Here is a 113294-nt window from a genome sequence, read left to right as displayed (position 1 = left end):
CCGCACGTGCCGGGCGGCATCCCAGGGGTGCCGTTGGCGGTCATCGGCGCGAACACGATGACCGCCGCGGCGTCCGCCGCCGTCATCACCGCCGGTGCCCCGGCAACGGGACTGGCCGCCGCCGGGGTAGCCGTAGCCGCGACCGGCGCTGCAGCGCTGCGCCGCCGCGCCGCCGACAAGAGGGCCGCCGTCTCCCGCACGGGGAGCAGGTCACAGGGCGGCAAGCGCGCTGGATCCGGCCGCGGGTCGTTGGCCTCGACCGGGTCCCGGGCGCGGCACGGAAGCACCGGCGCCGGTGGCCGCGGGGCGGGCGGGCGGTCTGCCCGCGCAGGCTCCCGCAGTGGCAGTGCTGGACGGGGCGGTGCTCGATCGTTGCGCGCCTCGGGCCAGGCCGCCAGGCGACGTGCGGAACAGGCTGGCCGCGCGGCGGCTGGCCGCGCCGGAGCGATCAAAGCCGCCCGCAACGCTCGCACCGCTACTGCGCCCAGCCGGGGACAACAGCGCCGCCAGGACACCGCCGATCGGCGACGGTTGGCCGACAACCGGCGCGCCGCCAAGGACGCCAGGAAAGCCGAACGCCGCGCCGCCAAACGCAACACCCCGGCATCAGGCCGCACCGGATCGGCCGGCGGATTGAGCCGAGGGAAGTCCCCGCGGCGTGGCGCGACCAACGGCCGCACCACGCCGCCCCGGCAGGACCGGCCCAGGTCCCGCGACCGCAGGGCTGGGACTGGCAGGCTGGCCGGGCGGGAGCGGTTGCGGCAAGCCAGGCGACGGCTGCGTGCCAAGTCCCGCGCCGTGCGCGATGAGCGCAACTCCCGTCGGCTGGGCCGCATGCGGCAGGTACGCAAGCGGGCCCGGGCCAGGGCGCGGTTGTGGCGGCGGCTGACCGCATCCGCGGTGCGCTGCTACACCCGCAAACTCCTCGCTGCCGCTATCAGCGTGCCGTTCTTCACGATCGGCCTGATCACCCACCCCCTCGGCCGGTGGCTGGGCTGGCGCTGGCTCCAGTACCCGGGTCTACGGGTGTACCGGCGGCTGGCCAATGCAGCGAACCGGGCCCGCGCCGACCGGGACGCTGCGATCCGCGAGGAGTACGACGCGGCCGTCCAGGCCGCCAACACCGACGACACCGGCGGGGGCGGGCCGATCGCCTCGACGGTCCGCCGCGCACCCCGCAACCACAACGCCCACCCAGGGGGCACCAGCACAGGAGGAGGCAACAGCATGGCCGACAGCCCCGGTTTCTTGTTCACCGAGTCCGCCAGCGAGATGGAATCCGCAGCTCAGGCGTACGACCCGGACGGCATGATGCACGTCCACGACACCATCCAGGGCTTCCCCAACGCCCTGGAGTCCGTCGCCAACACCTTCGCGGTCCTGGCGCAGAAGTCCGACGACGAGTTCCCGCTGGAACCGCAGGTCGGCGCGGCGCTGGATGAGATCTACAAGGCGCTGCAGCACGCCATCGACGCCGCCGAGGAAGCGTTCAAGACCTTCCGCGCGGTGCATGAGCAGGACATCCGCCGCCATGAGGAGCCGCGCAACAACGCAGAAGAGAAGTGGGACACCACCAACAACTAGATGTGCCACCTCGTGAAAATTGGTGCCGCTCAGATGACCATCACCGTTGTTCCGATGGCCTTCCGGGACGCGTGCGAGTACGTCGATCGTGTCCACCGCCATCACACCGCGCCCCAGGGCCACAAATTCTCGCTGGGAGCCAGGACGGCAGACGGCCGTCTGGTGGGAGTGGCCATCGCCGGGCGCCCTGTTGCCCGCGCCTTTGACGATGGCCTCACCGTCGAGGTCACTCGGCTGGCCACCGACAGCAGCCCGAACGCCTGCTCAGCGTTGTACGGAGCCGTCTGGCGTACCGCCAAAGCCATGGGCTACCGGCGGGCCATCACCTACACCCAAGACGGCGAGAGCGGCGCAAGCCTGCGCGCAGTTGGATGGCGCCGCGCAGCTGACCGCCCCGCGCGAGCTGGTTGGGACGCCCCCAGTCGCCCCCGCCGCAGACTCAGAACCGAACGAGTGGCGCGCACCCTCTGGGAAATCACCGCGAAGGACGCGCCACCCCTACCCCCAGCGAGTGACGAAACGCGTGACGAAACCCGGCGCGCACGGCGCCGCTGCTCTGCTCCAGCGTGCAGGCGCCCGATCACCCCAACAGCAACCGGCCGCCCCGCCCGCTACTGCTCGCACGCATGCCGCCAACGCGCCTACCGACAACGTCTCACGACGACACCAACGTCCTGAGACACCACAACTGGACAGCGCCTCCGCCAATTTGCCAGGCCCGTCCACCCAACTGGTGTGGCAGGCCTGGCCTCTTCTACCGCCAGGAGTTGGACGTGACACCGAAGACGACCGCGGACCGCGAGCGCCGGGCCGTGAAGTCCTTGGACCTGAAAAGCACCCGCCGCACCCCGGGTGACGACAGTCTTCTGCCACCTGTGGACTGGGCCAAGGGGCACGGTCCGGTCACCGGGGCGCTGTCGGCGACGACCGGCGCGGCGGCGGTCGCGCTGCTGGGCACCGCCACCGGCATGCCCGACGGGTGGCCGCTGGTCATCGGCGCGGCCGGGGCGCTCGGGCACGGCATCGGCCACAGCGTCCACCGCAAACTGACCCTTCGCTCCGCGGTCGCCCGCGCCGCTTCCTGGCTGGTCGCGGGCGGCTGGACGACCTGGGCCATGGCCCACGGCCCCCTGTCCTGGGCCGCCGCCGGATCCCTTGCCGCCGTCGGACTGGGCACCTGGGCCGCCGCCTCCCACACCACGGCGTGGGAGGAGGTGACCGAGGAGGAGCGCTTCAGCGCCGAAGCCAAGGCCGCAGCCGCCGACCTGGACGCCCGCCGCCGCATCGTGGCCCGCGAATGGCAGGAGCGGATCAAGCGCGTCTGCGCCGTCGACGTGACCGTGGTCGCGGTGGAGTTCTGGCCCACCGGCGCCGGGTTCTCCCTGGAAGCCGAACTCCCCGCAGGCGGCATCACCTGGGACCGCATCAACGCCCGCAGCCGCGGCTTGGCCACCGACGCCCGCCTCCCGCTGGGCTGCACCGTCCGCGTCGAGGAAGGCGCGGCCCAGGGGCTGGTGGTCCTCGACATCATGACCAAGAACGTCCTGAAGGAGGAGAAGCTCTACCCGGAGGACTACAGCCCCCTGTCGATCCTGACGGGCATCCCCTGGTGCATGCGCCCCAACAGCGAAGAGATCCGCGTCTTCCTGCGCGAAGCCTGTGCGCTGCTGCTCGGCCCGCCCGGATCAGGCAAGTCCACGTTCCTCGACGTGATCTTGGCCGGGTTCGCCCGGTGCACCGATGTGGTCACCTGGGTCATCGACCTGAAGATGGGCGCCATCGGCCTGTCCTGGGTGATTCCCTGGTTGGAGGCACAGGGGCTGATCCCGCCGCACGGCGAGAAGGCCCCGGACGGCACCCGGCCGGGCGTGGACTGGCTGGCCTCCACCCCGAAGGAAGCCGTCCGCCTCCTCAAAGCCGCCCTGCGCATCGGGGACGCGCGCCAACTGCGGTACCAGGCACTGATGATGCAGAAGAACACCACGCTGCTACCCGTCAGCCCGTCCCTGCCGCAGATCATGATCGTGGTGGACGAGGGCGCCGAAGTCCTGGCCCACCTCAACAGCCGACGCGATCCGGAGAAGCGGGAGTTGGCCCAGCTCATCAAGCGCGGCATGCGCACGCTGCGGGCCATGGGCATCCGCTTCGTGCTCACCGCCGTCGACGGGAACGTCTCCGCCATCGGTGACACCGAGGTCAAGCGGTTCTCCCCGGTCGCAGTGGCACTGACCTCGGGTGAACAGGCCGGGCACAACGTGGCCAAGCTGTTCCCGAACGCCCGTATCGACAGCTCCCAGCTGAACGAGAAGGGATCCGGCGTCATCGGCGACGCCGGTTCCACCGGATTCGCCCCCACGGAGTTCAAGGGCTGGAAGTCCCAGCCCAGCCTGGCCCGCGCCGTCACCCTCGCCACCAACGACCGCCGCCCCGAACTCGACCAGGTCTCCGCCGAAGCCGCGGGCGACGACTACGCCCGCCGCTGGAGCCAAGAGCGCGCCGGATGGCTGTGGGCAACAGCCACCAACAGCACCAGCACGTCGGACGCGACCACCGCCTCAGCTACCACCGTCGTACTCGACAAACCTGAATCTCCCACACCAGGCGATGGAGATAGCCGCAAGACGCTGGGCCTGTCCTACCAGCGCCGGGACGACCACGACCCCGATGCCCTGGCCGCCCGACTCATGGCAGACATCGACCGCACGTACGGCACCACCGACGAACCCCCGCGCGACAGCGGTACGCCGCAGGACGGTGGCAGCGGTGCTCCGCGGCGGCGGCCGACGCTGGGCCTGTCCTACGAGCGCAACACCCCTTCACCGCCCAACACCTCCGGCGGCGACCAGCGCGAGCCGATCGGGGAGGGACCGGACTGGCTGGCCCAGGCCATCGACGCCATCGAGTCGGCAGGCGCCATGGGCATGAAGCCGTCCGCAGTCGCCGACCACGTCGGCCGCTCCCGGCTAGCCGTCCGCAACGCGCTCAAAGCCGCCGCGGAACGCGGCGAGTTGGTCTACCGGGACAACGGACCGCACTCGGTCTACGTCCACCCGGACCACGCCTGACGCCTCACTGAGAGCTACTGGCTACTGGTTAGCGGCAAGTTGCCACTAACCAGTAGAACGCCTCTCCAGCGCCGACAGCGGCCCGTACAGGGCGCTTTGCAGTAGCCACTAACCGGTAGCCACTAACCACTACGGCTACACAACGTAACCAAAGCCGGAGCGGCCTTCCCTCTCGGAGGGCCGCTCTTGGCATCCACATCCACCGTTCCCGCATCGACAACCGGGAGGTACTCCCGTGGCCATACCCGCAACCCTCGTCTTCCTCGTCCTGGCATGGATCCTGCTCCGCACCGGATACGTCCGCTTCGGATCCGCCCTCGTGTTCGCCCTGTTCGGGTTCTTCCTCGCCTCCACCGGCATCGCGCCCACCGTCAACCACGCCATCACCAGCGTCATCGACTGGGCCAACTCCCTCGTCCACTAACCACCCTTCGGGAGCCATCCCATGGAGCCGTACCCGCCCCGTACAGACCGACCACCGCCCGCGCTGACGCCGGATGCGGTCACCCTGCCGCCGGGCTACATCGCCGCACTCGACCACAACGGCCGGATCATCGCCATCCCCACCGCCCCCGACCAGCCCACCAGCCCCGCGGATACCCCCGACGTGCCGACGGAGCGGCCGTCGGTGAGTCTGCCGCCGGTCGTCGGGCAGGTCGTTGTACTCGGCTCGGTCACCGTGCTCGCCGCCTCCGGCGCGTTCTGGATCGCCGCCGCGGCGCTACGCCAGGCCCACCCCGTGCTGCCGGATGCCGTCGAGTGCCTGAAGTGGGCGGTCATCTTCGTCGCCGTCGTGGTCGCCGGTGTCTTCGTCGCCAAGGTTCGTAGCCGTACCGGCGGCACGACCAGCTTCAGCGTGTTCAACACCACCCGGCACACCACCGTGGGCCGCCAAACCGTCCGGGGCCGCAACAACCGGCTCACCAACCGCTTCTGAAAGGACGCGAGTTCATGACCGCCACTCGCACCCCAGCCCCAACATGCGGTCGCTGTCGCAAGCCCTTCGACCCCAGCGACACCCGATTCGACGGCTCAGCCCGACACGGGGACACCCCGTGGTGCCGTCGCTGTGTCGACCGCTGCCACGAGTCCACCGACGCTTTTCACATCTCCGAGGTATGCGACCCAAACCGCCGCTGAGCTGCACGTCGCCGTCCGGGGGCTAAACGCCCCTACCCCGGAGCACTGACAGAGCTGGAGAACCGCATGCCCACCAAGCCGGACCCCGCGAAGAAGGCCCAGGCCGCCGCCGAAGCGATCCGCACCCTCAACCACATCACTCTGAACGGCAAGCTCACCGCACCGCAGATCAGCAGCACCGTGCAAGCCCTCACCGCCCTCACCGACCGGATGCCCCAGACCCTGCTCCAACTCGCCGACCAGCTGGACCAGCGCGCCCGACAGGACGAGATCTGCATGGATACCGGCGAACACCCCGCCAAGCCCGTCTCCACAGCCCTGGCCGCTCTCGCCACCGCCACGGGCTGCCTGGCGGAACTGTCCAACGCCCTGCACCAGGCCGCAAGCCCCCTGTTCAGCATGGCCCACCAAGACGCCGCAGCCGCCCGCACGAACCGCTGACCTCACCGGCCCCGTCACACCCCGCTTCGCACTGAACTCATTCGAGAAAGGGCAGGTCCCGCATGTCTGCTGGAGAGACCCCGCTCACGATCGTCGGCAACCTGACCGACGATCCCGAACTGCGCTTCACCCCCAGCGGCGCCGCCATGGTGAAGTTCACCGTCGCCTCCACCCCCCGCGCCTACGACAAGACCAGCGGTCAATGGCGCGACGGCACGTCGATGTTCATGCGCTGCACCGCCTGGCGCGCGCTCGCCGAACACGTCACGGAGACGCTGCACAAGGGAACCCGCGTCGTGGTCACCGGCCGTCTGCGGCAGTTCGACTGGACCACCGACAACGACGAGAAGCGCTCCATGCTCGCGCTGGAAGTCGATGACATCGGCCCCAGCCTGCTGTTCGCCACCGCCCAGGTCCAGCGCGTCAACCGCACCATCGCCCCGGCCGCATCCGGCGATGCCTGGCAGGCAGGGAGTGCTTCCCCGGCGGCTCAGCAGGGCTCCAGCGAGCCGCCGTTCTAACGCCGCCCGGGGCGGTCGCCTCTCGCCAAAGACCGCGACCGCCCCGGCTCTCCGTCCCTTCGACAGAACAGGAGCACCCCCAGCATGACACCTGACCATTCCTCCGCGCTGGCGCGCGGCATGGATCCAGGCACCGGCCACCTACGGACCGCGCTGGAACTGGCAGCGGCCAATGTGCCGGTACTGCCCTTGCGGGAAGGCAAGGGACCGTTCGGGAACTGCCGCGCCTGCGCACGGTGCGTCTGCGGTGGGCGCCCGAACATGAAGAGTGCGGGCCCCTGCCAATGCCCCGATGTGTGCCACGGCTGGGCAGCAGCCACCACCGACACCACCGTCATCACCTCCCGTGCGTGGGCTCGGGCCTGGCGGCAGGCCGCCGCCGTGGCCTACCACCCCGCCGGAGCCGGACTGACCGTGGTGGACCTGGACGACCCCGAGGCTGTTGCCTGGGCCCGCCAGACCCTGCCGCTCACCCGCACCGTGACGACAAACCGCGGGGAACACTGGATCTACCGAGGCACCATGCCGTCGGCCAACTCCGTGCGGCCCGGTGTCGACATCAAGTCGCGTATGAACTACGCCCGCTGGCTCGGGCACGGCAGCGGAACGATCGTGGACCTGCTGCCCGCTGTCCGCGCCCTGATCGTGAAGGAAGAGGCCACCCCCGCCCGCGGGCCGGTGGCCTCTTCGTCCCCCACGTGCGCCACCTGGGACCGGACCGTGGCCACCGGATGCCGCCACACCGAGGCGTACATCCATACCGGTCTGAAACGCGGCCTGGCCAAGGTGAGCAGCCACACCCAATCCGGCGCCGGATCACAGGCGTTCGGGGTGGCCCGCTTCCTGGCAGCCCAGCACACCCACTGCCCTGGACCGTGCGGCCTGGACGGCATCGGCCAGCAGATCATCAGCGCCGCCATCGCCGTCGGCGTACCCGAGGCATACGCGCAACGAGCCGTGGCCAACGGACTCAACGCCGGTGCCGGGAGCTTCCAATGACCCGACACCTCACCAACCCACCGGCACTTACCCGCGCCGACCACGCCACAGGATCGGCTCCCCCGCGCGGCCAGAAAAAGGCCGCCCGCCAGGGCGTCCTTTCAGCCCTTCCCCGCGTACCGCACCCGAGCGCCCCGGCCGAAGGTGATGGGCGCGTCCCCGTGGCGTGGCTGCGGATTGCCGCACCCACCTCGTGGATGCGGGTTTCCGTGGCCGAGTCGTGGTGCTCCTGCGGCCGTTACCGCCGTGCACAGGGCAAAGCCGACGTCCTGCGGCTCATCGCCAACCACACCGCCCACCGCGAGCACTGCCCGCTCCGCAAGCCCGACGAAAGGAGGAACGCCGCATGACCACCGACCCCATCGACGGCGCCGCTCTGCTGGACGAAGTCGAGCGATTCCACCGCCGCTTCAACGTCTTCCCCCGCGAAGCCGCCTACGTCGCCGTGACCTTGTGGGACGCGCACGCGCACCTGATCGACGCGTTCGACGGCACCGCCCGCCTCGCATTCCTCTCACCCGAGCCTGGATCGGGCAAGTCCCGCGCCCTGGAGATCGTCGAAACGCTCACGCCCCGGGCGACGACAACCGTCAACGCCTCACCCAACGCTCTGTTCCGTCTCGTCGAGCTGCCCGAGGGGCGGCCCACCCTGCTGTTCGACGAGATCGACACCATCTTCGGGCCAAAGGCCGGAGATAACGAGCCGGTGCGCGGGTTTCTCAACTCCGGCTACCGGCGCGGCGGGAAGATGCTGCGCTGTACCGGCGACGGTGCCAACCAGACCCCGGAATGGTTCTCCTCCTTCTGCGCCGTCGCCATGGCCGGCCTCGGCTCTCTACCCGACACGATCCTGACCCGCTCGGTCATCATCCACATGCGCAAGCGCGCCCCCAACGAGACGATCGAACCCTATCGGCGACGGATCCACGAACAGCAGGGCCACGCCCTGCGCGACCAGCTCGCCGACTGGGCCGCCACGGTCGCCGACCAAGTCGCCCAGGCGTGGCCGCAGATGCCTGACGGCGTCACCGACCGACCAGCAGACGTATGGGAGCCACTCCTAGCAGTCGCGGATGCGGCTGGCGGGCACTGGCCCGAGCGCGCCCGCGCCGCCTGCGTCGAACTCATCCAAGCTTCCATCGACCAGGACGAAGCCTCCCTCGGGGTGCGGCTGCTGACCGACCTGCGCGACCGCGTCTTCTGCGGCGCCGACCGCATGCCCACCGCCGCCATCCTCGAAGTCCTCCACGGCCTCGACGATGCCCCCTGGGGCGATCTCAACGACGATGGCAAGCCGATCACGTCACGCGGTCTGTCCAAGATCCTCGGCCAGTACATGACCCCCGGCCACAAGCCGATCAAGCCCCGCGGCATTCGGATGGGGAGCACCACGCCGAAGGGCTACTACGCCGAAGACCTCGACGATGCCTGGGCCCGCTACTGCCCCCCGCCACAGAGAATCCGCAACATCCGCCACACCGCAACATCGCAGGTCACAGGGGGTGAATCTGTGGCGGATATCGCGCGTGTGGCGGATACGAAGCGCCACACGGCTCCAGAAATCGACGCTCGCGCTCTGCGCATCGCCCACTGAACCGACCCCGCCCACCGGAGCCGCCGCACCCCGCGTGCGGCGGCACCTATCCGCCACAAAACCGCTATCCGCCACAGATCCAAGCCGCTGACCAGCAATGTTGCGGCGTGGCGGATGTTGCGGATTCCCCAGAAGGGGCCCGCCCAGCCTCCTCTGTCTGTGCCAGGCCGCCCAGCTGCGGCGGGCCCCTCCCGATGAACCGCGACGAAGCGCCCGCCATGGGCGCTCTTACCTACCCACACCGCCCGTGAAGGGACGCCCATGTCCATACCCGAAGGACTAACCGTTCCAGAGGTAATGGCCGCGCTGCGCCTCAGCCGCAGCACCGTCTACGACCTCATTCGTTCCCGTGAACTCGAAAGCTTCAAAGTCCGCCGATGCCGCCGCATCGCCCCCGAGAGCCTGCGGGCCTACCGCGACAAGCAGATTGAGGAGAACGCCGCCTGATGGCCCGTAGGAAGAACCCCAACGGCGCGGGAAGCATCTGGCTGCGCAAGGACGGCCGGTACGAAGCTCGCGTCTACGTCCCCCAGCCCGATGGCACCCGTAAGCGTAAGACCGTCTACGGCGCCACCTGGGATGAATGCGACACGAAGCGCCAGGAGTTGGTCAGGCGCGGCCGGCAGGGGATCCCCACCCCTACCCGTTCAGCGAAGCTCTCCGAGTGGCTCCCCTACTGGCTTGAGGAGTTCGTCAGGCCAGAGCGTAAGAAGACCACGTACGCGAAGTACGAGACGCACGTTCGCCGTTACCTCGTCCCCTTGCTGGGGGCGAAGCGCCTTGAGTCGCTGGGTGTTCCGGACGTGCGGCGAATGATCGCGTCCGTGTCCGCGCAGGCGTCGCCAGCAACAGCGAAGGAATCACACCGAGTTCTGAGAAGCGCCCTTTCAGCCGCGTGCCGGGAGGAACTGATCAACCGCAATGTCGTCCAGTTGGTGCCAGCGCCCCGTGTGCAGCCCCGCGAACTCAAGCCGTGGACTCTGGACGAGACTCTGACCTTCCTGGAGGCAGCACGGACAGATCCTCTCTACACGGCATTTGTGCTGGCCGTCGCCCTTGGCATGCGGCGCGGTGAGATTCTCGGCTTGCGCTGGAGCGATATCGACCTGGAGCGCCGGACCTTGACCGTTCGGAATCAACTCCAACGCGTACAGAAGGAGTTGTACGAGGACAACACGAAGAACCGGCGCACCCGCTCCATCCCGCTGCCTCTCATGTGCATCGCTCCCCTGCGCTGGCAGCGTCTCCGCCAACAGGAGCAGCGGACCCTCGCCGGTAGTCGATGGCAGGAGGGCGACTACGTCTTCACGACGCGGACCGGTCGCCCTGTCGAGCCGCGGAACATCAGTCGGTCCTTCGAGCGGATCACGGGTGCGGCCAGCCTCCCGAGGATCCGACTGCACGACACACGGCACGGGTGCGCGACGCTGCTGTTCGCAGCAGGAGTACCGCCACGGGTGGTGATGGAGATCCTCGGGCATTCGCAGATCGCGGTGACCATGAACATCTACACCCACGTATCCGACAGCAACCGCCGTGAAGCGATGGGCCATATGGACAGGCTGCTCAAGCGGCGGCGGCGCACCGACTGACCCGGTTGCCGTCAAGTTCTACCGTCAACGCCCCCGCAGCGCTGAGCTGCGGGGGCGTTTTGGCTGGTGGGCACAGACGGATTCGAACCGCCGACATCTGCTTTGTAAGAGCAGCGCTCTACCGCTGAGCTATGCGCCCTCGCGTCCTACCGGCGCGGGATGGACAGATTACCCTGTCCTGGCCCCTGGTCGACAAATCCCGGGGCGGAGCCCTACCAAGGGTTGGGGGCGGGCCAGCCGATCTTGGGGGCTCGGGTTCGTCGGTTCGAGGGGGCGGTCGTCCCGCGAGCCATGTAAAGCTGCCCGTGTCCATCCGAAGCCGTAGCGTCGCGCTGGCCGTCGTGTCCGCTGGGGCGCTGGTGATGGTGGGCGGGCTGGCGCTCGCCGGGCATCCCGAGGGCGCGATGGCCCGGTGCTGGGGGCTGCGTGACGCGGTGGTTCGACGCGACCACCTCCTCGGCGCATCACCGCGAGCCACCTGCGCACGTCGACCTACCGCAGACCCGACCAGCGGCCCGCGTGGTCGCCGCGCACATCGACGTACCGCAGGACCCGGCCAGCGGCCACCTGGTCGCCGCGCACAGCGGCAACGGCTGCGGCGCGGGGCGCAGTGCGAGCTGAGCTGCCCCGGCAGCTGTGTCCGCCGGGCCCCGGTGGGAGGATGTCCGCGGTACCCGGCCGGACCAGCGGGAGAGGGATGTGACGACGGCACGTTCGTGGTGGCGGCGCGGGGAGGACAACCATCGCGCCGAGGCGCAGGCGGCCAAGGAGGCCGCCGCCGAGGCGTTCTACGAGTTGGACACCGCCCAGCGCGAACTGCGCATCGCCATCGAGACGATCACCGCGGTCGACCGCAGCCCGGCCGGGCGCAAGGCCGCCGGCGACTTCGAATCCCTGGGCCGGCGGATCGACCAGGTCAGCAGCGGGTACATAGCGGCGGTGGACGCGCATGACCTGGACGCCGTCGACCTCGACCTGGCCACCGCGACCCGGGCGCGCAACGCGTTCACGCTGGCCAGCGACGACATCCTGAGGACCCGCTCGGAGCTGGACCGGTTCGCGCAGGGTCTGAGCGGTGTGCTGGCCCGGGCGGAGAACGAGCTGGCCCGGTTGGCGCCCGCCGTGGAGCGGGCCCGCCAGTCACTGCTGGCGGCGGCCAACGCACTGGACGCGGTGCGCGCCTCGGGTCTGGCCGCGGATGACCTCGCCGCCCGACTGGCCGCGCTGGGGCCGGAGTTGACCAAGCTCAACCAGGGCGCGGCGGCGCACGGCGTGCAGGGGACGATCCGGCGGGCCGATGACACCCGCCGGGCCGCCGAGGAGATCCGCGCCGAGGCGGAGCGTTTGCCGCAGCGCGCGGCGGAGGTCGACAAGCGGCTGGTCTCGCTGCGTACCAGGGCGCAGGCGCTGGCCACCCGGGCCGCCCAGGTCGGGCCCACGCTGAGCGAGCTGCGCCGCAGGTTCAGCGTCGCCTGCTGGCAGGACCTCCAGCAGGTGCCGGACGAGGCGGCGGCCGCGGTGGCCGCCGCCGAGCGGAAGCTGGCCGAGGCGCAGGCCGCGCGGGACGAGCAGCGGTGGCCGGACGCGACCGCCGCGCTGAGCGCGGTGCGGGAGCTGCTGGGCGAGTCCGACGCGGCGGTCGCGGCGGCCGGTGACCGGCTGCGGCGGCTCAACGAGGTCAGCCGGGATCCGCGGGCGGAGATCGACAGGACGCGGTTCGTGCTGCGGGACGCGCAGCGGCTGGTGATGCAGGGGCGTACGACGCCGGAACCCAGGCACGCCCGGCCGCTGGACGAGGCGGTGGAGCGGCTGGACCGCGCGGTCGAGGGGCTCACCGGGCGGCATCCGGACTACTGGGCGTTCCTCACCGAGATGGACGCCGTGCGGCAGGTGGCGGAGCGGGTCGTCGCGAACATCCGTGAGGAGCGGGCCCGCACCCGTTGAGCGGGGTTCGCTTCCCGCCCACCCCTGCGCCCGCTGAACGGCGGTTCTCCCCGTCCGCCCACCCGTTTATCCTGCGGGCATGCCTCGTTATGAGTACCGTTGCCGCGCCTGTGGCACCACGTTCGAGTTGAACCGGCCGATGGCCGAGTCCTCCGCGCCCGCGAGCTGCCCGGACGGGCATGAGGACACGGTCAAGCTGCTCTCCACCGTCGCGGTGACCGGTGCCGCCGCGGCCACGCCGCCCAGTGGCGGGGGTGGCGGCTGCTGCGGAGGCGGCTGCTGCGGCTGAGCTGGCCGCACCGGCCGGATGGGCGGATGCTGGAAGTCAGCACCAGCGTGAGCGGCGCGGAAGAGGCGCGTGAGCGCGGGCTGGCAACCGCATCCTCCCAAGGAGCCGGGCATGAAACTGGACGATCATCTGCCGGTGGATCACCGGCTCAGCCAGGTGTACCGGATCGGTGCGGGGCTGATGGGCCTCGTGCTGGTGGCCTTCGGGATCCTGGGCCTGCTCAACCACGTCGGGTTCTTCTCGCTGCACGGCCAGCGGGTCGCGGGGCTGAGCTCGAACGGCGCGCTCAGCGTGCTGTCCATAGTGATCGGCGCGCTGCTGTTCGTGGGGATGGTCATCGGCCGCAACTTCGCGTCCACCCTCAACATGGTGCTGGGCGTGCTGTTCGTGCTCAGCGGCTTCGTGAACCTCGCGGTGCTGGACACCAAGGTCAACTTCCTGGCGTTCCGCATGCCGAACGTGCTGTTCAGCTTTGTGTTCGGGCTGGTGCTGATGACGTTCGGGATGTACGGGCGGGTGCACAGCCATCTGCCGCACGACAACCCGTACTGGCGGCTGCGCAACCCGGAGCGCGCCGCCCGTGAGGAGGCGGCACGCGAGGCGGCCGTCTCCGGGCGCCAGCAGGTCAGGCCCCGGTCCTCCGGGCCAACGTCACTCCGTCCGCAACAGTGAGCAGTACCGCCTCGACGCGTTCGTCGGTCAGCACGAGTTCGTTGAAGGCCCGCATGGCGGCGGCCCGGCCGTCGCTGTTGGTGTCGGTCACCACCGAGCCGTGCAGCAGGGTGTTGTCCGCCACCAGCAGACCGCCGGGCCGGGTGCGGCGCACCAACTCCTCCCAGTACAGCGGGTAGTTCTCCTTGTCGGCGTCGAGGAACGACAGGTCGATCCACGGCTCGTCGTCCGGCAGCGCGCGCAGGGTGTCAAGCGCGGGGGCGATCCGCAGGTCGACGCGGTCCGCGACGCCCGCCTTCGCCCAGGCCTCGCGGCCCACCGCGGTCCACTCCTCGGAGATGTCGCAGGCGATGATCCGGCCGTCCTCCGGCAGCGCCAGGGCCATGGACAGCGTGGAGAAGCCGGTGAAGGTGCCGACCTCGACGATCCGCCGGGCGCCGACCAGCCGTACCAGGAAGCTCAGCAGCGGTCCCTGCTCCTGCGCGGTCTGCAGGCCGGCGTCGTCCGCGAACCGGGTGTGCGTGAAGTCGACCAGCTCGCGCTGGACCGGGTCGAGCGGCGGGTTGTGCTCCAGCACGTATGCGTAGAGTTCCGGCGTTAGGGGCGGGTTCTTGCTCTCGGTCACCAGACGCTCCTCAGTGGTTCACGCTCGTGATTACCGTTGCGTAGGGTTACGCCATGTCGACCGTTTCTGACAGCTTGATCGATGCGGCGGTGGCCCTGGTGCCCAGCATGGCAGGCCGCAGGGCGCTGTTGGGGCTGGCGGGTGCGCCCGCGGCGGGCAAGTCGACGCTGGCCCAGCGGCTGGTGCGCGGTGCGACCCAGCGGCTTGGCGTGGATTCGGTGGGATATGTCCCGATGGATGGATTTCACTTGTCCACTGCGCAGTTGGACCGGCTGGGACGGCGCGGGCGCAAGGGCGCTCCGGACACCTTTGATGTCCACGGCTATGTACACCTGCTGCGGCGACTACGGAACGTACCGCAACACCCGGTCTACGTACCGGACTTCGACCGTCGGCTGGAGGAGCCGGTCGCGGCCGGTCTGGTCGTGCCGCCGACCGCCCGGTTGGTGATCACCGAGGGCAACTACCTCGCCGACGACGGCGAGGGCTGGTGTGAGGTGCGCGAACTGCTGGACGCGCTGTGGTACGTGGACACTCCGCCCAGGGTGCGCGAGGAGCGGTTGCTGCGCCGGCATCTGCGCGGTGGCCGCACGCGGGAGCAGGCGCGGGAGTTCATCGCGGCCAGCGAGCGGCCCAACGCCGAACGCGTGGAGCGGTCCAGGGCCAACTGCACCCGCGTGGTGTACCCGGTGCCATAGGTCCCGGGTACACCACGCGGTGCTATAATCCCGTGCCCTCCACCCACGCCGCCATCCGCCGGAGGATCCCCTCCCCCGCCGCGGCGCCGACCGCGTCGAGGGCGGTGACGTGCGCGGCCTGCCACCCGGCGTCGGCGAGTTCGCCGTGCCCGGGGCGCCAGCCCTTGTCGGCGGCGAGCAGCAGGTCGGTGTCGAGCAGCGAGTCCCCGGCGGCCAGTACCCGGGCCGCGCCGGTGCGCCGTACCACCTCGGCCAGGGCGGCGGACTTGGTCAGCGGCTTGGGCACCGTGTAGACCTTGCGCCCCTGGAGCGAGACGGTCCAGCCGCGGGCCTCCGCCCAGCCGGACAGTTCCTTCAACCAGCCCTCCGGCAGCCGCTGCCGGTCCACCACCAGGTAGGCGAACAGGTCCTCGGCCACCCGTACGTTGTGCAGCCAGTCGCGGTCGGCGGCCCGCGTCAGCTGGTCGAGCACCTCGCCGAGCGAGGCGCACACGGACTCCAGTGAGCGCCGCACCTGGTGGTGCCAGTCCCGGTCGGTGCGGCCGTCGACCAGGATGTGCCCGCCGTTGGCGCAGATCGCGAACCGCGGTTCGGTGCCCGGCAGATGCACCCTGCGGTACTGCTGCCGGGTGCGGGTGGTGACCGGGACGAACTCGGTGACGGCGGCCAGCTCCGCCAGCAGCGCCGCCGCGCGCTCGGTGAGGTAGCTGAGCGGCCTGCCGTGGCACACCTCCACGCACAGCAGCCGCGGCGCCTGGTCGTCGGGCATGGCGAGGGCGAGGGCCTGTGCCGAGTAGATGAGGGTGCGGTCGAGGTCGGCCGCGATCAACGTGCCGCCGGGGGTGAACGTCATCCGCGCACCACCGCCCTGCCGTCCGCGCCGACCGCCCCCGCGGTGTACCTCGGGTGCACAAGGCCCACGCAGCGGTACGGGCCGATCGCGTCGTCCACCTCCTCGACCGGCACCCCGCGCTGGTCGGCCAGCAGCCGTATGTGGTCCAACTCCGGCCCGGCGTCGCGCTGTACCAGGATCCGCCAGGGCACCCGGCGCAGCAGCACCCGGGTGGCCTCGCCGACTCCGGGCTTGACCAGGTTGGCCTCGCCGATCCCGTACTCCGCGCTGATCCGCTGGACCGCGGCCCAGCCCGCCCAGGTGGGGGTACGGTCCCGCTCCCCCGCCTCCTTGACCTCGGTGACGACGGTGTCCACCACATCGCCGAAACGCTTCGTCACGGTGTCCAGGAACAGCCCGGAAGCGTCCACGTCGGCCAACTCCCGGTAGAACTTGGCACCGTGGAACTGGCCGGGCCCGATCAGGTCCGGCCGCAGCACGGTACGTGAAACCAGCCCCGTCACCGTTGAGTTCAGACAGGCCGAGGGGATCAGGAAGTCCTCGCGGGTGCCGAAGGTGTCCACACAGCGGCCGGGGTCGGCGAGCACCGCGAGCCGCGGATCGAACTCCTCGGGCCAACCGGAGCGCCGCAACCCGGCGATCGCGGCGCCGAGTTCACGGCAGATGGCGCCCTTGCCGGTCCAGCCGTCGACGAAGACCACGTCCGTCGGATCATGCCGCTCCGCGATCCAGCGCAGCGCGGTGGTGTCGATGCCCCGGCCGCGCACGATCGACACGGCGTAGTGCGGCAGCTCCAGAGCGTGTGCCTGCTGCGCCCAGCGGCGCATCAGCACGCCGACCGGCGTTCCGGCGCGGGCCAGTGAGACCAGTACCGGTGCCGGTGAGCGCTCGCTGAGCACCGTCTCGGTGACGACGCCGACGGCCCGGGCGATCCGCTCCGCGGACCGGGCGAGCGCGGTGCGGAACAACCGCTGGTACTCGGCGCTCGGCTGGTACTCGACGGGCAGCGACTCGGCGTAGTGCGCGCCGTTCTGCACCGCCTCCTCGCGCTCCTCGATCGGCCGTTCGAGCGCCACGTCGGAGAGGTCCTTGAGCAGCCAGCCGACCTCGTCGGGGGCGTAGCTGGAGAACGCCGGGCCGCGCAGGGGTTCACAGGGCATGGTTCCGGTCCTGCCGTTGGGGGGTGTGCTTCCGTGGGAAGGTGGAGTGCCGGTGGGAGTGGTTCTGCCGTTCGGGTACGTACGAGGGGATGGCGGCGAGCAGCAGCCGGTCGGTGTGGGCTGCGAGCCGGGACAGCAGTCCGTCGGGCGCCGTCAGGCGAGGGGTGTCGCCAGCGGAGTCCACGACGACGGCGATCGCGTCGAAGCGTCGCACACCGTGGGCGCTCGGCGCCACGTTGTAGGCATAACGTTCACCCGCACCGTCCAACGGGTTGTCGTGCGTGGGGAAGGCGATACGGGTGTGCAGTGGGTAGCCGGGGTCGTCAACGGCGAGTGCCGGGGAGCGTGTGGTGGACGAGAAGTACACCTCCACGCCGTCGACGTCGGCGTCGAGTGCCGCCGCCAGCCGTAGCGGGGTGTACATCAACTCCTCGCAGCCGAGCACCAGGACGCGGCGCGCACCGCGCGGCAGTGCGCTGCCGAGACGTTTCGCCATGCCCGGTAGCGACGCTTCGAGCAGGGCCCGGTGCCGGGGCGTGAAGCCGTGCCGCCCGCCGTCGGGCAGCCCGGGCGGCCAGCCGAGCTCGACGCGCGCCACGGTGCCCGGCGGCCAGGCGGCCGTGCCCGGCGGCGCCGTGCCGAAGCGGCGCACCAGGTGCGCGGCACGGGTCAACACATCGGCGGGTAGCCGTACTTCGCCGGTGGCGAGGGCCAGCACGTCGAGGCGGACGCCGAGTTCGGCGGCGTGGCCCTCCAGCCGGGCGCGGTCCAGCGGGCCGCGCAGGTCGGCCAGCGCGGCCACCACGTAGTGGTCGCGCGGATAGCGGGCGTGCAGTGCCCGCACCGTGTTGAGCAGGGTCCTCCCGGTGGTCAGCTCGTCGTCCACGAGTACCAACGGGCCGCCGCCGGCGAGCAGTTCCGGATCTGCGGGCAGCAGCAGATGGCGTACGGCGTGGCTGTGCTCCTCCTCGAACCGCCCCACGAGCGGGACCGAGGGAACCGGCCGACGCGTCGAGTGCAGATACGGGGCGCACCCAAGGCCGTCCGCCACGCACTGGCCGAGCCCGGCCGCGGCCTCCGCGTAGCCGAGGACCACGGCACGCGACGCGCTGTGCTCGCCGAGCAGCGCCAGCACCCGGCGGCCGAGGGCCAGCCCGGTCTCGTAGACGACGTCCGGGCGCTGCGGTACGTACTTGCCGAGGACGTTGGACACCAGCAGGTGGGCGCGCTTGTCGTTCACCCGCACCGCGAGACCGAGCAGCCTGGGCAGTTCCGGTGAGCCGGTGAGCGTGACACCGAGGTGGTCGGCGGTCCACCGACCGGTCCAGACGGCGGTGGCGGTGCTCATGCGGGCTCGTCACCCAAGATGTTGCGGAACGCGGAGTTCCGCGCGGGTGGCGCGGCGGGTCCATGGTGGCGCATACAGCTCCCGGGTAGTTGGTGTGCGGTGGTTGGCGGATCGTCGCCCTGCCACGCGTGGATGATCATCGCACGCAGCCGCTTGGCAAAGTCTTGACCATCGGGTGTCAGATTCGCATCAACGGGTGACCGGCTCCGCATCAACCGCTGACCGGCCACCGGAACCACGTTCGGCACGCACCCGCGTTGTCCGGCCGTGGGGCGGGAGGGCAGGATTACCGGTATGACGCACGCGATGGTGAAGGGGTCCAACGTCCCGCTTCAGGCGTCCGCGGTCCGGGCGGTGCTGCGGTGGAACACGGGCGCGGGTGTGCCCGACGTGGACGCCTCGGCGCTGCTGCTGGGCGGCGACGGACGGGTGCGCTCGGACGCGGACTTCGTCTTCTACAACCAGCCGCGGCATCCGTCCGGCCTGGTGAGGCACCGCCCCAAGCGGCGCGAGGGGCACGGTCTGACGGACAGCGTCGACGTCGAACTCGCCGGGCTCGAAACCTCGGTGGACCGGGTGGTGCTGGCCGCCTCCGCGGACGGCGGGACGTTCGGCAGCGTTCCCGGGCTGCGGCTGCTGCTCCTTGACCTCGCGGCGGAAGAGGACGCGGAGCCCATAGCGGCCTTCGACATCGCGCCGGACACCGGCGGCGAGACCGCGATGATCTGCGGTGAGCTGTACCGGCGCGGTACGGGCTGGAAGTTCCGCGCGCTGGGGCAGGGGTACGCCACCGGACTGGTGGGGCTGGCAACGGAGTTCGGCATCGCGGTGGACGACGCGGAGGCTCAGGCGCCCGCGGCGCCCGAGCCGACGGGCGCGTCGCCCTCCGCCGCACCGCCCCCGGCGGAGGCTTCCGCCGCGACGGCGGCTACGGGGACCGCCCCGGCGTCCGCGGAGCCCAGCGTTCCGCTGCCGCCCCTGGTGCCGCCCATGCCCAACTCCCAGCCCGCCTACGGCTATCCGCAGCAACCGGCGGCCCAGGCAGGCGGCTACGGATATCCGCAACAGCCCGGCGGCTATGGCTTCCCACCACCCGCTGAGCCTGCCGCCACCGCGCAGCAGAGCGGTTACGGCTATCCGCCGCATCCGGCGTACGGATATCCGCAGCAGGCCACCGTCGCCCAGCAGGCGGCGGCGCCGACCGTTCCGGCGATCACGTTGCCGCCGCAGGGGCCGCAGTTCCAGAACGGACGGTAGGCCTCGGCCCCTCGGGCGCCGCCAGGCTCAGATCTTGGACTTGTAGCCGCGGCCCCACTGCAGGCCCCAGCCGTAGAGCCGGTCCAGTTCGGACTGGAAGCCGTAGACGTACTTCACCTCGCGCCGCACGGTCAGTTCGCCCTTGTTGTTCTCGATCAGCACCACCGCGCAGGAACGCGCTTCCGGGGCACGCTCGGTGAGGGCGATCTCGATACTCGGGCCCGCGCTGGGGTAGAGCGTGACGACCGCGTGCGTGCGGTCGAAGGCCGGGGTGCCGTCGTAGATGTAGACGAACACCAGCAGCCTGCGCAACTGGTCCTTGTGGTCGAGGTTGATGTATATCGTCTCGCCGGAGCCCGACCCGAACCGGTCGTCGCCGCTGAGCTGTATGTACGGCGCCTCGTTGAAAGACCCCAGGAAGTTGCCCAGCGGCTGGACGACCCCCTTCTTGCCGTCCGCCAGCTCGTACATACAGGCAAGGTCGAGGTCGACGTTGACCATCGCGGGCCCCTGCGCCTGCACCAACTCCGGCCTGAACAGACCGAACGGCTTGCGGAACAGACCGCCTCGTTCGCGGTTCATGTCGTTGAAGTCCGAAGTCCGCATCGACCAGGTGAGGTTGACCCGCAGGTTGCCGTGGGCCGAACCCTGGTGGTTGAGCGAGACGACCTGGTTCCGCTTGGTCAGCGTGACCGTGTGCGCGATCCCCATGTCGAACTGGGGTGACTTGTCCCCGCCCCGCAGGAACTGCCATACGCCAGCCATGTAGCCCTCCCCTGCCGTGGCCAACGTCCAGGCTCAGACCCCCGAGGGGATCTCCGCCTGTTCCTCCAACTGTTCGGAGCCTTCCCCGAGTCGACGGTTGCGTACCACGGACGACAGGAACGAGGCGAGGATCAGTACGACGCCCACCAGACCCGTGACGACCTCGTTGACCTCGTGCTTGATGGTGACGAGCAGGATGACCGCGAGCGCGCCGATCGCGTAGTGCGCGCCGTGTTCCAGGTACACGTAGTCGTCCAACGTGCCCTTGCGCACCAGGAAGACGGTGAGCGAGCGGATGTACATCGCACCGATGCCGAGGCCGAGCGCCATCATGAAGATGTCGTTGGTGATGGCGAACGCCCCGATGACGCCGTCGAAGGAGAACGAGGCGTCGATGACCTCCAGGTAGAGGAACATGAAGAGCGCGGCCTTACCGGCCAGGCCGATCGCCGAGGCTCCCTTCCGCGCGGGGGCGGCCGACGGCTCGCCGTCCTCCGCGTCAGCCTCGGCGCCTTCGGCATCCTCCTCCAGGCGCCCCTCGAAGTAGCCGGAGACGCCGCCCACCACGAGGTACGTCACCAGTCCGGCGAGCCCGGCCAGCAGCACCGTCGCCGACTTGTCGGCCGTACCGCCGCCCTGCAGCGGGACCGAGGTGGCCACCGTTGTCGCGGCGACCAGCAGTGCCACCAGGGCGACGATCACCGGGAGGGTCTCCAGCTTGCCGACCCTGGCGAGCGGCCGCTCCAGCCAGGCCATCCAGTGGATGTCCCGGTCCTCGAAGAGGAAGTCCAGGAAGATCATCAGCAGGAACACCCCACCGAACGCCGCGATCGCCGGATGGGCGCTGGTGACCAGGTGCTCGTAGCGGTCCGGATCGTTCACCGCCACCCTGACCGCCTCGATCGGCCCGATCCTGGCGGTGATGGCGACGACGACGACCGGGAAGACCAGCCGCATACCGAAGACGGCGATCAGCACGCCGACGGTGAGGAAGATCTTCTGCCAGAAGGCGTTCATCTTCCGCAGGATTCCCGCGTTGATCACCGCGTTGTCGAAGGAGAGCGAGATCTCCAGGATCGACAGAATCGCGACGACCGCGAGCCCCTGCCAGCCCCAAAGGATCCCCGCGAACGCCAGCCCGGCGACGGTTATGGCAAATGACCAGCCGAACGTTCTGACGAGCACTGGCAATCCAATCCTTGGTGGTCCCGGTGCAGGCGGCTGCACGCATTTTTACGAAACGTTGACCCCAAAGTCTAGGGCGATGCCCCGCAGGCCCGATGCGTACCCCTGGCCCACCGCACGGAACTTCCACTCACCGCCGTACCGGTAGAGCTCACCGAAGATCATCGCGGTCTCCGTGGAGGCGTCCTCGGTCAGGTCGTAGCGCGCCAACTCGCGGTCGTCGGCCTGGTTGACGACCCGGATGTAGGCGTTGCGCACCTGCCCGAAGGCCTGCGAGCGGACCTCGGCGTCGTAGATCGAGACGGGGAAGACCACCTTGTCGACGCGGTCCGGAACCTTGGTGAGGTCCACGAGTATCGTCTCGTCGTCGCCACCGCTGCCCCCGACCAGTTCGTCGCCGGTGTGCTCGACCGAACCCTCGGGACTCTTGAGGTTGTTGTAGAAGACGAAGTACTCGTCGCCCAGCACCCGGCCGCCCGAGCACAGCAGGGCGCTGGCGTCCAGGTCGAAGTCCGCGCCGGTGGTCGACCTGGCCTCCCAGCCGAGGCCGATCATGACGTGTGTGAGGTTCGGCGCTTCCTTGCTGAGGGATACATTGCCCCCCTTGGCGAGCGTGACACCCATGTGGTTCGTTCCTCCCCGATGCTTCTGGTTCCCCCACGGGTCCGGCGCCGCGGTGGCACGGTGCGCGGCGCCGGACGAGGTGGCGTCAGACGTTGACGCCGAAGTCCTGGGCGATTCCGCGCAGGCCGGACGCGTAACCCTGGCCGATGGCACGGAACTTCCACTCGCCGTTGTTGCGGTACAGCTCACCGAAGACCATGGCGGTCTCGGTGGAGGCGTCCTCGGTCAGGTCGTAGCGCGCCAACTCTCGGTTGTCGGCCTGGTTGACGACCCGTATGTAGGCGTTGCGCACCTGGCCGAAGCTCTGCTGGCGGTTCTCCGCGTCGTAGATCGAGACCGGGAAGACGACCCGGTCCACGTCCTGCGGCACCAGCGCCAGGTTGACGTTGATGACCTCGTCGTCGCCCTCGCCCTCACCGGTGAGGTTGTCCCCGGTGTGCTCGACCGAACCGTCCGGGCTCTTGAGGTTGTTGTAGAAGACGAAGTGCTGGTCGGTGAGGACCCTTCCGGACGCGTTCGTCAGCAGCGCGCTGGCGTCCAGGTCGAAGTCCGCGCCGGTGGTCGTCCGGGCGTCCCAGCCGAGTCCGACCTGCACCGCCGTGAGGTTCGGCGCCTCCTTGGTCAGCGAGACGTTGCCGCCCTTGCTGAGGCTGACTCCCACGAGTCCTCCCAATGGTCCGAGGGGACGTCGAGCGCGCTGCCCCCGTTGGTGCGTATACGTACAACCGGATCAACGCCCTGATCCTAGTGACCGGTTCCCCGGCTGGGGAGCGCTCACGCGGCGCGCCACGAAGCACGCCGCGTGAACACGTCACAGCTCGGCGAGCGCCTTGGTGTACTCGTTCAGGTCACGGGCGTCCGGCAGCGCGTTGACGACGGTCCAGCGGACCACGCCCTCCTTGTCGATGATGAAGGTGCCGCGCACGGCGCAGCCCTTCTCCTCGTCGAAGACGCCGTACGCCCGGCTGGCGGCGCCGTGCGGCCAGAAGTCGGACAGCAGCGGGTACTCCAGGCCCTCCTGCTCGGCGAAGACCCGCAGGCTGAACGGGGAGTCGTTGGAGACCGCGAGCAGCTGGACGTCGTCGTTGACGAACTTGGGCAGCTCGTCGCGCAGGGCGCACAGCTCGCCGGTGCACACGCCGGTGAAGGCGAACGGGTAGAACAGCAGGACGACGTTCTTGTCGCCCTTGTAGTCGGAGAGCCTGACCAGCTCGCCGTGCTGGTTCTTCAGCTCGAAGTCGGGGGCCTTGGAGCCGACCTCAATGGCCATGGATGCTTCCCTTCCGATCTCGCTTGCGCGTCTCACCGGTGCCGTTGCGCCGTTCGTGGCGCGGCGGCACGGACAGTCTCGCACTGCCGGTGATCGGGGCCGGCGGCGCCTTGGCCCACGGCGGCGGGTGACGGGCGGGCCTGGCGCCGCCCTGGGCGAGGGCGACAGGCGGCGGGACGCGTCGCGCCCCCGGCAGCGGTGGGCTGGCGGGGGCGCGCGGGATGCGTCGGGGTGGGTGGTGCGGTGGCGGGGCGCTCAGCGCTTGGGGGCCACCAGTCGGCTGCCGGTCCAGTCCTTGGCGGCGCTGATGCTCTTGCCCTGGGACAGGCCGGCGGTCTTCGCCGCCTCGCTGATGTCACTGGGCTCGACGTGGCCGTCACGGCCGGTCTTGGGGGTCATCAGCCACACCACACCGCCGTCGTCGTCCATCAGACCGATGGTGTCCACCAGGGCGTCCGTAAGGTCGCCGTCCTCGTCACGGAACCACAGCAGGACGGCGTCGGCCACGTCGTCGTAGTCCTCGTCGACAAGATCCTGTCCGATGATGGCCTCGATGCCCTCACGGAGCTCGTGATCGACGTCGTCGTCGTAGCCGATCTCCAGGACCACCTGTCCGGGCTCGAAACCCAACCGGCTCACCGGGTTGGTCCGCTCCTCCGCGTGGCCCGCGGTCGCGCTCACGGATTGCCTCCTGACTTGGGGATGTCTGTCGGCCCCGCGCGTGTACGGGGCGATGGCCGTAGTCCACACGCAGCGGGCGGATCGCGCAAGTACCCAGCTACCGATCCCGCCCAAACGTTGACGTGTCGCCTCACATCGCACCGCCGTCTGTGACCCCTGTCACGGCGTTTTGCCGGGGTTGCGACGTTAGGACGTCGCATCGGGGCCGGGCGGTCCGAACGGAAGCCCGCTTCCGGGACGGGTGTCCGACCGGGCCCCGACTGGGCGTAGAGTTGCGATTTGGCCCGCCCGTCGCCCTCCCCCATGGCCTCAACGGCATGGGAGGTACCCCCTCCCAGCCTCGTACCGGAGGCGCTCGCGCGCCACTGCGCCAACCGTCGCGGGTCTCGACCCGTCTCACCAAGTGGTAGTTACCACTCAGTAGAGATGACGGATCTCCAGCCGCGGTACACGATGGAGGCGGCGCGACACAGCAGAGCACTACCTAGTAGCGAAGGAACAGCGTGGCTTCCGGATCCGATCGCAACCCGATCATCATTGGCGGCCTTCCCAGCCAGGTCCCGGACTTTGATCCCGAGGAGACGGCGGAATGGCTCGACTCGCTCGACGCGGCTATTGACGAACGCGGCCGTGAGCGTGCCCGCTACCTGATGCTGCGGCTCATCGAGCGCGCTCGCGAGAAGCGTGTCGCCGTGCCGGAGATGCGGAGCACGGACTACATCAACACCATCGCGACCAAGGACGAGCCGTTCTTCCCCGGCAACGAGGAGATCGAGCGCAAGATCCTGAACGCGACCCGGTGGAACGCGGCCGTCATGGTGTCACGCGCCCAGCGCCCCGGTATCGGCGTCGGCGGTCACATCGCGACCTTCGCCTCCTCCGCCTCGCTGTACGACGTGGGCTTCAACCACTTCTTCCGGGGCAAGGACGACGGCAAGGGCGGCGACCAGATCTTCTTCCAGGGGCACGCCTCCCCCGGTATCTACGCGCGCGCCTACATGCTGGACCGGCTCTCCGAGCAGCAGCTGGACGCCTTCCGGCAGGAGAAGTCCAAGGCCCCGTACGGCCTGTCCAGCTACCCGCACCCGCGGCTGATGCCGGACTTCTGGGAGTTCCCGACCGTCTCGATGGGCCTCGGCCCGCTCGGCGCGATCTACCAGGCCCGGATGAACCGCTACATGGAGGCGCGCGGCATCGCGGACACCGCCGACTCGCACGTGTGGGCGTTCCTCGGCGACGGCGAGATGGACGAGCCGGAGTCGCTCGGCCAGCTGTCCCTGGCCGCCCGTGAGGGCCTGGACAACCTGACCTTCGTCGTCAACTGCAACCTGCAGCGGCTCGACGGCCCGGTGCGCGGCAACGGCAAGATCATCCAGGAGCTTGAGTCGGTCTTCCGCGGCGCGGGCTGGAACGTCATCAAGCTGATCTGGGACCGCAGTTGGGACCCGCTGCTGGCGCAGGACCGGGACGGCGTGCTGGTCAACAAGCTCAACTCGACGCCGGACGGCCAGTTCCAGACGTACGCCACCGAGACCGGCGCGTACATCCGCGAGCACTTCTTCGGCGGCGACCACCGGCTGCGCAACATGGTCGAGAACATGACCGACGACCAGATCCTGCACCTGGGCCGTGGCGGTCACGACCACCGCAAGATCTACGCGGCGTACAAGGCGGCCAAGGAGCACAAGGGCCAGCCGACCGTCATCCTGGCGCAGACCGTCAAGGGCTGGACCCTCGGCCCGAACTTCGAGGGCCGCAACGCGACCCACCAGATGAAGAAGCTGACCGTCGAGGACCTCAAGCGGTTCCGTGACCGGCTGCACCTGCCGATCTCCGACAAGGAGCTGGAGTCCGGCCTGCCGCCGTACTACCACCCGGGCCGGAACTCGGAAGAGATCCAGTACATGCACGACCGCCGCAAGGAGAACGGCGGCTACGTGCCCACCCGCGTGGTCCGCGCCAAGCCGCTGAACCTGCCGGACGACAAGGCGTACGCGGCCGTCAAGAAGGGTTCCGGCCAGCAGTCGATCGCCACCACCATGGCGTTCGTCCGACTGCTCAAGGACCTGATGCGGGACAAGGAGATCGGCAAGCGCTTCGTGCCGATCGCGCCGGACGAGTACCGCACCTTCGGCATGGACTCGCTGTTCCCGTCCGCCAAGATCTACAACCCGCTGGGCCAGACCTACGAGTCGGTCGACCGCGAGCTGCTGCTGGCGTACAAGGAGTCGCCGACCGGGCAGATGCTGCACGACGGCATCTCCGAGGCGGGCTGCACCGCCTCGCTGATCGCCGCGGGCTCGGCGTACGCCACGCACGGCGAGCACATGATCCCGGTCTACGTCTTCTACTCGATGTTCGGGTTCCAGCGCACCGGTGACCAGTTCTGGCAGATGGGCGACCAGCTCGCTCGCGGTTTCGTACTGGGTGCGACCGCCGGTCGCACCACGCTGACCGGTGAGGGTCTGCAGCACGCCGACGGCCACTCGCAGCTGCTGGCCTCGACCAACCCGGCGTGTGTCGCGTACGACCCGGCCTTCGGCTTCGAGATCGCGCACATCGTCAAGGACGGTCTGCGCCGGATGTACGGCCCGGACAGCGAGGACGTCTTCTACTACCTCACCGTCTACAACGAGCCGATCCAGCAGCCCGCCGAGCCGGAGAACGTGGACGCCGACGGCATCCTCAAGGGCCTGTACCGGTACAAGGCCGCCGAGGGCGGTTCGATCCCGGCGCAGATCATGGCGTCCGGTGTGGCGGTGCCGTGGGCGGTCGAGGCGCAGCGGATCCTCGCCGAGGAGTGGAACGTCAAGGCCGACGTGTGGTCCGCCACCTCCTGGAACGAGCTGCGCCGCGACGCGGTCGCCGCCGAGGAGCACAACCTGCTCCACCCGGAGGAGGAGCAGCGCGTTCCGTACGTGACGAGCAAGCTGTCCGGCGCCGAGGGTCCGTTCGTGGCCGTGTCCGACTGGATGCGGTCGGTTCCGGACCAGATCGCGCGCTGGGTGCCGGGTACGTACCAGTCGCTGGGTGCGGACGGCTTCGGCTTCGCCGACACCCGCGGCGCGGCGCGCCGGTTCTTCCACATCGACGCGCAGTCGGTGGTGCTCGCGGTGCTGACCGAGCTGGCCAAGGAGGGCAAGATCGACCGTTCCGCGCTGAAGCAGGCGATCGACCGCTACCAGCTGCTCGACGTCGCCGCGGCCGACCCCGGCGCCGCCGGCGGTGACGCGTAACCGTCACCCGTAAGCGAGAGCCCCGGCCAGCCGCCCTTCAACGGGCGGCTGGCCGGGGCTCTTTGGGCTTCGGCGGTCAGATGTGCACCCCGCCGCCGGCGGCGTCCGCGTTGGAGCCCCGCTTGGTGAACACGGCCACCACCGCGGCAACCGCCGCGACGACCGCGGCCACCGTGAAGGACAGGCCCATCCCGGAGATGAAGGTGTCGTGTGCGACGCGGCTGATGGTGCCGGCCAGCGGGGCGGGCGCGTGCGGCGGTACCGGCGCCACGCCGACGGCCACCGCGTCGGCGGCCTGCTTCGCCTGCGCGGGCGGCAGCGCGGGCAGCCCGGCGGCGGCCCAGTGGCCCGGCAGCTGGTTGTCCACCCTGGCCGCCATCACCGCGCCGAGCACGGCGGTGCCCAGCGAGCTGCCGACCTGCATCGCGGCCTGCTGAAGGCCGCCGGCCACCCCGGACAGCTCCAACGGGGCGTTGCCGACGATGACTTCGGTGGCGCCCACCATGACCGGCGCGAGTCCGAGACCGAGCAGGGCGAACCACAGCGAGGTGGTGCCGGTGCCGCTGTGCGCGGTCAGCCGGGACATGCCGATCATGGCGGCGGTGGTGAACAGCATGCCGCCGACCAGCGGGATGCGCGGCCCGAACCGGGTGATCAGCGCACCGGCCACCGGTGAGGCGACGATCATCATCGCGGTGAGCGGCAGCAGGTGGACGCCGCTGGACACCGGGCTCATGCCGTGCACGTTCTGCAGGTAGAAGGTGACGAAGAACAGGCCGCCCATGAAGGCGAACGCCATCAGCACCATCAGGACGGTGCCCGCTGACAGCGGCACCGAGCGGAACAGTCCCAGCGGGATGAGCGGTTCGCGGGTCCTGGTCTCCCACAGCGCGAAGACCGCGAACAGCACAACGGCCCCGCCGATGAACGCCCAGGTGCTCAACGAGCTCCAGTGCCAGGCGGGAGCCTTGATCAGACCCCAGATCAGGCAGAACATGCCGGCCGACAGCAGCAGGATGCCGGGAATGTCAAAGGACTTGGGCGCCTTCTCCGCGCGCATGTCCTTGAGGATCAGCAGGCCGAGCGCCAACGCGATCGCGCCGACCGGCACGTTGATGAAGAACACGGACTGCCAGTTGACGTGCTCCACCAGCAGGCCGCCGATGATCGGCCCGGCGGCGGTGGAGGCGCCGATGACCGCACCCCAGATTCCGATGGCGGTGTTCAGCTTCTCCGCCGGGAAGGTGGCCCGCAGCAGTCCAAGCGCGGCGGGCTGGAGCAACGCACCGAACAGGCCCTGGAAGACGCGTAGCGCGATCACCATGGCGACGCTGCTGGACAGGCCGATCAGGCCCGAGGTGAGGGCGAATCCGGTGATGCCGATCAGGAACGTCTGGCGGTGGCCGAACCGGTCGCCGAGCTTGCCCGCGGTGATCAGTGCGACGGCCAGCGCGAGCAGATAGCCGTTGGTGATCCACTGCACGTCGGCGAGCGAGGCCCCGAGGTGCTGCTGGATGGCCGGGTTGGCGACCGCGACGATCGTGGCGTCCAGCGCCACCATCATCACGCCGATGGCGACCGAGAACAGGGTCAGCCAGGGATGGCCGCGCAGCGACCTTCTGGGCGGCGGTATCTGGTCCGCCAGCTGGTCAGTGACAAGGGGTGCTTGGCTCATGGGCGCGAGATTATGTCAGCAGCTGACATTTGACAAACGAGTTCACCTGACGGTAACTGACAGATACGGCGCAGGTATGGTGACCTGCCACAACACGAACAGGAGGTGGCCGCGGATGACAGGAATCACGGCGACGACGCAGCCCGCTCCGGGCGCCTCCGGCCTCCGGGAGCGCAAGAAGCAGCGCACCCGCGACGCCCTCACCCGGGCGGCGATGGAACTGTTCACCACCCGCGGGTTCGAGGGCACCACGGTGGACGAGATCGCCGAGTCGGTGGAGGTCTCGCAGCGCACCTTCTTCCGCTACTTCCAGAACAAGGAGCACGCGGCGCTCGCCGTCGAGGAACTGATCGAGGGCCACTTCATGGCCGCGCTGCGCGAACGACCGGCCGCGGAGCCGCCGTTGGAAGCGCTGCGCAACGCGGTGCTGAGCACCTGGGACGACGTCAGCACCGCGATCCACGAGGTGGTGCCGCTCGACCTGTACATGCGGATGTGCCAGGTGGTCGAGACCACCCCCGCGCTGCTGGCCGCACGGATGCGCGGACAGGCGGAGATGGAGCAGCGGCTCGTCGCCGAGATCGCCCGGCGCGAGGGCCTGGACCCGGTGCTGGACCTGCGCCCACGGGTGCTGGTGGCGGCGTTCGGCGGGGTGATCCGGGCGGCGTCCGGGCACTGGGGGAAGTGCGCCGACGACAGCGTCGAACAGATGCGGCGCAGTGTCGAAGAACACATCAACACGATCGGCCCGGCACTCACCGGCGGATGGCGTGCGCCGGGTGCTTAGCATCACACCCGCACTGAGTCCCTGTCACCCCTGTGCCACTAACGGCCGCTTGTGGCCGATATAAACGTGATCTGAGTCACCGTATTCACGGTCGGGCCCGTCTTTCTCCTATCGTGGCCCCCGGTGAATCTCTTCGACGAGCGCGCCGGCGCTCCCTCCTCCCCTCGATCCCTCGGCTGGTACTGGCTGCGCGTCATCGCGCAGGACCTGACCTCGCCGGGGAGAGCGGCGTTGGCCGTGATGGTCGTCTTCGTGCTGCTGGCGACGAGTGGCTGGACCGCCATGCGCCACCAGAAGCCACCGCAGGATCCGCGGGCCACCGCGGTGTCCGCGTGGCTGCACGGCTCGGTGGCCGGACGCCGGCTGCCGAACCCGGACACCGCCAGCGCGGCGGCCATCTCCCGGTTCTTCGCCTCGTTGAGCAACGCGCAGGCGCGGCAACTCGCCGACCGCTATCCGCTGGTCGTCGGCAACCTCAACGGCGCCCCCGTCGAACTGCGCTACCGGGCCAACCAGCAGGCGCTGGGCGAGGCCGAGCAGTGGCAGCTGAAGCGCTCGAAGGCCACCGACCTGACCGCCGAGGGCCGCCAGTCCGCGCTCCAGCTCGCGCACCGCTTCGGCTCGCTCCACGACCCCGGGCGGCAGATCCTCGCCTTCGACCCGAGCGGACGCGGCCGGGTGGCCGAGGTCTTCGGCGACCTGGAGACGGCACAGCGCACCGCCGTGGTGGTGCCCGGTGTCGACACCGACATCCTCTCGTTCGAGAAGTCCGTCAAGCCGTACTCCACCCCCGACGGGATGGCCGAGGCGCTCTACAACTCCGAGCGGGCCACCGACCCGTCGGTCCGGACCGCGGTCATCGCCTGGGCGGACTACACGACGCCGGAGGGCGTCGGCCTGGACGCCTCCACCGGCGCCATGGCCGAGGCGGGCGCGGTCCGGCTCAACGGCATGGTCCGGGCACTGCCGCAGAACACCAGCGTCCAACTGTTCTGCCACTCCTACGGTTCGGTGACCTGCGGGGTGGCCGCCTCCCGGCTGCCGCAGCAGAAGGTGACGGACATCACCGTCTACGGCAGCCCCGGCATGCGCGCGGACAATGTCGCCGGGCTGCACACCCGGGCCCGCGTGTGGGCGACGCGGGACGACACCGACTGGATCCAGGACGTCCCGTATCTGGAGGTCGCCGGTATCGGCCATGGCACCGACCCGGTCTCCAGTTCGTTCGGTGCCCGGGTGATCTCCGCGGCGGGCGCCCAGCAGCACACCGGGTACTTCGCCTCCGGTACGGAGAGCCTGAAGAACTTCACCCGCATAGCGTTGGGCGAGTACGAGTCGGTGAGCTGTGCCACAAGCGACACCTCGTGCCGGGCGGGCGCCGCGGCAGCCTGACCGGCACGCAGAAGCGGAAGGGTGTCGGGGCTTCCCCGACACCCTTGCGCTTTCCGCTGGTTGGCTACTCGCGCGCCGCGGAGGTGAAGGACATGTCCGGGTAGCGGTCACCCGCGACCTTGCCCGCGATCGGCTCCAGCAGCGCCAGTTCCTCGTCACTGAGCGTGATCCGGGTGGCGGCGGTGTTCTCCAGCACCCTGGACCGCTTGCGGGTGCCCGGGATCGGTACCACCGCCAGGTCCCGCACCCGAGCCTGCTGCTGCACCCAGGCCAGCGCGATCTGGCCGAGCGTGGCGCCGTGGGCGGCGGCCACCCGGCGCACCGGCTCCAGCAGCTCGGCGTTGGCCTTGGCGTTGTCGCCGGTGAAGCGCGGCTGGAACTTCCGGAAGTCGTCGCTGGACAGCTCCTTCGAGGCGTCCGCGAACGCGCCGGCGAGGAAGCCCCGGCCGAGCGGCGAGTACGGTACCAACGCCACACCCAGCTCGGTGGCGGCGGGCACCGCGGACTTCTCCACGTCGCGGCTGAACAGCGACCACTCCGACTGGAGCGCGGCGATCGGGTGCACCGCGTGCGCCTCACGCAGTTCGGCGCCGGTCACCTCGGACAGGCCCAGGTACCTGACCTTGCCCTCGGCCACCAACTCGGCCATGGCGCCGACGGATTCGGCCAACGGCACCTGCGGATCGCGGCGGTGCATGTAGTACAGGTCGATCACGTCGACGCCCAGGCGGCGCAGGCTGCCCTCGACGGCCTCGCGGACGTACGCCCGGTCGTTGCGGATGCCGCGGTAGTGCGGATCGTCCGCCTTGCGGACGATGGCGAACTTGGTGGCCAGGGTGATCTCGTCGCGGTGTGCCTTGACGAACGGGGCGATGAACTCCTCGTTCGCGCCGGACCCGTATACGTCGGCGGTGTCGAACAGCGTGACACCCGCCTCCAGCGCCGCGTCCAGGGCGTCCCGCGCCGCGGCCTCGTCGGTGTCCCCGTAGAACTCGCTCATGCCCATGCAGCCGAGGCCCTGGACACCGACCTGCGGGCCGTTGGTGCCGAGCGCCACCGTGCTGATCTTCTCGATGCTCATGAAACCTCAGTGCCTCTCCGGCGCCGGCGTGGCGCCCGCATACAAGTCGATCTTGTAGTCGAGAACGTCGAGGGTGTCGCGCAGCTCCGTGATCCGGCGGCGTACGTCCTCTCGGTGCGCCACCAGCAGCTCCAGGCGCTCGGGGTAGGTGTGGTCGCCCTCGCGCGCCAGCTCGGCGTAGCGGACCATGTCCGCCACCGGCATTCCGGTCAGCCGCAGCTTGCCGACGAAATCCAGCCAGTCCAGGTCACGGTCCGTGTAGCGGCGCTGCCCGGTGTGCGAGCGGTCGACGTGCGGCATCAGGCCGATCCGCTCGTACCAGCGCAGGGTGTGGGCGCTCATCCCGGTGTAGGCGACGACCTCGCTGATCGTGTAGCGGTCGTGGCCCTGCGGGCGTGTTCTGGCCATCACCTCAAAGCAGCTGGTCAGCGCGTTCCGTTCGGTTTCCACGACCGTCATGCCGTACACCCCTCCGGCTGCCGTCTTCTCGATCTCCCGACGTTGTCCACGCTAGAGACTTTGAGTGCACTCTAGGCAAGCCCGGCCGCTCGGGGCCCTGGGATGAGCGTTGGCCTGGGCAAGTACGCTCGCCGTCATGGAGAGTCTGCGGTTGATGGAGAACTGGCCGGTGCCCACCGCGGCGGCGGCCGTGGTCCGGGCGGACGGCCGGGTGGCCGGGTCGTACGGACCGACGGGGCACCGCTTCCGGCTCGCCTCGGTCACCAAGCCGCTCACCGCGTACGCGGCACTGGTCGCGATCGAGGAGGGCGCGGTCGAGCTGGACGAGCCCGCGGGCCCGCAGGGTTCGACGGTACGGCATCTGCTGGCGCACGCCTCGGGGCTGGCTTTCAACGAGCACCAGGTGCTGGCCGCGCCGGGCACCCGCAGGCTGTACTCCAACGCGGGCTTCGAGGTGCTGGCCGACCACATCGCCAAGGCCACCGACATCGCGTTCGCGGACTATCTGCGCGAGGCGGTGCTGGAGCCGCTGGGCATGGCAGCGACCGAGCTGACCGCCTCCCCGGCGTGGGGCGCGCTCTCCACGGTGGACGACCTGGTCCGGTTCGCCGCCGAGCTGCTCACCCCGCGGCTGATCGCGCCGCAGACGCACGCTGCGGCGACGGCGGTCGCCTTCCCCGGGCTGAAGGGTGTACTGCCCGGGTACGGGCACCAGAACCCCAACGACTGGGGGCTCGGCTTCGAGATCCGGAACCACAAGTCCCCGCACTGGACGGGCGGTTCGTCCTCGCCGCGCACCTTCGGCCACTTCGGGCAGTCCGGGACGTTCCTGTGGGTGGACCCGGTCGCGGGCGCGGCGTGCGTCTGCCTCACTGACCGGGACTTCGGCGAGTGGGCGCACCCGCTGTGGCCCGCGCTGACGGACGCGGTGCTCGCGGAGCTGGGCTAGCCGTAGCGCGGCACACCGTGCATCGCCCAGACCAGGTACTCGGCCGGGCCGTCGCAGTACGCGGTGAGCCCGGCCGCGTCGCTGATCCGCGCCGAGTCCCCGGGCCCCAACGTCTCGCCGTCCAGCCGGAGTTGACCGCGCACGACGTGCACGTACACGAACGGGGCTTCCGGTAGCCGGGCGGTCCCGGCGCGCACGCCGAGCAGCGCGCCGGGCTGGCGCAGCGGGCTGACGTCCTGGCCGCGGGTGATCTCGTACGCGGGCGGGGCGCCGAACTCCGCGGGGTGCAGCCACATCTGGAGGAACCTGAGCGGTCTGTCCGGGGACGCGTTGCGTTCACTGTGCAGGACGCCCGTGCCGGCGCTCAGGCGTTGGATCTCGCCCTCGCGGACGAGGGCGCGGTGCCCCGCGTCGTCCTCGTGGCGCAGCTCACCCTCGATGACCCAGGTGACGATCTCCACGTCGCGGTGCGGGTGTTGGGAGAAGCCGGCGTTGGGGGCGAGGTACTCCTCGTTGCAGGCGAGCAGCAGCCCGAAGGACACGTTCTCCGGGTCGTAGTGCCCCCCGAAGGAGAACGCGTGCCGCGTCTCGATCCCCTGGGCGGCATCCCCGCCGGGATACCGGTCCCCCGCCCGCCAAACAACTCCCATCCCACCCACGCTACGCCCCTCCCACCCCCTCTCCTGCGGCGGGCTTCTTCGCCTGCGGCGAGCTGTTCCCACCCGCTCGCCCTTTCCCGCCTCCGGTGACTCTCCGTCGCCGCCCAGGAGGCCGAAGGAGCGGCGGGCGGCGCTCCCCAGCCCCGCGCCGCCGTAACGCACCCACGCGCCCGGACACCCAGCCGCCTCCGCCGCAGGCTAAAAGGGCGAGCGGGTGGGAACACCCCGCCGCAGGCGCAACGGCGCCAGACCCCACAACGCACCGCACCCGCACCCCAAGCGCACCGCGAGCACCCTCGCGCGCAAGCGCACCCGCACCCGAGCATCCCCCGCGCGCAAGCGCACCCGCACCCGAGCAGCCCCGCGTGCAAGCGCACCCCGCACCGCAAGCCGCCCCCACCACCGCGGCGCAAGCCGCATCACCCCAGCCCACCCGGGCGCAAGCCGCCACCCTCGCGCCCCCGGGCGCCAGCCGCCGCCACCCCCCGCGCCCCCGGGGCGCAAGCCGTCGCGGCCGGCCCCCATGGCCGGCCGCGTACCGCTTTCCGCTCGCCGGAGGCGATAAGGCAGGCTTGTCCCGTGCCCGAGTCCACGCATTCCCCGCAACCCCCGAAGTCCCAGCGGAGCGAACACCCGCACAGCGCCACCCTGCGCCGCCTGGAGCAGTCCTCCGGCAGACTGTCGGCCGCGGCGATCGCGCGCATGGACGAGCAGTTGCCGTGGTACCGCGCGATGCCGCCGGAGAACCGTTCCTGGATCGGGCTGGTCGCCCAGGCCGGTATCGCCGCCTTCACCGAGTGGTTCCGGCACCCCGAAGCACCGCAGGCCATCAGCACGGATGTGTTCGGCACCGCGCCGCGCGAGCTGACCCGGGCGATCTCGCTGCGGCAGACCGTGGAGATGGTGCGCACCACCATCGAGGTGATGGAAGCGGCGATCGACGAGGTCGCCGCCCCCGGCGACGAGGCCGTGCTGCGCGAGGCGCTGCTGGTCTACGCGCGGGAGATCGCGTTCGCCACCGCGCAGGTCTACGCCCAGGCCGCCGAGGCGCGCGGCGCCTGGGACGCCCGGCTGGAGTCGCTGGTCGTCAACGCCGTGCTCTCCGGTGAGGCGGACGAGGGAGTGCTGTCCCGGGCCGCCGCGCTCGGCTGGAACTCACCCGACCGGGTGGTCGTGGTCCTCGGCACCGCACCCGACGGGGACAGCGAGTTGACGGTGGAGGCGATCCGCCGGGCCGCCCGGCACGCCAAGCTGCAGGTGCTGACCGGGGTGCTGGGGCACCGCCTGGTGGTCGTCGCGGGCGGCTCCGACGACCCGATCCGCACCGCCAAGGACCTCATCGGCCCGTTCGCCGCAGGCCCGGTGGTGGCCGGTCCCGTGGTGGGCGACCTGCTGGCCGCCACCCGTTCCGCGCAGGCCGCCGCGGCCGGGCTCAAGGCGTGCGCGGCCTGGCCCGACGCCCCCCGGCCGGTGCTCGCGGACGACCTGCTGCCGGAGCGGGCGATGGCGGGCGATCCCGCGGCTCGTGAACAACTGGTGGAGGAGATCTACAGACCACTGGAGGAAGCGGGCTCGGCGCTGCTGGAGACGCTCAGCGTCTACCTGGAACAGGCGTCATCGCTGGAAGGCGCTGCCCGGATGTTGTTCGTTCATCCCAACACCGTCCGCTACCGGCTACGACGTGTGACGGATGTCACGGGATGGTCACCTTCCGATGTACGCTCCGCGTTCACCCTGCGGATCGCCCTCATCCTCGGCCGACTCTCCAGCGTGAATCACCAGGATTGAGTTTTTGTGGGACACCCACAAATCGCCTGACCGTTCTTGGTCCCTGTCCTCACCGGCGGTGACCACCCGACGCGAGAGAGAGTGTGAAGGTGCTCGTACTCGTAGCTCCCGGCCAGGGCGCCCAGACGCCCGGCTTCCTCAGTCCCTGGCTCGAACTCCCGGGCGTGGCCGACCGGTTGAACTGGTGGTCCGCTGTCGCCGGACTCGACCTCGTGCACTACGGCACCAAGGGCACCGCGGACGAGATCCGCGACACCGCCGTGGCGCAGCCGCTGCTGGTGGCCGCCGGACTGGTGTCCGCCCTCTCGGTCTTCCCGCACCCGGTCGACGGACGCCGCCTGGTCGGCGCGGTCGCCGGGCACAGCGTGGGCGAGATCACCGCCGCCGCCGGTGCCGGCGTGATCACCGCCGAGTCCGCCATGGTGCTGGTACGGCAGCGCGGCCTGGCTATGGCGCAGGCCGCCTCGGTCACCGAGACCGGCATGTCCGCGGTGCTGGGCGGCGACCCGCAGGACGTGGTCGCCAAGCTGGAGTCGCACGGACTCACTCCCGCCAACATGAACGGCGCCGGCCAGATCGTCGCCGCCGGAACCATGGAGCAGCTCGCGGCGCTCGCCGAGGACAAGCCCGAGGGCTCCCGGGTGCGCCCGCTCCAGGTGGCGGGCGCGTTCCACACCCACCACATGGCGCCCGCGGTCGCCACGCTGGAGGCCCTGGTGCCGGGTGTGTCGGTGCGCGACCCGCGGACCAGGTACGTCTCCAACGCCGACGGCCAGGTGGTGCACAGCGGCGCGGAGATCATCCGCCGAATGGTCAAGCAGGTCGCCGGTCCGGTCCGCTGGGACCTGTGCATGGAGACCTTCAAGGCGCTCGGCGTCACCGCGCTGATCGAGGTGTCCCCCGCCGGCACCCTCACCGGGCTGGCCAAGCGGGCGCTGCCGGGCGTCAGGACGCTGGCGCTGAAGACCCCGGACGACATCGACGCGGCCCGCGAGATCATCGCCGAGCACGGTGACCCGGCGGGCAACCCGCTGGAGCACGGCCCGACCTGGCGGCTCGCGGTGGCCCCGTTCAAGGGCACCGTGGACACCGGGACGGTCAAGGCCGGTGACGTACTTGAGCCGGGCGCTACGGTGGCGCACGTCGCCAACAACCGCGACCGGCAGGCGGTCACCGCCGAGCACGGCGGCACCGTCGTGGAATGGCTGGTCGAGGACGGCGACCCGGTCGCCCCCGGGCAGCCGCTGCTGCGCATCCACCCCGCGGCCGAATGAACCTGACGAGCCGACAGGACATCGGCCAACCGATGAGGAGCCCCACAGCATGACCGCGAAGATCAAGCCGAGCAAGGGCGCGCCGTACGCCCGTATCCTCGGCGTCGGCGGCTACCGGCCGACCCGCGTGGTGCCGAACGAGGAGATCCTCAAGTACATCGACTCCTCCGACGAGTGGATCCGCACCCGCTCCGGCATCTCCACCCGGCACTGGGCGAACCCGCAGGAGACCGTCGCCGAGATGTCGATCGAGGCCGCGGGCAAGGCCATAGCGGACGCCGGTCTGACCGCCGAGGACGTCGACGCGGTGCTGGTCGCCACGGTGTCGCACTTCAAGCAGACCCCGGCCATCGCCACCGAGATCGCGCACCGGCTCGGCGCGGGCAAGCCCCCGGCGTTCGACATCTCCGCGGGCTGCGCGGGCTTCACCTACGGGCTGACGCTGGCCAAGGGCATGGTGACCGAGGGCTCGGCGAAGTACGTACTGGTCATCGGTGTCGAGCGGCTCAGTGACCTCACCGACAAGGAGGACCGGGCCACCGCCTTCCTGTTCGGCGACGGCGCGGGCGCGGTCGTGGTGGGCCCGTCCGAGGTGCCCGCGATCGGCCCGACGGTCTGGGGCTCGGAGGGCGACAAGGCCGAGACCATCAAGCAGACCCTGCCGTGGGACGTCTACCGGGCCGCCAACCCGGAGGACATCCGCTTCCCGGCGATCACCCAGGAGGGCCAGGCGGTCTTCCGCTGGGCGGTCTACGAGATGGCCAAGGTCGCCCAGGAGGCGCTGGACGCCGCCGGTATCACCGCGGATGAGCTGGACGCGTTCATCCCGCACCAGGCCAACATGCGGATCATCGACTCGATGATCAAGGCACTCAAGCTGCCGGAGCACGTCGCGGTCGCCCGCGACATCGAGACCACCGGCAACACCTCGTCGGCCTCCATCCCGCTCGCCATGGAGCGGCTGTTGGCGACCGGCCAGGCCAAGAGCGGCGACACCGCACTCGTCATCGGGTTCGGGGCGGGTCTCGTGTACGCAGCCGCTGTCGTTACCCTCCCCTAGGCAAGATCCCCGCGGTCTCGCACTCCGCGAGCCCGTGTCATCACCACCGTAGAAAATCGAAGGAGCGCCACAGATGGCCGCCACTCAGGAAGAGATCGTCGAAGGTCTCGCCGAGATCGTCAACGAGATCGCCGGTATCCCGGTCGAGGACGTGCAGCTGGACAAGTCCTTCACCGACGACCTGGACGTCGACTCGCTGTCCATGGTCGAGGTCGTCGTCGCGGCCGAGGAGCGCTTCGACGTCAAGATCCCGGACGACGACGTGAAGAACCTCAAGACGGTCGGCGACGCCGCCAAGTACATCCTGGACCACCAGGCCTGATTGACCGCAGGTTGACGCGTCTGTCGCCACCCCGGAGTGGCGCCCGCGTTGCCTTCACCCTCGATACGTGGAGACAAGAATTCCAGTGAACCCGACCAATCGCACCGTGGTCGTCACCGGTATCGGCGCAACCACACCCTTGGGTGGCGACAGCGCATCGACCTGGGAGGCGCTGCTCGCCGGACGCTCCGGCGTGGCGCCCCTGAAGCAGGAGTGGGCCGCTGACCTACCGGTCCGCATCGCGGCGGAGATCGCCGTGGAGCCCGCTGAGATCCTGCCCCGGCCGCTCGCCCGCAGGCTGGACCGTTCCGCGCAGTTCGCACTGATCGCGGCGCGTGAGGCATGGGCGGACGCCGGCTTCACCGGCAAGGCCGGTGACGACTCCGCCGTCGCCCCGGACCGCCTGGGCACCGTGGTGGCCTCCGGCATCGGCGGCGTCACGACCCTGCTCGGCCAGTACGACATCCTGCGTGAGCAGGGCTTCCGCAAGGTGTCCCCGCACACCGTGCCGATGCTGATGCCGAACAGCCCGTCGGCCAACGTCAGCATCGAGCTGAACGCCCGTGCCGGTACCCACACCCCGGTCAGCGCCTGCGCCTCGGGCGCCGAGGCGATCGGCTACGCCATCGAGATGATCCGCACCGGCCGCGCCGACGTGGTCGTGGCGGGCGGCACGGAGGCGGCGGTCCACCCGCTGCCGATCGCCGCGTTCGCCAACATGATGGCGATGTCGAAGAACAACGACGACCCGCAGGGCGCCTCCCGCCCCTACGACGTGGCCCGCGACGGCTTCGTGCTGGGCGAGGGCTCGGGCATCGTCGTCCTGGAGTCCGCCGAGCACGCCGCCAAGCGCGGTGCCCGGGTGTACTGCGAGGCGATCGGCCAGGGCATCTCGGCCGACGCCCACCACATCGCGCAGCCGGAGCCCACCGGCCGTGGCATCGCCGACGCGTTCGGCAACCTGCTGGACAACTCCGACCTGAAGCCCGCGGAGATCGTGCACGTCAACGCGCACGCCACCTCTACGCCGCTGGGTGACGTCGGCGAGCTTCGGGCGCTGCGTTCCGTCTTCGGCGACGACGTCGACCACATGGCGGTCTCCGCCACCAAGTCGATGACCGGCCATCTGCTCGGTGGTGCGGGCGGTGTGGAGACGGTGGCCACCGTTCTCGCGTTGCACAACCGCCTGGCTCCGCCGACGATCAATGTGGACAACCTCGACCCCGAGGTCGACGCGGACATCGTGCGCGCTGAGCCGCGGGCCCTGCCGGAGGGCAGCATCGCCGCGCTCAATGACTCGTTCGGCTTCGGCGGTCTCAACGTCGTCCTGGCGTTCCGCAAGAGCTGATCGGCAGGGCCGGGCGGCCCCGGCGGCGACGCCAGGTCCGCCCGCGCCCTGACCCGAGGAGCCAACGGATGGCCAGCGAGGCCCGCGACAGTGATCCGCGTAATCCGCGGCTGCGTCTGCGGGCCCTGCTGGATCCGGAGGGCTACCAGGAGGTCTCGGCCTACGACGAGTCGGGCATGCTCACCGCGATCGGCACGATCAACGGGATGAAGGCGGTGGCGTTCGCCTCCGACCCGACCGTGCAGGGCGGTGCCATGGGCGCCGAGGGCTGTGACCATGTGGTCCGCGCCTATGACCGGGCGGTGGCCGAGAACTGCCCGATCATCGGGATCTACCACTCGGGCGGCGCCCGGCTCCGGGAGGGCGTCGGCTCGCTGGACGCGGTCGGTCGGGTCTTCCACGCGATGATCCTGGCCTCCGGTCGGGTTCCGCAGATCTCGGTGGTACTGGGCCCGGCGGCCGGCGGCGCGGCGTACGGACCCGCGCTGACCGATGTGGTGGTCCTGGGGCCGGACGGCCGGATCTTCGTCACCGGCCCCGAGGTGGTGCGTACGGTCACCGGGGAGAGCGTCGACATGGCGCGGCTCGGCGGCCCGGAGCCGCACGGCCGCCGCTCCGGCGTGGTGCATGTGCTCGCCGACTCCGAGCGGGACGCGCTGGACAGGGCCCGCTGGCTGGCCGAACTCCTGGGCAGTCCGAGCGAGTTGCGGCTCGACCAGGTCGAGGACCGGGAGCTGGGCGGGCTGCTGCCGGAGTCCGCGCGGCGCGCCTATGACGTACGGCCGCTGGTGGACGGGGTGTTGGACTCCCCCGGAACGGAACTGCACCCGAAGTGGGCGCCGAACATCGTCACCTCACTGGGCCGGCTGGGCGGCAAGGCGGTCGGTGTGGTCGCCAACAACCCGCTGCGGCTCGGCGGTTGCCTGGACTCGCTGTCCGCGGAGAAGGCGGCGCGCTTCGTGCGGATGTGTGACGCGTTCGGGGTGCCGCTGGTGGTGCTGGTGGACGTGCCCGGCTATCTGCCGGGCGTCGGCCAGGAGTGGGACGGCGTGGTGCGCCGTGGTGCGAAGCTGCTGCACGCGTTCGGGGAGAGCGTGGTGCCGCGGGTCACCCTGGTCACCCGTAAGGCGTACGGGGGCGCGTACATCGCGATGAACGCCCGCGCCCTCGGCGCGACCAGGGTGCTGGCCTGGCCGCAGGCCCAGGTCGCGGTGATGGGCGCGCTGGCGGCGGTGCGGATCCTGCACCGGCGACGGCTCGCCCAGGTCCCCGACGAGCTGAAGGAACAGATCGAGCTCGAACTGGCCGCGGAGCACGAGATCGTGGCGGGCGGCCTTCCCAAGGCGATGGAACTCGGCGTCGTGGACGAGGTGGTCTCCCCCGACACCACCCGCTCCGCGATCGCGCGGGCCATCCACGAGGCACCGGCCCGCCGGGGAGCGCACGGCAACGTCCCGCTCTAGCGCTGCCGCCGGGCTCAGGCGACGTCGGCGCCTCCAAGCCCCGGCTCCCGCCGCCAGCCGAGGCGCCTTCGGCGCCGCCGGTCTCCGCTGTGGCGGTTATCGCCGTCGCGGCGGCTGGCACGAAGTCGCCGCCGCGTCGGCGAGTCAACGACCGCGACCGATAGCCGAGTCCGGCGCGGACGGCGAGCGGCCACAACGGCCGGTCCGGCGGTGCCGAACCGGCCGTACCCCGAACGACCAACACCGAAAGGCGTCAAGGGCGGCTAGCCCTCGAAGCTCGCCAGGTATGACGCCGCGCCGTCCTTGCCGCCGTGTCCCTGTGCCTCCGCGCGGCGCAGGCGCTCGACTCCGGCGGGCGCCAAGTCCAGCCGTACACCGGCCTGTTCGGCGGCCTCCGTGATCAGTCGGGCGTCCTTTATGGCCGCCGAGACGGTGAAGCTGGGCGTGTAGTCCTCGTTCAGGATGGCCTTGGCCTTCATGCGCAGGTAGCCCGAGTCCAGCAGGGTGCCCTCCAGTGCGTCCAGGAAGCGCTGGGGGTCGACTCCAAGGCCCTTGGCGAGCGCCAGCGTCTCCGCGGTGCCGTTGATCACGGTGAGCACCCAGTTGTTGAAGACCAGCTTGAGCTTGCTGGCCGCCCCCTCGGCGCCGTCCTCGCCGAGCCAGAGCGTACGGCTGCCGATCGCGTCGAAGACCTGGTCGGCGACTGGCCTGGCCGCCTGCGGCCCGGCCGCCAGCACCTGCAACTGGCCCTGCTCGGCAGGAGCCTTGGTGCCCAGTACCGGGGAGTCCACGAAGTACACCCCGTGCTCCGCCGCCAGTTCGGCCAGCGGCGCCAGCGCCGCGGGCCCCACGGTGCTCGACTGCAACCAGACCGCGCCGCGCCGAAGCTCGGGCGCGGCCTCCCGCATCGCGGCGAGGACGCTGGGGCCGTCCAGCAGGATGGTCAGGACGGCGTCCACCCCCCGCACCGCGTCGGCCGGATCGTCGGCCACATAGGCGCCGTCCGCGGCGAGCGGCTCCGCGCGCGAGCGGGTGCGGTTCCACACCCGTACGGTGTGACCGGCCCTGAGCAGGTTGCGCGCCATCGGCGCGCCCATCGTGCCGGTACCCAGTACCGCTACTGAAATCGTGTCAGCCATGCTGATCACGCTACGGCTTGGAGCCGGTGCGTGGTCAACGGCATAGCCTGGCGGTTAGACCACCTGGTGCAACCAGCGCACCGGCGCGCCCTCGCCCGCGTACCGGAACGGCTCCAACTCGTCGTCCCACGGCTTGCCGAGCAGCCTGGCGACCTCGCCCTCCAGGTCCGCCTCGCCCCGCATCGACCTGGCCAGTGCGGCGCGCAGCCGGTCCTCCGGGATGAGGATGTCGCCGTGCATTCCGGTCACGGCGTGGAAGATGCCGAGCTCCGGCGTGCTGCTGTACCGCTCGCCCTCGGCGGTGGCACAGGGTTCCGCGGTCACCTCGAAGCGCAGCAGATGCCAACCCCGCAGCGCCGAGGCGAGCTTCGACGCCGTACCGGGGTCGCCATGCCAGGAGAACTCGGCGCGCCAGGTGCCGGGCGCGGCGGGCTGACGGATCCAGTCAAGGCTGACGCGCACACCGAGCACGCCCGCGACAGCCCATTCAACGTGCGGGCACAGCGCGCGGGGTGCGGAGTGCACGTAAAGAACTCCACGTGTCGTCACCGGGACCTCCAGTGTGGGACGAGGTTCGCCTTCCCCAGCGGCCTCACGCCCGATCCAGTGGCTCCGCAATAGCGACAGCACCAGACATTCTGCACCATTTTTAGCAAACGGGACAAGAACTGATCGTTCGCACCCAAACCTCTGTCGACCACCTCTTCGCCACCGAGCCGACTTCGGCGCGGTAGAACCGTCAGGGAAAAGCTACCGTGCACCGTCCTTTCGAGGGTGACGTACCGTCGGGCTCAGACAGATATCACCCGGTCATCCGAGAGGACAACGATGCGAGAGGCCCAAGGTCGCGGCAGGACACGCGGACGGTGGGCCGGACGCGGTGTCTCGGCCGTCCTCGCCGCCGCTGTCCTACTGCTCACCGGCTGCGCAACGGGCAGCTCGGGACCGCCGCACGCGCACGGCAGCCCGACTCCGCCAGGGCACCCGCACCCCGCGTGGAACCCGCACCCCGAGTCGGTGGCCGCGCTCGGCGACTCCATCACCCGTGGCTTCGACGCCTGTTCCCTGCTGGCCGACTGCCCCGAGGTGTCCTGGGTGACCGGCACCCGCTCCGATGTCGCCAGCCTGACCGGAAGACTGCGGGGCTCCCGCGTGGGCGGTTCCTGGAACTTCGCGCGGACCGGTGCGCGAATGGCCGAGCTGCGTGACCAGATGGCCCAGGCGGCGCGGCAGCGGCCCCAGTTGGTGACGGTGCTGATGGGTGCCAACGACGCCTGCGCCCGCTCGGTGGACGGGATGACGCCGGTCGCCGAATTCCGGGACCAGTTCACCGCGGCGATGGAGGCGCTGCGCCGCACCTCACCGAAGACCGAGGTGTACGTCTCCAGCGTTCCCGACCTGCTCCGGCTGTGGTCCGTCGGGCGGCGGAACCCGGTGGGCAGGGAGATATGGAAGCTGGGCATCTGCCCGTCGATGCTGGCCGACGCCGCCAACACCGGTCCCGACGCCACGGCCCGACGCGCGGCGGTACGGGACAGGGTGGTGGCGTACAACGGCGCGCTGGGCGAGGTGTGCGGACGGTACCCGCTGTGCCGGTACGACGGCGGCGCGGTCTTCCAATACGCCTTCGGCACGGGCGAGTTGAGTACCTGGGACTGGTTCCACCCCAGCGCACAGGGGCAGGCGCGACTGGCCCGGCTCGGCTACGCCGGGGTGACCAGGAGCTGATCCGGCGGGCCGGGGCCGGGTAGCCTCACGGCATGCGACTGCCCGAGGACGAGGCGTGGCGCCGGTTCGCCGCCGCCAGGGTGCTGCGGCTGGCCACGGTCGACGAGCGGGGCCGCCCGCACCTGGTCCCGGCGGTCTTCGCCGCGGTCGACCGTACGGTGTCCATGGCGGTCGACCACAAACCCAAGCGCCACCAGGACCTGCGGCGGCTGCACAACATCCGCGCCACGCCCCAGGTCTCGCTGCTGGTGGACCACTACGAGGAGGAGTGGCGCCGCCTGTGGTGGGTACGGGCGGACGGCACCGCACGCGTCCTGGCCGAGGGCGAGGACCGTACCGAGCCGGTCCAGCGGCTGGCCGCCAAGTACCCGCAGTACGAAGGCCGGTTGCCGCAGGGACCGGTCATCGTCGTCGCCGTCGACCGGTGGACCGGCTGGGCGTTCAGCGAGTAGCGGTGTACGGGCGCCACTCGGCCAGCAGGTCCTTGGCGGCCTGCGGCGCCTTGTCGGGTGCTCCCGCGTCGAACGGCGGCTGCGGGTCGTACTCGATGAGCAGCTGCAACGCCTCGGCGTGGGTGCGGTCCGCGATGCGCTCCACCAGGGCGAGGGCCATGTCGATGCCCGAGGAGACCCCGGCGGCGGTGACGATCCGGCCCTGGAAGACGGTGCGTCGCGGGGTGTACGTGGCGCCGTAGGACTCCAGGATGGCCCCCGCGCTCCAGTGGGTGGTGGCCTCCAGGCCCCTGAGCAGCCCGGCGGCGGCCAGCAGCAGCGAGCCGGTGCACACCGAGGTGGTCCACTGCGCCAGCTCGTGCAGCCGGCGGATCTGCTCCAGCAGCGGTTCGTCGTCGAGTCGGCGGCGGGCACCGGGACCGCCGGGGACCAGCAGGACGTCGCAGGAGTCCAGGTCAGCCAGCGCGGCCTCCGCGAGCAGCGCGGGGGTGCCCCCGTCGGGGCGTACCGGCCCCGGCCGCTCGGCGGCGAAGACCACCTGCGCGTCCGGCAGTCCGTGCAGCACCTCGTACGGGCCGATCGCGTCGAGTGCGGTGAAACCGTCGAAGACCGGGATGACGATGCGCATGGGCGCTCCTTGTGCGGTGGTTCAGCGGACGGTGGAGAAGTGCTGCCGGTACTGGCCCGGGGTGACGCCGAGGGTGTGCTTGAAGCGTCGGTGCAGGGTCTCGGCGGCGCCGAAGCCGCAGGCCCTGGCGATCGCGTCGACGGTGATGTCCGTGGTCTCCAGCAGCGCGCGGGCCGCCTCGACCCGCACGGTCTCCACGTAGGCGGCCGGAGTGCGGCCGGTCTCGGCGCGGAAGACCCGGGTGAAGTTGCGTTCGCTCATACCGGCCCTTTCGGCCAGCACGCGGATCGTCAGGTCGTCGGCGAGATGGTCGGCGACCCAGGCCTGAAGCTCGCGCAGCGGCTCGCGGGTCGGCCGCTGCGCGGCGAGCTGGGTGCTGAACTGCGCCTGACCACCCGGGCGTTGGACGAACATCACCAGTCGCCGGGCGATGGTCCGGGAGACCTCGGACCCGTGGTCCTCCTCGACCATGGCGAGCGCCATGTCCATGCCGGCGGTCACTCCGGCGGAGGTCCATACGTCACCGTCGCGCACGAAGATGTGGTCCGGGGTGACCGTCACTTCCGGGTACTCGCGGGCCAGCGGTTCGCAGTACGCCCAGTGGGTGACGGCGCGCCGTCCGTCCAGCAGCCCGGCCCGGGCGAGCGGGAACGCGCCGGTGCACACGGAGGCGACGCGGCGGGCCCGGCCTGCGGCGTGCCGCAGCCAGCCGATGAGCGCCGCGTCGTCAGCGGCCTCCCGGTACCCGGGGCCGCCGACGACCACCAAGGTGTCCAGCGGTCCCCCGCACCGCTGGACAGTCCCTGTGGGCACGACCTCGACCCCGTGGCTGGCCCGCACCGCCCTCTCCCCGGAGGCGACGACCTCGACCGCGTAGCCCCCGGCCTGCCCGAAGACCTCATGCGGCCCCGTCAGGTCCAACACCTGGAACCCCGGATAGACGAGGAAGACGATGCGGCGCTGTGTCACCCGTCCATGCTCACGGCCGTCCGGCAATGGCGGCAAGGCCACGGATATGACGATCCCGGCCACGACCGCAGCCGCGGAGCCCGGGCGGGGGGCCGCGGGGATGTGGAGGCGAACCCTGTAACCGGCCGGCGCGGTGCGCACGGTTGAACAGGTAAGGGGCGTGCTCCATGGAGCACGCCCCTTACCCCCGCGATGAGCTGACCGTCAGTCGACGGACAGGGTCACCTCGATGTTGCCGCGCGTCGCGTTGGAGTACGGGCACACCTGGTGCGCCTTCTCCACCAGCGACCTGGCGGTCTCGGCGTCGACGTTCGGAATGGACGCCGAGATGTCGACCCGGAGGCCGAAGCCGCCCGCCGCGGTCTTGCCGATGCCGACCTTGGCGGTCACCGTCGAGCCGGAGATGTCCGCCTTCTCCTGGCGGGCGACCACGCCGAGCGCGCCCTGGAAGCAGGCGCTGTACCCGGCGGCGAACAACTGCTCCGGGTTGGTCCCGGCGCCACTGCCGCCCATCTCCTTGGGCGGGTTGACCACGACATCAAGCTTGCCGTCGTCGCTGGAGACCCGGCCGTCCCGGCCGTTCTCCGCGGTCGCCACGGCGGTGTAGAGCACGTCGATGGACTGGATGGACATGCGCAATATCCTCCTGGTGGTGCGCCGCGACTCGCGCCCACGGTCGCGACGGTCTGGTGCTGAGCCTAGGCGAGCGCGGCGGGCGCCGCGCGACACCCCCCTGGCCGTCCGGGTCAGTCGGCGAGCTTGACGACCATCTTTCCGGTGTTGTCACCGCGCAGCAGGCCGAGGAACGCCTCCACGGCACTGTCGATGCCGTTGACCACGGTTTCCCGGGAGTGCACCTTGCCCTCCCGGAGCCAGCCGCCGACCTCCTGGATGAACTGCTCCTTCAGGTCGCCGTGGTCGGCGACCAGCAGTCCTTCGAGGCGCAGCCGCTTGCCGATGACCAGCGCCAGGTTGCGCGGGGCGGCGGGCGGCTCGGTCGCGTTGTACTGCGCGATCATGCCGCAGATGGCGGCGCGGCCGTGCACGTTGAGCGAGCTGATCGCGGCCTCCAGGTGCTCGCCGCCGACGTTGTCGAAGTACACGTCGATGCCGTCCGGGGCGGCCTGCTTGAGCTGCTCGGCGACCGGGCCGCTCTTGTAGTTGAACGCCGCGTCGAAGCCGTGCTCCTCGACCAGCGACTTGACCTTCTCGTCCGACCCGGCCGAGCCGATGACCCGGGAGGCGCCCTTGAGCTTGGCGATCTGGCCGACCAGGCTGCCCACCGCGCCGGCGGCGCCGGAGACGAAGACCGCGTCGCCCTCCTTGAAGGCGGCGACCCGCAGCAGTCCGGCGTAGGCGGTCAGCCCGGGCATGCCCAGGACGCCGAGGTACTTGGACAGCGGCGCGGCGTCCGGGTCGACGGTCGTGGTGTGCTTGGCGTCCAGCACCGCGTACTCACGCCAACCGAGCCCGTGCAGCACGTGGTCGCCGACCTTGAGGGCCTCGGCCTCGGAGGCGATCACGACACCGACGGCTCCGCCGTCCATCGGCTGGTCGAGCTGGAACGGCGGCGTGTAGGACTTGACGTCGTTCATCCGGCCGCGCATGTACGGGTCGACCGACATGTAGAGGTTGCGGACCAGCACCTGACCGGGGGCGAGCGCGGGGATCGCGCTCTCACGCAGAGCGAAGTCGGTGGGCTTCGGCCAGCCCTGCGGGCGGGCGGTCAGGTGCCATTCGCGGCTGGTCGTGGGCAGTGCAGACATGGGGGGTGCTCTCCTTCCGCCACGGCGTGGCCGCCAAGGCAAAGGTTCAGGTTCTGAATAAACCATGCTCCTGGATATTTCATGTTGTCAAGTAAATGGGTACCCTGGTGCCATGGCAGCACGTATCGATCCCCTGACCCGGGAGGTCGTCGACCTCATCGGCACCGTCGTCTCCCGCTACTACTCGGAGTACGACGCGGCAGCGAGCAAGCACCAGCTCACCGGCGCGCAGGCCCGGGTGCTGGGGCTGCTCGCCCTCGAACCGCTGCCGATGCGGCGGATAGCGGAACAGCTCAAGTGCGAGCCGTCGAACATCACCGGGATCGTGGACCGCCTGGAGGCCCGCGGCCTGGTCGAACGCCGCCCGGATCCGGCCGACCGACGGGTCAAGCTGGCCGCGGCGACGGCGGAAGGCAGGCAGACATACGAGCGGCTGCGCTCCTCGCTGGAGTTCGCCCGGGAGCCGCTGGCCCAGCTGTCCGCCGCGGAGCGGACGGCCCTGCGGGACATCCTGCGGCACATGCTGGGCCTGGAGGCCTGAGCCCCCGGGCTGGGCCGCGGTGGGTCCGGCGCCGCCGGGCCACGCCATGAGGGTCGCCCGCCACCGCGGCGCTCGTTTGTTGGGGGCAGGCCCCCGAACCCCGTAGGGCTCGTGCGGCTAGCGCCGTGCGCGGGAGTTGCCGAAGAGGACTCGGTAGATGATCAGCAGGATCAGCGAGCCCGCGATGGCGGCCACCCAGGTCTTGAGGTCGAAGAACTGGTGCGGAATGGGCCGGTGCAGGAACTTGGCGGACAGCCACCCGCCGAGGAACGCACCGGCGATGCCGGTGAGCGTGGTACCCACGAGGCCGCCCGGATCGCGTCCGGGCAGCAGGATCTTGGCTATCGCCCCGGCGAGCAGTCCCAGTACGATCCAGCCGACGATACCCATGTTGCTGCCCTGCCTTCTTCTCTTCGTTGCGCGCGGCCACGGAAATACGGCCACACCCCCACAGACGCGACGGCCAGTGGCCGCGGTTGCCATGACCGTCTGCCCGTAATCCGCCTGTTCATGCGCCGTGGCGAACTCGGCACGCGGGGCGGTCAGTTGGCGTGGCGCCGCCGAACCCGGCCCTACGCCCGGGGCGTTCGGGCGTCGTAGCGGGCGAAGCCCGGCCAGCGCAGGGCCAGTAGGCCGAGCACCAGCACGCAGGCGAGACCGCCACCGACCACCGCCACGGTGGGCGAGGCCAGGTTGGCGACGGAACCGGCGAGGAAGTCGCCGAGCCGGGGGCCGCCCGCGACCACCACGACGAAGACGCCCTGCAACCGGCCGCGCATCTCGTCCGGCGTCGCCGCCTGCAACATCGTGCTGCGGAACACCATGGAGACGGTGTCCGAGCAGCCAGCCACCGCCAGGAACACCATCCCCAGCCACAGTTGCCGGGTGAGCCCGAAGACGGCCACCGCCGCGCCCCAGGACGCCACCGCGCACAGGATCGCCAGACCGTGCCGGCGGACCCGACCGAGCCAGCCGGAGAACAACCCGCCGAGCACCGCGCCGATCGCTGGCGCCGCCACCAGCAGGCCGACGGTCCGGGCACCGCCGCCGAACCACAGCGCCGCCACGGCCGGGAACAGCGCCCGGGGCTGAGCCAGCACCATGGCCGCCAGATCGGAGAAGAACGTCATCCGCACATTGGGCCGGGTGGCCAGGAAGCGCAGCCCGTCACGCACCGAGGCGCGCCGCCGCCCGACGTCGGGGCGGATGGCGGGCAGCCGCCACATGGCGTAGAGCGAGGCGGTGAAGGCCGCCGCGTCGATCAGGTACGCGGCCTGGTAACCCCACAGGCCGACGATCAGGCCGCCCAGCGACGGCCCGGCCATCAGGCCGAGATTGCTGGTCAGCGACTGCAACGCGTTGGCCGCGGGCAGCGCCCTGGCGGGCAGCAGCCGGGGGACCATCGAACTGCGGGCGGTGGAGTTCACGGCGAAGCAGATCGCCTGCGCGGCCACGATCGCGTACAGGAACCACACGTGGTGGAAGCCCACCAGCGCCGCCACCGCCAGCGCGACGGACAGCGCGGTGGCCCCGCCGGCGCTCGCCAGGCCCAGCTTGCGGCGGTCGACGGTGTCCGCGACCGCGCCGCCGTAGAGCCCGAAGACCACCAGCGGCACCAGCGAGCACAGGCCCACCAGGCCGACGCAGAAGGTGGACCGGGTGACCGCGTAGACCTGGAGCGAGACCGCCAGCGCGGTCATCTGCTGGCCCATCCAGGAGATCGTGTTGCCGAACCACAGACGGCGGTACGCGGTCGATATCCGCAACGGCGTCAGATCGGCGAACAGCCGGGGCCGCACGGTACCCGCGTCCGGCGCGTCGTCGGCCGACGGGCCGTCAGAGGGGCCGTGGGCCCGGTCGCGTATCGAAGTCACAGGTCACGCTAGCAATCCGGGTCCGGCGTGCTCCGTACGGGTTCCACGTATGTCCGCCGCGCACCGTTCGGCAGATTGTGTGATCCTCTGTCAGATAACGGGTCAGATGCCGGATTCCCGCACCGGACCCTGGAACATTCCGACAAGGCAGCCATTCACGGAGGTCGCCATGGAACGCTCCCAGGACTTCGAGCCCGCAGGACCCGCCGAGCCCGCCGGCCGGCAGCCGCGTCGCGCCCCTTCGAAACCGGCCGTCGCCGCGGCGCTGCTGGCGCTGCTGGCGGGCGCGTGGCTGATGCACGACGGATCGCAGTCGAGCCAGCCGCCCGCTCCCAAGGCGTCCGACGGTCTGCCCCCGGGGCGGCACGGCGCCGTCTCCTCCACGCCGACCGTCCCGCCGATGCCGAACTCCGCGCCGCGGCGGGTCCGCATCCCGGCCATCCACGTGGACGCGCCGCTGATGAACCTCGGCATCGGCGCCGACCACGAACTTCAGGTGCCGCCGGACAGCGACCGCAACCTGGCGGGCTGGTACACCGGCAGCGCCCAACCCGGCGCCCTGGGCGCCGCGGTGCTGGCCGGGCATGTCGACACCATGGCGGGCCCCGCGGTGTTCTACAACCTCGGCTCGCTGCACAAGGGCAACACCGTCGAGGTGGCCCGCGCCGACCACCGCACCGCGGTGTTCACCATCTACGGCATCGAGGTGTACGCGAAGGAGGGCTTCCCCACCGAGAAGGTGTACGCCGGCACCCCGGCCCCCGAGATCCGGCTGATCACCTGCGGCGGCGGATTCTCCAGGAAGACCCACAGCTACACCGGCAACGTGGTGGTGTACGCCCGACTCACCGGCACGAGATAGTCCCGACCGGACGGGTTGGACGCGCCGGAGGGCCCCGGCGTACGGTGCCTGCTCGCGCCGCGCGGGCAGGACGGGAGATGGTACGGAACCATGTGGCAGTGGTTGGTGCACGCCTACACCTCCCGGATCGTACGGACCGGGCGGCAGCCGCTGTTCCTGCTGCTGACCGGTCTCGTGGGCTCGTTCGTGTTCATCCGGTTCAGCGTGCGGATGATCCGGCGCGGGGTGCGCTGGTGGCCGGGGAACGTCGCGCCGGGCGGACTGCACATCCACCATGTGGTGTTCGGCCAGGCGATGATGCTGCTCGGCGGCGTCGGGGCGTTCACCATCCGCCCGGACTCGTCGCTGGCCCGCAACGTGCTGGCGGTCGTCTTCGGTGTCGGCTGCGGCCTGGTGCTGGACGAGTTCGCGCTGGTGCTGCATCTGGAGGACGTGTACTGGAGCGAGGAGGGCCGCAAGTCGGTTGACGCGGTGATCCTCACCGTCGCGATGATCGTCATGCTGCTGCTCGGCTGGGTGCCGTTCACCGGGTTCACCGGCCCACAGGCCGTCAGCAACCTCAGCACCGTCGCGGTGTTGCTGGTGTTCGTGGTGATCTGCCTGCTCAAGGGCAAGGTGTGGACCGGGCTGCTGGGCGTGCCGCTGCCGCCGCTGGCGGTGATCGGCGCCATCCGGCTGGCCCGGCCGACCAGTCCGTGGGCGCGTTGGCGCTACTACTCCCGGCCGCGCCGACTGGCCCGCGCGGAACGGCGGGACGCCCGGTTGCACCGGCGGCTGGACGCGGTGCGCACCCGACTGTACGACGCGCTGGCCGGTGCGCCGCATCTGGAGCGCCCGCAGGTCAGGGCCGCCGAGATGGTGCGCAAGGCACTGCCCACCCGGCCGTCCACCGCGGATCTGGGGCCGTCCAGGCTGGAACGCTGGGTGCGCCCGCTGAGTTCGCCGTGCGCCACGGCGGTGGTCTGGTACCTGCGGCTGGCGGCCACCTTCGACGTGGTGGCGGGCCTGATCGCCCCCTTCCGCAACCGGGTGCACCGGGCCAACAGCGGGGACTTCTTCACTCCGTTCCTGGTGACCGCGGGCTTCACGGCGGCGGCACTGGCCGCGCTGCTCGCGGTGATGCTGCGGCGCCGCAAGCGGGCCGCGTGGATCGTGGCGCTGGTGCTGTCCACCGGCAACGCGGCTTTGTACTGGCTGGCGTTGGGGGTGGTGCCGGAGGTCCGGGCGCATCCGTTCAACTGGGCCTCGGCCGGGCTGACCACCGCGGTGCCGCTCGCCCTGCTGATCGCCGAGCCGGTCTGCCGGGTGCGCGGGGAGCGCGGCAACATCGCGCGCGGGCTGGCCTATCTGGTGCTCGGCGGGGTGGTGGCGGCGGGGCTCGGCACGGTGCTGGTGCACCAGACCGACCATCCGCCGACGGCGGACTGGGCGGCCTGCTTCCGCTACGCGGTACTGCGGATCTTCACCGTCTCCATGCTGGTCGACCTGCCGGAGATCAGCGTTCCCGGCTGGACCGACCTGCTGATCAACGTCATCAGTGTGGCGTTCTTCCTCCAGGTGCTGCGGGCCTTCTTCCGCTCGCCGCGCGGCCGGGCCCGCCTGCTGCCGGAGGACGAACTGCGGCTGCGCACGCTGCTGGACGAGTTCGGGGACCTCGACTCGCTCGGCTACTTCGCACTGCGGCACGACAAGTCGGCGTGCTGGTCGGCGGCTTACGACGCGGCCGTGCTCTACCGGGTGGCCAACGGGGTGGCGATGGCCTGCGGGGATCCGGTCGGCGATCCGCGCGGCTGGCCGCAGGCGATCGAGACCTGGCTGAAGGTGGCCCGTACCCACGCCTGGGTTCCGGCGGTGACCGGGGCGAGCGAGGCCGCCGCGGCGGCGTACGAGCGGTACGGGCTGAAGGTGCTGGCGTTCGGTGACGAAGCGGTGGTCGGCGCTGCCGGGTTCAGTCTGGACGGCGACGCGATACGGCCGCTGCGGCGGGCGCACGAGGTGATCCGGGCCGCCGGTTACACGGTTGTGGTGCGGCGGCACCGGGACATCCCGGGGCCCGAGATGGCGCATCTGGTGCATCTGGCGGACGCCTGGCGGCACGGCACGTCGGACCGGCTGTTCACCATGGCGCTTGGGCGGTTGGGCGCCGCGGCGGACGGTGACTGCGTGCTCGTCGAGTGCCGTGACCCCAATGACCGCACCTGCGCGCTGCTGAGTCTTGTGCCCTGGGGGCGGACGGGGCTGACGCTCGACCTGATGCGGCGCGACCGCGAGTCGTCCGGGGAACTGGTTCCCTACATGATCGCGGAACTGCTGCTACGGGCCCGGTCGGAGGCCGCACCGGTGGCCGGGCTTGAGCGGGTGTCGCTGAACTTCACGGTGTTCCACACCGCTGCGGAGCATGGGGGGCCGGGGACCGGGTGGGTCTTCCGGGTACACCGGGGCATCGTTCAACTGCTGGCGCGAAAGCGGCGGTTGGAGTCTGTGCAGCGGGTGAACGCGGTGTTCCATCCGCGGTGGCAGCCGAGGTACCTGCTGTACGAGCGGGCGACCGAGCTGCCGAGGATCGCTGTCGCGAACGCGGCGACGGAGGGCTTCCTGACCACACCGCGCCTGGGCCGCGGCACGCTCCCCGGGTAGGTCCCCCACCCGAGGGGCCTGCCGGGGCGTCCCCGCAGCCGACAACGCGGGCGGAGCCAGCAGCCACACCGGCGCGCACCCGGCCCACAACCGGCAGAGCGCAACGGCAGGCGAAGGCCGACGTCAAGCGGGTGGGCGGGCGGGGGCCCGCAACGCCAGCGCAGGCGAACCGGCGAACGGGCGGGCAGCCCCCTAGCGATCCGTCTCGTCCAACTGCTCCGCAAGCCGGAACAACGCCGGAAGCGCCGCCCGCACAACCTCCCGCTCCTCCTCGTCCAGCGCCCCCAACGCGGCGTCCAACCGCCGCTCGTGCGCCTCGGCCCATGCCGCCAGCTGGGCCCGCCCGGCGTCAGTGAGGGACACCGCGGAGGCCCGCCGATCGGCGGGGTCCACCGCGCGGGCCACCAGACCCGCATTGATCATCTGGCCTATCAGGCCGGAGACCGTACTGGTGGCGAGCCGCTGCCGCGTCGCCAGATCCCCGATCCTCGCGGGCGAGTGCTCGGCCAGCACCTGCAGCAACTCCACCTGCGCCATGGGCAGTTGCTCCCATGGGTAGTCGGTACGTATCGACGCCCGCAGCGCCCGCCGCAGCCGGGTGACGGCCTCGGTGAGCAGTCGGGCGTCCTGACCGGGCGCTGGCGTCACGGCCTGGGGCTCAGGGGATCGGGGCTGGGGCGGCATGACTAGACCCTAGTTGCTGCGGCCTGCGGCTCGGCGCGGGCTGAACCACGCCGCCACCACCGCCAGCACCGCGGCGCCGAGCAGCAGTACGACGGCCAGCCGCGCCCCGTACTGCGCGGAAAGGTGCAGCGCGAGGGTCACCAGCGCCACCCCGAGCGCGGTGCCGAGCCCACGCGCCATGTTGACCAGGCCACCCCCGGTACCGGAAGAACTGCTGGGTACCGCCCCCATGATCAGCGTGTTGTTGGCGGGCGTGAACACCCCCAGCCCCAGCCCCAGCACCGCCAGCAGCGGCGTCAGCCACACCTCGTCCAACGGCACGGCGAGCAGCGCCGCCAGCGTCCCGGCGCACAGCGCGGCGCCGAGCAGGCACCGCCCGCGGTCGCTCATACCGCGCGGCAGCAGCCGGTCCGCACCGGTGGCCGCCACCGCGAACCCGGCGGGTAGCGCGGTCAGCACCAGCCCGGCCGCCAGTTCGGAGGAGCCCGCGCCGGTCAGTACCACCGGCACCAGGACCAGCGGCCCGAACAGCACCAGATAGCCGCACAGTGCCCCGGCCAGCCCGGCCGCCACCGCCCGCAGCCGGAGCAGCGCCAGATCGAGCAGCGGTGCGGCGGCCCGCCCCTGCCGTACGGCGAAGCCCCAGCCCGCGGCCAGCGCGACGGCGAACAGCACGGCCGCGCCCCAGCCGGGCACGGCGAGTCCCGAGGCGGCGGATACGCCGAGCAGCCCGGCGGTGGAGGCCAGCGCCAGCAGCGCGAGCCCCGGCCAGTCGAAGCTGCGCACCCGGTTGCGGCCGCGCGTCCTGGGCAGCAGGTAGTGGCCCGCGACCAGCGCCACCAGGCCTATCGGCACGTTGATGCCGAACACCCAGCGCCAGCCGAGGGTGGAGACCAGGGCGCCGCCGACGGTGGGGCCCAGCGCCAGGCCGAGCGCCTGGGCGGCGGCCTGCACGCCCAACGCGGTCCGCATCCGGTCGCGCGGCGCGCTGGTGGCCACCAGCGCCACGCTGTTGGCCTGCATCATGGCCGCGCCGACCGCCTGCACCACGCGGAAGCCGATGAGGGCGCCGAGCGTGGGCGCCAGGCCGCAGGCCGCGGAGGCGGCGGTGAACACCACGAACCCGTAGAGGTAGAGCAGCTTGCGCCCGTGCGCGTCGGCGAGTCGGCCCACCGGAACCAACAGGGCGACCAGCGCGAGCAGATAGGCCAGCGAGACCCATTCGACCGCGGCCAGCGGGGCGCGGAACTCGGTGCGCAGACTGCCGTAGGTCAGGGTGACGATGCTGGCGTCGAGTTGCCCCATGAAGGCGCCGAAGCACACGGTGGCGACGGCCAGCCACCACGCGCCGGGCCGGTTGCGTATTCGGTCCGGCCGGGGGCGTTCATGCAGCAGGAACGCGGGCCAGGGACGGCGGCGCGGCGGCGCCGGGGTCAGCGGACCGCCCATGGCTCCTCCTCTCCTCACGGCGTGGTGTCCGACACCGCCAGGTTACATCGGTCTCCGAAATATTCTGCCGCCGATATATGACGGATACAGGAAGTCGCGGGTCAGTCGCGGACCGCGACCTCGCAAGCACCCCTAGCCCACCCCTAGCAACCCCTACATCACCCCGAATACCGCAAGTGATAAGGCGGTTGACCATTCGCTTCTCGCTCAGACGTGCGGTGGCCTTGGGTAAGATCCGCCGCACAGGCCGTGATCCCCCGCCCCCGTCCCGAGGATCTGATGACACGACACATACCGGAGGCGGTGTTCTGGTGCCTCCTGGCCGGTGCACTGGCCGTCGTGGTCCTGCTGATACGCCAACGGCAGATCAGTGCCCGGTTGCGCCGAACCGTCGCCTCGCTGGAAGACAGCGTGCGCTCTCGCGACGAGGAAGTCCGCCATCTGGCCACCGTCAGACTCCCCGCCCTCGTGGAGGCCGGACCGCACCAGCCCGCCGGAGCGCCCGGACTGCTGCACGGACACCTCGCCGGGTCCGACTACGCGAACAGCCTGAAGACGGTCTCCGACCTGTTCAGCCGGGCCGCGCAGAACGCGCAGGCGCGCGCCGACCAGTCGGCGAAGGCCGCGCTGATGGCCTCCATGCGCGCCCTGCAAGGCCTGGCCAACGAACAGCAGTTGGCCATCTCCGAGATGCAGGAGCGGCACGACAACCCCGACGTGCTGCAGGACCTGTTGGCGATCGACCACACCAACTCCCAGTTCGGCCGCCGCGCGCAGGCCATCTCCGTACTGTGCGGCTCCTGGCCGGGCCGCCAGCGCGCCGCCTCCTCGCTGGAGGACGTGGTGCGCGGCGCCACCTCCCGGATCCGCGACTACCGCCGGGTCGAGGTGCACGCCCAGGTCGACGTCGCCGTGGTCAGCCGGGCCGTCGAGCCGGTCGTGCTCACCGTCGCGGAGTTGCTGGACAACGCCGCCCGCCACTCGCAGCCCAACACCACGGTGCAGGTCAACCTGCAACCCGCCCACAACGGCACGGCCATCGTCATCGACGACGCCGGTGTCGGCCTGATCGAGCAGGAGATCCGGCGCGCCACCGAGTTGTTGACCGGTGCCGGGCAGAGCGTGGACATCACCCGGCTCGGCGACCCGCCGCAGTTCGGCTTCGCCGCCATCGGGGTGCTCGCCGCGCGCTACGGGTTCAGCGTCTCCGTCGACACCCGCTCCCCGTACGGCGGGGTGCGGGCGGTGGTCTTCCTGCCCAGCGCGCTGCTCACCCAGTCGCCCGACGACAGCGCCGACTCGGTGCGCACCCGTCCGCCGTCCACCGCCAGGCACGCGGCGCCGAAGCGCCCGACCGGCCCGGTGACGGTCCCAGAACGCCTTCCGGAATACGACGGCCCCCACCCGTCGGGCGCCGAGCCGACCCCCGTGTACGCCTCGACCGCGGGCGGCCTGCCCAAACGCCGCCGCAGGCAGCCGCTGGCCGAACCGGCCGCGGCGGCCGAGCGGCCGGCGCCCGAGGCCCCGCAGGGCCGCTCGGCGCAGGACGCCGCCGCGATCATCGGGGCGTTCGCCCGCGGCACCCGGTCCGGCCGTGCCTCCTCATCGGACCACGAAGGGAATCCCCACACATGAACGGACTGCACGAGACCTCCAACGACCGGCTCGGCTGGATGCTGGACGACGCACTGGCCGTCCCCGGCGCCCGGCACGCGATCCTGCTCTCCGCCGACGGAATGCTGCGGGCGCACTCCCAGGGCATCAGCCGGGACGAGTCGGAGCGGCAGGCCGCCGCGCTGGCCGGGCTCCAGTCGATCAGCCGCTCCACCGCCGAGTTCTGCGACGACCCGGACACCGGCTGGCGGCAGACGCTGATCGAGTTCGTGGACGGGTTCGTCTTCCTGGTGGCGGCCGGTCCCGGCGCGTACCTCGCGGTGTCCGCCGCCGCCGATGTGGACATGGAGGCGGTCACGTTCCGCATGCACAAGCTGGTCGACCGGTTGGGCAAGGAGTTGACCAGCCCGCCGCGGCAGGACGTCGGCAGGACCGCATGACCTCGCCGGGCAAGAGGCGGGGGCTGGTGCGGCCGTACGTCATCACCGACGGGCGCGCCCACCCGACCCGCAACACCCTCGACCTGGTCACCCTGGTGATCGCCGCCGGCGGTGCGACCGGCGGCTTAAGCCCGGAGAAACGCCGCGTCATGGAGCTGTGCCGGGGTGGCTCGCTGTCCGTCGCCGAGGTGGCGGGGCATCTGCGGATCCCGGTGAGCGTCACCAAGGTGCTGCTCAGCGACCTGGTGGACAGCGGCCACATCATCACCCGCTCCCCCATACCGTCCGCCGAACTCCCCGAACCCGAGATCCTCCAGGAGGTCCTCGATGGGCTCCGCGCTCGCCTCTGACGGCGTCTATCTGCCCGAGACGGTGCGGACCGCCGTCAAGCTGCTCGTCGTCGGGCACTTCGCCGTGGGCAAGACCACGTTCGTGGGCACCCTGTCGGAGATCCGGCCGCTGCGCACCGAGGAAACGATGACCCAGGCCGGTGCGCTCACCGACGACCTGGCGGGCGTCCCGGACAAGACCACCACCACGGTCGCCATGGACTTCGGCCGACTCACCCTCAACGACCACCTGGTGCTGTACCTGTTCGGCGCTCCGGGCCAGCGGCGCTTCACCCAGCTGTGGCGGGACATGACCTACGGCGCGCTGGGCGCCCTGGTGCTCGCCGACACCCGGCGCCTTGAGCACTCCTTCGACGTGATGGGCCTGCTGGAGGAGCACGGCCTGCCGTACGCGGTCGCCGTCAACCACTTCGACGGCGCGCCGGCGTACGCCGAGGAGGAGTTGCGCGAGGCACTCGACCTGCTGCCCGAGACCCCACTGGTGACCTGCGACGCCCGCGACCGCAGGTCGTCCACCGAGGCACTGATCTCGCTCGTCCAGTACCTGTACTCCCGCAACCGCCAGGAGAGCGCGTGACCATCCGTCCCCCGGACGACGCCCTTCCGCCCCCCGGCTGCCCGGCGCACCAACCCCGGCAGTCCGCCTATCCCACGTACCCCACCGGGTCCGGCGCCACCCCGCTGTACGGCGCCGACTTCGCCCGCGACCCCGGCCGGGTCTACGACGGGCTGCGCCGCCAAGGCCCCCTGGCACCGGTGGAGTTGGCGCCCGGCGTCGACGCCACCCTCGTCCTCGGCTATCACGCCGCGCTGCATGTGCTGCGCAGCACCGAGACGTTCGGCAAGGACGCCCGGCGCTGGCGGGCGCTGGCCGAAGGGCGGGTGTCACCGGACAACCCGGTGGTGCCGATGATGACCTGGCGGCCCAACGCCCTCTACGCGGAGGGCGATCGGCACCAGCGGCTGCGCGGTGCCATCGACGACGCCCTGGCGAAGGTCGACCCGCATGCGCTGCGGGGCTATGTGGAACGCAGCGCCGACGCCGTCATCGACCGGTTCGGCCCGACCGGGCAGGCGGACCTGCTCGCCGACTACGCCCGGGTGCTGCCCCAGTTGGTGATGAACCAGATCTTCGGCTGCCCGCCGGAGCTGGGCGAGCGGATGATGGAAGGCCACCAGGGGATCTTCGACGGGGTGGACGCGGAGAAGGCGGACGCGCTGCTCACCGAGACCCTGATCACCCTGGTCGCGCAGAAGCGGAAGCAGCCGGGAGCGGACCTGATCTCCTGGCTGATGGCCCATGAGGCGCGGCTGACCGACGAGGAGATGATCCACCAGCTCGTCGTGCTGATGGGCGCGGGCAACGAGCCGATGCACAACCTGATCGCCAACGGCCTGCGGCTGCTGCTGGCCGACGACCGGTTCGCCGGAAGCCTGGGCGGCGGCGGTCTGCCGGTGGAGGACGCGCTCGACGAAGTGCTCTGGACCGACCCGCCGATGGCCAACTACGGCGTGCACTACCCGTTCTACGACACCGAGGTGGCCGGGTACCCGCTGCGTGAGGGCGAGCCGGTGGTCATCAGCTTCGCCGCCGCGACCACCGACCCAACCCTGGCCACCGACCACCGCTCAGGCAACCGCGCCCACCTCGCGTGGAGCGCGGGACCGCACTCCTGCCCGGCCCGGCGTGAGGCGCGGATCATCGCCTCGGTCGCCATGGAGCGGCTGCTCGACCGGCTGCCGGACATCGAACTGGCCGTTGCGGCCGAGGAGTTGCAGTGGCGGCCGGGCCCCTTCCAGCGGGCGCTCACCGCGCTGCCGGTGCGATTCCCGCCGGTGGCCGCACCGCTGCCACCGGCAGTACCGGCGACGCGCTCGACGCCTTCCGCCCGCGAGCCGATCCCGGCGGCCGTACCCGTTTCGCCGTCCGCCCTGCCTGACGAGACCCCTGGAGACAGACGTTGGACAGCCAGCCCCATGTCATCGACCCCGCAGGCCGCGACATCGCCGGAGAAGCGGCCAGGATCGCCCAGCACGGGCCGGCGACGCGGGTGGAGCTTCCTGGCCAGGTGGTGGCGTGGTCAGTAGGCCGCATCGACCTGCTCAAGCGGCTGCTGACCGATCCGCGGGTGTCCAAGGACTCCCACCAGCACTGGCCCGCCTTCGTCAGCGGTGAGATCCCGCCGGACTGGCAGTTGTTCACCTGGGTCGCGGTGACGAACATGTTCACCGCGTACGGCGACGACCACCGCCGGCTGCGCAAGCTGGTCGCCCCGGCGTTCACCGCGCGGCGTACCGCGGCGCTGCGGCCGCGGATCGAGGAGATCACCGCGGGGCTGTTGGACCGGCTGGCCGCCGTGCCGGACGGCGAACCGGCCGATCTGCGCGAGGAGTACGCGTACCCGATCCCGATCCAGGTGATCTGCGACCTGTTCGGCGTCCCGGACCACCAGCGCGATCCGCTGCGCAGGGCGGTGGACGGGGTGTTCGCCACCACCAACACACCCGAGCAGGCGCTGGCCAACTACAACCTGATCTACCAGATCCTGCGGGAGCTGGTGGAGATCAAGCGGGCCGAGCCGGGCGACGACATGGCCAGTGTGCTGATCGCCGCCCGCAACGAGGACGACGGCACCCGGCTGAGCGAGGACGAACTGGTCGACACCCTGCTGCTGGTCATCAGCGCCGGGCACGAGACCACCGTCAACCTCATCGACAACGCGATCCACGCGCTGCTGACCCACCCCGAGCAGTTGGCACTGGTCCGCTCCGGCCGGGCCTCCTGGGACGACGTGATCGAGGAGGCGCTGCGGTACCGCGCTCCGGTGGCGCACCTCCCGCTGCGGTACGCGGTGGAGGACATTGAGCTGGAAGGGGTGCGGATCGCCAAGGGCGAGCCGATCCTGGCCAACTACCAGGCGGCGGGCCACCACGGCGAGCGGGCCGACGCGTTCGACGTCACCCGCGCCGACAAGGAGCATCTGGCGTTCGGGCACGGTGTGCACTTCTGCCTGGGCGCACCGCTGGCCCGGTTGGAGGCGGCCATCGCGCTTCCGGCGCTGTTCGAGCGGTTCCCCGATGCCCGACTGGCGGTACCGGCCGAGGAGTTGGAGACCGTGCAGTCGTTCATCTCCAACGGGCATCGCGCACTGCCGGTCCTACTGGGCGGTTGAGAGCGACCGGCGCGGCTCGGGCACGGGCTGCCCGGGCCGACTCTTCCAGGCCAACGCCACCGGAATGCTCCGGCCGACTGTCAGACGTACGTAGGCGCGCGGTCCCCGGCCCCAGGTGGCGGCGTCCACCCTGAGGGGCCGACTACGCCAAGTGGGGACCGTGCCGCCCAGCTCCAACTGCCACTGATCCCGTAGGCCCGTAGAGGCCGCCCCAAAGGCCCGGGGCCGCCGCACGGCGGCCCGGCCCGGCGCGGAACTCCTGGGCGACCCGAGGACCGCGCTCGACCTGGGGCCGCCGGAGGGCGAGAACGCGGCCTTCCTGGCCCGCGCCGGCGTCGAGGTGACCGCCGTGGGCTTCTCGCCCGTGCAGGTCGACCGGTCCCGCGAACCGTGACCTGACGACATAGAACGGCCCCGTCCGCGTGCGTTCCCCCGTCGCGCGGGCGGGGCTTTCTGCCGCGTGGGCTCGTAGCGCCGAGGCGACCGTTCGAGGAGGTTGACGCGGTTACGCCGTCGGGAGACTGGACCGTGATCGTTTGCACTCCGGCGGAGCATCGGCGGAGCTAACGATCTTCGAGTGCCCCCCGGAGCCATCCGGGGGACCTCTCGGCGTGGCTCCATCGCAGGTGAAAACGGTTCTGCACGATGGAACCCTGGTGGGGCGTGTGGGACTCGAACCCACGACCGACGGATTATGAGTCCGCTGCTCTAACCGGCTGAGCTAACGCCCCGTACGGCGTGCCGTGCTTTGCCGTGCACACCGTCTGCCGCAGCATAGCCGCTCATACGATCTGTCGCCCTCACGGGTCACACACGCACGCCTGGGAGGACTTCACCCGCCGGGGATCGGTTCCCAACCATACGAAAAGGACCCCTAACGGGGTCCTTGAGTGGTGCTCCCCCGACTGGACTCGAACCAGTAACCTGCCGGTTAACAGCCGGCTGCTCTGCCAATTGAGCTACAGGGGACCGAGCTCCCCCGACTGGACTCGAACCAGTAACCCTTCGGTTAACAGCCGAATGCTCTGCCAATTGAGCTACGGAGGAATGCTCTGTGTGCCTCGAACGCACCCGCATCCGGGCCTCCCCGGCGGCGTGCGCTCGCTGCGACACATACATTAGCGCAAGCAGGGGGGTGCTCCGCCAACCGGTGTCGCCGGGGTTGTCGCACGGCTACAGCGGGTAGGCGCCGAGCGCCGAACCGTTGCATGCTGGCGAAGCGCACCAGGTACGCCAGAACGAGGGAAGGGTGGAGCCATGCGCTATCGGCTGACGTTCATCGCCGGAGCCGCCGTGGGCTATGTGCTCGGCGCGCGCGCCGGGCGGGAGCGGTACGAACAGCTGCGCAAGACCGCCCGGCGCATCGCGCAGAACCCCGCGGTGCGGAACACCGTGGAGTCAGCGGGCCAGCAGGGCATGGAGCTGGTCGGGAAGGCCGCCCACAAGGTCTCCCACCGGATCGACGGACGACTGCCCGCCTCGGTGACCGAACGGTTGCGCTCGCTGCGCGAGCAGCGGGCGCCGGGCGAGGACGACTGGGGCACCAGCAACACCTGATCCCTGGATACGGCATGATCTGGCGCTATGGGGATAGTCGCCGGTTTGGACAGCTCGACCGCGGGAACCACGGTCGTCGTATGTGACACCGACACGGGTGCCGTGCTGCGGCAGGGGTATGCCCCGCACCCCACCGAGGGAGACGGCAAGCAGACCGAGATCGACCCGCAGGCCTGGCTGCTCTCGCTGGGCGAGGCGGCCAAGGACGGGCTGCTTGAGGGGGTCCAGGCGATCGGCGTCTCGGGCCAGCAGCACGGGCTGGTCGCCCTGGACGCGGGCGGGGTGCTGGTCCGTCCGGTACTGCTGCGCAACGACCGGCGGGCCCAGGTCGCGGCGGCCGACCTCACCGAGGCGCTGGGCGGGCCCGGGGGCTGGGCGGAGGCGGTCGGCTCGGTTCCCGAGGCCGCCTATCCGATCTCCAAGCTGCGCTGGCTCGCCCAGCACGAGCCCGCCTCGGCGCAACGCACGGCGGAAGTACTGCTTCCGCACGACTGGCTGGTGTGGCAGCTGCTGGGCCGTCCCGCGCGCCGCATCACCGACCGGGGTGACGCCTCCAGCACCGGCTACTGGTCGGCGGCCACCGGCGGCTACCGCACCGACCTGGTGGAGCTGGCGCTCGGCCACCGGGTCCGGCTGCCCGAGGTACTGGCACCCGCGGAACCCGCCGGGCACACCCCCGAAGGGCTGCTGATCTCCGCCGGGACCGGGGAGAACATGGCGGCCGCGCTCGGCCTGGGCCTCGGTCCGGGCGACGCGGTGGTGGCGCTGGGCGCCTCCGGGACCGTGTTCGCGGTGCACCACGAGGCGCTGACCGACCCGTCGGGCCTGATCACCTCGCTCGCCGACGCGACCGGCCACCACCTGCCCGTGGTGCAGACCCGCAACGCGGTACGGGTACTGCGCGGCGCCGCCGATCTGCTGGGCACCGATCTGTCCGGCCTGTCGGAGCTGGCGCTGCGCTCCACTCCGGGGTCGTACGGGCTGGTGCTGCTGCCGTACCTGGAGGGCGAGCGCACCCCGCAACTTCCGCACACGGCCGGTCTGTTGGCGGGGCTGCGACGCGAGAGCATGAAGCCAGAACACCTCGCGAGGGCCGCGTTCGAGGGAATGCTGTGCGGGCTCGCTGACGCGCTGGACGTGCTGCGCGGGCGCGGGGTCGCGGTGCGCCGGGTCTTCCTGCTCGGCCCCGCCGGTGAGCTGCCCGCCGTACAGGCGATGGCGCCCGGCCTGTTCGGGGTGCCGGTGGTGGTGCCACCGCCCGCCGACTACGCGGCGCTGGGCGCGGCCCGGCAGGCGGCCTGGGCGCTGGGCGCCCAGCGGGGTTCGGTGTCGCCGCAGGAGCCGCCGCACTGGGCGTCCGCGGTGCTCTCGGGGAGCCGGGGGGCCGAGCCCGGTGCGGACGACCTGGCGGTCGGCTCCTCCGTGAGGCAGCAGTACCGGGCGGTACGGGACCAGACGCATCCGGGGGCGTTCGCGGCTCTCTAGCGCCTTGCGGCATCGGCCGGTTCGGACACCGCCAGCCCGCGGCCTCGCGGCCGCTCGCCGTCGCGGGGGTCGAGGGGCAGGACCGCAGGCCCCAGCGCATCAGTCCAGATATCCCCGCAACTGGTCGGCGAACGCGTGGTCGCGGAGCTTGTTGAGGGTCTTGGACTCGATCTGGCGTATCCGCTCACGGGTCACGCCGAAGATCCTGCCGATCTCCTCCAGGGTGCGCGGGCGGCCGTCGACCAGCCCGTAGCGCAACTGCACGACCTTGCGCTCGCGTTCACCGAGCGTGGACAGCACGGCCTCCAGATGCTCGCGCAGCAGCAGGAAGGCGGCGGACTCGACGGGGGACGCCGCGTCGCCGTCCTCTATGAGGTCGCCGAGCGCCACATCGTCCTCCTCGCCGACCGGCGCGTGCAGCGAGACCGGCTCCTGGGCGAGCCGCAGCACCTCGGTGACCCGCTCCTCGGTGAGGTCGAGTTGGGCGGCGACGTCGGCGGTCGCCGGTTCGAAGCCGCGTTCCTGCAGCAGGCGGCGCTGGACCCGCACCACCCGGTTGATCAGCTCGACCACATGGACGGGGACCCGTATGGTGCGCGCCTGGTCCGCCAGGGCGCGGCTCATGGCCTGGCGGATCCACCAGGTCGCATAGGTGGAGAACTTGTAGCCACGCGCGTAGTCGAACTTCTCAACCGCCCTGATCAGGCCGAGGTTTCCCTCCTGGACGAGATCGAGCATGGTCAGCCCGCGCCCCACGTAGCGCTTGGCGACCGAGACGACCAGTCGCAGATTCGCCTCGATCAGGCGGCGCTTGGCCATCCGGCCCTGCACCACCAGCTGGTCGAGATCGCTGGCGAGCCGTGAGTCCAGGTCGGTGGCGCCGCTCAACTTCTCCTCGGCGAACAGTCCGGCCTCGACCCTGCGGGCCAACTCCACCTCCTCCGCGGCGGTCAGCAGCGGAATGCGGCCGATCTCCCGGAGGTACTGGCGGAACAGATCGGCCGACGGCCCGGAGACCTCGGCCGGATGAGCACGTTCCGGCTCCGGCTCGTCGCTCTCGTCGCTCTCGTCGATCAGCGGCTCGGTCTCGGGGTGCGCTGCCGCATGGCTCTGCGCGGGCACCCGCTCCGGTGCGGGCTCCAACTCAGGTTCCACGGGGACGAGTTCGACAGCACTGTCGGCTTGGGGGGCGAGGATCTGCGTCTGCACAGGAACGGCCTCCACACTGAGCGCGGTCACGGACTCGGAGGCGTGCGGCAGTGGAACGGTCGCGGCCCCGCCGCTGTCCGTCCGGGAGTGCACCGTGAGCGGATGGCCGGGGGGTTCTGGCGTTCCGCGCTCCGAGGACTCAGGCACCGGACCCAGTGTGCGGTACGAGACGCCTCGACTACGAGGGGTGTGCGGTCAGTTTCTTCGGTTCTCGTTACCCGCAGCGCTCGCACGGCTACGATTCACAGGCCCGCGGCACCCTGGTCGCGCAGCCGGTTGCCGTACTGCTGCAGCGCCCACAGCTCGTTCTGCACGGCGCCGGTCTGGGCGGCGTCGGCCCGCGGGCCGAGCCGGGCGAGGTTGGCGCGCAGCTCGCTCTCCCGCCGCTTGACCGCGGCCAGCCGCACGCTGACCAGCACCTCTCCCGCGTAGATGTCGGGCGCCTTGTGCATCACCGGCTCGACGGCCAGCTCGGTGACCATCGCCCGCACCGAGTCGTCGGGCACCGCGTCCCTGACCCGGGTGAGGTAGTCGCCGTCGGCCGCCGCCACTCCCCCGGCCTCCGCGACGGCCCGGCGCACCGCGGCGTAGGGCGCCGCGGTGAACTCGTCCTCGCCGTAGGCGTCGAAGGCCGGGGCGACCAACTGGGGGTGCTGTAGCGCCAGTTTGAGCAGCTCGCGCTCGACGCGGTGGTGCGGGCTGCGCAGATCGAGCCGGGGGCCGGTGGGCCGGGGCGCGGGCTGCGGCCCGGCGGGCGCGGAACGGGCGGCGGGGCGCTGCCGGTCCGGCTGACGGCCGCGCTCGCGCTGCCAGCGGGCGAGTTGGCTGACCCGGCGGACCACGAAGTCCACCTCCAGGATGCCCAGCATTCCGGCGAGTTGGACACCGTACTCGTGCTGGATGGCGGCGTCCTTGATCCCGGCGACGATGGGCGCTGCCTCTTCCAGCGCCGCCGCGCGGCCCTCGGCGGTGTCCAGGTTGTGCCGGGCGACGGTGGACCGGATGGCGAAGTCGAACAGCGGCAGCGCCTGGTCGACCAGGTTGCGCACCGCCCCGTCGCCCTCGGCCAGCCGCAGCTCGCACGGGTCCATGCCGCCGGGGCTGACCGCGATGGAGGTACGGGCGGCGAACTTCTGGTCGTCCTCGAAGGCACGCAGCGCGGCGCGCTGGCCGGCGGCGTCCCCGTCGAAGGTGAAGACCACCTGTGAGCCGGAGTTGTCCATCAGCACCCGGCGCAGGATCTTGATGTGGTCCTCGCCGAAGGCGGTGCCGCAGGTGGCGATGGCCGTGGTGACGCCCGCGAGGTGGCAGGCCATGACGTCGGTGTAGCCCTCGACCACCACCGCGCGGCCGGTCTTGCCGATGTCCTTCTTCGCCAGGTCGATCCCGTAGAGGACGTGGGACTTCTTGTACAGCGGGGTCTCGGGGGTGTTGAGGTACTTCGGCCCGTTGTCGTCCTCGCGCAGCTTGCGGGCGCCGAAGCCGATCACCTCTCCGGTGATGTCGCGGATCGGCCAGATCAGCCGGCCGCGGAACCGGTCGATGGGGCCGCGGCGGCCGTCGCTGGCCAGTCCGGAGAGCAGCAGCTCCTTGTCGGAGAAGCCCTTGCCGCGCAGGAAGCGGACCAGGTGGTCCCAGCCCGCCGGGGCGTAGCCGACGCCGAAGTAGGCGGCCGCCGCCTGGTCGAAGCCGCGCTCGGCGAGGAACTTGCGGCCGATCTCGGCCTCGGCGCCGCCGAGCTGGTCGACGTAGAACTGGGCGGCGACCTTGTGCGCCTCCACCAGCCGGGTGCGCTCGCCCTGCTGGCGGCCGGGGGTGTAGCCGCCCTCCTCGTAGCGCAGGGTGATGCCGGCCTGGGCGGCCAGTCGCTCGACCGTCTCGGCGAAGGAGAGGTGGTCGAGCTTCATGACGAAGTCGAGGGTGTCACCGCCCTCTTGGCAACCGAAGCAGTAGAAAAGCCCCTTACTTGGACTTACCTGAAAGGAGGGGGACTTTTCATCATGAAAGGGACATAGTCCCTTGAGGTTGCCGCCACCCGCCGGACGGAGTTGAAGGTACTCGGACACCACGGCGTCGATCGGGACCGCGTCCCGAACCGCCTTCACATCCTCATCCCGGATCCTGCCCGCCACGACTGAATTCTACGGTCGGGATACGACAGCGGCGTCCCGCGCCTCCCTCCTGGAGCGGAGCCGTTGATCACTCCAGGAACCCGGGCAGCGGGACACCCGGGTCCGCGAGGCGGTCGGGGTCGACGGTACGCCCGGAGCGGATCAGCTCCTGCAAGGTGTCCGTCACATCCCAGACGTTCACGTTCATCGCGGCCTGGACCCGGAACCCCTCGCCGCCCTGCCCCAGCCAGAAGGCGATGAACTCCCGCTTGCCGACATCCCCACGGCACACCACCTGGTCGTAGCTGCCCGGCGCCACGTGCCCGGAGAACTCCATGCCCAGGTCGTACTGGTCGGAGAAGAAGTACGGCACCCGGTCGTACGAAACGTCCTGCCCCAGCATCGAGCGCGCCGCCGCGGGGCCGCCGTTCAGCGCGTTCGCCCAGTGCTCCACACGCAGCCGCAGCCCCAGCGTGGGGTGTTGGGCGGCGGCGCAGTCACCCGCCGCGTAGATGTCCGGGTCCGAGGTGCGCAGCGCGGCGTCCACCGCGACGCCGCCGCCGTCCGCCCGGGCGGCGAGGGTGAGCCCGGCCGCCTCGGCGAGCGCGGTGCGCGGCGCGGCACCGATCGCGGCGAGCACGTCGTGCGCCGGGTGCTCCTCGCCGTCGTCGGTACGGGCGGCGAGCACCATGCCGTCCTGGCCGACGATCTCGGTCAGCTTCGCGCCGAAGTGGAACCGGACGCCGTGCTCGCGGTGCAGATCGGCGAAGACCGCGCCGAGTTCGGGGCCGAGGGCGGCGTACAGCGGGGTCGACTCGGGCTCGATGATGGTCACCTCGGCGCCGTACTCGCGGGCGGCGGCGGCCACCTCAAGGCCGATCCAGCCCGCGCCCGCGATCACCAGGTGGCCGTTGTCCCGGCCGAGCGAGGTGAGGACGCCGCGCAGCCGCTCGGCGTGCGCCAGGCGGCGCAGGTGGTGGACGCCCGCGAGATCGGTGCCGGGGATGTGCAGCCGCCGTGGCTCGGCGCCTGTGGTGAGCAGCAGCTTGTCGTACGTCAGCGCGGTGCCGTCGCCGAGGGTGACGGTCCTGGCGACCCGGTCGAGGTGGACCACCGGCTGGCCGAGGTGGAGCTCGATGTCCGCGCTGGCGTACCAGGCGGGTTCGTGGACGAAGACCGAGTCGCGGTCGTCCTTGCCCAGCAGATAGCCCTTGGACAGCGGGGGGCGTTCATAGGGGTGGTCGCGTTCGTCGCCGATGAGGATCACCCGGCCGGTGAAGCCCTCGGCCCGGAGGGTCTCGGCTGCCTTCGCCCCGGCCAGTCCGGCTCCGACGATGACGAACGTCTGATGTGCGTCGACCACTGTGCGCCTCCTCGCGCGGAATCCCCCGGCGAATCCGTCCTCAGGGAGCGTCCCGCACCGTACGGCCCACGTGAAGGGCGCCGCACCGTGAGGGTGCTTGGCCTGTGATCTCCATGGTGCAGGGCCGGGGGGCGATGGTCACCCCCCGGCCGCGGTTCGCTTCTACCCGGCACCGCGCCCCGGGGGCTTCGGGGGGGGCCGGTGGTTTCGGGCTGCGCCGCCCGCGACACGGCCGGGACGGCGCGCGGTCGTTGCCGCTGGCGGGAGGGGTTGCCGCCCGGGGGCCCTGTGCGGTGCGGGTGGTTGTGGCCGCGAAGTCCCTACGCGGCCAGGCGGTGGTGGAGGGTCAGGGCCGCGGCGTCCGTCAGGGACGCGATCTGGTCGATCACCACCCTGAGGCGGGCCCGGTCGTCGGGAGCCACCTCGTACATGCCGCGGAACTGCGGGTCGAGGCCCTCGGGGGCCCTGGCCACCAGCGCTTCGGCCAACTCCGCGATGACGACGCGCTGTTCGGCCCGGCGCCTGGCCTGGTCGGCGCGTTGCATCACATAGCGGTCGGCCACCGCCTTCAGCACGGCGCACTCCAGCCGTACGCTCCGGGGCACCACGAGCTGCGCCACGTACCGGGTGAGGCGGCCGGGGCCGTAGGCGTCCCGGGTGGCCCGCTCGGCCGCCAGGCAGAAGCGGCCGATGAGCTGCGAGGTGGCGTCCTTCAACCGGGCCTGCGCGAGGGCGGAGCCGTCGTAACCGTGCGGCCACCACTCCTGGTCCAGCAGCCGGTCCAGCGCCTCCGCCAGTTCGTCAGGCGCCGCGTCCCGCGCGTAGCGGCCCATGGCGACCGTGTAGATCTCCTGCCGCTCGGGCTCGGCGAGCAGCAGGTTCGGGTCGAGGTGCCCGGCCATCAGGCCGTCCTCGACGTCGTGCACGGAGTACGCGACGTCGTCCGACCAGTCCATGACCTGCGCCTCGAAGCACTGGCGGCCGGACGGGGCGGACGCCCGCAGCCAGTTGAAGACCGGCTCGTCGTCCTCGTACACCCCGAACTTGCGGGAGGCCGGGTCCGTGGGGTGACCGCCCTGACGCCAGGGGTACTTGGTGGCGGCGTCCAGCGCGGCCCGGGTGAGGTTGAGGCCGACGCTGGAGACGCGGCCCGCGCCATCGGTGGTGAACCGCTTGGGCTCTATCCGGGTCAGCAGCCGCAGCGACTGCGCGTTGCCCTCGAACCCCCCGCAATCCTTGGCGACTTCGGCGAGCACCTGCTCGCCGTTGTGTCCGAACGGCGGATGGCCGAGATCGTGCGCCAGGCAGGCGGTCTCCACCAGGTCGGCGTCGCAGCCGAGCGCCGCCCCCAACTCCCGGCCGACCTGGGCGCATTCAAGGGAGTGCGTCAGCCGGGTGCGCGGACTGGTGTTGACCTCGGGCGTCGCGGCGGCCGGGTCGACCACCTGAGTCTTGCCCGCCAGCCGCCGCAGCGCGGCGGAGTGCAGCACCCGGGCGCGGTCGCGCTGGAACGCCGTGCGGCCCGGCCGCTTGTCCGGCTCGGGCACCCAGCGCTCGGTGGCCGCTTCGTCGTATGGGGCGCCGGTGGTGGCCGCCACCGGGTGGTTCCAGTCCATACTGCGACGGTAACCGCAGCCACTGACAGCCGCGCCCGCGCGTCGCCGCGCCGGACCGGTTCCGGCCTCGTCAGGCGGCCGACCGGGCCCGCGCGGTCTCGTCGGTGCGCCGACCGGGCGGGGCTATCCGGGTCAGCTGCGCGCTGAGCTGCCGGGAGACCAGGGACATGAGCTGCGCCGTACTGTCGAACACACCGTCGAAATCGAAGTCGGAACCGGACTCGGGCTCGGGCGTCACATCCGTCATGGCTCAAGTCTGCCGACGGCGAGTTGCGTCGGCGTTGCGCCGACGTGTCCTCCGTGAAGCGCCTTTTCCGGTAAGGAGGTTGGGCCGGCGGGAGGGGCGCCGCTACCCCGGAGCGCCGGGAAGGCGCCGCCGGCGCCAGTCCCCGCCCCGGACGGGGACGCCGTCGGCCCGCAGGGCGCGGGCCGTCGCGGTGCCGGCCAGGTAGACCCAGGCCGGGCGGACGTGCCCGGCCGCCACGCGGACCTCGCGGGCAAGGCGATCGTAGAGGTTGCCGGGCGCACCCGGCACGTACTCCTCAAGGCGGTCCAGATCCGCCAGCACCGCCTCGTACACCTCGGGCAGCGGATCGATCAGCTCACCGCGGATCTCGCCGCCGCCCGGATCGTCCACGGCGTACGGATAGCCGGGCCCCTCGTACAGCAGCGCACCGGGGAGTACGGCGGGCGTCTCGGCGGCGGTGCGGCCGAGCAGCAGCCCGTGGTTGGCCTCGCCGGGACGCAGCGTGCCGTACACGAATACGGGCAGGCGGCCAGCGTCCATGGTCCGTCATCATGCCACCACCGGAACCGGCCCGCGCCGCAGCGGCGTCGGTGATCCCCGGTGAACGACGACAACGGGGGTCATGGGGATGCGCGAACGCATACGTGCGCTGCTGCCGAGGACGCGCAAGGGGGGCGGAGCACCGCCCAACTGACCGCGGCCGCTTGTAGGTTGGCACTGCTGCCCGCCACCTGGATGTACACGGCGCCCGACCCGCGTGCGCGACGTCGGCGAGGTCCCGGCGGCGCCCGTCGCGGTGGTCTTCGGCGCGGGTCTGGTGAACGGCGCGCCGTCGCCGTACCTGGCCCACGGTGGCGCTGCGCACGGCGAACGCGGCGGCCCGGCGGCGCTAGCGGAGCAGCAGGAAGAGGAAGACGACCACCGCCAGGGCCACCGGAACGCCGATGACGAACATCGGCCCGACCCACGGCCGGTCCAGCGGATCCGGCGGCGGCGGCGCGTACGGCGCGATGGTGACCAGCGGCTCCTCGGGTTCCTCTGCCTCAGACGCCACCCGGGAATCCTACGCCCAGCACCGCCGGCCGTCCCGGGCCGCGCCCCAGGTCGCCGCGGGCGCCTCCCGGGAGGCGTGACGGAATGCGTACGGAGCACGAACACAGCAGCGGATTCCATTACACGAATTGCACACTCCGGTGGCGCATGAAATTGCGCCGGGAGGGTGAACGATAGGAACTTCTCCTTGCGCCGGGAGTTGTGCAGTCTGCTCCGGTAGTGGGGCGCTCCAGGATCGGAAGGAAAAACTCGCGTGATCAAGAAGATTCTCGCTACAGCTGCGGTGGTCACTTCCATCGTTGGTGTCTCTGCCGCGCCGGCGATGGCCATCGGCGACGACCACGGCCCCAACTCCGCCAACGGCAACGGCTCGGAGCAGAGGTACGGGAACACGACCACGGGCGGCTACATGAGCCCGCAGATCGGCCTGGTCCAGGGCACGCTCAACAAGCCGTGCATCGCAATCCCGATCAGGAACGTCCAGGCCAACGTTCCCATCGTCAACCTCGTGCCCATCAACGTCCAGCTGCAGGACATCATCAACCAGAACGGCAGCCAGATGTGCACGGAGAACTCCAGCTTCAGCCAGGGCGATGCCCCGCTGTCGCACATCCTGGACAACATCCCCGTTCTGTCCGGGAACGGCGCGGCCAACCACTGACCGTCTCATCCTGGGAGCTCCCTGGCCGCCGGCTTTCCGTCGGCGGCTGGGGGTCCCCGGTTTTTGTGACGCGTACCGCATAAGCAATCACGCAATAAGCGGACTAACCGCGCCTGACAGCCTGAGGGCCTGTCCGCGAATTAGTTGCGGACAGGCCCTCGGGCTGTCTGGAATAACCGTCGCCGCTAGTCGCCGCTACGGCTGCTGGACGCGTGCCGAAAGCTGCTTGTCCAGCCAGAGGATGACCTCGGGGTACTCGGCGCGCCAGGTCTTGAAGTTGTGGCCGCCCTCGTCGCGGATCAGCGTGTCGATCCTGGTGGGCGCCTTGGCCTTCGACACGAACTTCATGGTGGGACCGTAGTTGTCCTCGCCCTTCTTGCTGCTGGTCAGCAGGAGCGAGACCGGCGGGGCGGGCAGGTGCTCCATCCGCCAGATCAGGTCGTTCTCCCGCTTGACCTGGGCGCTGCCCGCGTAGAGGTCACCGGTGTCGTGGTCCTGCCGGGCGAAGTAGTCACCGGACAGGCTGGCGCCCGCGCCGTACCGGGTGGGGTTGGTCATGGGGAACTTCAGCGCGCAGTAACCGCCGGTGGAGTCGCCGACGGCGCCCCAGGTGCCGGGGGTGTCGCTGGTGCGATACTGGCTGGCGATCGCCATCGGCAGGTCCTGGTTGAAGAAGGTCAGCGCCTGCGGGCCGCCGGGGACGTCGGTGCAGTTGGTGTCCCGGCCCGGCACGATGGCGGGCCGCACCATCACGTAGATGGTCGGCTTGATCTTCTTGGCCACGATGTCATCGGAGACGGTGCGCGGGATCTTCAGCCCGGTGATCAGGTTCTTCGCCACGCCCGGGTAGCCGGTGAGTGCGACGACGACCGGGAACTTGTCCTTCTCGTGGCCCTTCTGGAAGTACTGCGGCGGCAGGTAGACGAAGCCGTCGGTGGTCAGCCCGGAGGACGGGCCGCGGAAGGTGACCGCCTCGACCTCACCGGCCTTGGACTTGCCGCCCTTGAGCCCGGCGTCGGTCTTGCCCTGGACGACCAGGCTGACCGGGCGCCCGTCGGTGGTGTGGCCCGCGTCCACGAGCTGCTGGCCCTCGGGGCTGCCGAGCAGGTCGTTCCACGAGGAGTAGAACCCGAAGTTGTTGTTGGCGGCGACGAGGATGACGCCCAGGATGGCGACCTGCGTCGCGGCGATCAGCCCGAGCCGACCGAGCCACGGCACCGGACCCCGCTTGGCGGCGCGCGGCCACAGCCATAGCGCGGCGGCGACCACCGCTACCGCGATGATCACCAGCACTATGAAGAACACTTTGGACGTGAGTCCCACGGTCGTCGCTCTCTCTTCAGGCTTCGGGCAGTCCTTCTCAAGAGAAGAGACGGAAATCCGTTCGGATTGGTTTACTCCACTTTGCAGCGAGCTTTCCCCACCTTTACGGTCCGCCCCACCCGCACCCGGGGCTTTCACCTCATTCCAGACATACCCGGACGAACGCCTACCCGCGCGAGCCATTGGAGTTGGGTGACTGACCGATTGTCAGCCTCCGGGGATAGGCTCGACCACACATTCTCGGTTGGGAGGTGACCGATGCGGACGATCGCGCTGCCGCTGTGGGATCCGGCCGCCGGGCAGGGCCTGCGGCAGTTGGCCGAGCTGGGGCTCGCGCTGGTGCTCTCCACACTGATCGGCCTGGAGCGGGCGATCCGGCAGAAGAGTGCCGGGCTGCGGACCCACACTCTGGTCGGGGTCGGCAGCGCGCTGTTCATGGAGGTCTCCCAGCACGGCTTCAACGGCGTACTGGCCCTGGAACACGTCTCCTTCGACCCCTCGCGGGTGGCCGCGCAGATCATCTCCGGCATCGGCTTCATCGGCGGCGGGATCATCTTCGTCCACCGCCACACGGTGCGCGGTCTGACCACCGCCGCCACCATCTGGCTGACCTGTGGCGTGGGCATGGCCTGCGGCGGCGGGCTGCCCCTGCTGGCGGTCGCCGCGACGTTCGGGCACTTCCTGGTGATCCGCGGCTATCCGCTGATAACCCGCCGCTTCCCGAGCGTCTCCGCGGCCGAGCACGCCCAGCTGCTGCTCGCCTACCGTTCGGGCGGCGGTGTGCTGCCGCGCGTCCTGGAGCGGTGCACCGGAGAGGGCTTCCGGGTGGTGGACGTACGAGTGGAGCACGCCCCCTGGCTGGAGGACGAGGAGGAGCACGAGCGGCCCGCGGGCACCTCCGAGGTGCGGCTGTCCATCGAGGGCCGGGGCGAGGTGCACCATCTGGTCTCGGAGTTGTCCGAGCTCCCCGGCATCATCAGTATCTGGTCCCCCGCCAGCGACGCCACGGACTGACCCCGCCCACCCGAGCGGGCCGCCCCTACCGTGTAACGGCGTGATCGTTGACGGCCGGGCACGCGTCCCGGCCCCCGCCACCCGAACGGAAAGCCGCGATGCGACAGAGCCAGCCCGCCCGGGCCGCCGTCCGTACCGTGCTCGGTGACATCCCCGCCGCCGAGCTGGGCGTCTGCGACGCCCATGACCACCTGTTCTTCCGCAGCCCGCAACTGCCCGGCCAGGAGCTGGACGACCCGGAGGCGGCCACCCAGGAGCTGTGCGCCTTCCGGGAGTTGGGCGGGCAGGCGGTCGTGCAGTGGTCGCCGTTCGGCACCGCCCGCCGCACCGACGCGCTCCCCCAGGTCTCCCGCGACGCGGGCGTACACATCGTCGCTGCCACCGGCCTGCACCAGGCCGCCCACTGCGCGCCCGGTGTGCTGGAGCGCGTGACGCACCGGCTCGCCGAACTCTTCGTGGCCGAACTGACCGAGGGCGTACGCCGGGACGAGGACCCGGACGGTCCGGCCGAACCGGTGAGGGCCGGCCTGATCAAGGTCGCCGGTGCCTTCCACGGGCTGGACGCGCACGCCCGCCAGGTGATGACGGCCGCAGCCGAGGCACACCACGCGACCGGCGCGCCGATCGCCGTTCACCATGAGCTGGGCACCGCGCCGCTGGACGTACTCGACCTGCTGTGCGGGCGGTTGGCGGTGCCGCCGACCTCGGTGGTCCTCGGCCACCTCAACCGCTCCCCCGATCTGCGGGTGCAGCGGGAGGCGGCGGAATCCGGTGCGTTCCTGGCGTTCGACGGGCCGTCACGGGCCAACCACGCGACGGACTGGCGGCTGTTCGACTCGCTGGTGACGCTGGCCGCGTCGGGCCACGCGGACCAGGTTCTGATCGGCGCGGACACCACGACCGCCGCGGCGCGGGCCGCCTCCGGTGGCGGTCCCGGCATGCCGTTCCTGCTGCGGGTACTCCGGCCGCGCATCGTCCGTGAGTTGGGCGAGGAGGTGGCGAACGCGTTCTTCGTCGCCAACCCGGCCCGCGCCTTCGCGGTGGAATGGCGCTGACCAATTCACGTGTTCGCAATGCGTGTCACACGCAACCGGGCGATACTTCTAGACCATGTCGGAGCCGCAGCACAGCACGCTTCCCGCGCTCTCCCGCCGCCGACTGCTCGGACTCGGCGGCGGCCTGGCACTCACCGGCGCGCTCGCCGCCGCCTGCGGGTCGAACACCGGCCGCGGCGGCGGTGGTTCGGGCAGTGGTCCCGCGCTGTCGCAGTGGTACCACCAGTACGGCGAGCCGAGCACCGAGCAGGCCGTACGCCGGTACGCGGCCGCGTACCGGCCGGCTGAGGTCACCGTCCAGTGGCGGCCCGGTGACTACGACCAGCAGACCGCCGCCGCGCTGCTCACCGATGCCGGTCCCGATGTGTTCGAGGACAGCGGACCGTCCATCGACCAGATCCAGGGCGGCCAGGTGGTGGACCTCACCGACCTGGTCAAGGACGTCCGCGCCGACTTCAACCCGGCGGTGCTGGAGCCGAAGACGTACCAGGGCAGGGTCTACGGCGTTCCGCAGGCCATCGACATGCAGATGCTGTACTACCGCAAGAGCCTGCTGGCCAGGGCGGGCGTCCAACCGCCGCGGACGCTGGACGAGTTGGTGGCCGCCGCCCACGCGCTGACCGGCAAGGACACCAAGGGCCTGTTCCTCGGCAACGACGGCGGCGCCGGTGTGCTCGGCCAGGGCGGCATCCCGCTGGTCGCCGCCGGGCTGCGGCTCGTCACCGACGACGGGAAGGCCGGATTCGACGACCCGGCCGCCGCGCTGACCCTGGGCAAGCTGCACACCCTGTACGCCAGCGGATCACTGCTGCTCGGCGCACCCGCGGACTGGTCCGACCCGTCGGCGTTCACCCAGGGGCTGACCGCCATGCAGTGGACGGGACTGTGGGCGCTGCCGCAGATCGGCAAGGCGCTCGGAGATGACTTCGGTGTGCTGCCGTTCCCCCAGGACGGCACCGCCGGAAGCCCGGCCGTGCCGGTGGGCGCCTACGCCTCGGCGGTCAGCGCACGCGGCAGGCACATCGACGCGGCCAAGGCGTACGTGAAGTGGCTGTGGGTGGATCGCACCGACTACCAGGAGGACTTCGCGCTCTCCTACGGATTCCACATCCCGGCCCGGCTCTCCCTGGCGAGGAAGGCGGCGAAGCTGCGCTCGGGCGCGGCGGCCGACGCCGTACGGTTCAGCACCGACCACGGGCACGCGCTTCCGCTGCTGTGGACGCCCAGGTCGCAGGTGGCGCTGACGGACGCGGTCAGCCGGATCATCAAGGACGGCGCCGACCCGGCGGCGCAGGTGAGATCGGCGGTGGCCACGGTCAACGCCGAACTGCGGCGCGTGCGCCGCAAGTCGGGCTGAGCGGATGCTGACCCGACTGCTCGGGCCGCAGCGGCGCTACCTGTGGTTCTGGGTGTTCACCGGCCCGTTCGTGATCGGGCTGACCGTCTTCGGCTACGTACCGCTGCTGTGGAGCGTCACGCTCAGCTTCTTCGACGCCCACAACACGGTGACGCCCACCCGTTTCGTCGGGTTCGCCAACTACACCGCGATACTGTCGGATTCGGCCTTCACCTCCAGCCTGGCCACCTTCGCGGTGTTCTCGCTGTTCATCGTCCCGGCGACGTACGCGCTCTCGCTCGCCCTGGCGCTGATGGTCAACCGGCTGCGGTTCGCCCGGGCGTTCTTCCGCTCGGTGTTCTTCCTGCCGACCGCCTGCTCGTACGTCGTCGCCTCGATGATCTGGAAGTTGTCGATCTTCAACGGGGTGCGGTTCGGGCTGGCGAACACCGTTCTCGGCTGGTTCGGCGCGGATCAGGTCGCCTGGCTGTCGACCACCCGTCCGCCCTGGTACTGGGTGGTGATCGTGACCGTACGACTGTGGTTGCAGGCCGGCTTCTACCTGGTGCTGTTCCTGGCCGGTCTGCAGCGCATCCCGAGCACGCTGTACGAGGCGGCGGCGGTGGACGGCGCCCGGCCGGGCTGGCAGGTCTTCCGGTACATCACCTTCCCGCAGCTGCGGGCCACCTCGGTGGCGGTGGTGCTGCTGCTGGTTATCAACGCGTTCCAGGCGTTCGACGAGTTCTACAACCTGCTGTCCACCGCCCGCGGCTATCCGCCGTACGCCCGGCCGCCGCTGGTCTACCTGTACTACGTGGCGCTCGGGCAGGGCCAGGACCTCGGGCTGGGCAGCGCGGGCGCGGTGGTGCTCGCGCTGATCATCGCGGTGGTCACGGTGGCGCAGGCACGCTGGTTCGGCCTCGGCCGCAAGGAGGCGTGATGGGCGACGGCTTGCGCGGGTTCGCGCGGGCGCTGCGGCTGGTCATCCTGGTCGCACTCGCCGCGCTGTTCCTGATCCCGTTCTACCTGCTGGTACGGAACGGACTGGCCGGCGAGTCCGACATCACCGGGGCCCACTGGACCTTCTTCCCCACACACGTGCGGTGGGGCAACGTCCGCGAACTGTTCGACGATCCTTCGGTGCCGATGCTGCACGCGCTGTGGAACTCCACCCGGATCGCGGTGGCGACCACCGCCGGAACGCTGCTGCTGGCCTCGCTGGCCGGATACGGCCTGGCCCGCATCCCGTACCCCTGGGCCAACCAGGTCTTCTACGGGATCCTCGGCACCCTGATGATCCCGTCGGCGGTCACCTTCGTCCCCAGCTTCGTGCTGGTCTCCACTCTCGGCTGGATCTCGACGCTGCGCGGGCTGATCGTACCCACGCTGTTCAGCGCGTTCGCGGCGTTCCTGTTCCGGCAGTACTTCCTGGGCTTTCCACGGGAGTTGGAGGACGCGGCGCGGGTGGACGGGCTCGGCTACTGGCGTACGTACTGGCGGGTCGTGGTGCCCAACTCGGCGCCGGTCTTCGCCGCGGTCGGCACCATCGTCTTCGTCGGCTCGTGGAACGCCTTCCTGTGGCCGCTGGTGATCGGCCAGGACCAGCAGTCCTGGACGGTGCAGGTGGCGCTGGCCACGTTCAACACCGGGCAGACGGTCAACCTGCACGAGATGTTCATCGCGGCGGCCGTGTCGATCCTGCCGCTGCTGGTGGTGTTCGTCGTGCTACAGCGCTTCATCGTCGCCGGAGTGGAACGCTCCGGAATCGACGAGTGAACGGCCCGGACCTAGGCTGATCACCGCGAGGCCGGGTAGGTGCCCGCCAAAGCCGAGCGACGAACAGGCTGGTGCGATGGGCTGGACCGCGAACGACATACCCGATCAGACCGGCCGTACCGCGGTGGTCACCGGTGCCAACAGCGGCATCGGCTACTGCGTGGCGCGGGAGCTGGCCCGGCACGGCGAACACGTCGTGCTCGCCTGCCGCAGCGAGCGGCGCGGACAGGCGGCGGTCGAGCGGTTGGTCCGCGAGGTACCGTCGGCCCGGGCCGCCTACCGCCATCTGGACCTCGCGGATCTCGCGACGGTGCGGGCGTTCGCCGGGGACTTTCCCGGCGAACGCCTTGACCTGCTGGTCAACAACGCGGGCGTGATGGCGGTGCCGTACGCCAGGACGGTGGACGGCTTCGAGACGCAGTTCGGTGTCAACCACCTCGGGCACTTCGCGCTGACCGGGCTGCTGCTGCCGCTGCTTCTGGCTACGCCGGGGGCCCGGGTGGTGAGCGTCTCCAGCGGGTTGCACGCCATCGCCAACATCGATCCCGGTGATCTCAACAGTGAGCGCAGGTACGGGCGTTGGATGGCCTACGGGCGGTCGAAGACCGCCAACCTGCTGTTCGTCCATGAACTGGCCGGCAGGTTGCGGGCGGCCGGATCCGATGTGATCGCCGCCGCGGCGCATCCCGGTTACGCGGACACCAATCTCCAGAAGGGCTTCGTTCGGCTCGGCAACCTCGTCGCGCAGTCGCCGCGGGCGGGGGCCCTGCCGACGCTCTACGCCGCAACGGCGGCGGGGGTGCGGGGCGACGCGTTCCTCGGGCCCCGGTTCCTGGCGTTTGGGGGCGCGCCGGGGCTCTCCTGGCGTGCGCCGTGGACCCGCAACGATGTCGCCGCGGAGCGGCTTTGGGCGGCGTCCGAGCAACTGACCGGCGTCCGGTACGAGGCTCTGGACTAGCCCACCCGCCCACCTGTTCGGCGGCGCGCCCGCCGGGCTTGGGTTTACGGCGGGGTGGGCGGGGCAAAGCCGCCGCGGCGCACCGCCAACCGCACGCTGAACGGTCCCGGGTGGGCGGTGGGCGAGCCGCGTAAAGATCCCGTCAGGGAAGAGGCAGTGCGTGCAAAGACGGCGCTAGGGAACCGGGGTGCGCCCCCACGCGCGGGAATTCTGAGATCTCCCGTACGGAGGTACCACGCCGCATGACCACCACAGCGTCGCAGTCCACAGATCACGCCACAACCCGCGAGCAGCCCCCTGATACCGGCGACCGCCACAAGCTGACCGCCCTGGGCGGCCTGGCCGCCCTCTCGCTGGACGCCATGGCCTCCGTGGCCTACGGCCCGGAGTCGATCGTGCTGGTGCTGGCCGCGGCCGGGGCGCACGGCCTGGGCTACACGCTCCCGGTGACCCTGGCGATCGCCGCCCTACTGGCGGTGCTCGTCGCCTCCTACCGCCAGGTCATCGCCGCGTTCCCGAACGGCGGCGGGTCGTACGCGGTGGCCAGGACACACCTGGGCCGCCGCACCAGTCTGGTGGCGGCGGCCTCGCTGATCCTGGACTACGTGCTCAATGTGGCGGTCTCGGTCACCGCCGGTGTCGCCGCGCTCACCTCCGCCTTCCCCGCGCTCTACGGCGACCGGCTGTGGCTGTGCCTCGCGGTGCTCGTCGTGGTCACCGCGGTCAACCTGCGCGGCATCGCCGAGTCGGCGCGGGTGTTCATGGTCCCGACCATCGTCTTCGTCGGCTCGATCCTGGCCCTCATAGTGGTGGGCCTGTTCCGCGACCATCCGGCGAGCACGGTGACCGCCGTCGGGCACAGCTCCGTGGTGGCCGCCAACGCCACCACCGTGGGCGCGCTGCTGCTGCTCAAGGCGTTCTCCGCCGGATGCTCCGCGCTGACCGGTGTGGAGGCGATCGCCAACGCCGTACCGACCTTCCGCACCCCGCGCGTCAAGCGGGCGCAGCGCACCGAGGTCGCGCTGGGCGCGCTGCTGGGCATCATGCTGATCGGCCTTTCGGTGCTGATCGGCCGGTTCCATCTACAGCCGGTCGAAGGGGTCACCGTCCTGGCCCAGCTGGCGGACGCCTCGCTCGGCCACAACTGGGCCTTCTACGTGGTGCAGTTCGCCACCATGATCCTGCTGGCGCTGGCCGCCAACACCTCGTTCGGCGGACTGCCGGTGCTGATGGCGCTGCTGGCCCGGGACAACCACCTGCCGCATGTCTTCGCGCTCAAGGCCGACCGCCAGGTGCACCGGCACGGTGTGCTGGCGCTGGCGGCGGTGTCGGCGGCGCTGCTGGTGTTCTCCGGCGGTGACACGAACACGATCGTGCCGCTGTTCGCCATCGGTGTCTTCGTCGGCTTCACCATCTGCCAGGTGGGCATGGTGATCCACTGGCGTGCGGAGCGGTCCTCCGGCTGGGCGGCCAAGGCCGCGCTGAACGCCTTCGGCGCGGTACTGACCGGTGTCGCGGCGGTCATCGTGACGGCCACGAAGTTCACCGAGGGCGCCTGGATCATCGTGGTCGCGCTGCCGCTGCTGGTGCTGCTGTTCGAGCGGATCCACCGGGCGTACACCCGGATCGGCGAGACACTGGGGCTGGGCCGCGTCCCCGAACCGCCGCGCCGCGACCGGTCGTTGGTCATCGTGCCGGTCTCCACGCTCTCCCGGCTCACCAGCGAGGCGCTGACCGCGGCGTCCTCGCTCGGCGACGAGGTGATGGCGGTGACGGTCACCGCGCCCGACCCGGAGGACCAGGCGCACACGGAGTCGCTGCGCCGCGACTGGGACCTGTGGAACCCGGGCGTGCCGCTGGTCGAACTGCCCTGCCCCCGGCGGGCGTTGGGCCGCCCGGTGACCCAGCTGATCCGCGACCTGACGGCCGAGCGCCCCGGTACCCGGATCACCGTGATGATCCCGGAGGTCGAGCCCGCGCACCTGTGGCAGCGGCTGCTGCAGAACCAGCGCGGCGCGGTCCTGGCCCACGCGGTCCGCAGGGACACCGACGCGGTCATCTGCAGGTTGCGTTTCCGCCTCGGCTGACGTCTTCGGCGGCGGGTACAGGGGTTGGGGGCGGGCCCCGGCTTCCCCGAACCCGTCTCATGGCCCGTGGAAGTACACGGCTCCCGGCCGCAGGCCGCCGGAGTGGGCGAGGAGTTGGGGGATCGTGACGAGGGTGTAGCCGCGGGCGCGGAGCGCGTCGATGAGGTGTGGGGTCGCCGCTACCGTGGCGGCGTAGCGGTCGTGCAGTTCCACTATGCCGCCGGGCCGGGCCTGCTCCAGCACCTGGCGTTCGATGAGGGGTGCGTCCCGTACCTGCCAGTCGCGTGGATCGTCGTTCCACATCACCACGGACAGCCCGGCCGCCCGGGCCAGCGCCCGTATCCGCGCGTCCTGCGCGCCGTAGGGCGGCCGGAGCATGGTCGGGGTGAGGCCGTCGGCCGCCGCGATCTGCCGTGCCGCGGTGGTGATCTGGTACCTGACCCGGGCGGAGGAGAGGCGGGTGAGGTCGGGGTGGCTGACCGTGTGGTCACCGATGGCGTCGCCGTCCCGGTACTGGCGCCGTACGTCCTGCCGGTAGCCGCGCACCTGCCGCCCGATCAGGAAGAACGTCGCGGTGGCGTGCCGCCCCTCCAGCACCCGTAGCAGCGGCGCGGTGTACGAGGAGGGGCCGTCGTCGTAGCTCAGCGCCAGGCACCTGGCCCGCAGACAGTCGACGCCCGCCACCTGACCGGGCGTGGTCCGCCCCCCGGAGGCGTGCGGCCCGCCGCCGCAGGCGGTGAGCACCGCGGTGAGGGCAGCCACCGCCAGCCCCGCCAGCCCCCGGGCCGCCAGGACCGGCATGGCACTCACCCCGCCTCCCGTCAGCACCGCCGCCCACCGCATATACACCAAAACACGCACGCACCGGTCACGCACGCCCGTGGAGGAACGCACCGGCCGGCCCCGCTTCCGGTCAGGTGCGCGAGCCGCGCTCCGCGCCCGGCGGGGAACGCACAGAGAAATGGAAAGGCGGCGCCCTCCGCACAGGGCGCCGCCTTCCAGTGAGGGATTTCCGGAAATGGCCTAGCGGTTGTCGCTTCCCTCGCCGCGCGACGCGGCGCGGCCCGCCTCCAGGCGCGCGACCGGGATGCGGAACGGTGAGCAGGAGACGTAGTCCAGCCCCACCTCGTGGAAGAAGTGGACGGACTCCGGGTCGCCGCCGTGCTCGCCGCACACGCCCAGCTTGAGGTCCGGCCGGGTGGCCCGGCCCGCCTCGACCGCGTGCCTGACCAGGGAGCCCACGCCGTCCCGGTCGATGGTCTCGAAGGGGCTGACGCCGAAGATGCCCTTCTCCAGGTACGCGGTGAAGAAGCTTGCCTCCACGTCGTCACGGGAGAAGCCCCACACGGTCTGGGTGAGGTCGTTGGTGCCGAAGGAGAAGAACTCGGCGGCCTCCGCGATCTGCCCGGCGGTCAGCGCGGCGCGCGGCAGCTCGATCATCGTGCCCAGCTTCAGGCCGAGGTCGACGCCGCTGCGGGCCTCGATCTCCGCGATGACCTTCTCGGCCTCCTCGCGGACCAACTCCAGCTCCTGCACCGTGCCCACCAGCGGGATCATGATCTCCGCACGCGGGTCGCCGCCCGACTCGCGCCGCTCGGCGGCGGCCTCGGCGATGGCACGTACCTGCATGGTGAACAGGCCGGGAATGACCAGGCCGAGCCGTACGCCGCGCAGTCCGAGCATCGGGTTCTGCTCGTGCAGCCGGTGCACGGCCTGGAGCAGCCGCAGGTCGTTCTCGTGCGGCTCCTTGCGCGACTCGGCGAGCGCCACCCGTACCGAAAGATCGGTGATGTCCGGCAGGAACTCGTGCAGCGGCGGGTCCAACAGCCGTACGGTGACCGGCAGTCCGTCCATCGCCTCGAACAGGTCGATGAAGTCCTGGCGCTGCAGCGGCAGCAGGGCGTCGAGGGCACTGGCCCGCTCGTCGTCGTGGTCGGCGAGGATCAGCCGCTCGACCAACTCGCGGCGGTCACCGAGGAACATGTGCTCGGTGCGGCACAGTCCGATGCCCTGGGCGCCGAACCGCCGCGCCCGGGCGGCGTCTTCGGCGTTGTCGGCGTTGGCGCGTACCCGAAGGCGGCGTACCCGGTCGGCGTAGGCCATGACCCGGTGCACGGCCTGGACCAGTTCGTCGGCGTCGTCGGCGCCCGCGTGCATCCGGCCCTCGAAGTACTCCACGACCGGGGACGGGACGACCGGCACCTCGCCGAGGTAGACCTTGCCGGTGGAGCCGTCGATGGAGACCAGGTCGCCCTCCTCGACCACCACCCCGCCGGGCGCGGTCAACCGCCGCCGCTTGGTGTCGACTTCGAGTTCCTCGGCGCCGCACACACAGGTCTTGCCCATGCCGCGGGCGACCACGGCCGCGTGCGAGGTCTTGCCGCCACGCGAGGTCAGGATTCCCTCGGCGGCGATCATGCCGTTGAGGTCGTCGGGGTTGGTCTCGCGGCGGATCAGGATGACCTTCTCCCCGGAACGCGACCACTTGACGGCGGTGTACGAGTCGAAGACCGCCTTGCCGACGGCCGCGCCGGGCGATGCCGCGATGCCCCGGCCGAGCAGTTCGGCGGTGGCTCCCTCGTCGAAGCGCGGGAACATCAGCTGGGCGAGCTGCGCCCCGTTGACCCGCTGAAGCGCCTCGGCCTCGTCGATCAGTCCCTGGTCGACGAGTTGGGTGGCGATCCGGAACGCCGCGGCGGCGGTGCGCTTGCCGACCCGGGTCTGGAGCATCCACAACCTGCCGCGCTCGATGGTGAACTCGATGTCGCACAGGTCCTTGTAGTGCGTCTCCAGCGTCTCCATGATCTGCATCAGCTCGTCGTAGGACGGCTTGTCGATGCGCTCCAGATCGGCGAGCGGCACGGTGTTGCGGATGCCCGCGACGACGTCCTCGCCCTGTGCGTTCTGCAGGTAGTCGCCGTAGACGCCCTGCTGGCCGCTGGCCGGGTCGCGGGTGAAGGCCACACCGGTGCCGGAGTCGGGGCCGAGGTTGCCGAAGACCATCGAGCAGACGTTGACGGCGGTGCCGAGGTCGTGCGGGATGCGCTCCTGGCGGCGGTAGAGCTTGGCGCGCTCACCGTTCCAGGAGTCGAACACCGCCCTTATGGCGAGGTCCATCTGCTCGCGCGGGTCCTGCGGGAACTCGCGGCCCGCCTCCTTGAGCACGATCTGCTTGAAGTCCTCGACCAGTTGCCGCAGGTCGGCGGCGTCCAGCCCGAGGTCGCTGCTGGCTCCCTTGGCCTGCTTGGCCTCGTCCAGTGCCTCCTCGAACAGGTCGCCGTCCACGCCCAGCACCGTCTTGCCGAACATCTGGACAAGGCGGCGGTAGGAGTCCCAGGCGAACCGCTCGTCGCCCGCCTGGGCGGCGAGACCGGCCACCGAGGCGTCGGACAGGCCGATATTGAGGACGGTGTCCATCATTCCGGGCATGGAGAACTTCGCGCCGGAGCGCACCGACACCAGCAGCGGGTTGTCGCTCTGGCCGAGGCGCTTGCCCATGCGCTGTTCCAGGTCGGCGAGGTGGGCGCTCACCTCGTCGCGCAGCTCCGCGGGTTCGCTGCCGGAGTCCAGGTAGACCTTGCAGGCTTCGGTGGTGATGGTGAAGCCGGGAGGTACCGGCAGACCGAGGTTGGTCATCTCGGCGAGGTTCGCGCCCTTGCCACCGAGCAGGTCCCTCAGGTCCTTGTTGCCCTCAGTGAAGTCGTAGACGAACTTCCGCGGTGTTTGCTGTTCCGACACTGGACCGACTCCTCGCCCACGGGGGTGTGCCCTGACGGCGGGGAGCGTACCCATCTCCAAGGCAGCGCAGTGCGTCTACGGCCATGTCATATGGGCGTAACCACTCGTCTGCCAGCAGATCGAAAGCGGAATGGCTCATCCGGCCTGCGATCCACACTTGCCGTCTGAGCGCTCATCCGCGTTTAGAACCTGAACACATGAGCGCGGAAGTCGCGGGTTTGAACCCCAGACGGCCACTCAGTGTGATGGTTGCGTACAGCCACTGAAGTTAATGCGCGTGACACCCCGTGCCATGAATTGGAGACATGACGGCACTCGATGCCACACGATCACGGTGCTCAAATGAGCAGGTGACTAATCATGCGTGGCGAGAATCACGCGCACACCCCCCGCTCTCGTCTCACATGTTGGACAGGGGGAGCGTGCCCGAAACACTCAGCCGCCGGAGGTGTCCAACTCCGCGTCGGCGCTCACCATCGCGCAGTCGTAGGGGTCCTTCAGCCAACCGTCCGGCAGCACAACCCGCTTGGTACCGGCGGTACGCCCGCGCGGCCCCTCGGCGCCCTCCGGCCACGGCTGGTCCAGGTCCAACGCGCTCAGATGCTCGTCCAGTTCGGCCAGCGAGGACGACATGGCCAGCCGCTGGCGCATCTGCGAGCCGACCGAGAACCCCTTGGTGTACCAGGCGACATGCTTGCGGAAGTCGACGACGCCGCGCTCCTCGTCGCCCAGCCACTCGGCGAGCAGTTCGGCGTGCCGCCGCATCACCTCGGCGACCTCCCGGAACGTCGGCCGGGCGCTGCCGCCCTCGCCCTCGAAGACGCCCACCAGGTCGCCGAACAGCCATGGCCGCCCGAGGCAGCCGCGGCCCACCACCACACCGTCACAGCCGGTCTCGCGCATCATCCGCACCGCGTCCTCGGCGCACCAGATGTCGCCGTTGCCCAGCACCGGGATCTCCGGGACGGCCTCCTTCAGCCGGGCGATGGCCGACCAGTCGGCGGTTCCGCCGTAGTGCTGGGCCGCGGTGCGGCCGTGCAGCGCGACCGCGGTGACGCCTTCCTCAACGGCGATGCGCCCGGCGTCGAGGTAGGTGAGGTGGTCGTCGTCGATGCCCTTGCGCATCTTGATCGTCACCGGCAGCGCTCCGGCGTTGCCCACCGCCTCCCGCAGGATCGCCCGGAGCAGGTGCCGCTTGAACGGCAGCGCGGAACCACCGCCCTTGCGGGTCACCTTGGGCACCGGGCAGCCGAAGTTGAGGTCGATATGGTCGGCGAGGTCCTCGTCCACGATCATGCGGACCGCCTTGCCGACGGTCACCGGGTCGACGCCGTACAGCTGGATCGAGCGCGGGCGCTCGGTCTCGTCGAAGTGGATCAGCTGCATGGTCTTCTCGTTCCGCTCGACCAGCGCCCGGGTGGTGATCATCTCGGAGACGAACAGCCCCTTGCTCCCGGAGCCGCGATCTCCCGGGAGTCGCCGCGAGCCGGCCCCCCAGCCGACGCCCTCAGCGAACTCCCGGCACAGTGTGCGGAACGGCGCGTTGGTGATCCCGGCCATCGGTGCGAGCACCACGGGCGGCGACACGGTGTGCGGACCGATCTGCAGGTTCGTCATCGCGGCGGGCTTTCCTTCGGACGGCGGACGGTACGGGCGATCTCCCATTGTCCCCCACCGCCGCGCCGGCACCGCTCAGACCGTCACCGGCACCCGTTCCCGCAGCTCCCCCTCCGTGACCGCCAGCTCGCGCAGCCGCTCAAGCCGGATACGGGTCTCCTCGTCCAGCGGGGTGTAGACCACCATGCGGGTGCCGCTGCGCGGGCGCAGCCACATGCTGGTGTGCTCCATGTTGAGCAGCCCGACCCGGCTGTTGAGGAAGCGCTTGGGCCGGTTGGACGGCGGGGCGACCTCGTGCTCCCGCCAGATCTCCCGGAACTCCTCCGACGCCCGCTCCAGCCGCTTGACCAGATGGGTCCACACCGGCTCGGCCAGGTACTCGCCCATCCCGGCGCGGAACTGGGCGGTGCAGCGGCGCATCACCTCGTCCCGGTCGACCACCGCCTCGCGCCAGGCGGGATCGGTGAACACCAGCCACATCACGTTGCGGTCCTCCGGCGGCAGGGCGTCCAGGTCGGCCACCAGCCGCCCGTAGACGCGGTTGTACGCGAGGATGTCGTACCGCCCGTTCATGACGCAGGCGGGCAGCGGCTCCAGCTGTTCCATGGCGGCCCGCACCGAGGGAGTCACCGTGGGGCAGTCCTTGCTCGGCACCGGGTCGGAGACCCCGGCCAGCACGAACAGATGGGCGCGCTCACCGGGGTCGAGCATGAGCGTACGGGCCACCGCGTCCAGCACCTGTGCCGAGACCTGGATGTCGCGGGCCTGCTCAAGCCACGTGTACCAGGTGACGCCGACCGCGGACAGCTGCGCCACCTCCTCGCGCCGCAGACCCGGGGTGCGGCGGCGCGAACCCGTGGGCAGGCCCACCTGGTCGGGGGTGATGCGCTCGCGACGGCTGCGCAGGAAGTCGGCCAGTTCGCGTCGGCGTACATCGGTGCTCACGCTCATGCAACCAGGGTGCCGTACCCCTGAGACGGTTGCCAGGTGCTTCCAATACCTGGATAACCACACTCTGGTACCCCTTTAAGCAGGCCAGCATCGTGGTGGCCGTGAAGACACAGATCGCACAGACCGAACTCCAGCCCTCCCGGGCCACGGTCCGGCCGACCGTCCGGCGCCTCGGCGGCCCGGACTCCGCGTCCCCGGTGCTCAGCCCGCTGGGCCTGCTCACCCTGCTGCTCGGCGCGGCACTCCCCATGATCGACTTCTTTATCGTCAACGTCGCGCTGCCCACCATCGAGCGCGATCTGCGCACCGGCCCGGCGCTGCTGGAAATGGTCGCGGCGGGCTACGGCGTGGCGTACGCGGTGCTGCTGGTGCTGGGCGGACGGCTCGGCGACATGATCGGCCGCCGCCGTCTCTTCCTCATCGGCACCGCGCTTTTCGCGCTCACCTCGCTGGCCTGCGGTCTGGCGCCGGACGCCTGGACGCTGGTGGGCGCCCGGGTCGCCCAGGGCGCGGCGTCCGCGATGATGCTGCCGCAGGTGCTGGCCACCATCCAGTCCACCACCACCGGTGCGCGGCGTGGCCGGGCGCTGGGCCTGTACGGCGCGACCGGCGGCATAGCGGCGGTGGCCGGCCAGATGCTGGGCGGCTGGCTGGTCGCCGCGGACCTCGCGGGCACCGGCTGGCGCTCCATCTTCCTGGTGAACGTCCCCGTGGCGGCCGCGGCGATGCTGCTGGCGCTGCGTACGGTCCCGGAGACCCGGTCGGCGAAGCCCGCGCGGATCGACGGCAGGGGCACGGTGCTGCTGGCCGCGACACTGCTGGCACTGCTGGTGCCGCTGATGGAGGGCAAGGCGGTCGGCTGGCCGCTGTGGTGCTGGCTGCTGCTGGCCGCGGCGCCGTTCGTGGCGGCCGGGTTCTGGCTGGTGGAGCGGCGCGCCGAGGCCTCCGGCGCGGACCCGCTGGTTCCGCCGTCGCTGCTGGCCAACCACGGGATGCGCAGCGGTCTGCTGGTGGCGCTGCCGTTCTTCACCGGATTCGGCGGCTTCATGTTCGTGATGGCGGTCGGGCTCCAGCAGGGGCTGCGGCTGGGCCCGGTGGGGGCGGGCAGCGCGCTGGCGCCGATGGCGGTGGCGTTCTTCACCGCCTCCCTGCTCGCGCCGCGGCTGGTGGTGCGGCACGGGCGCCGGGTGGTGACCACGGGACTGGCCGTCCAGGGCATCGGGCTGCTGGTCGTGGTGGCGGCGGCGCTGTCGTCGTGGCCGCACATGGGGCCGCTGGACTTCGCGCCCGGCATGGCGGTGCTCGGCTTCGGCCAGGGGCTGGCGATGAGCACGGTGTTCCGGATCGTGCTGTCGGAGGTTCCGGCGGACCGCGCCGGGGTGGGCAGCGGCGTGATGGTGACCACCCAGCAGTCCTCGCTGGCGCTCGGGGTGGCGACCCTGGGCACCTTGTTCCTGTCGCTGGCGTCCTCGGTCGGCATGCGGGACGCGCTGGTGACGGCGATCCTGGTGCAGGTGGCGGGCGGCGCGGCGGCGGTCGCGCTGAGCCTGCGGCTACCGCGTCAGGTGCGGTGACGACGGGGTACGGGCCCGCGGACAACGGCGGTACGGGGGTGATCGCCGTGATCCGCGGGCTCGTTGTCATACTGCCCTGCCACGATCTACCGCATGAGTGAAACGCAGCGGATCAGTCACGTCTCCGAGATGCGGGACCGGGAGGCGCTGGCCGCCCTGGTGGCCGGCGGGGCGGTGCCCAAGTACCTGATGTTCTGGGGCCATCGGCCCACGCGGGACGGAAGCGTCGGGCCGTCGTGCCTGAGCCAGTGGTGGCCCGCGGAGTTCGCTGTGGACGGCGTCCGGTATCCGACGGCCGAGCACTGGATGATGGCGGGCAAGGCCCGGCTGTTCGGGGACGAGCGGACCGCGGCGGAGGTGCTGGCCGCCGGGCACCCCAACGAGGCGAAGGCGCTCGGCCGCCAAGTGCGCGGTTTCGACGAGGAGTTGTGGGCGCGGCACCGCTGGGATCTGGTGGTCGAGGGGAACGTCGCCAAGTTCGGCCAGCACCCGGCGCTGCGCGACTTCCTGCTGGGCACCCGGTCGCGGGTGCTGGTGGAGGCCAGCCCGCTGGACCGGGTCTGGGGCATCGGCCTGGCGGCGGACGACGAGCGCGCCGCGGATCCGGCGCGGTGGCGGGGGTCGAACCTGCTGGGCTTCGCCCTCATGGAGGCCAGGTCGCGACTGGGCTGAGGTCGCGCCGATGCACACGCGATGACAAATATTGAAATCTGTCATCGCGCATGCCATTCTTGTCGTGCACCCCATCGAAGGAGCACCGCATGCAGACCCGCACCCTCGGCGCCACCGGCCCCACCACCTCGGCCCTCGGTCTCGGCTGCATGGGCATGTCCGCGATGTACGGCCAGGCCGACCGCGGTGAGTCCATCGCCACCATCCACGCCGCCCTCGACACCGGGATCACCCTGCTGGACACCGGCGACTTCTACGCCATGGGCCACAACGAACTGCTGGTCCGGGAGGCCCTGGAGAGCAGCAGGCAGGGCCGGGAGAACGCACTGCTCAGCGTGAAGTTCGGCGCCCTGCGCGACCCGGGCGGCGGCTGGTCCGGCTACGACGGCCGCCCCGAGGCGGTGAGGAACTTCCTGGCCTACTCGCTCCAGCGGCTCGGCACCGACCACATCGACGTCTACCGGATCGCCCGGCTCGACCCGGCGGTGCCGATCGAGGAGACCGTCGGCGCCATCGCCGAGGCGGTGCAGGCCGGACACGTACGGCACATCGGCCTGTCCGAGGTCGGCGCGGAGACCATCCGCCGGGCCGCCTCGGTGGCCCCGATCAGCGACCTGCAGATCGAGTACTCGCTGTTCTCCCGGGACATCGAACGGGAGATCCTGCCGACCTGCCGCGAGCTGGGCATCGGCGTGACCGCGTACGGCGTGCTCTCCCGCGGCCTGCTCAGCGGCCACTGGTCCCGCGACCGAAAGACCACGGCGGGCGACTTCCGCAGTATGAGCCCGCGGTTCAGCGGCGAGAACCTGGACCGCAACCTCGACCTGGTCGAGGCGCTGGGCCGGACGGCCGACAGCAAGGGTGCTACCGTCGCCCAGATCGCCATCGCCTGGGTGCTCTCCCGCGGCGAGGACATCGTGCCGGTGGTCGGCGCACGGACCCGCGACCGCCTCACCGAGGCGCTGGGCGCACTGGACGTCACCCTGGACGCGGCGGACCTGGCGGCGATCGAGAAGGCCGTCCCCGCCGGCGCCGCCGCGGGCGACCGCTACCCGGCCGCGCAGATGCACCACCTCGACAGCGAGAAGTAGTAGCCCACCAGAAAGGCTGGCCCTTCCATGCCGCCGGAGACGCTGACCCCCGACCGCATCCTCGAAGCCACCGAGGACGTGCTGCGCCGCTTCGGTCCCGCCAAGGCGACCGTGGTCGATGTGGCCCGGGCCCTGGGGGTCAGCCACGGAAGCGTGTACCGGCACTTCCCCAGCAAGGCCGCGCTGCGCGAGGCGGTGACCGAGCGCTGGCTGGACCAGTCGCACGAGACGCTGTCCCGGCTGGCGCGGGCGGAACGCCCCGCGCCGGAGCGGCTGCGCGGCTGGCTCGCGGCGCTGTTCGCGGCCAAGCGGGCCAAGGCGGGCGACGATCCGGAGCTGTTCGCCACGTACATGGTGCTCGCCGGCGAGAACAGCCAGGTGGTCGCCCGCCATATCGACACGCTGGTACGGCAGTTGGCGCAGATCATCCAAGAGGGCGTGGCGAAGGGCGAGTTGGGCCTGCCCGCCGACACCGATCCGCTGGCCGCGGCGCGCGCCGCATGGGACGCCACCGGCCGGTTCCACGACCCGGCCTACGCGGCCGACTGGGGTGAGGAGGGCATCGACCCGGCGTTCGAGGCCGTCTGCGCCCTGGTCCTGCGCGGGCTCGCGGCGTAGGCCGGCGCACAGCGAGCCTCTTTGGCCACTGCGGACACTAGTTGTACGATAGAAATAATTACATAAGTACAACTAACATTCCGGAGTGGCCGTGCCAGAGCTGAGCCGCAGACGACGCTTCCTCGTACTGGGCATCTGCTGCATGTCCCTGCTGATGGTCAGCCTCGACAACACCGTGCTGAACGTCGCGCTGCCGTCGATGCAGCGGGAGCTGCACACCACCGTCTCCGGTCTGCAGTGGACGATCGACGCCTACACGCTCGTGCTCGCCAGCTTCCTGATGCTCTCCGGCTCGACCGCCGACCGGATCGGCCGCCGCCGCACCTTCCAGGTGGGGCTGGCCATCTTCACCCTCGCCTCCCTGCTGTGCAGCCTGGCGCCGGGTCTGCCCTGGCTGGTGGGGTTCCGGATGCTCCAGGCGGTGGGCGGCTCGATGCTCAACCCCGTCGCGATGTCGATCATCACCAACGTCTTCACCGAACCGAAGGAACGCGCCCGCGCCATCGGTGTGTGGGGCGGCGTGGTCGGCATAAGCATGTCGGCGGGGCCGGTGATCGGCGGGCTGCTGGTGGAGACCACCGGCTGGCGGGCGATCTTCTGGCTCAACGTCCCCATAGGCCTGCTGGCGCTCACCCTGACCAGGCTGTTCGTCCCGGAGTCGCGCGCCCCCAAGCCGCGCCGGGCCGATCCGATCGGCCAGTTGCTGATGATCCTGCTGCTCGCCGGGGTGACCTACGCGATCATCGAGACGCCCGGCAAGGGCATCGGCAACCCGCTGATCATCAGCTGCCTGCTGATCGCCGTCGCCTCCCTCGCCGGTCTGCTCTGGTACGAGCCTCGGCGCGCCGAACCCCTGCTGGACCTGCGGTTCTTCCGCAGCGCGCCGTTCTCCGGCGCGACCGTGATAGCGATCTGCGGGTTCGCCGCGCTGGGCGGGTTCCTTTTCCTCAACACCCTCTACCTACAGGACCTGCGCCATCTCGACGCCCTGCACGCGGGTCTGATGATGCTGCCGATGGCCACCATGTCGCTGTTCTTCGCCCCGCTCTCCGGCCGGATCGTCGGCTCCCGGGGGCCGCGGCTGCCGCTGCTGGTGGCCGGGACGGCGATGTGCGGCAGTGGAGTGGGGATGGCGCTGCTGTTCTCCGCGAACGTCTCGCTGGGCCTGGTGATCGGCGCGTACATCGCCTTCGGCATCGGCTTCGGGCTGGTCAACGCGCCGATCACCAACACCGCCGTGTCCGGAATGCCGCGCTCGCAGGCGGGCGTGGCGGCGGCCGTCGCCTCCACCAGCCGCCAGGTCGGCGCCTCCCTCGGGGTCGCCGTCATCGGCTCGGTGATGGCCTCGGGCGCGGCGGGCGGCTACGCGGCGGGCTTCGTGACGGCCGGCAGGACCGCCTGGTGGATCATCGCCGGGTGTGGAGCGGCCGTTTTCCTGATCGGTAGCATCACCTCCGGCCGCTGGGCACGCGGCACGGCGGACCGTGCGGCGGACCGCCTGAAGGCCGAGGAGATCAGGATGCCGGTGAACGCGTGATGGACGACAGAACGCAGACCGCCACACGGGTCTGGCACGACCTGAGAGTGCTGCTGCTGGAGCAGCACGACCGCCGCAAGGAGGTCGCCGAGGCACTGGGCATGAGCTTCAACCGGGTCAAGGCGCTACGGCGGATCGCCGCCCAGCCGCACACCCTGCGGTCGCTGGCCGAGTACATGGTGATCGACGCCCCCTACGCCACCCTGATCGTGGACGACCTGGCCAAGCGCGGTCTGGTGGAGCGCACCGCCAACCCGGCGGACCGCCGCTCCAAGCTGGTGCACATCACCCCGCGGGGCAAGGCCGCGGCCGACGAGGCCGACCGCATACTCGACACCCCGCCCGAGGCGCTGCTCGCCCTGCCGCCCGGGGACCTGGCGGCGCTGGACCGGATCGTCGACCAGTTGCTGGCCTGACGCACAGACGGCGAAGGGGCCGGAGGCTGTGATCCACAGCCTCCGGCCCCTTCGCCGTACGCGTCAGCAGCCGAGCAGACGGCCGCCCAGGTAGGCCTGTACCTGGTCCAGCGAGACCCGCTCCTGCTTCATGGTGTCGCGCTCGCGCACCGTCACCGCGTTGTCGTCCAGGGTGTCGAAGTCGATCGTGACGCAGAACGGCGTGCCGATCTCGTCCTGGCGGCGGTAGCGGCGGCCGATGGCGCCCGCGTCATCGAACTCGATGTTCCAGTTCTTCCGCAGGTCGGCGGCGAGGCCCTTGGCCTTCGGAGACAGCTGCGGGTTGCGGGACAGCGGCAGCACGGCGACCTTGACCGGGGCGAGGCGCGGGTCGAGGCGCATCACGGTGCGCTTCTCCATCTGGCCCTTGGCGTTCGGCGCCTCGTCCTCGTTGTACGCGTCGAGCATGAAGGCGAGCATGGCGCGGTTGACACCGGCCGCCGGCTCGATGACGTACGGGGTCCAGCGCTCGCCCGCCTCCTGGTCGAAGTACGACAGGTCCTGGCCGGAGGCCTTGGAGTGCGCGTTCAGGTCGTAGTCGGTGCGGTTGGCCACGCCTTCGAGCTCGGAGAACTCGGTACCGCCGAAGTTGAAGCGGTACTCGATGTCAGCGGTGCGCTTCGAGTAGTGGGAGAGCTTCTCCTTCGGGTGCTCGTACCAGCGGATGTTCTCCTCGCGGAGGCCCAGGTCGCGGTACCAGTTCCAGCGCTGGTCCATCCAGTACTCGTGCCACTTCTCGTCCTCGCCCGGCTTGACGAAGAACTCCATCTCCATCTGCTCGAACTCGCGGGTGCGGAAGATGAAGTTGCCCGGAGTGATCTCGTTGCGGAAGGACTTGCCGACCTGGGCGATGCCGAACGGCGGCTTCTTGCGCGAGGTCTGCTGCACGGCCGCGAAGTTGGTGAAGATGCCCTGCGCCGTCTCCGGCCGCAGGTAGGCCACCGAGCCGGAGTCCTGAGTCGGGCCGAGGTGGGTGGAGAGCAGGCCGGAGAACTGCTTGGGCTCGGTGAAGCCGCCCTTGTTGCCGCAGTTGGGGCAGTTGATGTCGGCCAGCCCGTTGGCGGGCATCCGGCCGTGCTTGGCCTCGTACGCCTCCTCCAGGTGGTCGGCGCGGAAGCGCTTGTGGCAGGAGGTGCACTCGGTCAACGGGTCGGTGAAGGTGGCGACGTGCCCGGACGCCTCCCAGACCTCGCGGGCGAGGATCACCGACGAGTCGATACCGACCACGTCGTCGCGCGAGGTGACCATGGAGCGCCACCACTGACGCTTGATGTTCTCCTTGAGCTCCACGCCCAAAGGTCCGTAGTCCCAGGCGGCGCGCTGACCACCGTAGATCTCGGAGCAGGGGTAGACGAAGCCACGGCGCTTGCTCAGGCTGACGATGGTGTCGATCTTGTCGGCGGCCACGGTGCTCTCTTCAGTACGACGAAGCTGTCAATGTGGGATCCGCTGCGGCCCAGCGAATAACTCAGGTTACCGGCGCCCGAGGGCTCCTGACCAAATCGGATTCGCTTTACGATCATCAACCACTGGCACAATGGGAGCGAGCCGGAACGAGGAGGACGAGACCGTGGCCACCGCCAACCCCCCCGTCCAGGGACGCGCCACCCGCCAGCGCGCTGCCGTGTCGGCCGCCCTCGCGGAGGTCGACGAGTTCCGCAGTGCCCAGGAACTGCATGATCTGCTGCGGCACCGCGGCGACTCGGTGGGCCTGACCACCGTCTACCGGACCCTGCAGTCGCTCGCCGACGCCGGTGAGGTGGACGTGCTGCGCACCAGCGACGGCGAGGCCGTCTACCGCCGGTGCAGCAGCGGCCACCATCACCACCTGGTCTGCCGCGGCTGCGGCAAGGCCGTCGAGGTCGAGGGTCCCGCGGTCGAGAGGTGGGCCGACGCGATCGCCACCGAGCACGGCTACGTGGACGTGGACCACACCATCGAGATCTTCGGCACCTGCGCGGAGTGCGCGCGGAAGTAGTCGAGGTGGTTCCGGGGGCGAGGCCCCCGGCTCCCCCGTCGCGAAGCCGCGCCCCGGACCACTTCCGGGGCTAGGCCCCCGAAGCCCCGAGTCCGTCCGGGTTCGGCACCGCTCCGCCGAAGCGCCGGTCACGGGAGGCGTACTCCAGACACGCCCGCCACAGGTCGCGGCGGTCGAAATCCGGCCAGAGAACGTCCTGGAACACCATCTCCGCGTAAGCGCTCTGCCAGATCAGGTAGTTGGACGTGCGCTGCTCACCGGACGGGCGGACGAACAGGTCGACGTCCGGCATGTCCGGGTAGTACATGTACTTGGCCAGAGTCTTCTCGTTGACCTTGGACGGGTCGAGTCGGCCCGCCTTGACGTCCGCCGCCAGCTTCGCCGCCGCGTCCGCGATCTCCGCCCGGCCGCCGTAGTTGACGCAGAAGTACAGCGTCATGACGTCGTTGTCCTTGGTCTGCTCCTGGGCGACCTGGAGCTCCTGGACCACGGACTTCCACAGCTTCGGCATCCGTCCGGTCCACCGGATCCGGATGCCCATCGCGTCCATCTCGTCGCGGCGACGCCGGATCACATCGCGGTTGAAGTTCATCAGGAAGCGGACCTCCTCCGGCGACCGCTTCCAGTTCTCCGTGGAAAAGGCGTACAGCGAGAGGTTCTTGACGCCCATCTCGATGCAGCCCCTGAGCACGTCGAGCACAACGCCCTCGCCGACCTTGTGGCCCTCGGTGCGCGGCAGGCCGCGCTGCTTCGCCCAGCGGCCGTTCCCGTCCATGACGATCGCGACATGGTTGGGCACCAGCTCGCCGGGGATCTTCGGCGGCCGCGCGCCCGACGGGTGCGGCTCCGGCGTCTGGTACTCGCGTCGGCCCCGGCCGAGGATCCCACGACGTGCCATGTGCGTTGTTCCCTACTTTCCTGTTTCTAGAAGGTCTGCGGGCTTCGCCCCAGGCCCGCGGCGTTCTCCACGAACCGCAGCGAACGCAGCCCGCGCTCCAGATGCCACTGCAGGTACGCGGCCACGATCCCGCTGCCCTCCCGGGAGTGGCGGTCCTCGCAGGCGTCCGCGGTCTCCCAGTCCCCGGTGAGCAGCGCGCCCAGCAGTTCCAGCGACTCCGGAGAGGGTACGACGCTGCCGGGTACCCGGCACTGGCCGCACACCACTCCGCCCGATGCGACCGAGAAGAAACGGTTCGGACCGGGCAGTCCGCATTTGGCGCAGGCCTCGAAGCTGGGCGCGTAGCCGTTGACCGCGAGCGAACGCAGCAGGAAGGCGTCCAGCACCAGCCGCGGATCGTGCGCCCCGCCGGCCAGCGTACGCAGCCCGCCGACCAACAGCAGGTACTGCTGCACGGCGGGTTCACCCTCGTGATCGGTGAACCGCTCGGCGGTCTCCAGCATCGCCGTACCCGCGGTGTAGCGGGCGTAGTCGGTGACGATCTCGCTGCCGTAGGCGGCGATCGACTCGACCTGGGTGCACAGCGGCAGCCCGCGGCCCACCAGTTCCCCGCCGCGGGCGAAGAACTGCACGTCGACATGGGAGAACGGCTCCAGCCGGGCACCGAACTTCGACTTGGTGCGCCGCACTCCCCTGGCCACCGCGCGCACTCGGCCCTGGCGCCGGGTGAGGATGGTGACGATCCGGTCGGCCTCCCCCAGCTTCTGGGTGCGCAGGACCACGCCGTCGTCGCGGAACAGGCTCATCGCCCGCCGCCACGGAGGCTCGGCCGGGGGTGCGGGGGCGGTCCCCCGGAAGAACGCAGCATGGAGCCATTGTCGCCTACGACGGGGTGCGGGCGGCGGCCTCCAGGAGTCGGTCGGTGTCCTCCGCGGGCAGCCGCAGCGAGCGGCCGACGGCGGCCAGCGCCTCGCGTTCGGCGGGCAGGTACGGACCGTCGGCGAGCGCGATGCGGGCGCCCTGGAGCAGCACCCGCTCCCGGCCCTGCGGGGCGAGGTGCCTGGTGAGCGGTTCCAGGGCCTCGTGCAGCTCGATCGACAGCCAGGTCCCGCAACCGTCCAGGGCGCCGGCCAGCGAGTCGTACGAGCCGGGCAGCCGCCCCTCGTCCGCGGCGAGCGCGGCCAGCAGACCGATCAGCTGGTCCTCGGTGCAGTCGCTGAACCCGGCCTCGCGCACCGCCTCCAGCGCGGTCTGCCGGGCCTGCCGGGATCCGGCGCCGCCCGCGGTGAGCACCGCGAGGGCGATGGTGTGCACCGCGTCCCGCAGCATCGCGGAGAAGCGGCTGCTGGTCGGCGCGTCCAGTACGTCGAGCCCGTAGCGGCGGTGGCAGACGCCGCACTCGGCGATGGTGCCCGCCGAGCCGCGGGACAGCAGCGGGATGCCCAGCACGGTGAACCGCCGCACACCGGTGCGGCGGCAGTAGTTGCGGTCGCCGCCGCAGTTGGGGCAGTAGAACTCACCGTCGCCCTCGGTGTGCCAGACGGTGCGCACCCCCCAGCCGAATCGGCCCCGACAGCGCGGTTCCAGCGATGGCAGGCCCACGATGCACCCTCCGGCGGCTCGTCCTGGCACGTGCGAACTTCCGCGATGTCCGATCGCGTTCCACGGCACGGGCGCCGGAGGCAGCGCAGCGCGGCTCAGCGCGGAAGTAACGCTCCGGCAACGGCGCCGTGTTGGAGTGATGTTAGCCACACAGATGACGTGCGGTCAGTACCGCGTACTCATCCGGTCACGAAAACGCGGTCCCGGCCGCCGCGTTGGTGGCCGGGACCGCGCGGGTCGTCCGTCGGGTCAGTCGCGGTACGCGCGGTTGACCGCCGAGACCACGGCCTTGATCGAGGCGCGCACGATGTTGGCGTCGATGCCGACACCCCACAGCACCTTGCCGTCGATCGCGCACTCCACGTAGGAGGCGGCCTGGGCCGCCGCTCCCTCGGTCTGCGCGTGCTCGGCGTAGTCCAGGACCCGTACGTCCACCCCGGTGGCGGCCAGCGCGTCGACGAAGGCGGCCAGCGGGCCGTTGCCGGTACCGGTCAGCACGGTCTCGGTGCCGTCCACCACCGCCTCGACGGTGAGCGCGTCGCCGCCGTCGTTGGTGGTCGAGGTCTGCGCGGAGCGCAGCGCGATCCGGCCCCAGGCGTTGTCCGGCATCGGCAGGTACTCGTCCTGGAAGACCGCCCAGATCTCGGCCGGGGTGACCTCGCCGCCCTCGGCGTCGGTCTTGTTCTGGATGATCTTCGAGAACTCGATCTGCATCCGGCGCGGCAGGTCCAGCTTGTGGTCGTTCTTCAGTACGTAGGCGATACCGCCCTTGCCGGACTGCGAGTTGACCCGGATCACGGCCTCGTAGGAACGGCCCACGTCCTTGGGGTCGATGGGCAGGTAGGGCACCGCCCACTCGATCTCGTCAACGCCCTTGCCCTGCGCCGCCGCGTCCGATTCCAGCGCCTCGAAGCCCTTCTTGATGGCGTCCTGGTGGGAGCCGGAGAAGGCGGTGTAGACCAGATCGCCCGCGTAGGGGTGGCGCGGGTGGACCTCCATCTGGTTGCAGTACTCGGCGGTGCGGCGGATGTCGTCGATCCGCGAGAAGTCGATCTGCGGGTCAACTCCCTGGGAGAACAGGTTCATTCCCAGGGTGACCAGGTCGACGTTGCCGGTGCGCTCGCCCTGGCCGAACAGGCAGCCCTCGATGCGGTCGGCCCCGGCCATGATGGCCAGCTCGGCGGCGGCGACCGCGGTGCCGCGGTCGTTGTGCGGGTGCACGGACAGGCAGACGTGCTCGCGGCGGGAGAGGTTCCGCGACATCCACTCGAACCGGTCGGCGTGCGTGCTCGGGGTCGAACGCTCCACCGTTGCGGGCAGGTTGAGGATGATCTCGCGGCCGTTCTCCGGCTGCCAGACGTCCATCACCGACTCGCAGACCTCCAGCGCGAAGTCCAGTTCGGTGTCGGTGAAGATCTCCGGGCTGTACTGGTAGCCGAAGACCGTCTGGTCGCCGAGGATCTTGTCGGCGTACTCCATCACCAGCCGGGTGCCGTCCACCGCGATCTGCTTGGTCTCCTCGCGCCCGCCGCGGAAGACCACCCGGCGGAACAGCGGCGCGGTCGCGTTGTACAGGTGCACGGTGGCGCGCGGCGCGCCGCGCAGCGACTCCACGGTGCGCTCGATCAGCTCCTCGCGGGCCTGGGTCAGGACGGAGATCGTCACGTCCTCCGGGATCGCGCCCTCTTCGATGATGGAGCGCACGAACGCGAAGTCGGTCTCACCGGACGAGGGGAAGCCGACCTCGATCTCCTTGTAGCCCATGCTGACCAGCAGGTCGAACATCGCCCGCTTGCGGGTCGGGGACATCGGGTCGATCAGCGCCTGGTTGCCGTCCCGCAGGTCGGTGGAGAGCCACCGCGGCGCCTTGGTGATCCGCTTCTCCGGCCAGGTGCGGTCGGGGATCCGCACGGCCTCGTACGGGCGGTAGCGGTGGATCGGCATCCCGGACGGGCGCTGGCGGACCGTGGCGGCGGTGATGGGCGTGGGCCTGCCGACGCTGTTGGGGGTGCTGCTCATGCTGTGAGGCTCCAGAGTCCTGTTGGCTCGGGCGGCCGACGGGGGCGGGATTCGCGCATCACCGAACTCCGCGGGGAGGGGGTCGGCCTCGACTACAGGCCCTCGCCGCGGCAGCTAAGAAGAAGCAGCCCGAAACGCATGGTGTGGGAAGCCTAGCCCGGCAGGCACCACGGCGCACAGGAGAAGCCCGGTTCCTCTCAGTATGCAAGACGGCGGGCCAACAGGGGGTAAACCCGAATCTTCCACTCGTTCTCGTCAATTACGGGCACGTACCGTGACAACGCTGCTACGCGATGCCAGATTGCGGGGCATGACCAACGTGCCTGCCCACCGTCCCGTCTTCTGCCCCATCGTCCCGCCGCACCTGCTGGAGTCGCTCGCCCGGCACGAGGATCCCGAAGTGCACGTTCCGGCGCGGTACACGCTGGAGCTGGACGCCGTGCACCGCACCCGGCGTCGGATCGGCGCCCCGGTGGCCGTCGAGTCCGCCGTCGCCGAAACGGTGGCCGACCGGCCGAACCGCACCATCTACGACGCCGGGCACGAGCAGACGCTGCCCGGTGCCAAGGTGCGCGCGGAGGGCGCGGGTCCGGTCAAGGACCAGCCGGTCAACCACGCCTACGACGGGCTCGGCGCCACCTTCGAGCTCTATCTGAAGGCGTACCGACGGCACTCCGTCGACGGCCGGGGCCTTCCCCTGAACGCCAGCGTCCACTACGGGCAGGGCTACAACAACGCCTTCTGGGACGGCAGGCAGATGGTCTTCGGCGACGGGGACGGGCGGATCTTCCAGGACTTCACCGGGTCCGTCGACGTGATCGGGCACGAGCTGACGCACGGCGTCACCCAGTACTCGGCGAACCTCCAGTACTTCGGGCAGTCCGGGGCGCTCAACGAGTCGGTCTCCGACGTGTTCGGCTCGATCATCAAGCAGTACGCGCTCGGGCAGACCGCCGACCAGGCCGACTGGCTGATCGGCGCGGACGTTCTCGCACCCGGGATCCACGGGGTCGCGCTGCGCTCGATGAAGGCGCCGGGGACCGCCTACGACGACCCGGCGCTCGGCAAGGACCCGCAGCCCGCCACCATGGACGGCTACGTCAGCACCTCGCAGGACAACGGCGGCGTGCACATCAACTCCGGCATCCCGAACCACGCCTTCTACCTGGTAGCCGCCACGCTCGGCGGGCACAGCTGGGAGCGCGCCGGGCAGATCTGGTACGACACCCTCACCGGCGGCCGGCTCGCGTCGGACGCCGACTTCGCCGACTTCGCCAGGGCCACCGCGGCGGCGGCGCACGCCCGGTACGGGGACGGGGAGGAGCACCAGGCGGTGCTCAAGGCCTGGTCCCAGGTCGGCGTGGCGGCCAGCGCCGCACTCCCCCGGCAGGCGGCCCCCGAGGGTGCGCCGTCCTCGTCGCAGGGGTAGGCGTAGAGCATGCGGATAGCGGTGACGAGAACCGGCGGATTCGCCGGGATCACCCGTCGGGCGGAGCTGGACACCACCGGCCGCCACGACGAGGCGCGGCTGCGGTCCCTGGCCGTGGCCGCCCTGTCGGACGGCCGACCGGACCGGCCGGCCGGGGTGCCGGACGGTTTCAACTACGAACTCGAGGTGGACGGCATCAAGGCGTACTGCGCGGACCCCCACCTGTCCGCACCCCAACGCGAGCTGATCGCAAGGGTGTTGGGCGAGCGGGCGTGAGGGCCCTCACCCCGCCTCCTTGAGCCTGGCGGCCGGAGTCGATGCCGCCCGCCGCCGGTCGGCTCAGAAACCCAGCTTCCGCAACTGCTTGGGGTCGCGCTGCCAGTCCTTGGCGACCTTCACATGCAGGTCCAGGAAGACCGGGGTGCCGAGAAGCGCCTCGATGTGCTTGCGGGCCTTGGTGCCGACCTCCTTCAGGCGGGCGCCCTTGGGGCCGATGATGATGCCCTTCTGGCTGGGGCGTTCGATGTAGATGTTGGCGTGCACGTCGACCAGCGGCTTGTTCTCCGGACGGCCCTCGCGCGGCAGCATCTCCTCGACGACGACCGCGATCGAGTGCGGCAGCTCGTCCCGTACGCCCTCCAGGGCCGCCTCGCGGATCAGCTCGGCCACCATGACCTGCTCCGGCTCGTCGGTGAGGTCGCCCTGGGGGTAGAGCGCGGGCCCCTCCGGGAGCAGCGGAACCAGCAGGTCGGCGAGGAGCGAGATCTGCTTGTCGCCCACCGCGGACACCGGAACGATCTCCGCCCACTCGATGCCGAGTTCCCTGCCGAGCTGATCGATGGCGATCAGCTGGGCGGCGAGCTGCTCGGAGTCGACCAGGTCGGTCTTGGTGACGATGGCGACCTTCGGGGTCTTCTTGATCTCCGCCAGTTCCTTGGCGATGAACCGGTCACCGGGGCCGAGCTTCTGGTCGGCGGGCAGGCAGAAGCCGATCACGTCGACCTCGGACCAGGTGGTCCGCACAACGTCGTTGAGCCGCTCGCCGAGCAGCGTGCGCGGCTTGTGCAGTCCGGGGGTGTCCACCAGGACGAGCTGGGCGTCCGGGCGGTGCACGATGCCGCACACGGTGTGCCGGGTGGTCTGCGGACGGTTGGAGGTGATCGCCACCTTCTGGCCGACCAGAGCGTTCGTGAGGGTGGACTTGCCCGCGTTGGGCCGACCGACGAAGCAGGCGAAACCGGCCCGGTGGGAGTTCTGCGGGGAATCTGTGCGAACGCTCATGCCGCCCATTGTCCCTGATGGGCGGCGATGGTCCGGCCGCGTCATGCCTCCAGACGGGTGCGCAGGTTACCGTCCGCCGCCGCCAGGAAGACGGGCGTGCCGGAACCGCCCAGGTCGCGGACGATCGCCTGGTCCTCGGCCGGGACGGCCTCCGCGTCGCTGACCACGGCCGCCGCCTCCAGGGACTTCGCGCCGCTGGCCACCGCCATCGCGACGGCGGTGGCCAGCGCGCTCAGCCTCAGCGAGGCCAGGTCCACCGTCCCGGCCACATACGTACGGCCCGTCTCGTCCCGTACCGCCGCGCCCTCGGGCACGCCGTTGCGGGCGCGCACCGAGCGGGCCAGCGTGATGATCTTGCGGTCCTCGGGGTCGATGGCTGCTGCGTCGCTCATGGAGCGAGCATACGGCGGACGTTGAGCCGACCAGCGGGCGGAGGGTTTCCCGACGCCCCTCCGGCGAGGACGGCCGCTGGAGCTTCTCTCGAAACGCGGCGAGCCGACCGGATGCGGAATCTCCTTCACCATCCGCCCACTGGGCCGCACGTCACCGCGCGCCGGCGGCTCCGCGAACTCCTCGCTGGCGGCGAACAGTTCGTGCGCCGCGACGCCGGTGAGTCGGCTACTCCCCCGAACCCCTCGAAACCTCGACGGGCTCCACCAACACCGTGCCGATCCGGTTCCTGCGGCCCGACGGGGACTCCGCCGTAAGGCGCAGTGCCCCCGGCGCGTGGGGCGAGTACCCGGCCTCCTCGGGCAGTTCCACCACCGCGCTGGCGCCCGGAATCGGCACCCGGCCAAGGGCCTTGGCGAGCAGACCGCCGACCGTCTCCACGTCCTCGTCGTCCAGCTTCACCCCGTACAGCTCGCCGAGGTCGCCGATGTCCAGCCGGGAGGTGACGCGGAAGCTGCCGTCGCCGAGGTCCTCGACCGGCGGCAGTTCGCGGTCGTACTCGTCGGTGATCTCGCCGACGATCTCCTCGAGGATGTCCTCGATGGTGACGATCCCGGCGGTACCGCCGTACTCGTCGATGACGACCGCGACGTGGTTGCGGTCCCGCTGCATCTCGCGCAGCAGGTCGCCCGCGTTCTTGGTGTCGGGAACGAACGTGGCGGGCCGCATCACCGTGGTGACGGGATCGTTCTCCGACTCGCGGTTGATGTGCACGCGCCGCGCCAGGTCCTTGAGGTAGACCATGCCGACCACGTCGTCCTCGTTCTCACCGGTGACCGGGATGCGCGAGAAGCCGCTGCGCAGCGCGAGGGTGAGCGCCTGACGGAGCGTCTTCGTCCGCTCGATCATGATCAGGTCGGTGCGCGGCACCATCACCTCGCGCACGATCGTGTCGCCGAGTTCGAAGACCGAGTGCACCATGCGGCGCTCCTCGTCCTCGATCAGCGAGTCCTGCTCGGCGAGGTCGACCAGGGCGCGCAGCTCCGCCTCGGAGGCGAACGGTCCCTGCCGAAAGCCCCTGCCGGGGGTGAGCGCGTTACCGATCAGGATGAGCAGCTTGGGCACCGGCCCCATGATGCGGGCCAGCGGCAGCAGCACGTACGCGGCGGCCGTGGCCGTGTTCAGCGGGTGCTGGCGGCCGATGGTGCGCGGTGAGACGCCCACCGCGACATAGCTGACCAGCACCATCACAGCGATGGCGACGGTCAGCGCCTGCCAGGTCCGGTCGAAGGAGCGCAGGCAGACCGCGGTGATGAAGACCGCGGCGGCCATCTCGCAGCCGACCCGCACCAGCAGCGCCACATTGAGGTAGCGGGTGGGGTCGGAGGCGACCGCCAACAGCTTGGCGCTGCCGCGCCGCCCGGCCCTGGCCGCCTCCTCCGCGCGGAACCGCGAGGTGCGGGCCAGGCCCGCCTCGGCACAGGCGGCGAGCCAGGCGATGACGACAAGAAGGACGCTTGCGATGATCACGGCGGTCAGTGGATGGTGGGGGCCGGGGAGGGCCCTTCGACGCCGCGCTCCGCGCGCCAGTCGTCCAGGATCGCCTTCTGCAGGCCGAACATCTCGGCCTTCTCGCCCGGCTCCTCGTGGTCGTAGCCGAGCAGGTGCAGCACGCCGTGGACGGTGAGCAGTTGCAGCTCCTCGTCCATCGAGTGCTGGGTGGCAGCCTGCTCGCCCTGCTTCTTGGCCACCTCCGGGCACAGCACGATGTCGCCGAGCAGGCCCTGCGGCGGCTCCTCGTCGTCCTTGCCCGGCGGACGCAGCTCGTCCATCGGGAAGGACATCACATCGGTGGGACCTGGCAGGTCCATCCACTGGATGTGCAGCTGTTCCATGGCGTCGGCGTCCACGACGATGATCGAGAGCTCTGACATGGGGTGGATGCGCATGCGCTGGAGTGCGTAACGGGCGACTTCGAGCACCGACTGCTCGTCGATCTCCCAGCCGGACTCGTTGTTGACGTCGATCGCCATGGTGCGGTGTCTTTTACTTTCCCTTGCTGGCCCGGCCGCCGCGGGTATGGCTGCCGTTGCGGTTGTCATAGGCCTCGTAGGCGTCCACGATCCGTCCGACCAGCTTGTGGCGGACCACGTCGGTGCTGGTGAGCCGGGCGAAGTGGACGTCCTGGACGCCGTCCAGGATCTCCACGACCTGCCGCAGCCCGCTCTTGGTGCCGCCGGGCAGGTCGACCTGGGTGATGTCGCCGGTGATGACGATCTTGGAGTCGAAGCCCAGGCGGGTCAGGAACATCTTCATCTGCTCGGCGGAGGTGTTCTGGGCCTCGTCGAGGATGATGAAGGCGTCGTTGAGGGTACGGCCGCGCATGTAGGCGAGCGGGGCGACCTCGATGGTGCCGTTCGCCATCAGCCGGGGGATCGAGTCGGGGTCGATCATGTCGTGCAGCGCGTCGTACAGCGGGCGCAGGTACGGGTCGATCTTCTCGTAGAGCGTGCCGGGCAGGAAGCCGAGCCGCTCGCCCGCCTCCACGGCGGGCCGGGTGAGGATGATCCGGTTGACCTGCTTGGACTGGAGCGCCTGGACGGCCTTGGCCATCGCCAGATAGGTCTTGCCGGTACCGGCCGGGCCGATGCCGAAGACGATGGTGTGCTTGTCGATCGCGTCGACGTACCGCTTCTGGTTGAGCGTCTTGGGGCGGATGGTGCGGCCGCGGCTGGAGAGGATGTTCTGGGTGAGGACCTGGGCGGGGGTCTCCTCCAGCCCGTCCGGTCCGCTGTCCTGCCGGAGCATGGCGATCGACCGCTCCACTGCGTCCTCCGTCATCGGCGCGCCGGTGCGCAGCACCAGCATCATCTCGTCGAAAAGGCGCTGCACCAGGGCGACTTCCGCCGAGTTCCCGGCAGCGCTGATCTCATTGCCACGTACATGGATGTCCACGGTGGGGAACGCCCGCTCGATCACGCGCAGCAGCGAATCACCCGATCCCAGGACGGTGACCATGGGGTGCTTGGCCGGTACGACGAAGTGTGCGCGCGCCTGCGGTTGCTGCTGCGTGGGTGTCTGTGTCATGGGCGAGGCTCTGCGGCCTTCTGGTCCCGCTTCCGTACTCGACATGCCTGTTAGGGCCTGGGGTTCAAGGGTACGACGCGCCGCGGTCAGGCCCGAGAGGTTTTCCGCCCCGGTTCCCAAGGACCGCTCGGACCGCCCGTCCGCGCAGCGCGAGCGCGGTGCGACGCAGGGCGGCCTTTTCCGACCGGATGACCCGGATCGACGCGGGCTGGACGCGCGGGATCCAGCCCGCGTCGATCCGGACGATCGCCGCTCGCCCTCCGGTAGCACTGGACGGGGTCACTACTGCTGCCGGAAGCCGATGGTCGGCACCGCGCGGCGCAGCGGCCAGGGGCGGGCGGCGGTGGGCAGCAGGTCGTCGAGGAAGGCGTAGCGGCGCAGCGCGGTGCGGTCCTGGTCGTCGTAGTGCTTGGCGTGCTGCCACCAGGCGGCGATCTCGATCCAGCCGGGGGCGGCGAGCGAGCCGCCGAACTCCTGGACGGACAGCGCCGCGGTCAGACTGGCGAAGGCGAGCCGGTTGACGAGCGGCCAGTTGGCGAGCGTTCCGGCGATGAACCCGGCCACGAACACGTCACCGGCGCCGGTCGGATCGAGGGCGTCCACGGTGAGCGCGGGCACCTCCGCGGCCTCACCGCTCGCCGAGTCAACCGCGTAAGCGCCCTGTTCGCCCAAAGTGACGACCGCCAGCGGCACCAGTTCGGCGAGCTTGCGGGCGGCTCGGCGCGGGCACTCGGTGCGGGTGTAGCGCATCGCCTCGGCCGCGTTCGGCAGGAACGCCTCGCAGTGCCGCAGGTCGGACAGGTCTCCGGGGTCCCAGCGCCCCGAGTCGTCCCAGCCGACGTCGGCGAAGATCCTGCTGCCGTGCCGGGCGGCGTGCCCGATCCACTCCTCCCGGCGCCCGGGGCTCAGGGAGGCCACGCAGGCCCGGGCGGGCGGCGGGCACACCGGCGCGGGCTCCTCCGGGGGCGGCGCCTCGTGGCCGTGGCTGACCATGGTCCGTTCGCCCTCGTACGCCATGGAGACGGTGACCGGAGAGTGCCAGCCGGGCACCCGCCGGGACAGCGACAGGTCGATGCCCTCGTCCTGCTCCAGGCTCTCCCAGCAGTAGTCGCCGTACATGTCGTCGCCGAACGCCGCCGCGAGCGAGGTGCGCAGGCCCAACCGGGCGAGCGCGGTGGCCATGTTGGCCACGCCACCGGGGCTGGAGCCCATGCCCCGGGCCCAGGACTCGGTACCGCGCACCGGGGCGCTGTCCAGGCCGGTGAAGATGATGTCCAGGAACACGGTTCCGGTCAGATACACATCCGTCGCCGGATCGGCCGGGGTGCGGACCGCGGCGAGCGGGTCGAGGACGGGTTGGTCTGCCACCAGTGGCTCCTTCCGGCGTGCGCGTGATCGCGTGCTGCACACTGTGCCCCAGAAGAACGGGGTACGCGGTGAAGGCAGCATTACAGGACGCACGCCCAGGCTGCCGCCGGAAGGAGTCGAAGAGGGAACCGGTGGGCATCGCTCCCCGCGGCCACCGGCCCGCGGACGGCGTACTCGTTCCGCGCCCCCGCCGCGGGGGCGCGGAAGCGAACCGAAGAAGGAGGCAGTATGCGGCTGACGATTCTCGGCGGTGGCGGTTTCCGCGTCCCGCTGGTGTACCGGTCCCTGTTCGCGGAGCCGGGATCGCCGGGTGCCGTCAAGGAGTTGGTGCTGTACGACACCGACCACCAGCGGCTGTCGGTGATCGCCTGCGTACTGGCCGCACAGGCGCACAGCGCTCCCGGCGCGCCCATCGTGCGGATCGCCCAGAGCCTGGACGACGCGCTGCGCGGCGCGGACTTCGTCTTCTCCGCGATCCGGATGGGCGGCATGGCGGGCCGGGTGCGCGACGAGCGGATCCCGCTGGCCGAGGGCGTCCTCGGCCAGGAGACGGTGGGCGCGGGCGGCGTGCTGTACGGGCTGCGGATACTGCCGGAGGCGGTCAACATCGCCGAGCGCGTGCGGGTGGTGGCGCCGGACGCCTGGGTGATCAACTTCACCAATCCGGCGGGGATGGTGACGGAGGCGATGCACCGTGTGCTGGGGCAGCGGGTGATCGGCATCTGCGACTCGCCGGTGGGCCTGGTACGGCGGGCGGCACGGGCCGCGGGAGCCGATCCGGACACGGTGGGTTACGACTACGTGGGCCTCAACCACCTCGGCTGGCTGCGCCGGTTGGAGTCCGGCGGACGTGACCTGCTGCCCCAACTGCTGGACGACGAGGCGGCGTTGGCCTCGTTCGAGGAGGGCAGGCTGTTCGGCCCGCGGTGGCTGCGCACCCTGGGCTCGATTCCCAACGAGTATCTGCACTACTACTACTTCACCCGTGAGGCGATCGAGGCGGTCCGGTCCGCCGAGACCACCCGCGGTGAGTTCCTGGAACGCCAGCAGGCCGAGTTCTTCAGGCGCGCGGCGGCGGAGCCCGCCAACGCCCCCGAGCTGTGGGAGCGCACCCGCCTGGAGCGCGAGGTGACCTACGGCGCCGCGAGCCGTGCGGCGTCCGGCGGTTGGGAGCGGGACGCCGAGGACCTGGAGGGCGGCGGCTACGACCGGGTGGCGCTCGCCCTGATGCGGGCGATCGCCCACGACGAACGCGCCACGCTGATCCTCAACGTGCCCAACGCCGGGACGGTCGGGGTACTGGACGCCGACGCCGTGGTCGAGGTGCCCTGTGCGGTCGACGCGGACGGCGTACGGCCGCTGCCGGTCGCCGCCCCGGACGCCCACCAGGCGGGGCTGATGCTGTCGGTGAAGGCGGTCGAGCGGGCCACGATCGAGGCGGCGCAGACCGGTTCACGTACCGCCGCGCTGCGTGCGATGGCCACGCACCCGCTGGTGGACTCGGTGACGGTGGCCGCCCGCATCCTGGACCGGGCGGGCATCAAGTGACCCCGTCCGCCGGTCCGGTCCCTGGCCCTGGATCGCGGCGATGATCCGTGCCGCCCACTGCGCGGGGTGTTCGCGTCCCAGGAGCCGGGCGAGACGGGCCAGCCGGGCGCGGCGTTCCGCGGGGGCGAGGGTGACGGCCCGGTGGAGGGTGTCGACGAGGTCCTCGGGCGAGCCCGGGTCGGTGAGAAGTGCCGCGCCGCCCAGCCGCGCGGCGGCACCGGTATGCCGGGAGAGCACCAGCACCCCGCTCAGCCCGCAGGCGGCCTGGGCGGCGATGAACTCCTTGGCGGTGAGGTTCATGCCGTCCTGTAAGGAGGTCACCCAGAACACGTCGGCGGCGAGGTAGTGGTCGATCACCTCGGCGAACGGCAGGTTGTGCGGCAGGTACTCGACGGGCCGCCAACCGCCGCTCGCCCAGGCGCCGTTGACCTCGGTGACGCGGCGTTCGAGGGCGGCCCGGGTCATGTCGTAGGCGGTGATGCCGGGTTCCGGGGGCGGGCACACCAGCCGGAACCGCAGTCGGCCGCGCAGTCGCGGGCAGCGGGCCAGCAGCGCCGCCACCGCCTCGACCTTCTGCACCGGCGCCTTGGCGTAGTCCAGCCGCTCGACGGAGAGCACCAGCGGCCCGTCCTGCGCCGCGCGTCGCGGCATACGGTCGCGGGCCAGTGCCTCGATGGCGTCGCGGTCGATGCCCAGCGGATGCACGCCGAGTCGCGGCGGCCGGGGTACGCCCGCGAGGGTCCGCCGGAAGTGCTCGGCGAAGTCGGCGGTGTGGAATCCGGCCCAGTCCAGGCGGCCGAGGGAGGCACGGACCTCGGCGGCGTTGGGGAGCCGGTCGAAGACATCCGGCGGCGGGAACGCGGTGTGGTGGAACAGTCCGAGCCGCAGATCGGGCCGCGCGGTGTGCAGCAGTCCCGGCACCAGCCACAGGTTGTAGTCGTGCAGCCAGACCGTCGCGCCAACGGCGGCGTGGTCGCTGATGTGCTCGGCGAACCGCGTGTTGACCCGGCGGTAGGACGCCCAGGCGTCCGGGTCGAAGCGCAGCCGCTCGGGCTGGGACATCAGCAGCGGCCACAGCGTCTCCTTGCAGGCACGGTGGAAGTACCCGGCCCACTCCTCGGGGTCCAACCGCAGGAATGCCAGCGGCAGCCCGCTGCCGTGCCCGTCGAGGACGGGCGCGTCGTCGCCGTCGAGGACCGCGGCCGTCGCCCACACCGCCCCCGGGTCGCCGGTGAGCGCACTGCGCAGGGTGGGCAGGATGCCGTTCGGGCTTGACGGCTGCCGCCATCCGTCGGGCGTCCAGTGCACCGGCGGCCGGTGGTAGCCGACGACCAGCGGATACCGGCGCTCCACCCAGCCGCTTTCCTCCAGTCCCGCCAGCACACCGGCCGCTCCGGGCCGGTCGGAACACAGCACGGTGCCGTCCGCCGGAACCGCCGCGAGCAAGTCGGGCTCGGCGTTGCCGACCACCACACCGTGCGCGCCGAGCCGGAACAGCGACAGGTCGTTGAGCGAGTCCCCCGCGACCAGCACCGAGGTCATCGGCCAGTTCTGTTCGCCGGCCAGCGCCGCGAGCGCGGCGCCCTTGTCCACGCCCGGCGGCAGCACGTCGAAGTAGCGTTCCGCCGAGTACAGCCAGCCGCAGCCCAACTCCCGTACCGCGTCGGTGATCTCAGGCGTCAGCCGCTCGGGGGCGAGGTAGTACGAGCAGCGGGCGTCCTGCGCCACCCCGTCCTGGTAGACCAGTTCCGGGAAGCGGCACAGCGCGGCGCGCACCCGTTCGGCGCCGGGCCAGCCGGCCCGCAGCCGCCGCTGCAGCGCGGTGACCGGGGTCAGGTCGGCGCCGTCGATGACGCTCGCTCCGACGTCGGCGATGATCCAGCGCGGCCGGGGCAGCAGCGGGTCGCGCAGCGCCCCGCGGACCGAGGGCAGTCCTCGGCCGGTGGCGAAGACCACCGTGACGTCCGGGTGGTGGTCCAGCGCGGCGCGAAGCGCGCGCCGGTCCTCCGTACTGCCGCCGAGGAGTGTGCCGTCCAGGTCGGCGACGAGGATCTTCATACGGCGCCCGCATCGCGAATGAACACGAGCGGAACGCTATCTGAAGTGCGCGGTGGGTGACGGCGGTTCGGGTGCCCCAAGGGCCGCGGTCACCGGGCGAACGTGTGGGAGGCCACCTCCGCCAGGTAGTCGTGCCTGGCCCGGTCGTCCAGGAACGCCGCACGGAAGGAGTTGGCGGCCAGCATCCGCAGCGTCTCGTCGTCGAGGCGCAGCGCCTCGCGGATCGCGGTGAAGTTGTCGTCCACGTAGCCGCCGAAGTACGACGGGTCGTCGGAGTTGACGGTGACCAGCAGCCCGGCGGCCAGCATCGCGGGCAGCGGATGGTCGGCCAGCCGATCGACGCAACGCAGCCGCACGTTGGACAGCGGGCACACGGTGAGCGGCACCCGGTCCCGGGCCAGCCGCTCGACCAGCGCCGGGTCCTCA

General features: G+C 70.9%; 105 protein-coding genes, 4 tRNA genes and 2 pseudogenes (2 of these 111 cut by a window edge). 59 read left to right on the top strand and 52 right to left on the bottom strand.

Going from position 1 to position 113294, the window contains the following annotated elements; translation table 11 throughout:
• From P3G67_RS03780 to P3G67_RS03735, 11 genes are all read left to right on the top strand, one after another.
• Nucleotides 1-1584, top strand: partial view of a hypothetical protein gene (locus tag P3G67_RS03780; RefSeq protein WP_276092166.1) — the 3' portion only. It extends 123 nt beyond the left edge of the window; 1584 of the gene's 1707 nt are visible here — the last part of the coding sequence; its start codon lies off the left edge, out of view; its stop codon occupies nt 1582-1584.
• Entirely contained in the window at nt 1585-2262 is a 678-nt protein-coding gene (locus tag P3G67_RS35965; RefSeq protein WP_449343248.1) for an XF1762 family protein, read from the top strand. It begins immediately after the preceding gene.
• 95 nt (nt 2263-2357) lie between these two features.
• Complete coding sequence (locus tag P3G67_RS03775) at nt 2358-4649, top strand: hypothetical protein (RefSeq protein ID WP_276092165.1); 2292 nt, start codon at nt 2358-2360, stop codon at nt 4647-4649.
• A gap of 235 nt (nt 4650-4884) precedes the next feature.
• Complete coding sequence (locus tag P3G67_RS03770; protein WP_276092164.1) at nt 4885-5073, top strand: hypothetical protein; 189 nt, start codon at nt 4885-4887, stop codon at nt 5071-5073.
• 21 nt (nt 5074-5094) lie between these two features.
• The gene (locus P3G67_RS03765; RefSeq protein ID WP_276092163.1) at nt 5095-5586 is read left to right on the top strand and encodes a hypothetical protein; all 492 of its coding nucleotides are present in this window, start codon (nt 5095-5097) and stop codon (nt 5584-5586) included.
• A gap of 269 nt (nt 5587-5855) precedes the next feature.
• On the top strand, nt 5856-6230 hold the full coding sequence (locus P3G67_RS03760) for a hypothetical protein (RefSeq protein ID WP_276092162.1): 375 nt from the start codon (nt 5856-5858) through the stop codon (nt 6228-6230).
• A 62-nt stretch (nt 6231-6292) separates the two neighbouring features.
• Entirely contained in the window at nt 6293-6751 is a 459-nt protein-coding gene (ssb, locus tag P3G67_RS03755; protein WP_276092161.1) for a single-stranded DNA-binding protein, read from the top strand.
• 84 nt (nt 6752-6835) lie between these two features.
• Nucleotides 6836-7750 carry a bifunctional DNA primase/polymerase gene (locus P3G67_RS03750; protein ID WP_391858190.1) on the top strand — a complete coding sequence of 305 codons (915 nt, stop codon included), beginning with the start codon at nt 6836-6838 and terminating at the stop codon, nt 7748-7750.
• Between the two features lie 346 nt (nt 7751-8096).
• Nucleotides 8097-9344, top strand: coding sequence for a DUF3631 domain-containing protein (locus tag P3G67_RS03745; RefSeq protein ID WP_276092160.1), 1248 nt, complete (start codon nt 8097-8099; stop codon nt 9342-9344).
• Between the two features lie 261 nt (nt 9345-9605).
• A complete protein-coding gene (locus tag P3G67_RS03740) occupies nt 9606-9791 on the top strand; it encodes a helix-turn-helix domain-containing protein (protein ID WP_276092159.1) in 186 nt (61 codons plus the stop codon).
• On the top strand, nt 9791-10936 hold the full coding sequence (locus P3G67_RS03735) for a tyrosine-type recombinase/integrase (RefSeq protein ID WP_276092158.1): 1146 nt from the start codon (nt 9791-9793) through the stop codon (nt 10934-10936). Before P3G67_RS03740 ends, P3G67_RS03735 begins: the two co-directional genes overlap by 1 nt.
• A gap of 64 nt (nt 10937-11000) precedes the next feature.
• Here P3G67_RS03735 and P3G67_RS03730 read toward each other — a convergent pair.
• A tRNA-Val gene (locus tag P3G67_RS03730) sits at nt 11001-11075 on the bottom strand.
• Between the two features lie 287 nt (nt 11076-11362).
• Between P3G67_RS03730 and P3G67_RS03725 the strand changes: the two genes are divergently transcribed.
• The 4 genes from P3G67_RS03725 to P3G67_RS03710 all read left to right on the top strand — a co-directional run bounded on the left by P3G67_RS03725 (nt 11363) and on the right by P3G67_RS03710 (nt 13841).
• Complete coding sequence (locus P3G67_RS03725; RefSeq protein WP_276092157.1) at nt 11363-11557, top strand: hypothetical protein; 195 nt, start codon at nt 11363-11365, stop codon at nt 11555-11557.
• 78 nt (nt 11558-11635) lie between these two features.
• Nucleotides 11636-12880: a hypothetical protein gene (locus P3G67_RS03720; protein ID WP_276092156.1), complete on the top strand. Its 1245-nt coding sequence runs from the start codon at nt 11636-11638 to the stop codon at nt 12878-12880.
• 79 nt (nt 12881-12959) lie between these two features.
• Nucleotides 12960-13169, top strand: a complete 210-nt coding sequence (locus tag P3G67_RS03715; RefSeq protein WP_276092155.1) for an FmdB family zinc ribbon protein — start codon at nt 12960-12962, stop codon at nt 13167-13169.
• 111 nt (nt 13170-13280) lie between these two features.
• Nucleotides 13281-13841, top strand: a complete 561-nt coding sequence (locus P3G67_RS03710) for a DUF4383 domain-containing protein (protein WP_276092154.1) — start codon at nt 13281-13283, stop codon at nt 13839-13841.
• Here P3G67_RS03710 and P3G67_RS03705 read toward each other — a convergent pair.
• Nucleotides 13795-14466 carry an O-methyltransferase gene (locus P3G67_RS03705; RefSeq protein WP_276092153.1) on the bottom strand — a complete coding sequence of 224 codons (672 nt, stop codon included), beginning with the start codon at nt 14464-14466 and terminating at the stop codon, nt 13795-13797. The genes P3G67_RS03710 and P3G67_RS03705 overlap by 47 nt on opposite strands.
• Before the next feature lie 53 nt (nt 14467-14519).
• Here P3G67_RS03705 and P3G67_RS03700 point away from each other — a divergent pair, with 53 nt between their 5' ends.
• Nucleotides 14520-15164: a nucleoside/nucleotide kinase family protein gene (locus P3G67_RS03700; protein ID WP_276092152.1), complete on the top strand. Its 645-nt coding sequence runs from the start codon at nt 14520-14522 to the stop codon at nt 15162-15164.
• Between the two features lie 22 nt (nt 15165-15186).
• Here P3G67_RS03700 and P3G67_RS03695 read toward each other — a convergent pair whose 3' ends face one another.
• Together P3G67_RS03695 and P3G67_RS03690 are read right to left on the bottom strand one after the other, a co-directional pair.
• The gene (locus P3G67_RS03695) at nt 15187-16017 is read right to left on the bottom strand and encodes an HAD family hydrolase (RefSeq protein WP_276092151.1); all 831 of its coding nucleotides are present in this window, start codon (nt 16015-16017) and stop codon (nt 15187-15189) included.
• Nucleotides 16014-18525, bottom strand: a pseudogene (locus P3G67_RS03690) (phosphoribosyltransferase). The gene P3G67_RS03695 and the pseudogene P3G67_RS03690 overlap by 4 nt, the downstream one beginning before the upstream one ends.
• A 294-nt stretch (nt 18526-18819) precedes the next feature.
• On the opposite strand from P3G67_RS03690, the gene P3G67_RS03685 reads away from it, so the two are divergent.
• The gene (locus P3G67_RS03685) at nt 18820-19782 is read left to right on the top strand and encodes a TerD family protein (RefSeq protein WP_276092150.1); all 963 of its coding nucleotides are present in this window, start codon (nt 18820-18822) and stop codon (nt 19780-19782) included.
• A gap of 27 nt (nt 19783-19809) precedes the next feature.
• Here P3G67_RS03685 and P3G67_RS03680 read toward each other — a convergent pair whose 3' ends face one another.
• The 6 genes from P3G67_RS03680 to P3G67_RS03655 all read right to left on the bottom strand — a co-directional run bounded on the left by P3G67_RS03680 (nt 19810) and on the right by P3G67_RS03655 (nt 24307).
• Nucleotides 19810-20547 carry a TerD family protein gene (locus P3G67_RS03680; protein ID WP_269854132.1) on the bottom strand — a complete coding sequence of 246 codons (738 nt, stop codon included), beginning with the start codon at nt 20545-20547 and terminating at the stop codon, nt 19810-19812.
• 33 nt (nt 20548-20580) lie between these two features.
• Nucleotides 20581-21732, bottom strand: coding sequence for a DUF475 domain-containing protein (locus P3G67_RS03675; protein WP_276092149.1), 1152 nt, complete (start codon nt 21730-21732; stop codon nt 20581-20583).
• Between the two features lie 48 nt (nt 21733-21780).
• Nucleotides 21781-22356, bottom strand: a complete 576-nt coding sequence (locus P3G67_RS03670; RefSeq protein WP_276092148.1) for a TerD family protein — start codon at nt 22354-22356, stop codon at nt 21781-21783.
• Between the two features lie 85 nt (nt 22357-22441).
• On the bottom strand, nt 22442-23017 hold the full coding sequence (locus tag P3G67_RS03665) for a TerD family protein (protein ID WP_269854129.1): 576 nt from the start codon (nt 23015-23017) through the stop codon (nt 22442-22444).
• 150 nt (nt 23018-23167) lie between these two features.
• Nucleotides 23168-23626: a peroxiredoxin gene (locus P3G67_RS03660; protein ID WP_269854128.1), complete on the bottom strand. Its 459-nt coding sequence runs from the start codon at nt 23624-23626 to the stop codon at nt 23168-23170.
• Between the two features lie 255 nt (nt 23627-23881).
• Nucleotides 23882-24307 carry a DUF3052 domain-containing protein gene (locus tag P3G67_RS03655; RefSeq protein ID WP_269854127.1) on the bottom strand — a complete coding sequence of 142 codons (426 nt, stop codon included), beginning with the start codon at nt 24305-24307 and terminating at the stop codon, nt 23882-23884.
• Nucleotides 24308-24810: 503 nt separating this feature from the next.
• Between P3G67_RS03655 and aceE the strand changes: the two genes are divergently transcribed.
• A complete protein-coding gene (gene aceE / locus P3G67_RS03650) occupies nt 24811-27543 on the top strand; it encodes a pyruvate dehydrogenase (acetyl-transferring), homodimeric type (protein WP_276092147.1) in 2733 nt (910 codons plus the stop codon).
• A 76-nt stretch (nt 27544-27619) separates the two neighbouring features.
• Here the strand turns inward: aceE and P3G67_RS03645 are convergent, their stop codons facing one another.
• Complete coding sequence (locus tag P3G67_RS03645) at nt 27620-29218, bottom strand: MFS transporter (protein ID WP_276092146.1); 1599 nt, start codon at nt 29216-29218, stop codon at nt 27620-27622.
• 115 nt (nt 29219-29333) lie between these two features.
• Here P3G67_RS03645 and P3G67_RS03640 point away from each other — a divergent pair, with 115 nt between their 5' ends.
• A complete protein-coding gene (locus P3G67_RS03640; protein WP_276092145.1) occupies nt 29334-30005 on the top strand; it encodes a TetR family transcriptional regulator in 672 nt (223 codons plus the stop codon).
• 123 nt (nt 30006-30128) lie between these two features.
• Complete coding sequence (locus P3G67_RS03635; RefSeq protein ID WP_276092144.1) at nt 30129-31397, top strand: alpha/beta hydrolase; 1269 nt, start codon at nt 30129-30131, stop codon at nt 31395-31397.
• A 64-nt stretch (nt 31398-31461) separates the two neighbouring features.
• Here P3G67_RS03635 and P3G67_RS03630 read toward each other — a convergent pair whose 3' ends face one another.
• Both P3G67_RS03630 and P3G67_RS03625 read right to left on the bottom strand, forming a co-directional pair.
• Nucleotides 31462-32478, bottom strand: coding sequence for an aldo/keto reductase (locus tag P3G67_RS03630; RefSeq protein ID WP_276092143.1), 1017 nt, complete (start codon nt 32476-32478; stop codon nt 31462-31464).
• 6 nt (nt 32479-32484) lie between these two features.
• On the bottom strand, nt 32485-32937 hold the full coding sequence (locus P3G67_RS03625; protein ID WP_391858189.1) for a MerR family transcriptional regulator: 453 nt from the start codon (nt 32935-32937) through the stop codon (nt 32485-32487).
• A 136-nt stretch (nt 32938-33073) separates the two neighbouring features.
• Here P3G67_RS03625 and P3G67_RS03620 point away from each other — a divergent pair, with 136 nt between their 5' ends.
• Nucleotides 33074-33886 (top strand): serine hydrolase domain-containing protein, encoded by an 813-nt coding sequence (locus P3G67_RS03620; RefSeq protein WP_276092142.1) that lies wholly within the window; start codon nt 33074-33076, stop codon nt 33884-33886.
• Here P3G67_RS03620 and P3G67_RS03615 read toward each other — a convergent pair.
• Nucleotides 33883-34536 carry a pirin family protein gene (locus P3G67_RS03615; RefSeq protein WP_276092141.1) on the bottom strand — a complete coding sequence of 218 codons (654 nt, stop codon included), beginning with the start codon at nt 34534-34536 and terminating at the stop codon, nt 33883-33885. The genes P3G67_RS03620 and P3G67_RS03615 overlap by 4 nt on opposite strands.
• Nucleotides 34537-35124: 588 nt before the next feature.
• On the opposite strand from P3G67_RS03615, the gene P3G67_RS03610 reads away from it, so the two are divergent.
• From P3G67_RS03610 to P3G67_RS03580, 7 genes and pseudogenes are all read left to right on the top strand, one after another.
• Nucleotides 35125-36333, top strand: coding sequence for a PucR family transcriptional regulator (locus P3G67_RS03610; RefSeq protein ID WP_269854119.1), 1209 nt, complete (start codon nt 35125-35127; stop codon nt 36331-36333).
• Between the two features lie 89 nt (nt 36334-36422).
• Nucleotides 36423-37355 (top strand): annotated as a pseudogene (locus tag P3G67_RS03605) (ACP S-malonyltransferase); the annotation flags it as partial.
• 39 nt (nt 37356-37394) lie between these two features.
• On the top strand, nt 37395-37607 hold the full coding sequence (locus P3G67_RS03600) for a biotin/lipoyl-containing protein (RefSeq protein ID WP_269854580.1): 213 nt from the start codon (nt 37395-37397) through the stop codon (nt 37605-37607).
• A gap of 49 nt (nt 37608-37656) precedes the next feature.
• Nucleotides 37657-38667 carry a ketoacyl-ACP synthase III gene (locus P3G67_RS03595; protein WP_276092140.1) on the top strand — a complete coding sequence of 337 codons (1011 nt, stop codon included), beginning with the start codon at nt 37657-37659 and terminating at the stop codon, nt 38665-38667.
• A 73-nt stretch (nt 38668-38740) separates the two neighbouring features.
• Nucleotides 38741-38989, top strand: a complete 249-nt coding sequence (locus P3G67_RS03590) for an acyl carrier protein (protein WP_269854117.1) — start codon at nt 38741-38743, stop codon at nt 38987-38989.
• Between the two features lie 85 nt (nt 38990-39074).
• Entirely contained in the window at nt 39075-40337 is a 1263-nt protein-coding gene (fabF, locus tag P3G67_RS03585; RefSeq protein WP_276092139.1) for a beta-ketoacyl-ACP synthase II, read from the top strand.
• Nucleotides 40338-40405: 68 nt separating this feature from the next.
• Complete coding sequence (locus P3G67_RS03580; RefSeq protein WP_276092138.1) at nt 40406-41800, top strand: acyl-CoA carboxylase subunit beta; 1395 nt, start codon at nt 40406-40408, stop codon at nt 41798-41800.
• Nucleotides 41801-42063: 263 nt separating this feature from the next.
• Here the strand turns inward: P3G67_RS03580 and P3G67_RS03575 are convergent, their stop codons facing one another.
• Both P3G67_RS03575 and P3G67_RS03570 read right to left on the bottom strand, forming a co-directional pair.
• Nucleotides 42064-42939, bottom strand: coding sequence for an NAD(P)-dependent oxidoreductase (locus tag P3G67_RS03575; protein ID WP_269854112.1), 876 nt, complete (start codon nt 42937-42939; stop codon nt 42064-42066).
• A 54-nt stretch (nt 42940-42993) separates the two neighbouring features.
• Nucleotides 42994-43488: a DUF3145 domain-containing protein gene (locus tag P3G67_RS03570; protein WP_269854111.1), complete on the bottom strand. Its 495-nt coding sequence runs from the start codon at nt 43486-43488 to the stop codon at nt 42994-42996.
• A 279-nt stretch (nt 43489-43767) separates the two neighbouring features.
• Between P3G67_RS03570 and P3G67_RS03565 the strand changes: the two genes are divergently transcribed.
• Nucleotides 43768-44667: an SGNH/GDSL hydrolase family protein gene (locus P3G67_RS03565; protein ID WP_276092137.1), complete on the top strand. Its 900-nt coding sequence runs from the start codon at nt 43768-43770 to the stop codon at nt 44665-44667.
• Nucleotides 44668-44699: 32 nt separating this feature from the next.
• Complete coding sequence (locus P3G67_RS03560; protein ID WP_276092136.1) at nt 44700-45119, top strand: TIGR03668 family PPOX class F420-dependent oxidoreductase; 420 nt, start codon at nt 44700-44702, stop codon at nt 45117-45119.
• Here P3G67_RS03560 and P3G67_RS03555 read toward each other — a convergent pair.
• The 4 genes from P3G67_RS03555 to P3G67_RS03540 form a co-directional block, all read right to left on the bottom strand.
• Nucleotides 45109-45747, bottom strand: a complete 639-nt coding sequence (locus tag P3G67_RS03555) for a DJ-1/PfpI family protein (RefSeq protein WP_276092135.1) — start codon at nt 45745-45747, stop codon at nt 45109-45111. The two genes, P3G67_RS03560 and P3G67_RS03555, sit on opposite strands and share 11 nt — an antisense overlap.
• 21 nt (nt 45748-45768) lie before the next feature.
• Nucleotides 45769-46716, bottom strand: a complete 948-nt coding sequence (locus P3G67_RS03550) for a GlxA family transcriptional regulator (protein ID WP_276092134.1) — start codon at nt 46714-46716, stop codon at nt 45769-45771.
• Between the two features lie 204 nt (nt 46717-46920).
• On the bottom strand, nt 46921-47349 hold the full coding sequence (locus P3G67_RS03545; RefSeq protein ID WP_276092133.1) for an organic hydroperoxide resistance protein: 429 nt from the start codon (nt 47347-47349) through the stop codon (nt 46921-46923).
• Nucleotides 47350-47462: 113 nt separating this feature from the next.
• Nucleotides 47463-48482: an NADP-dependent oxidoreductase gene (locus tag P3G67_RS03540; RefSeq protein WP_276092132.1), complete on the bottom strand. Its 1020-nt coding sequence runs from the start codon at nt 48480-48482 to the stop codon at nt 47463-47465.
• A 112-nt stretch (nt 48483-48594) separates the two neighbouring features.
• Between P3G67_RS03540 and P3G67_RS03535 the strand changes: the two genes are divergently transcribed.
• The gene (locus P3G67_RS03535) at nt 48595-49023 is read left to right on the top strand and encodes a MarR family winged helix-turn-helix transcriptional regulator (RefSeq protein ID WP_276092131.1); all 429 of its coding nucleotides are present in this window, start codon (nt 48595-48597) and stop codon (nt 49021-49023) included.
• A gap of 117 nt (nt 49024-49140) precedes the next feature.
• Here the strand turns inward: P3G67_RS03535 and P3G67_RS03530 are convergent, their stop codons facing one another.
• Nucleotides 49141-49413, bottom strand: a complete 273-nt coding sequence (locus P3G67_RS03530) for a GlsB/YeaQ/YmgE family stress response membrane protein (protein ID WP_276092130.1) — start codon at nt 49411-49413, stop codon at nt 49141-49143.
• Nucleotides 49414-49595: 182 nt separating this feature from the next.
• On the bottom strand, nt 49596-50888 hold the full coding sequence (locus tag P3G67_RS03525; protein ID WP_391858204.1) for an MFS transporter: 1293 nt from the start codon (nt 50886-50888) through the stop codon (nt 49596-49598).
• A 178-nt stretch (nt 50889-51066) separates the two neighbouring features.
• Between P3G67_RS03525 and P3G67_RS03520 the strand changes: the two genes are divergently transcribed.
• The gene (locus P3G67_RS03520; protein ID WP_313879555.1) at nt 51067-51759 is read left to right on the top strand and encodes a class F sortase; all 693 of its coding nucleotides are present in this window, start codon (nt 51067-51069) and stop codon (nt 51757-51759) included.
• Nucleotides 51760-51849: 90 nt separating this feature from the next.
• Nucleotides 51850-54396 carry a phosphatidylglycerol lysyltransferase domain-containing protein gene (locus P3G67_RS03515; RefSeq protein WP_276092129.1) on the top strand — a complete coding sequence of 849 codons (2547 nt, stop codon included), beginning with the start codon at nt 51850-51852 and terminating at the stop codon, nt 54394-54396.
• Nucleotides 54397-54588: 192 nt separating this feature from the next.
• On the opposite strand, the gene P3G67_RS03510 is transcribed toward P3G67_RS03515, so the two are convergent.
• Together P3G67_RS03510 and P3G67_RS03505 are read right to left on the bottom strand one after the other, a co-directional pair.
• On the bottom strand, nt 54589-55044 hold the full coding sequence (locus P3G67_RS03510) for a MarR family winged helix-turn-helix transcriptional regulator (protein WP_269854101.1): 456 nt from the start codon (nt 55042-55044) through the stop codon (nt 54589-54591).
• 45 nt (nt 55045-55089) lie between these two features.
• Nucleotides 55090-56529: an MFS transporter gene (locus P3G67_RS03505; RefSeq protein WP_276092128.1), complete on the bottom strand. Its 1440-nt coding sequence runs from the start codon at nt 56527-56529 to the stop codon at nt 55090-55092.
• A 279-nt stretch (nt 56530-56808) separates the two neighbouring features.
• Here P3G67_RS03505 and P3G67_RS03500 point away from each other — a divergent pair, with 279 nt between their 5' ends.
• Genes P3G67_RS03500 through P3G67_RS03475 form a run of 6 tightly spaced genes read left to right on the top strand, consistent with a single transcriptional unit; the run spans nt 56809 to nt 62106 of the window.
• The gene (locus P3G67_RS03500; RefSeq protein ID WP_276092127.1) at nt 56809-58164 is read left to right on the top strand and encodes an ATP-binding protein; all 1356 of its coding nucleotides are present in this window, start codon (nt 56809-56811) and stop codon (nt 58162-58164) included.
• A complete protein-coding gene (locus P3G67_RS03495) occupies nt 58161-58583 on the top strand; it encodes a roadblock/LC7 domain-containing protein (protein ID WP_391858188.1) in 423 nt (140 codons plus the stop codon). Before P3G67_RS03500 ends, P3G67_RS03495 begins: the two co-directional genes overlap by 4 nt.
• Complete coding sequence (locus P3G67_RS03490) at nt 58580-58933, top strand: DUF742 domain-containing protein (RefSeq protein WP_269854098.1); 354 nt, start codon at nt 58580-58582, stop codon at nt 58931-58933. Before P3G67_RS03495 ends, P3G67_RS03490 begins: the two co-directional genes overlap by 4 nt.
• Entirely contained in the window at nt 58911-59510 is a 600-nt protein-coding gene (locus P3G67_RS03485) for a GTP-binding protein (RefSeq protein WP_276092126.1), read from the top strand. Before P3G67_RS03490 ends, P3G67_RS03485 begins: the two co-directional genes overlap by 23 nt.
• The gene (locus P3G67_RS03480) at nt 59507-61021 is read left to right on the top strand and encodes a cytochrome P450 (protein ID WP_391858187.1); all 1515 of its coding nucleotides are present in this window, start codon (nt 59507-59509) and stop codon (nt 61019-61021) included. The genes P3G67_RS03485 and P3G67_RS03480 overlap by 4 nt, the downstream gene beginning before the upstream one ends.
• Entirely contained in the window at nt 60958-62106 is a 1149-nt protein-coding gene (locus P3G67_RS03475; RefSeq protein ID WP_276092423.1) for a cytochrome P450 family protein, read from the top strand. The genes P3G67_RS03480 and P3G67_RS03475 overlap by 64 nt, the downstream gene beginning before the upstream one ends.
• A gap of 654 nt (nt 62107-62760) precedes the next feature.
• Here P3G67_RS03475 and P3G67_RS03470 read toward each other — a convergent pair.
• The 3 genes from P3G67_RS03470 to P3G67_RS03460 form a co-directional block, all read right to left on the bottom strand.
• A tRNA-Ile gene (locus tag P3G67_RS03470) sits at nt 62761-62837 on the bottom strand.
• Between the two features lie 165 nt (nt 62838-63002).
• Nucleotides 63003-63075 (bottom strand) — tRNA-Asn (locus tag P3G67_RS03465).
• 5 nt (nt 63076-63080) lie between these two features.
• Nucleotides 63081-63153: transfer RNA gene (locus P3G67_RS03460), tRNA-Asn, on the bottom strand.
• 210 nt (nt 63154-63363) lie between these two features.
• Between P3G67_RS03460 and P3G67_RS03455 the strand changes: the two genes are divergently transcribed.
• Nucleotides 63364-63663 carry a YtxH domain-containing protein gene (locus P3G67_RS03455; protein WP_276092125.1) on the top strand — a complete coding sequence of 100 codons (300 nt, stop codon included), beginning with the start codon at nt 63364-63366 and terminating at the stop codon, nt 63661-63663.
• Nucleotides 63664-63690: 27 nt separating this feature from the next.
• The gene (locus P3G67_RS03450) at nt 63691-65148 is read left to right on the top strand and encodes an FGGY family carbohydrate kinase (RefSeq protein WP_276092124.1); all 1458 of its coding nucleotides are present in this window, start codon (nt 63691-63693) and stop codon (nt 65146-65148) included.
• Between the two features lie 99 nt (nt 65149-65247).
• On the opposite strand, the gene P3G67_RS03445 is transcribed toward P3G67_RS03450, so the two are convergent.
• The 7 genes from P3G67_RS03445 to P3G67_RS03410 form a co-directional block, all read right to left on the bottom strand.
• Nucleotides 65248-66504, bottom strand: a complete 1257-nt coding sequence (locus tag P3G67_RS03445; RefSeq protein WP_391858186.1) for an RNA polymerase sigma factor — start codon at nt 66502-66504, stop codon at nt 65248-65250.
• Between the two features lie 95 nt (nt 66505-66599).
• Nucleotides 66600-68489 (bottom strand): DNA primase, encoded by a 1890-nt coding sequence (gene dnaG / locus P3G67_RS03440; protein WP_276092123.1) that lies wholly within the window; start codon nt 68487-68489, stop codon nt 66600-66602.
• A 67-nt stretch (nt 68490-68556) separates the two neighbouring features.
• The gene (locus tag P3G67_RS03435) at nt 68557-69831 is read right to left on the bottom strand and encodes an NAD(P)/FAD-dependent oxidoreductase (RefSeq protein ID WP_276092122.1); all 1275 of its coding nucleotides are present in this window, start codon (nt 69829-69831) and stop codon (nt 68557-68559) included.
• Between the two features lie 320 nt (nt 69832-70151).
• Nucleotides 70152-71447: a deoxyguanosinetriphosphate triphosphohydrolase gene (locus tag P3G67_RS03430; RefSeq protein ID WP_276092121.1), complete on the bottom strand. Its 1296-nt coding sequence runs from the start codon at nt 71445-71447 to the stop codon at nt 70152-70154.
• A 70-nt stretch (nt 71448-71517) separates the two neighbouring features.
• A complete protein-coding gene (locus P3G67_RS03425; protein WP_269854091.1) occupies nt 71518-71694 on the bottom strand; it encodes a hypothetical protein in 177 nt (58 codons plus the stop codon).
• A 102-nt stretch (nt 71695-71796) separates the two neighbouring features.
• Complete coding sequence (locus P3G67_RS03420; protein ID WP_276092120.1) at nt 71797-72234, bottom strand: gamma-glutamylcyclotransferase family protein; 438 nt, start codon at nt 72232-72234, stop codon at nt 71797-71799.
• A 349-nt stretch (nt 72235-72583) separates the two neighbouring features.
• A complete protein-coding gene (locus P3G67_RS03410) occupies nt 72584-72748 on the bottom strand; it encodes a hypothetical protein (RefSeq protein ID WP_269854089.1) in 165 nt (54 codons plus the stop codon).
• Nucleotides 72749-73000: 252 nt separating this feature from the next.
• Between P3G67_RS03410 and P3G67_RS03405 the strand changes: the two genes are divergently transcribed.
• Complete coding sequence (locus P3G67_RS03405; protein ID WP_269854088.1) at nt 73001-73408, top strand: rodlin; 408 nt, start codon at nt 73001-73003, stop codon at nt 73406-73408.
• A 195-nt stretch (nt 73409-73603) separates the two neighbouring features.
• Here P3G67_RS03405 and P3G67_RS03400 read toward each other — a convergent pair whose 3' ends face one another.
• The gene (locus P3G67_RS03400; protein WP_276092119.1) at nt 73604-74731 is read right to left on the bottom strand and encodes an alpha/beta hydrolase; all 1128 of its coding nucleotides are present in this window, start codon (nt 74729-74731) and stop codon (nt 73604-73606) included.
• 258 nt (nt 74732-74989) lie between these two features.
• Between P3G67_RS03400 and P3G67_RS03395 the strand changes: the two genes are divergently transcribed.
• The 7 genes from P3G67_RS03395 to P3G67_RS03365 all read left to right on the top strand — a co-directional run bounded on the left by P3G67_RS03395 (nt 74990) and on the right by P3G67_RS03365 (nt 82957).
• Nucleotides 74990-75745, top strand: a complete 756-nt coding sequence (locus tag P3G67_RS03395; protein WP_276092118.1) for an MgtC/SapB family protein — start codon at nt 74990-74992, stop codon at nt 75743-75745.
• 98 nt (nt 75746-75843) lie between these two features.
• Nucleotides 75844-76800 carry a phosphotriesterase family protein gene (locus P3G67_RS03390; protein ID WP_276092117.1) on the top strand — a complete coding sequence of 319 codons (957 nt, stop codon included), beginning with the start codon at nt 75844-75846 and terminating at the stop codon, nt 76798-76800.
• 55 nt (nt 76801-76855) lie between these two features.
• Nucleotides 76856-78157: an ABC transporter substrate-binding protein gene (locus tag P3G67_RS03385; RefSeq protein WP_276092116.1), complete on the top strand. Its 1302-nt coding sequence runs from the start codon at nt 76856-76858 to the stop codon at nt 78155-78157.
• Nucleotides 78158-78161: 4 nt separating this feature from the next.
• Nucleotides 78162-79076 carry a carbohydrate ABC transporter permease gene (locus P3G67_RS03380; RefSeq protein ID WP_276092115.1) on the top strand — a complete coding sequence of 305 codons (915 nt, stop codon included), beginning with the start codon at nt 78162-78164 and terminating at the stop codon, nt 79074-79076.
• Nucleotides 79076-79912, top strand: a complete 837-nt coding sequence (locus P3G67_RS03375; RefSeq protein ID WP_276092114.1) for a carbohydrate ABC transporter permease — start codon at nt 79076-79078, stop codon at nt 79910-79912. The genes P3G67_RS03380 and P3G67_RS03375 overlap by 1 nt, the downstream gene beginning before the upstream one ends.
• A gap of 76 nt (nt 79913-79988) precedes the next feature.
• On the top strand, nt 79989-80870 hold the full coding sequence (locus P3G67_RS03370; RefSeq protein ID WP_276092113.1) for an oxidoreductase: 882 nt from the start codon (nt 79989-79991) through the stop codon (nt 80868-80870).
• 242 nt (nt 80871-81112) lie between these two features.
• Nucleotides 81113-82957: an APC family permease gene (locus tag P3G67_RS03365; protein ID WP_276092112.1), complete on the top strand. Its 1845-nt coding sequence runs from the start codon at nt 81113-81115 to the stop codon at nt 82955-82957.
• A 57-nt stretch (nt 82958-83014) separates the two neighbouring features.
• On the opposite strand, the gene P3G67_RS03360 is transcribed toward P3G67_RS03365, so the two are convergent.
• The 4 genes from P3G67_RS03360 to P3G67_RS03345 form a co-directional block, all read right to left on the bottom strand.
• Nucleotides 83015-83758 (bottom strand): polysaccharide deacetylase family protein, encoded by a 744-nt coding sequence (locus P3G67_RS03360; protein WP_276092421.1) that lies wholly within the window; start codon nt 83756-83758, stop codon nt 83015-83017.
• Nucleotides 83759-83980: 222 nt separating this feature from the next.
• Nucleotides 83981-86749 carry a pyruvate, phosphate dikinase gene (gene ppdK / locus P3G67_RS03355; RefSeq protein ID WP_391858185.1) on the bottom strand — a complete coding sequence of 923 codons (2769 nt, stop codon included), beginning with the start codon at nt 86747-86749 and terminating at the stop codon, nt 83981-83983.
• Nucleotides 86750-87130: 381 nt separating this feature from the next.
• Nucleotides 87131-88312: a tRNA dihydrouridine synthase DusB gene (dusB, locus tag P3G67_RS03350; RefSeq protein WP_276092110.1), complete on the bottom strand. Its 1182-nt coding sequence runs from the start codon at nt 88310-88312 to the stop codon at nt 87131-87133.
• 75 nt (nt 88313-88387) lie between these two features.
• A complete protein-coding gene (locus P3G67_RS03345) occupies nt 88388-89263 on the bottom strand; it encodes a helix-turn-helix transcriptional regulator (RefSeq protein ID WP_269854078.1) in 876 nt (291 codons plus the stop codon).
• A gap of 101 nt (nt 89264-89364) precedes the next feature.
• Between P3G67_RS03345 and P3G67_RS03340 the strand changes: the two genes are divergently transcribed.
• From P3G67_RS03340 to P3G67_RS03315, 6 genes are all read left to right on the top strand, one after another.
• Nucleotides 89365-90837, top strand: a complete 1473-nt coding sequence (locus P3G67_RS03340; RefSeq protein ID WP_391858184.1) for an MFS transporter — start codon at nt 89365-89367, stop codon at nt 90835-90837.
• A gap of 93 nt (nt 90838-90930) precedes the next feature.
• Nucleotides 90931-91509 (top strand): NADAR family protein, encoded by a 579-nt coding sequence (locus P3G67_RS03335; RefSeq protein ID WP_391858183.1) that lies wholly within the window; start codon nt 90931-90933, stop codon nt 91507-91509.
• An 89-nt stretch (nt 91510-91598) separates the two neighbouring features.
• Nucleotides 91599-92600 carry an aldo/keto reductase gene (locus tag P3G67_RS03330; protein WP_276092109.1) on the top strand — a complete coding sequence of 334 codons (1002 nt, stop codon included), beginning with the start codon at nt 91599-91601 and terminating at the stop codon, nt 92598-92600.
• Nucleotides 92601-92627: 27 nt separating this feature from the next.
• A complete protein-coding gene (locus tag P3G67_RS03325) occupies nt 92628-93218 on the top strand; it encodes a TetR family transcriptional regulator (RefSeq protein WP_276092108.1) in 591 nt (196 codons plus the stop codon).
• Nucleotides 93219-93309: 91 nt separating this feature from the next.
• Nucleotides 93310-94755, top strand: coding sequence for an MFS transporter (locus tag P3G67_RS03320; RefSeq protein WP_276092418.1), 1446 nt, complete (start codon nt 93310-93312; stop codon nt 94753-94755).
• The gene (locus tag P3G67_RS03315; protein ID WP_269854073.1) at nt 94755-95171 is read left to right on the top strand and encodes a MarR family winged helix-turn-helix transcriptional regulator; all 417 of its coding nucleotides are present in this window, start codon (nt 94755-94757) and stop codon (nt 95169-95171) included. Before P3G67_RS03320 ends, P3G67_RS03315 begins: the two co-directional genes overlap by 1 nt.
• Nucleotides 95172-95234: 63 nt before the next feature.
• Here the strand turns inward: P3G67_RS03315 and P3G67_RS03310 are convergent, their stop codons facing one another.
• Nucleotides 95235-96617, bottom strand: a complete 1383-nt coding sequence (locus tag P3G67_RS03310) for a glycine--tRNA ligase (RefSeq protein ID WP_269854072.1) — start codon at nt 96615-96617, stop codon at nt 95235-95237.
• Nucleotides 96618-96780: 163 nt separating this feature from the next.
• Here P3G67_RS03310 and P3G67_RS03305 point away from each other — a divergent pair, with 163 nt between their 5' ends.
• Nucleotides 96781-97188, top strand: coding sequence for a Fur family transcriptional regulator (locus P3G67_RS03305; RefSeq protein WP_276092417.1), 408 nt, complete (start codon nt 96781-96783; stop codon nt 97186-97188).
• Nucleotides 97189-97258: 70 nt separating this feature from the next.
• Here the strand turns inward: P3G67_RS03305 and P3G67_RS03300 are convergent, their stop codons facing one another.
• The 4 genes from P3G67_RS03300 to leuA form a co-directional block, all read right to left on the bottom strand.
• A complete protein-coding gene (locus tag P3G67_RS03300; RefSeq protein ID WP_269854071.1) occupies nt 97259-98086 on the bottom strand; it encodes an isoprenyl transferase in 828 nt (275 codons plus the stop codon).
• A gap of 26 nt (nt 98087-98112) precedes the next feature.
• On the bottom strand, nt 98113-98892 hold the full coding sequence (gene recO / locus P3G67_RS03295; RefSeq protein WP_269854070.1) for a DNA repair protein RecO: 780 nt from the start codon (nt 98890-98892) through the stop codon (nt 98113-98115).
• A gap of 76 nt (nt 98893-98968) precedes the next feature.
• Complete coding sequence (locus P3G67_RS03290; RefSeq protein ID WP_391858182.1) at nt 98969-99688, bottom strand: TerB family tellurite resistance protein; 720 nt, start codon at nt 99686-99688, stop codon at nt 98969-98971.
• 249 nt (nt 99689-99937) lie between these two features.
• Nucleotides 99938-101707 carry a 2-isopropylmalate synthase gene (leuA, locus tag P3G67_RS03285; RefSeq protein ID WP_276092107.1) on the bottom strand — a complete coding sequence of 590 codons (1770 nt, stop codon included), beginning with the start codon at nt 101705-101707 and terminating at the stop codon, nt 99938-99940.
• 310 nt (nt 101708-102017) lie between these two features.
• Between leuA and P3G67_RS03280 the strand changes: the two genes are divergently transcribed.
• Both P3G67_RS03280 and P3G67_RS03275 read left to right on the top strand, forming a co-directional pair.
• A complete protein-coding gene (locus P3G67_RS03280; protein WP_276092106.1) occupies nt 102018-103136 on the top strand; it encodes a M4 family metallopeptidase in 1119 nt (372 codons plus the stop codon).
• 9 nt (nt 103137-103145) lie between these two features.
• Nucleotides 103146-103412, top strand: coding sequence for a protealysin inhibitor emfourin (locus P3G67_RS03275; RefSeq protein WP_276092105.1), 267 nt, complete (start codon nt 103146-103148; stop codon nt 103410-103412).
• 63 nt (nt 103413-103475) lie between these two features.
• On the opposite strand, the gene era is transcribed toward P3G67_RS03275, so the two are convergent.
• The 6 genes from era to P3G67_RS03245 form a co-directional block, all read right to left on the bottom strand.
• Nucleotides 103476-104417 carry a GTPase Era gene (era, locus tag P3G67_RS03270; protein ID WP_391858181.1) on the bottom strand — a complete coding sequence of 314 codons (942 nt, stop codon included), beginning with the start codon at nt 104415-104417 and terminating at the stop codon, nt 103476-103478.
• Nucleotides 104418-104458: 41 nt separating this feature from the next.
• Complete coding sequence (locus P3G67_RS03265; protein ID WP_276092103.1) at nt 104459-104809, bottom strand: cytidine deaminase; 351 nt, start codon at nt 104807-104809, stop codon at nt 104459-104461.
• A gap of 226 nt (nt 104810-105035) precedes the next feature.
• On the bottom strand, nt 105036-106337 hold the full coding sequence (locus P3G67_RS03260; protein ID WP_391858180.1) for a hemolysin family protein: 1302 nt from the start codon (nt 106335-106337) through the stop codon (nt 105036-105038).
• Between the two features lie 5 nt (nt 106338-106342).
• Nucleotides 106343-106840, bottom strand: a complete 498-nt coding sequence (gene ybeY, locus P3G67_RS03255; RefSeq protein ID WP_269854064.1) for an rRNA maturation RNase YbeY — start codon at nt 106838-106840, stop codon at nt 106343-106345.
• Between the two features lie 13 nt (nt 106841-106853).
• Nucleotides 106854-107894, bottom strand: a complete 1041-nt coding sequence (locus P3G67_RS03250) for a PhoH family protein (protein ID WP_269854063.1) — start codon at nt 107892-107894, stop codon at nt 106854-106856.
• Between the two features lie 282 nt (nt 107895-108176).
• Nucleotides 108177-109262 (bottom strand): carbohydrate kinase family protein, encoded by a 1086-nt coding sequence (locus tag P3G67_RS03245; RefSeq protein WP_269854062.1) that lies wholly within the window; start codon nt 109260-109262, stop codon nt 108177-108179.
• Between the two features lie 228 nt (nt 109263-109490).
• On the opposite strand from P3G67_RS03245, the gene P3G67_RS03240 reads away from it, so the two are divergent.
• The gene (locus tag P3G67_RS03240; RefSeq protein ID WP_276092102.1) at nt 109491-110810 is read left to right on the top strand and encodes a 6-phospho-beta-glucosidase; all 1320 of its coding nucleotides are present in this window, start codon (nt 109491-109493) and stop codon (nt 110808-110810) included.
• Here P3G67_RS03240 and P3G67_RS03235 read toward each other — a convergent pair.
• A complete protein-coding gene (locus P3G67_RS03235) occupies nt 110715-112868 on the bottom strand; it encodes an HAD-IIB family hydrolase (protein ID WP_276092101.1) in 2154 nt (717 codons plus the stop codon). The genes P3G67_RS03240 and P3G67_RS03235 overlap by 96 nt on opposite strands.
• Before the next feature lie 89 nt (nt 112869-112957).
• On the bottom strand, nt 112958-113294 hold the end of the coding sequence (locus tag P3G67_RS03230) for an adenosine deaminase (RefSeq protein ID WP_276092100.1). Its footprint extends 662 nt past the window's final position; 337 of the gene's 999 nt are visible here — the last part of the coding sequence; its start codon lies beyond the right edge, outside the window; it ends in the stop codon at nt 112958-112960.

Source organism: Streptomyces silvisoli (assembly GCF_029269905.1).
Lineage (GTDB): Bacteria > Actinomycetota > Actinomycetes > Streptomycetales > Streptomycetaceae > Streptantibioticus_A > Streptantibioticus_A silvisoli_A.
Note: the sequence above shows the minus strand (reverse complement) of the source record. Positions and strands in the feature narration are given on the sequence as shown.

Coding starts and splice junctions, on each gene's coding strand:
- P3G67_RS03620 (WP_276092142.1), top strand. CDS start 33,074: ATGGAGAGTCTGCGGTTGATGGAGAACTGGCCGGTGCCCACCGCGGCG.
- P3G67_RS03700 (WP_276092152.1), top strand. CDS start 14,520: ATGTCGACCGTTTCTGACAGCTTGATCGATGCGGCGGTGGCCCTGGTG.
- P3G67_RS03395 (WP_276092118.1), top strand. CDS start 74,990: ATGCGGACGATCGCGCTGCCGCTGTGGGATCCGGCCGCCGGGCAGGGC.
- P3G67_RS03360 (WP_276092421.1), bottom strand. CDS start 83,758: ATGCCGGTCCTGGCGGCCCGGGGGCTGGCGGGGCTGGCGGTGGCTGCC.
- P3G67_RS03745 (WP_276092160.1), top strand. CDS start 8,097: ATGACCACCGACCCCATCGACGGCGCCGCTCTGCTGGACGAAGTCGAG.
- P3G67_RS03420 (WP_276092120.1), bottom strand. CDS start 72,234: ATGGACGCTGGCCGCCTGCCCGTATTCGTGTACGGCACGCTGCGTCCC.
- P3G67_RS03590 (WP_269854117.1), top strand. CDS start 38,741: ATGGCCGCCACTCAGGAAGAGATCGTCGAAGGTCTCGCCGAGATCGTC.
- P3G67_RS03630 (WP_276092143.1), bottom strand. CDS start 32,478: ATGAGCATCGAGAAGATCAGCACGGTGGCGCTCGGCACCAACGGCCCG.
- recO (WP_269854070.1), bottom strand. CDS start 98,892: ATGAGCCTGTTCCGCGACGACGGCGTGGTCCTGCGCACCCAGAAGCTG.
- P3G67_RS03685 (WP_276092150.1), top strand. CDS start 18,820: ATGACGCACGCGATGGTGAAGGGGTCCAACGTCCCGCTTCAGGCGTCC.
- P3G67_RS03695 (WP_276092151.1), bottom strand. CDS start 16,017: ATGACGTTCACCCCCGGCGGCACGTTGATCGCGGCCGACCTCGACCGC.
- P3G67_RS03300 (WP_269854071.1), bottom strand. CDS start 98,086: ATGGCACGTCGTGGGATCCTCGGCCGGGGCCGACGCGAGTACCAGACG.
- P3G67_RS03455 (WP_276092125.1), top strand. CDS start 63,364: ATGCGCTATCGGCTGACGTTCATCGCCGGAGCCGCCGTGGGCTATGTG.
- P3G67_RS03265 (WP_276092103.1), bottom strand. CDS start 104,809: ATGAGCGACGCAGCAGCCATCGACCCCGAGGACCGCAAGATCATCACG.
- P3G67_RS03715 (WP_276092155.1), top strand. CDS start 12,960: ATGCCTCGTTATGAGTACCGTTGCCGCGCCTGTGGCACCACGTTCGAG.
- P3G67_RS03280 (WP_276092106.1), top strand. CDS start 102,018: ATGACCAACGTGCCTGCCCACCGTCCCGTCTTCTGCCCCATCGTCCCG.
- P3G67_RS03545 (WP_276092133.1), bottom strand. CDS start 47,349: ATGTCCATCCAGTCCATCGACGTGCTCTACACCGCCGTGGCGACCGCG.
- P3G67_RS03560 (WP_276092136.1), top strand. CDS start 44,700: ATGCGACTGCCCGAGGACGAGGCGTGGCGCCGGTTCGCCGCCGCCAGG.
- P3G67_RS03315 (WP_269854073.1), top strand. CDS start 94,755: ATGGACGACAGAACGCAGACCGCCACACGGGTCTGGCACGACCTGAGA.
- P3G67_RS03750 (WP_391858190.1), top strand. CDS start 6,836: ATGACACCTGACCATTCCTCCGCGCTGGCGCGCGGCATGGATCCAGGC.
- ssb (WP_276092161.1), top strand. CDS start 6,293: ATGTCTGCTGGAGAGACCCCGCTCACGATCGTCGGCAACCTGACCGAC.
- P3G67_RS03235 (WP_276092101.1), bottom strand. CDS start 112,868: ATGAAGATCCTCGTCGCCGACCTGGACGGCACACTCCTCGGCGGCAGT.
- P3G67_RS03535 (WP_276092131.1), top strand. CDS start 48,595: ATGGCAGCACGTATCGATCCCCTGACCCGGGAGGTCGTCGACCTCATC.
- P3G67_RS03680 (WP_269854132.1), bottom strand. CDS start 20,547: ATGGCTGGCGTATGGCAGTTCCTGCGGGGCGGGGACAAGTCACCCCAG.
- P3G67_RS03485 (WP_276092126.1), top strand. CDS start 58,911: ATGGGCTCCGCGCTCGCCTCTGACGGCGTCTATCTGCCCGAGACGGTG.
- P3G67_RS03275 (WP_276092105.1), top strand. CDS start 103,146: ATGCGGATAGCGGTGACGAGAACCGGCGGATTCGCCGGGATCACCCGT.
- P3G67_RS03615 (WP_276092141.1), bottom strand. CDS start 34,536: ATGGGAGTTGTTTGGCGGGCGGGGGACCGGTATCCCGGCGGGGATGCC.
- P3G67_RS03330 (WP_276092109.1), top strand. CDS start 91,599: ATGCAGACCCGCACCCTCGGCGCCACCGGCCCCACCACCTCGGCCCTC.
- P3G67_RS03625 (WP_391858189.1), bottom strand. CDS start 32,937: ATGACGGTCGTGGAAACCGAACGGAACGCGCTGACCAGCTGCTTTGAG.
- P3G67_RS03425 (WP_269854091.1), bottom strand. CDS start 71,694: ATGACGGATGTGACGCCCGAGCCCGAGTCCGGTTCCGACTTCGATTTC.
- P3G67_RS03345 (WP_269854078.1), bottom strand. CDS start 89,263: ATGAGCGTGAGCACCGATGTACGCCGACGCGAACTGGCCGACTTCCTG.
- P3G67_RS03500 (WP_276092127.1), top strand. CDS start 56,809: ATGACACGACACATACCGGAGGCGGTGTTCTGGTGCCTCCTGGCCGGT.
- P3G67_RS03450 (WP_276092124.1), top strand. CDS start 63,691: ATGGGGATAGTCGCCGGTTTGGACAGCTCGACCGCGGGAACCACGGTC.
- P3G67_RS03575 (WP_269854112.1), bottom strand. CDS start 42,939: ATGGCTGACACGATTTCAGTAGCGGTACTGGGTACCGGCACGATGGGC.
- P3G67_RS03325 (WP_276092108.1), top strand. CDS start 92,628: ATGCCGCCGGAGACGCTGACCCCCGACCGCATCCTCGAAGCCACCGAG.
- P3G67_RS03250 (WP_269854063.1), bottom strand. CDS start 107,894: ATGACACAGACACCCACGCAGCAGCAACCGCAGGCGCGCGCACACTTC.
- P3G67_RS03390 (WP_276092117.1), top strand. CDS start 75,844: ATGCGACAGAGCCAGCCCGCCCGGGCCGCCGTCCGTACCGTGCTCGGT.
- P3G67_RS03515 (WP_276092129.1), top strand. CDS start 51,850: ATGTGGCAGTGGTTGGTGCACGCCTACACCTCCCGGATCGTACGGACC.
- P3G67_RS03380 (WP_276092115.1), top strand. CDS start 78,162: ATGCTGACCCGACTGCTCGGGCCGCAGCGGCGCTACCTGTGGTTCTGG.
- P3G67_RS03760 (WP_276092162.1), top strand. CDS start 5,856: ATGCCCACCAAGCCGGACCCCGCGAAGAAGGCCCAGGCCGCCGCCGAA.
- P3G67_RS03740 (WP_276092159.1), top strand. CDS start 9,606: ATGTCCATACCCGAAGGACTAACCGTTCCAGAGGTAATGGCCGCGCTG.
- era (WP_391858181.1), bottom strand. CDS start 104,417: ATGAGCGTTCGCACAGATTCCCCGCAGAACTCCCACCGGGCCGGTTTC.
- P3G67_RS03565 (WP_276092137.1), top strand. CDS start 43,768: ATGCGAGAGGCCCAAGGTCGCGGCAGGACACGCGGACGGTGGGCCGGA.
- P3G67_RS03555 (WP_276092135.1), bottom strand. CDS start 45,747: ATGCGCATCGTCATCCCGGTCTTCGACGGTTTCACCGCACTCGACGCG.
- P3G67_RS35965 (WP_449343248.1), top strand. CDS start 1,585: ATGTGCCACCTCGTGAAAATTGGTGCCGCTCAGATGACCATCACCGTT.
- P3G67_RS03640 (WP_276092145.1), top strand. CDS start 29,334: ATGACAGGAATCACGGCGACGACGCAGCCCGCTCCGGGCGCCTCCGGC.
- P3G67_RS03365 (WP_276092112.1), top strand. CDS start 81,113: ATGACCACCACAGCGTCGCAGTCCACAGATCACGCCACAACCCGCGAG.
- P3G67_RS03670 (WP_276092148.1), bottom strand. CDS start 22,356: ATGGGTGTCACGCTCGCCAAGGGGGGCAATGTATCCCTCAGCAAGGAA.
- P3G67_RS03505 (WP_276092128.1), bottom strand. CDS start 56,529: ATGGGCGGTCCGCTGACCCCGGCGCCGCCGCGCCGCCGTCCCTGGCCC.
- P3G67_RS03660 (WP_269854128.1), bottom strand. CDS start 23,626: ATGGCCATTGAGGTCGGCTCCAAGGCCCCCGACTTCGAGCTGAAGAAC.
- ppdK (WP_391858185.1), bottom strand. CDS start 86,749: ATGGGTACGCTCCCCGCCGTCAGGGCACACCCCCGTGGGCGAGGAGTC.
- P3G67_RS03710 (WP_276092154.1), top strand. CDS start 13,281: ATGAAACTGGACGATCATCTGCCGGTGGATCACCGGCTCAGCCAGGTG.
- P3G67_RS03375 (WP_276092114.1), top strand. CDS start 79,076: ATGGGCGACGGCTTGCGCGGGTTCGCGCGGGCGCTGCGGCTGGTCATC.
- P3G67_RS03385 (WP_276092116.1), top strand. CDS start 76,856: ATGTCGGAGCCGCAGCACAGCACGCTTCCCGCGCTCTCCCGCCGCCGA.
- dusB (WP_276092110.1), bottom strand. CDS start 88,312: ATGACGAACCTGCAGATCGGTCCGCACACCGTGTCGCCGCCCGTGGTG.
- P3G67_RS03735 (WP_276092158.1), top strand. CDS start 9,791: ATGGCCCGTAGGAAGAACCCCAACGGCGCGGGAAGCATCTGGCTGCGC.
- ybeY (WP_269854064.1), bottom strand. CDS start 106,840: ATGGCGATCGACGTCAACAACGAGTCCGGCTGGGAGATCGACGAGCAG.
- P3G67_RS03580 (WP_276092138.1), top strand. CDS start 40,406: ATGGCCAGCGAGGCCCGCGACAGTGATCCGCGTAATCCGCGGCTGCGT.
- P3G67_RS03490 (WP_269854098.1), top strand. CDS start 58,580: ATGACCTCGCCGGGCAAGAGGCGGGGGCTGGTGCGGCCGTACGTCATC.
- P3G67_RS03645 (WP_276092146.1), bottom strand. CDS start 29,218: ATGAGCCAAGCACCCCTTGTCACTGACCAGCTGGCGGACCAGATACCG.
- P3G67_RS03540 (WP_276092132.1), bottom strand. CDS start 48,482: ATGTCTGCACTGCCCACGACCAGCCGCGAATGGCACCTGACCGCCCGC.
- P3G67_RS03765 (WP_276092163.1), top strand. CDS start 5,095: ATGGAGCCGTACCCGCCCCGTACAGACCGACCACCGCCCGCGCTGACG.
- P3G67_RS03370 (WP_276092113.1), top strand. CDS start 79,989: ATGGGCTGGACCGCGAACGACATACCCGATCAGACCGGCCGTACCGCG.
- P3G67_RS03530 (WP_276092130.1), bottom strand. CDS start 49,413: ATGGGTATCGTCGGCTGGATCGTACTGGGACTGCTCGCCGGGGCGATA.
- P3G67_RS03430 (WP_276092121.1), bottom strand. CDS start 71,447: ATGGACTGGAACCACCCGGTGGCGGCCACCACCGGCGCCCCATACGAC.
- P3G67_RS03335 (WP_391858183.1), top strand. CDS start 90,931: ATGAGTGAAACGCAGCGGATCAGTCACGTCTCCGAGATGCGGGACCGG.
- P3G67_RS03495 (WP_391858188.1), top strand. CDS start 58,161: ATGAACGGACTGCACGAGACCTCCAACGACCGGCTCGGCTGGATGCTG.
- P3G67_RS03240 (WP_276092102.1), top strand. CDS start 109,491: ATGCGGCTGACGATTCTCGGCGGTGGCGGTTTCCGCGTCCCGCTGGTG.
- P3G67_RS03520 (WP_313879555.1), top strand. CDS start 51,067: ATGGAACGCTCCCAGGACTTCGAGCCCGCAGGACCCGCCGAGCCCGCC.
- leuA (WP_276092107.1), bottom strand. CDS start 101,707: ATGAGCAGCACCCCCAACAGCGTCGGCAGGCCCACGCCCATCACCGCC.
- P3G67_RS03595 (WP_276092140.1), top strand. CDS start 37,657: ATGACCGCGAAGATCAAGCCGAGCAAGGGCGCGCCGTACGCCCGTATC.